This window comes from Microbacterium immunditiarum (assembly GCF_013409785.1).
GTDB lineage: Bacteria > Actinomycetota > Actinomycetes > Actinomycetales > Microbacteriaceae > Microbacterium > Microbacterium immunditiarum.
In genome coordinates this window covers 1319485-1434827 of the sequence record NZ_JACCBV010000001.1, presented here as the reverse complement: position 1 = coordinate 1434827, position 115343 = coordinate 1319485, and the positions used below count along the sequence as shown (strand labels likewise).

Below are 115343 nucleotides of genomic sequence, written 5' to 3'. Positions count from 1 at the left end.
CGCGCTCATCGAGCGGCTCCGCCTCGAGCAGCGCCTCGAGGGTCGTGCCGAGTGCCCGCGCGATCGAGCGGAGCATCGTGAGCTTCGCCTCGCGCCGGCCGTTCTCGATCATCGACAGCTGGCTGGGGGCGCGGTCGACGGCGGCGGCGAGCTCTTCGAGCGTCATGCCGCGGTCGGTGCGCAATTGACGGATGCGGCGCCCGATGGTCAGCGCGTCCACCTCCCCATCGTCGGAGAAGTCGGTCACGGGATCTGTCGTCGCGAGCGTCGCCATGAGTCGATTCTGTCACGAAAACAGAAATCTCCAGAAACTTCACCCCCCGAAATGCCATTGAGCGGGGCCGAACTTCACAGAAAGTGGAATCACGACCTTCCGCCGGTCGATCCAGAACGCGGATGACCGGATACCCCGACCAGGCCCACACGCCGGGCGGAGCATCCGGTCGACAGTCTCACCACACCGCACACAGGAAGACAGGCCCATGACCCCTTCGACCATCGCCCCGATGCGCACGCGCACCGGCCCCATCGCCGCCCAGACCCACGAGCCTTCGATCGAGATCACGGGACCGATCGCGCCGCGCTACGACGAGATCCTCACGCCCGACGCGATCGCGTTCCTCGCCGCGCTGCACGACCGGTTCAGCACCCGCCGCCACGATCGGCTCGCCGACCGCATGCGCCGCCGCTTCGAGGTCGGCAACGGCCACGACCCGCAGTTCCGCGACGACACGCGGCACATCCGCGAAGACGCCGAGTGGACGGTCGCCGGCGCCGGCCCCGGCCTCGAGGACCGTCGCGTCGAGATCACCGGGCCGACCGACCCGAAGATGACCATCAACGCGCTCAACTCGGGCGCGAAGGTGTGGCTGGCCGACCAGGAGGACGCGACCAGCCCGACGTGGAAGAACGTCATCGAGGGGCAGCTGTCGCTGCGCGACGCGATCCGCGGCGAGCTGATCTACACGAGCCCCGAAGGCAAGCGCTACGAGGTCACGGCCACCGAGACGCCCACCATCGTGATGCGCCCCCGCGGGTGGCACCTGACCGAGAACCACATCCGCTTCACCGACCGCTTCGGCCGAACGATGGCCGCGTCCGGGTCGCTCGTCGACTTCGGCCTGTACTTCTTCCACAACGCGAAGCAGCTCATCGCGAACGGCCGCGGTCCGTACTTCTACCTCCCCAAGCTCGAGTCGAGCGAAGAGGCGAAGCTGTGGGACGACGTCTTCTCGTTCAGCGAGCGGTACATCGGCATCCCGCACGGCACGATCCGCGCGACCGTGCTCATCGAGACGCTGCCCGCCGCGTTCGAGATGGAGGAGATCCTCTTCGAGCTGCGCGACCACTGCGCGGGCCTGAACGCCGGCCGCTGGGACTACATCTTCTCGATCATCAAGAACTACCGCGGCCGCGGTGCGCGCTTCGTGCTGCCCGACCGCAGCGAGGTCACGATGACCGTGCCGTTCATGCGCGCCTACACCGAGCTGCTCGTGCAGACGTGCCACAAGCGCGGCGCCTTCGCGATCGGCGGCATGAGCGCGTTCATCCCGAACCGCCGCGACCCAGAGGTGACCGAGCGCGCGTTCGAGAAGGTCGCGGCCGACAAGAAGCGCGAGGCCGGCGACGGCTTCGACGGCACGTGGGTGGCGCACCCCGACCTCATCCCGGTGGCGCGCGCCGAGTTCGACGCCGTGCTCGGCGACCGGCCCAACCAGCTCGACCGGCAGCGTCCCGACGTCGATGTGAAGGCGGCCGACCTCATCGACGTGCACATCGGCCGGCCCATCACGGCCGCGGGCGTGCACGGGAACGTGTCGGTCGCGATCCGCTACATCGAGGCGTGGCTGCGGGGCCTCGGCGCCGTCGCGATCGACAACCTCATGGAGGACGCCGCGACCGCCGAGATCTCCCGCTCCCAGGTGTGGCAGTGGGTCCACCAGGACCGCACCACCGAAGACGGCACGCGGATCACGCGCGAGTACGTCGAGGGCCTCATCGCGCAGGTGCTCGGCGAGGTCGAGCGCCGCGACGGCGATCGCTTCGACGACGCGGCCGAGGTGTTCCGCGAGGTCGCGCTCGGAGCCGAGTTCCCCGCCTTCCTGACGCTGCCCGCCTACTCGCGCTTCCTCGTCGAGACCGACTGACACCTCCCCTTCGACACGATCACAAGGACGACGACATGACCACCTACACGGACGACATCCAGGACACGCAGGCCCTCAAGGACCAGCACGGCTCGACATGGGACGCGATCAACCCCGAATACGTCGCGCGGATGCGGGCGCAGAACCGCTTCCGGACGGGGCTCGACATCGCGCGCTACACCGCCGACATCATGCGCCGCGACATGGCGGAGTACGACGCCGACCCGTCGCAGTACACGCAGTCGCTCGGCGTCTGGCACGGCTTCGTCGGGCAGCAGAAGCTCATCTCGATCAAGAAGCACCTGAAGAGCACGAAGAAGCGATACCTGTACCTGTCGGGCTGGATGGTCGCCGCCCTCCGCTCGGAGTTCGGTCCGCTCCCCGACCAGTCGATGCACGAGAAGACGGCGGTTCCCGCGCTCATCGAGGAGCTGTACACCTTCCTCCGTCAGGCCGACGCGCGAGAGCTCGACCTGCTGTTCACGCAGCTCGACCGGGCGCGCGCGGCCGGCGACGAGACGGCGGTCGAGTTCATCCAGTCGCAGATCGACAACCACGAGACCCACGTCGTGCCGATCATCGCCGACATCGACGCGGGCTTCGGCAACCCCGAGGCGACGTACCTCCTCGCGAAGAAGATGATCGAGGCGGGCGCGTGCGCCATCCAGATCGAGAACCAGGTGTCGGACGAGAAGCAGTGCGGCCACCAGGACGGCAAGGTCACCGTCCCGCACGAGGACTTCCTCGCGAAGATCAACGCCGTGCGCTACGCGTTCCTCGAGCTCGGTATCGAGAACGGCGTCATCGTCGCCCGCACCGACTCGCTCGGCGCCGGCCTGACGCAGAAGCTCGCCGTCTCGAACCAGCCCGGAGACCTCGGCGACCGGTACAACTCGTTCCTCGACGTCGAGGAGATCACCGAGGCCGAGCTGAACGACGGCGACGTGGTCATCCGCCGCGAGGGCAGGCTGCTGCGCCCGAAGCGTCTCGCGAGCAATCTGTACCAGTTCCGTCCGGGCACCGGTGAGGACCGCGTCGTGCTCGACTGCATCACGTCGTTGCGCAACGGCGCCGACCTGCTGTGGATCGAGACCGAGAAGCCGCACATCGACCAGATCGCCGGCATGGTCGACCGCATCCGCGAGGCCGTGCCGGACGCCAAGCTCGTCTACAATAACAGCCCGTCGTTCAACTGGACGCTCAACTTCCGCCAGCAGGCGTACGACCTGCTCGAGGCACAGGGGCACGATGTGTCCGGCTACGACCGCGGCAACCTCATGAGCGCCGAGTACGACGACACCGACCTCGCGCGGCTCGCCGACGAGAAGATCCGCACGTTCCAGCGCGACGGCGCCGCCCGGGCGGGGATCTTCCACCACCTCATCACGCTGCCGACCTACCACACGGCGGCCCTGTCGACGGATGACCTCGCCAAGGGCTACTTCGGCGACGAGGGCATGCTCGCGTACGTCCGGGGCGTCCAGCGCCGCGAGATCCGCGAGGGCATCGCGACGGTGAGGCACCAGAACATGGCCGGCAGTGACATCGGCGACAACCACAAGGAGTACTTCGCCGGCGAGGCGGCCCTCAAGGCGGGCGGCAAGAACAACACGATGAACCAGTTCGGCTGAGCCTGACGCACGAAACGGATGCCGCGGACCCGGGAGGGTTCGCGGCATCCGTGCGCTACGCGAGCAGCCCGCGCTCCATCGCCAGCGTCACGGCGCGCGTGCGGTCGGCGACGCCGAGCTTGTCGAAGATCTTCAGCAGGTGCGTCTTGACCGTCGACTCGCCGATGCCGAGCGCGACGGCGATCTGCTTGTTCGAGTGACCGGATGCCACGAGCCGCAGCACCTCCGTCTCGCGGGCGGTCAGCACGGACTCGGGCGCTGGCCGGCGCATCCGCTCCACGAGCCGCACGGCGACCTGCGGCGACAGCGCCGACTGCCCGGCGGCCACCGACCGGATGCCGGCGACGATCTCCGCCTGCGGCGCCGCCTTCAGCAGGTAACCGGCCGCGCCGGCCTCGATCGCGGCAAGGATCTGGTCGTCGGACTCGTACGTCGTGAGGATGAGCACGCGGGGTGCGGGCTCGCCCGCCTCTCCGGCGGCGATGCGGGTCGTCGCGGCGACACCGTCGACGCGGGGCATCCGCAGATCCATCAGGACGACATCGGGGCGGGTGGCGGCGGCGAGCCGCACGGCCTCGTCGCCGTCCGACGCCTCGGCGACCACCTCGAGCCCGGGCTCGTCCGACAGCAGTCCCGCGAGTCCCGCGCGGACGACGGGGTGGTCGTCGGCGATCAGCAGACGGATCATCGCGGACCTCCGGATCGCTCGGGCTCGGGTGCGCTCGACGGCTCAGAGGGTGCGGCCGGGCCCGAGCGTGCACCGGGCAGACGCAGGCCGAGCGTGGTGCCTCGCCCCACGGCGGACGACACGTCGAGCACTCCCCCGGCGATCGCGACGCGCTCGCGCATGCCCTCGAGGCCGAAGCCCGTCGTGGATCGAACGGGGTCGAAGCCGCGTCCGTCGTCGGTGACCGTGAGGGTCGCCGCGCCGTCCGCGTCGACGGCGACCCGCACCTCGACGTGCTCGGCCGCGGCGTGCTTGGCCACGTTCGACAGGGCCTCCTGCAGGCACCGCAGCACGACGACCTGGGTCTCGCGGTCGAGGTCGCCCTCGACGGCGGCGTCGTCGAGCGCGATGTCGGCCGAGCTGTGCGCGCGGAAGCGCTCGACGAGCCGCTCCACGGCGGCCGCGAACGCCGGTTCGCTCGGGACGGCCGCCGTGCGGGCGACGAGCGCCCGGGCCTCGTCGAGCGCGTCGCGCGCGATCTGCTCGACCGTCGCGATGGTGGCGGCCGCGGCATCCGAGTGTCCGTCCCGCGATTGACGGCCGGCGCGCTCTGCCAGCAGGACGAGCCCCGCGAGCGTCTGGGCGAGCGTGTCGTGGATGTCGCGCGCGAGCCGCTCGCGCTCGGCGGATGCGCCGCGCTCGCGGCTCAGCGCCTCGACCTCAGCCTGGGCTTCGGTCAGCTCGGCGACGAGGCGCGCGCGCTCCTCTCCGTACTCGGCGATGCTCGCGATCCACAGGCCGAGCGCGATCGCGAAGACGAAGGAGAAGCCCGAGGTCATGAGACCCGCGACGAACGCGCCGGGCTCGTCGCCGCCGATCGTGATCCCCACCCAGATCATCACTGCGAAAACGGCGGAGCCGATGATCGCCCCGCGCCGCGAGTTCCCGACGATCCACATGAGCGGGTAGGCGAGTGCCTGCATGATCGCGAGGAAGCCCGTCGCGCCCGCGCCGATCGCGATCGCGAGCGAGCCCACCGCAACGAAGGCGGGGAAGCGCCACGGGGCGGGTACGAGGCCCGAGCCGGGCTCGCAGATCGCGGGCCGCGCGATCAGGAAGTACGCGGCGGCGAAGCCCGCGATCGACGCGAGCCCCACCGCCAGGCGCACCGGATCATCCGGGCGGAACCCGATCAGCAGGGCCGCCGCGATCACGACCGATCCGGCCGCGACCGCGACGTCCCACCAACGACGCTTCAGCACTCGCTGCTCCCTCGTCTGCCGACCTCAGGCTACGCGTCGCGCCGGATCCACCGGAACGTCAGCCGCGACAGGACGAGTCCCACGACGAGCCACACCGCGAGTGCGATCGCCACTCCGGCGAGGTTCCATTCGCCGTTCTGCTCGAGCGCCGCGAACTCGTCCGGCAGGAACGCCGCACGCATCCCCTGGGCCATCCACTTCAGCGGGAAGGCGCCGGCGACGTTCTGGAGCCACTCGGGCAGCTGCGCGAACATGAGGTACACGCCCGAGATGAACTGCAGCGCGAGGGCGATCGGCACGACCACCGCGGTCGCGCTCTTGCCGGTGCGCGGCAGCGCCGACAGCGCCACCCCGAGCAGGGCCGAGGCTGTGATGCCGAGCACGAACACCCACGCGAAGGTCATCCAGCTCGCGGGATCCGTCGGAAGATCGACGCCCAGAGCGAGCGCGGCGAATGCGAGCAGCAGCGCCGCCTGCGCCACGCCGGTGATCGCGACGAGGCCGATCTTGCCGATGAAGTAGCTGATCGGAGACAGCGGCGTGCCGCCGTAGCGCTTCAGCATGCCTTCCGAGCGCTCGATCGCGATGTCGATCGCGAGGTTCTGGAACCCCGACAGCAGCAGACCTGCAGCGAGCATGCCCGGCAGGTAGAGCTCCGCCATCGAGATGGGCGGGAGATCCGGCGCGAGCACCACGTCTCCGTCCGCGCCGAACGCGACGCTGAACAGCCCGAGCATGAAGACCGGGAACAGGAACGTGAAGAACAGCGCGTCGCCCGACCGGAAGTACTGCACGAGCTCGAAGCGCACGCGCTGGAGTCCCACGGCGAAGAGGTTCCGACGCGGCAGCGACCGTGCGGCCATGCGCGTCTCGTTGGTGATGGCGGTCATCGTGCCGCTCCCTTCATGGCCGCCGCGGCGAGCGCGGCGTCGGATTCGGATTCGGACTCCTCGGCGACGAGCCCGAGGTAGATGTCCTCGAGGCTCGGCCGCACGATCTCGAGCTCGGCGGGCACCTCGCCCAGGCGCGTGGCCAGCGCGCTCGCGAACTCGAAAGGGTCCTCCGCGCGCTGGTGCCGCTGCACGCCGTGCTCGACCCACTTCACGACCGGCACGCGCGCCTGCTCGCCGCCGAAGCCCTCCACCGCTCCGATGGCCCGCACGCCGCCGTTCGCGATGACGGCGACGCGATCGGCGAGTTGTGCCGCCTCGTCCAGGTAATGGGTCGTGAGCAGGATCGTCGTGCCCTCGGCCTTGAGCACGCGGATGAGGTCCCAGAACTCCCGCCGCGCGTGGGGGTCGAAGCCCGTCGTCGGCTCGTCGAGGAACAGCAGCTCGGGACGCCCGATGATGCCCATCGCGACGTCGACGCGGCGCTGCTGGCCGCCGGAGAGCTTCGCGACGCGGGTCTTCGCCTGGTCCTCGAGGCCGATCGCGGCGATCACCTCGTCGACGTCGCGCGGGTTCGGGTAGAACCCGGCGAACTCGCGCAGCTGCTCGCGCACCGTGACCGGTCCGGTCGTGGCCGTCGTCTGCAGCACGATGCCGATCCGCGCCTTCCAGTCGAGGCCCCCCTCGCCCGGATCGACGCCGAGCACCGAGGCATCGCCGCCCGACCGGCGGCGGTAGCCCTCGAGGATCTCCACGACCGTCGACTTGCCTGCGCCGTTCGGACCGAGGATCGCGAACGTCTCACCGCGCGCGATGTCGAACGAGACGTCGTCGACGACCGTCCGGTTTCCGTAGACCTTGTGCAGGTTCCGCACCCGCACCGCGTTCGTTTCCATGCCTCCACGATCGCGTCGCGGGCGGGCGCGCCCCAGCGGTCATCCGTGGGACGAGGCATCCGTCATTCGGTGGATGCCGGACTCGCCTGGATGGGGTCAGTATTCGACGATTCGCGCGGGGATGGGCGCGGCCTCGGCCGGGGCATCCGCCCTCGCGTTCCGATGGCCGCGGATGCCGCCGGCCAGCGCCCACGCGAGCAGCCACACGCCCGACACGCCCATGAGCGTGTAGGACACGCGCATCGCGGCCTCGACGTCGAGCAGCAGCAGCAGGCTGCCCAGCGACAGCAGGCTCCCGACGATCGCACCGACCGCCCCGACGATCGTCACGACGCATCCCTTCGCGAGCCACCAGGTGATCCCGCCCGCGATGACCAGGACGATGGCGAACGCGATCGCGCTCCAGATCCACGCACCCACGCGCTCACCGTACCGCGTCGGGGCGGCCCTCCGAAACCACGATGTCGCGACTACGCTCATACGGGTGACCGAGCGCGCTCCCCTATCTCGCAAGCTGTCCGCGATCGCCGAGTCGGCGACGCTCAAGGTCGATGCCAAGGCCAAGGCGCTGCAGGCGGCCGGGCGTCCTGTCATCTCGTACGCGGCGGGCGAGCCCGACTTCGCGACACCCGGGTTCATCGTCGACGCAGCGGTCGAGGCGCTTCACGATCCCGCGAACTTCCGCTACACACCCGCCGCGGGTCTGCCCGTGCTGCGCGAGGCGATCGCGGCCAAGACCCTGCGCGACTCGGGCCTGGAGATCGACCCGTCGCGCATCATCGTGACCAACGGCGGCAAGCAGGCGGTCTACCAGGCGTTCCAGGCGGTCGTGAACCCCGGCGACGAGGTGCTGCTTCCCGCGCCGTACTGGACGACGTACCCCGAGGCGATCCGCCTCGCCGACGGCGTCCCGGTCGAGGTCTTCGCCGGCGCCGACCAGGAGTACAAGGTCACCGTCGAGCAGCTCGAGGCCGCGCGCACCGACCGCACGACCGCGCTCGTGTTCGTGTCGCCGTCGAACCCCACCGGCTCGGTCTACTCGCACGAAGAGACGCGCGCGATCGGCGAGTGGGCCATCGAGCACGGCATCTGGATCGTCTCCGACGAGATCTACCAGAACCTCGTCTACGAAGGCGTGCGGGCTGTCTCGATCGTCGAGGCGGTGCCGGATGCCGCGAACCAGACGATCCTCGTCAACGGCGTCGCCAAGACGTACGCGATGACCGGCTGGCGTCTCGGGTGGATGGTCGGCCCGGCCGACGCCACCAAGATCGCCGCGAACCTGCAGTCGCACCTGTGCAGCAACGTCAACAACATCGCGCAGCGGGCGGCGCTCGCGGCGCTGACCGGCCCGCAGGACGAGGTCGAGCAGATGCGCCAGGCGTTCGACCGGCGTCGTCGCGTCATCGTCGACGAGCTGTCGAAGATCGAGGGCGTTGCCGTGCCGAGGCCGCTCGGCGCGTTCTACGCGTACCCCGACGTCACCGGGCTGCTGGGGCGCGAATGGCGCGGCAAGCGGATCGAGACCTCGCTGGAGCTCGCCGACCTCATCCTCGACGAGGCCGAGGTCGCGGTCGTCCCGGGCGAGGCCTTCGGTCCGTCGGGCTATCTGCGCCTGTCGTACGCGCTCGGCGACGACGCCCTGCTCGAAGGGGCGCGCCGCCTCCAGGACCTCTTCTCCTGAAGGCGGCGCCGTACGGGCGGGTCAGTCGGCCCGCACGACGTTGAAGGACGCGTCGAGCTCGACGTCCACGTCGTCGCCGTTGTCGAATTCGATCTCGACCTCGTAGACATGGTCGGCGTCGTCACTCAGTTCGACGCTGACGACGCGGCCTGAGCCGACGTGCGCGAGGGCGGCAGCGGATGCCGCGTGCACGCGAGCCGCGTCGGTCAGCAGCTCGTCGTCGTCATCGCTGTCGTCGAAGCCGTCGTCGCGACCGCGCCCGTCGTCGCGACCGTCGCGATCGCCGCCGCGGTCGTCGGGGGCAACCGAGACGACTTGGAACGCATCGTCGAGCTTGACCTCCACGACGCCGCCCGCGTCCAGCAGGATGTCGATCTCGTAGGCGTGGCTCGCGTCGTCGTCGGTGTCGGCCTCGAGGACCGTGCCGGGGCCGGCCGCGTCGAGTGCGGCCCGGATCGCACGATCGATGTCGGCCGCGGCGACCCGGTCGTCGTCGAAGCTCGCGGAGGGCGACGGCGACGGCGAGTTCGAGGCGGGGGTCGGCGTGCCGGCGAGGCTCGTGGCCGGTGTGGGCGCCGAGCCGGCCGCGAAGGCGATGGCCGCGCCGCCGGCCAGAACGGCGGTGCCCGCGATGGCCGCCGCGGTGATTCCGATGGTGCGCTTGTTCATGGTGTCCTCCTTGTCGAGGTCTCCACGGTCTCGCCCGGATGCTGAAGCCAGCCTGAAGCGCCGGACATCCGCGTTCGGGGTCAGTCCGCGGGCGCGAGCGGCAGGCGCAGCTCGGCGCGCGCCCCGCCGAGCAGGGACTCCGCCAGACGGGCGGACCCGCCGTGGCGCACCGCGATCTCGCGCACGATCGCGAGCCCGAGGCCGCTGCCGCCCGCGTCGCGCGAGCGCGCGTCGTCGAGCCGCACGAACCGCTCGAAGACGCGTTCGCGCTGGTCGGGCGGCACGCCGGGACCGTCGTCGTCGACGGTGACCAGTGCCATGCCGTCGGCGACGTCGGAGGAGAGGACGACCCGCGTGCGTGCGTGCCGTGCGGCGTTGTCGACGAGGTTGCGCACGGCCTGGCGGACAAGAGCCGCATCGGCGTGCACGCGCACGGGGCGGACGGCCGAGGCATCCGTCTCGACCTTCCCCAGTGCCCGCAGTCGCTGCGCCTCGGCATACAGCACGTCGTCGAGGTCGACGTCGACCGCTGTGATCGTCAGCGCGCGCTCGTCGGCTCGCGCGAGGACGAGCATGCCCTGCACGAGGCGCTCGAGGCGCTGGCCTTCGTCGAGCACCGTCTCGGTGAGCTCGTCCGCGCTCACGCGCTCGGGATGCGCCGCGGCGACCTCGGCGTACTGGCGGAGGACGGCGAGCGGAGATTTGAGCTCGTGCGAGGCATCCGAGATGAAACGCCGCTGCGCGCGCTGGGAGTCCTCGAGGCGACCGAGCATGTCGTTCAGCGTGTGCGCGAGCCGGCCGAGCTCATCACCCGTGCGGGGGTCTTCCACGCGCTGCGACAGGTCGCTCGCGGTGACCGCGTCGACCTGCCGTCGCATGCGCTCGACCGGCGCGAGCGCGCGACCCACGGCGATCCACGTCGTGATGCCCACCACGAGCGCGATGAGCGGCACGGCGACGGTGAGGAGCGTCGCGACCGAGCCGAGGGTCTCCTCGATCGTCGACGTCGACCGGCCTGCCACGACGATGACATCACCGCTCTCGCGCTCGGCGGCGACGGCGAACACCCCGTCCGCCCCGAGCGAGACGAACGGCGGCGCGGTGCCGTTGCGATCCGCGATCGCGCTCAGGTCCTCCACGAGGTCGCTCCCGGCGACGACCGATCCGCTGTCGCGATCGATGAGCTGCCAGAAGCGATCGTCGTCGACATCCGGCAGCGCGTCCTCGCCCACCTGGTCGGCCTGCTCGGCGAACGCGACGGCGTCTTGGCGCGTGGCGAGATCCAGTTGTCCGTAGAGCGACGACCGCAGCGTCAGCCAGAAGCCGATCGCGCCGATCACGAGCGCGATGGCGACCGCACCTACGCTGACGGCCGTGATACGGGAGCGGATGCCCGCGCGGCGGCGCTTCCGCGCGGGCGGGGTGTGCCGCGGGTCAGTCACCGTCCTCGCCGATCACGTAGCCCGCGCCCCGCACCGTGCGGATCGAGGTGCGTCCGAACGGCCGATCGACCTTCGCGCGCAGATGCCCGATGTACACCTCCACGATGTTCGGGTCGCCCTCGAACGCGAAGTCCCACACGCCCGCCAGGATCTGCGCCTTCGAGACGACCTCGCCCGCGCGGCGCAGCAGGAACTCGAGCACCGCGAACTCGCGCGTCGTGAGATCGATCGGCTCGCCCCCTCGCGTGACGGTCTTCCTCGCGGGGTCGAGCACGAGATCGCCCGCGGAGAGCGTCGCCGGGCGCGCGGTCGCCCCGCGCCGCACGAGCGCGCGCAGGCGCGCGAGCAGCACCGCGAACGAGAAGGGCTTCGTGAGGTAGTCGTCGGCGCCGGTGTCGAGCCCCTCCACCTCATCCCACTCGCCGTCCTTCGCGGTGAGCATGAGCACGGGGGTCCAGTTCTCCTCGTCGCGCAGCGTGCGGCACACCGCGTAGCCGCTCATGCGGGGAAGCATGATGTCGAGCAGGATCGCCGAGTACTCGTTCTCGCGCGCGTACCAGAGCCCCTCGACGCCGTCGTGGGCGACGTCGACCGCGAAGCCTTCCGCCTCGAGGCCGCGCCTGATCCCGTCGGCGAGGCGCACCTCATCGTCGACGACCAGCACGCGCATGCCTCCATCGTGGCGGATCGCTCCTGAAGCGCGCCTGAAGCGCGCGCAGCGGGCGGGTCTGGCGTGGCGCCGCGTACGACAGGGCCCTCTCTCCCCGGCCCGATCCCTCACGAAGCGGGGGTGCCCCCAATTCGTCCTCGACCACTCCCAGTCGGGCCGCCCCGCGCGTGGGGCCTCGTTCGACCGGCGGATCGTGAAATCAGCGCGACAGATCCGAGTCAGCGCGACGCATCCGAAAGGGGGACGGGAGATGCGAAAGACGATGATTCCGGCGACAGGGGTGGCCCTGCTGCTGATGGGAGTTCTCGCGGTCGGCGCGGCCGCCCCGGCATCGGCCGCAACGATGCCGATGGCCGCGGGGGTGTCTGCGGCCGCCGAAAGCGCGCCCCGCTACGAGGAGACCTCGTGGCTCACTGCCGCACCGGCCGGCGACGACTGGAACGTCATCGAGACACGCACCGTGATCGATCGCGAGGCGGTTCCGGGGCAGTACGAGGAGACCGGCTGGGTGACCGGAGCGCCTGAGGACGGCCGCATTTGGACGCAGATCGCCGAACGATACGTCGTGGACGTGCCGGCGCAGCCCGAGCAGGGTGAGCCGACGATGTGGGTGGACAACCCCGACTACGTGCCCGAGAGCACGATCGAGGTGTTCGACCACTGGCAGCGGTACAGCTGGACCGGTGAACCGCAGACCGAGGACCAGGCACCCGTCTGGCCCGACCCGGGGTGGCAGCCCAACGTCGAGGGCGACCCCCACGGCGTCGGCGTCGAGGGTGCGTACTACCGCAGCCACGGCGACTCGGGAAACGGCGACTGGTTTTACCTCGAGGCGGTCAACCGCACTGAGACGGTGCCGGCCCAGGGCGATCCGATGATCGAGGTGCCCAACCCCGACTATCGTCCGGCCGTTCCGGAGCAGGGGCACACCGAATTCCGATTCGCCTTCGCGGTGGATCCGGTCGAGGAGCTCAGCCACCCGGAGTACCGCTTCGGCCGGTATGTCGCGACCGTCCCGGTTCCGGTGGACACGCCTGCGGAGCAGGTTCCCGTGACTGCACCTGACACGCTCGCCGAGACCGGCGCCGACGGGCAGTTGACTCTGCTCCTCGGGGCGGGCCTGCTCGCGGCCCTCGGTGCGGGCCTCGTCGCGGTACGACGGTTCGCCGACGCCCGCTGACGGGAAGCCCGGTCGTCACGCGATGGCCGCTCGTCAGGGGTCGGATCTTCGGATCCGACCCCTGATCGGCGTTTCCGGCGTCCCGTCACAGCGAGGGCGCCTCGCTCGCATCAGCCGCGGAACACACCCACCACCTCGGAGCGGTCCGTGGCGCCCAGTTTGCGGAGGATCCTGCTGAGGTGGTTCTCCACCGTCTTGGGGGTGATGCCGAGCATGCGCGCGATCTCCGCGTTCGTCATGCCGTGGGCCACGAGGCTTCCCACCTGCTGCTCCCGCGGCGAGAGCTGCCGTGTGGGTGCGAGGGATCCGAGCAGAGGGTCAGGGTCGATGCCGGCGCCATGAAGCTGTCGCACCAGCGCGTCCAGCACCTCCCGGGATTCGGTCGCGGCGCCCGAAGCGCGCAGGCGACGGATCGAGTGCCCGGTCGCCCTCACACCCAGCGAGACCAGGCCGGCGTCGATCAGTCGGCGCCCGAGCCGAGCCCCCGCGACCGGATCGTCGTCGACGGCGGCCTCGGCGACCCTGAGCACCGCGTCCAGCAGGCCGGCGGCCCGGGGACCCGTCGCTTCGCGCAGCGTCGCGACGCGGTCCGGATCCGGGCTCAGGTCGAGCGCGACGCCGCCGAGCAGCACCGCCGAGACGACCAATCCCCGGTCGAGGTACCCCTGGACGGCGTCCCACAGGTGCTCGGCGCCCTCCGGATCATCGTCCGCGACTTCGATGTCCGCTCGCGCCATCGCCCACGCCGGCAGCGGCAACGTGCTCGACCTGGCGGCGGACCTGAGATACCGGTAGTACGACGCATCGCGCGTCGTGTGGCCGTCCCTCGCGGCGAGAACAGCGGCGAGCCCGAGCAGCGAGTCCACGTAGTGCCGCTGGACCGATGATGTCAGCCCGGTCGACAGCACGTTGCCGAGCATCGTGCGCAGCTCGTTCATCCGACCGCTGAGGATCAGGGCGCTCACCGCCACGTACGCGTGCCCGTAGACGCTCTCGGTGTCGAGCGCGTCCCGCGCCTCCTCCACGTGCCGACGGCTCCATGCGAGCGCCTCTTCCACCTCCCCGGCGATGAGGTTCGCCATCCCCCGGACCACATCGCGCGTGCGGATCATGTCGGCATCGGTCCACTCGGCGGCCTCGAGAGCGGTGCGCGCCTCCGATACATCGCCGACCGCGATGTGCGTCGCTGCGGACACCGCCGCCGAGAACTGCCTCGTCTCGGTGCGCTGGACCGCGACCGCTCGCGGCTCCGGCAGCCGGTCGAGCGTGAGCGTGAGGTAATCCTCGACGGCGTGCAGCACCTCGGCCCACGGACCGACCTCGGTGGCGGCGCGCTGCAGCAGGGTTCGGGCTCCGGCGAGGTCGTCGGCGGCGTAAGCGAGCACGAGCGCGTGCCAGCGGTGCAGCTCCGCCATCTGCGCCTGATCGGTGCTGGGAGGAGTCTGCGCGACCACCCTCGACATCGTCTCGACCTCGGCGTTGTTCACGAGCAAGGCACGCAGGTACAGGATCGCGGTCGCCGCTTCGGGGTTGCGCTCCCACTCGCGTCGCCGGAGCAGGAGCTGCCTGTGCCAGTGCTCGCGCATGAGGCGGACGTGGACGGTGTCGGACAACTCGGCCGCCTCGACGTTGCCCTCATCGCGGTCGAACCGCGGCGCGGTCGGTTGGGCGTCGCCGGGCCAGAACCATGGGGCGGTTACAGCGGGTGGCAGCAGCGTCGACGCACCCGGCATCGCGGTCGTCGAGGGATCGAGCAGGGCGGCTATCCGGGCGTTGAAGTGCAAGCTGCGGGCACCGAGCGGGGGACGCCGATACCGCTCCTCGACGAGAGGCGGGAAGATCCCGAGCACGACGTCGTCGCCGCGCGGGACGAAACGCAGCAGACCGCACGCGTCGAGCTCCTCCAGCGCCGCCCAGCCGACGAGCTCAGCGGCCAACGACACCGGGACGGTTCCGGCGAGCGACAGCATCTGCAGGGCCTCGAGTGCAGGTTCCCCCAGATCGGCGATCAGGGTCTGGACCACGCGGGTCAGCCCGGGGGTCCACAGGTCCGCGTCGGCGACCCATACGCCGTCGATCTGCCGGATGCGTCCGGTCTGGCGCGCTGCGACCGCCACCGCCACGATCAGGTTCGGCAGTCCTCCGGAGAGGGCGTGGATGCGCGCCAGCGTGTCCGGTTCGATGTCCCCTGGCAGAATGTCCGCGAGGATCGCGAGGACCTCGACGAAGTCGAGCGGTGGAATGTCGAGGACGACTCCGGGCCGGATCGAGGAACGCAGAGTGACCGGAGCCTGGCGGTAGGCGGGCCGCGGGCGCGACGTCGTCAGCACGGGAAACGGCCGCTGACCGTGCGCGGCCGCGATCGCGCCCGCTGAGGTGACGTCGAGGTCGTCGGCGTCGTCGACGACGAGGACTGTCCGCCCGTCCGCCAACTCCGAGCGCAGCCGCTCCACCGTGGCCGCCACGCGTGACTCCGGCCGCTGGGCCGGGCGCCTGAGCAGGTCCGCGACCGCCAGAGCCTCGAGCGGACGGTCGGCGAGCGCGGCCACCCCACGTACATGCACCACGTCCCAGCCGAGCTCGACAAGTGCCGACGTCACCGACGCCACAAGGGTGGTGCGTCCTGAGCCGGGCTGGCCGAGCACGTCGACGCTGACACCCGAGGTCAGCAGATCCGCGGTCTGATCGCGGAGCCCGACGAAGAACGTGTTCGCCCTGGCCATCGCGCCCCCCTCACCTGCCGTCGGCCGCACCTCCGGTATCGACAGGATGCCACGCGCCGCGCGGCGCTGCCTACAGGTCCACGCCCACAAGCACGGGCTCCGGTTGCAGGATCAGCCCGAACTCGGACTGCACCCTCCCCTGGATGAAGCGCGCGAGCTCGGCGAGCTCGGCCGCCGTTCCATTGCCGCGGTTGGTGAGGGCGAGCGCGTGCTTCGTCGAGATCGCGGCGCGCGAGCGCGGCAGCTTGAAGCCCTTGCGGATGCCGGACTGCTCGATGAGCCACGCGGCACTGACCTTGACCGCGGGATCCTGCGTCGCCGCGGGCGGAACGAACCCGTCGAACGAGTCGAGCGGAATGACGAGGAACGTGTCCGGATCCGGTTCGAGCGGCCACCGGGGGCACTCGGGCGGAAGGGTCCGCGCGAACGACGCGGACACGATCGCGTTCTGGAAGAACGAGCCCGCGCTGTACGTGTCGGGGTCGTCCGGGTCAAGCACCATGCCCTTGCGGCGGCGTGTGTCGAGCACGTGGTTGCGCACCCACTCGAGTGTGACGGCGGTGCCTTCATCGAGGCCGAGGGCGGCGCGAAGCTGCTCGCCTCCGATCGCGCGCTCGGCGTGGCCGACCTCCTCGAGCTCGAGCGTGACCGACAGGATGACCGCGCTGCGCGCGGGCACCGATCCGTAGTGATGCTTGAGCACCGACGTGCGGAAGCCGAGGCCGAGTTCGGATGCCGGGACGACGACCGGGTCCGCGGCGCCCTCGTCGAGCAGCTCGACCTCGACGAGCGTCTGCACGATCTCCTGCCCGTACGCCCCGATGTTCTGCACCGGCGCCGCACCCACGGTGCCCGGGATGCCGGACATCGCCTCGATGCCGGCGAGCCCCTCGCTCACGGCATACGCCACGAGGCGATCCCAGTCGTGGCCCGCCTGCACCCGGAGCCTCGCGAACCCGGGCCGCGGTGAGGGCATCCGCTCGATCCCCTGTGTCAGCACGCGCACGACGGTGCCCTCGAAAGGTCCGTCGCCCACGAAGAGGTTCGAGCCGCCGCCCAGGACCAGCCACGCGCCGTGCTCTGACCACGCGTCGTGCAGCGCCGCCACGAGCTCGCCCGTCGTGCGGGCGTCGATCATGCGCGTGGGCGCGCCGCCGGTGCGCAGCGTGGTCAGCTGCGCGAGCGGAACGGGAGTGACGTCGGGCATGGACTACGCGGCGAGCGGGCGCACGCGCACCTGGGCCTTGCCGAGCACCGTCGTCTCGCCGTGGGTCACCGTGAGGTCGATGCGCACGGCGTCGTCGGCGATCGCCCCGACCTTCGCGACGACGGTCAGCGTCGCGCCGTCATCGGGGTCGACGACGACCGGACGCGTGAAGCGGACTCCGTACTCGAGGATCCGCCCCGAGTCGCCGAGCCACGGCACGATCGTCTCGACCGCGAGGCCCATCGTGAGCATGCCGTGGGCGAGGACACCCGGCAGGCCGACCTTCGCGGCGACATCGTCGCGGTAGTGGATGGGGTTGAAGTCTCCGGATGCCCCGGCGTACCGCACGAGCGACTCGCGCGTGAGGTGCACGTCGCGCTGGGCGACGACGTCGCCGACGATCAGCTCGCTCATTCGTCACCTCCGACCAGCAGCACCGACGTCGCCGTCGCGACGTGGCCGCCCGTGGCATCCGTGATCTCGGCCTCGCTCGTGACCATCGCGTTGCCGCCGACCGAGCGGATGCCCGTGACCGACAGGGTCGCAGTGAGCTCGTCGCCCGCCACGATCGGGCGCGAGTAGCGGAAGCGCTGCTCGGCGTGCAGCACGCGCGACAGCTCGATGCCGGAGTCGGGCTCGGCGAGCAGCTGCTGCAGCGTGAGGTCCTGGACGACCATCGCGAACGTCGGCGGCGCGACGACGTCGGCGTAGCCGAGGGCCCTCGCCGCGGTGGGGTCGGTGTGCTGCGGGTCGTCGGCGAACACGGCACGCGCGAACTCGCGCACCTTCTCGCGGCCGACGAGATAGGGCGCGGTCGGGGGGAAGACGCGCCCGACGAGCTCGGGGTTCACTGGCACCATGTCATCCTACTGAGCCGAGCCTGAACGGCCTTCGGCCGGACGTTCCGGATGCCTCAGCCCTCGTCACCCCGCGCCTGGCGCTGCGCGCGGATCGCCCTGAGCGCCATCTGCACCGCGATGACGACGAGGAACGCCGCGAACAGGATGTTCCCGACGAGGGGGTCGATGAGCGTCGCGATCCACGCGCCGACGGCGGTCGTCGTGCAGGCTGCCAGGCCGACGCACAGGGCGGCGACGATGTCGAGGTTCTTACGGCGGAGGTTGCCGACCGTGCCGGAGATCGCGGTCGGGATCATCATGAGCAGCGACGTGCCCTTCGCGACGAGGTCGCTCGTGCCGAACAGCAGGAGCAGCGCGGGCACGACGATCACTCCTCCGCCCACGCCGAGCAGTCCCGAGAGCACTCCCGTGACGATGCCGAGGGCGGCGAGGCCGAGCCCCGTCCACCACGTGAGGTCGAGCTGGGCGTCGCGGGACGGGATCACGACGAACAGGCTCACGATCACCACGACGAGGAAGCCCACGAAGCCCCACCGCAGCGCGACCTGCGACACCCGGTGGATGAGCCACGTTCCGACCTGCGCGCCGATGACGGCGCCCGCGGCGAGGATGATCGCGGGGATCCACGCGACCGCCCCGTGAACGGCGTAGCTGATGACCCCGACGGCGGCCGTCGGCACGATCGCGGCGAGCGAGGTGCCCGCGGCGAGACGCTGGTCGAAGTGCAGGAACAGCACGAGCAACGGCACGATGACCGTTCCGCCGCCGACGCCGAACAGCCCCGACAGGAGACCTGCCGCGAGGCCCGTGCCGATGCACGCGGCGAAGAAGCCCACCGACCTCCGCGGGTGGGTGCCCTCGTCACCGGTCACTCCGTCGTGGCCCCGTCGATGAGCCAGTCGGACCCGCTTTCGACGAGCGTGTACACGTAGTGGTCCTCGACCGGGATCGGCTCGTCGACCGGCTCGCCGAGCTCGTCGATGAGGCTCTCGTAGCTCTCGGTCGTCGAGACGACGATCGAGCCCTCGTCGTGCTCGATCTCGGTGACGGTGATGTCGTAATTCTGCACCGACGCGCCGAAGTCACCGGACGCGAACTCGAACTCCTCGCACGTCGGCAGTTCGATGCTCTCGCGGAACGACTCGGTGGTCGCCGCGAAGAACTTGTCGCAGTCGCTCGTCGACCATGCGTCGTCGTACAGCTCCACCGTCGCGACTGCGGCCGTCTCGTCGTCGCCGGACGGTCCGACCGACGAAGAGGTGCTGCTGAGCATGAGCGTCAGGGGGATGATGACCGCGGCCGCGGCGACCGCCAGCAGCAGGACGATGCCGATGACGAGCCAGATGATCCACGTCTTCGACTTCTTCGGCTCGGTCGCGGCGATGAAGCCGCCCGTCTGCCCCGGCGCGCCCGGGTAAGCGGCAGGCGGGTACCCCGGTCCACCGGCGACGGGGTACGTCACCGGGGCGGCGCCCTGCGCACCGGGCGGAGGAGGCGGGACCGGCGGGTAACCAGCGGGCGCGACGGGCTGCTCCTGCGCCGGAGCGGCCGCCGTCGCTGCCTCGAGCTGCTCGAGCGACTCCACGACCTCGACATCCTCGACGACGGGCTTGTCGCCGATCGGCGAAGCGGCTTGCGCCGACTCGGATGCCCCGGCCGCGGCATCCGGCACCGGAAGAGGCTGCGCATGCTCGGTCCAGCGCGCGCCGTCCCACCAGCGCAGTGCGCCGTGTCCGTCGTCGTACCAGCCTGGTGGGGTCGTCGCCATGACGGCAACCCTACTCCGTGCGGGTCGGGTCGACGGGCTCTACAGCCCCTTCCCGCCCGTCACCGGCAGCACCGCGCCCGACACATAGGTCGCGGCATCCGACGCCAGGTAGACGTAGGCGCCCGCGAGCTCGGCGGGCTGCCCCGCGCGACCGAGCGGCGTGTCCTGGCCGAACTGCTCGATCCACTCGGGGTCGCCGCCCGTCGCGGGAATGAGCGGGGTCCAGATCGGTCCCGGTGCGACGGCGTTGACGCGGATGCCCTTCCCCCCGAGCTGCTGCGCGAGCGCCTTCACGAACGCGACCTGCGCCGCCTTCGTCATGGCGTAGTCGATGAGGTTCGGCGACGGGTTGAACGCTTGGATCGACGACGTGACGATGATCGATGAGCCCGGCTCGAGGTGCGGCACCGCCGTGCGGGCCGTCCACAGCAGACCGTAGAGGTTCGTGCGGAAGACGCGGTCGAACTCCTCGGTGGACAGGTCGTCGAGCGACTCACGGTCCTTCTGGTACGCGGCGTTGAGCACGAGGATGTCGAGGCCGCCGAACTCCGCGATCGTGCGATCGACGATGCCGGTGGCGAACTCCTCGTCGCGGATGTCGCCCGCAAGGCTGCGGCCGCGGCATCCGGCCTTCTCGATCCAGCCGATCGTCTCGTCGGCGTCCTCCTGCTCTTCGGGCATGTGCGCGATCGCGACATCGGCGCCCTCCCGCGCGAACGCGATCGCGACCGCGCGCCCGATGCCCGAGTCGCCGCCGGTGATGAGGGCTCGGCGCCCGCGCAGCCGATCGGAGCCGCGGTACGACTCCTCGCCGTGATCGGGAGTGGGCCGCGTCTCGTCGGTCGTGCCCGGCTGCTCCTGCTCCTGCGGGGCGAACCCCTCGTCGTGCTCGGAGTGGCGCGGGTCCGCGCCCGGGGAATCGGTCATTTCTCTCTCCTTCGTGACGAACGCCGGCCGAGGCGCCGACGGCGCTTCGCAAAGCTACGCGTCGGCGCGAATGTGGCCCAGGCGCTTGACACGCGCTCGCCGGGGCGTGGAGCATGCGGCGCGGGTGCCGCCCGGTCGCGGAGCACGGACGTTCGCGGGCCGGTCCATGGGCAGTTGTCAAGCCCCCGAGCGAATCGCGGGTCGGGCGTATCGTTTCGACGATGGAGGACTGTGAGGTGGGCGCGGATTCGGGAACGAGGATGACCGAGTCCGACCAGGGGGCCATCGACTGGGTCGCTCTGCTGGCCGACATCGCGCTGGCGGGCGGCCTGCGGGTCGCGGTCGCGGAGTCGTTGACCAGCGGGCTCGTCGCGAGCGCCGTCGGGGCGGGGCCGGAGGCCGAGGACTGGTTCGCCGGAGCGATCGTCGCCTACCAATCGAGCGTCAAGGAGCGCCTCCTGGGCGTCGAGCCCGGCATCGACCCGGTGTCGGGCGAGTGCGCCGAGCAGCTGGCGGCCGGCGCGCTGCGGGTGATGAGGGCGGACGTCGCCGTCTCCACGACGGGCGTGGGCGGGCCCGACCCTCAGGACGACCACCCGGCCGGAACCGTCTACCTCGGGTGGGCGATGGACGGCGCCCACGGTCATCGCGCGCTTCGGCTGAACGGCGACCCGGAGCACATCCTGTCGCAGACCGTGACCGAGGCGGTGCGGCTGCTGCTCGACGCATCCGTCAAGCTCTGACCAGCTCTGCGGCTACAGCCCGACCGCCTCGAGGAAGCCGTTGACGAAGATCCCGCGCGGGTCGAGCCGCTCGCGCAGCTCGGCGAAGCGCTCCCATTCCGGATAGAACCCGGGCAAGCGCGAGACGCCCGACGTGTCGAAGAGCTTGCCCCAGTGCGGCCGCGCCTCGAAGGGCGCGAGGGCCGACTCCAGCTCGGGCAGGAACGCCTCGACCTCGCGCTGCAGGGGCTTCCACGTGAAGTGCAGTGCCGTGCTGTCGCGGCCTCCCGACGGCGCGAGCCACTGCGTGTCGGCGGCGACCGTGCGCAGCTCGCACACCTGCAGCAGCGGCGCGATGCGCGCGGCCAGTCCGCGCAGCGCCTCGATCGCCGCGACTCCGGCGGTGCGTGGCACGAGGTACTCCGACTGCAGCTCGTCGCCGTTGGAGGGCGTGAACTCGAGGCGGAAATGCGGCAGACGTGCGAGCCACGGCCCCGGCACCCCGCCCTGCGTCGTGCACGGCTCGGCGCTCACACCGGGGAGCGGATGCAGCGGCCCTCCCGCCGCTGACACGCCGAGGCCCTCGGGCAAGCCCGGCCCCGGCCGGTCGAGGCGCTCCTTGACCCAGATCTGGTCCACGCGGTCGGGGTCCCGCCACGTCGTGAACAGCGACACGCTGTACGCGGCTCCGGTGACGGAGTCATACCGTTCGAGCACGCGGTCGAGCGGGGCATCCGGATACACCGTCTGCGCCACCTCGAACGTGGGCTCCACGCGCAGCTCGATCGCCGTCGTCACGCCGAGCGCCCCCAGTGAGACGACCGCGCTGCCGAAGTCGGCGTCACCCCGCGCAATGCGATGCACCTCGCCGTCGGCGCCGACGAACTCCACGCCCTCGACCGCCTCGGCGAGCGACGGATTGCGGTCGCCCGAGCCGTGCGTCCCCGTGCTGACGGCTCCCGCGAGCGAGATGTGGGGCAGCGACGCGAGGTTCGCGAGCGCCCATCCGCGTTCCTGCAACCACGGCGCGAGCTCGCCGTAGCGCATGCCCGCGGGGGCGCGCACGACCGCGCGCCCAGAGTCGAGCTCGGGCCCACCGAGCGCGGCGGCCGAGACGAGCACGCCGTCGGTGTCGGCGATGCGGTTGAACGAGTGACGCGAGCCGAGCGCCTTGACCCGTGCGGCGGATGCCACGACCCGCCGCAGCTCGTCGACCGTCGCCGGAGCGACGAGCTCGCGCGCGCTGTACGTGAGGTTGCCCGCCCAGTTGGCGCCTGCTGCCGTCACCCTTGTTCTCCCTCGCGGCTCTCCCTCGGTCCCCCCGAGACCGTATCGCGCCCGCGTCGGAGGCCGGCCGTACCCTTCGGAAATGGCGATGCGCCGAGAGATGCCGGGTCCGTGCGTGCTGTGCGGCGCGACCCGCGGCGAGCGCCGTGCGGGGCACTGGTCGTGCGCGGCGTGCGGGTGGCGGGTGGGCGATGTGCCGGATGCCGAATTGCCGCTCCCCCGCATCGACGTCGTCTACTACATCCGCTACGCCGACCGCATCAAGATCGGCACGTCGTCTCAGCCCCGGCAGCGCCTCGGCGCGATCTGGCACGACGAGCTGCTCGCGTTCGAGCGGGGCGGGCGTGCCGTCGAGCAGGAGCGGCACCGCCGGTTCGCCCATCTGCGCGAGGGCGGCGAGTGGTTCCGCGCCGATGACGAGCTGCTCGACCACGTGCGCGCGATCTCGGCGGAGGCGTCGCCGTGGGACGCGTACGCCCGCTGGCTCAGCGAAGCCCTGCAGCGCTGATCAACGCTGATCAACGCTCCGCGCCGAACGCCTCGAAGAAGCGGTCGCGGAACTCGTCCATTCGCCACACGGGGGCCGTGGCATCCGGGTGCAGCCCCTCTTCCCACCCCCACGCGGCGATCGCCTCGAACACCGCCGGGTCCTTCGCGATCACGTGGATCGGCACGTCGTGGTCGGCGCCGTCGCCGCTCACGATCGCGTTCGGCTGATGGTCGCCGAGCACGACGACCACGAGATTCGGATCGTCGACGCGCTCGAAGAACGAGAACAGCGACCCGAGCGAGTACTCGATCGAGTCTCCGTAGAACCGGCGCACGGTCGCGGGGTTCTCCCACACCTCGGCGGCGGTCCTGCTCGCGGCGAGCTGCTCGTCGAAGATCGACCCCCGTCCGAGCTCGTCCCACTCGACGAGCGTCGGCAGCGGCGCCCACGGCGAGTGCGACGACACGAGGTCGATCTCGGCCATGACCGGCTGATGCTCCCCGGCCAGCTCACGGTCGGCGAACTGCTTGAGCGTGTACTGGTCGGGCACACGCGCGTACCCGAACTTCGGACCCCGATAGTCGAGGTTCCTCGTGTCGTAGAGCGCCTCGAACCCGTAGAATTCCCGGCCCTCGTCCCACTCGCGGATGTTCGACGGCACGACGCCGACCGTGCGCCACCCCGCCTGCCGGAACGCCCCGCTCAGCGTGAGCCGGTCGCTACGCAGCACTTCGGCGTAGTCTGCCTGCGTGTCGATCCACAGGCCGCTCTGCAGCGTCGCGTGTGCGAGCCAGCTCACGCCGCCGAAGGTCGGGGACGTGAGCCACGCGCTCCGAGTCGCGTAGCCGTCCTGCGCGAGCGACGCCTCGCCCTCGCGCAGCATCTCGACGACGCCGCGCGAGACCGGGGTGCCGTGCAGCGCCGCCTTGCCGTAGCTCTCGACGAACACGAGGAGGACGTCCTTCCCCCGCAGCGCCGCGAGCAGCCGCGACGGCGGGACCTCCGCGAAGTCGTCGTCCGAGATGCGTCGCGCGAGCTCGGCCTGGGCTCGCAGCGTCGCCGCGGTGCGTGCGGCTGCGGATCCGATCGAATCGGCGGATGCCGCGGCCGCCACCTGACCCGCACCGCCGAACGGCAGCGCCACGAGCGCCGCGACGATCCACGCGGCCGTCACTGCCGCGAGCGCGGTGCGTCCTCGGCGCGGACGGCCGCGGAGCGCCGCATCCGTCTTCATCGCGGCCCACGCGAGCGCTGCGCCCGTGCCGACGAGCACGACGACGATCGCCGCGAGGACGGCGGATGCCGCGAGCTCGCCGATCGAGTCGCCGAGCACGCCGTACGCGTCGCCGAGCTGCGGCCAGTCGATCAGCACGAAGCGCGCCCCGACGGCCGCCCGATAGCCGCTGTCGATCGCCGCGAGCGCGATCGCGACGACGACGAACAGTCCGAAGAGCCCCGCGACGACCCAGCGCGCGGGCCGCCACGGGATGAGCGCGAGGACGAGCAGCGTGACGACGGATTCGGCCGGCAGGCGCACGAGTCCGAGCGCCGAGCCGTGCTCGATGATGCCCGGCGCGAGCGGAACGAGGACGAGGGCCGCGATCGCCACACCGAGCCCCAAGCGCCCTCGCGTGCCGAGCGCGCCCGCTTCCGCTCGCGGGATCGGGGTCATGGCACGCGGTAGGGAACGGGCCTCCACCCGGCCTCGGGCAGCGACCGCTCGCCGTCGAGCATGCCGACACGGTCCGACAGCGCGTACCGCAGCAGCACGACGTCGCCGATCTGCGCGCTCCCGGCGAGACGGGCGCGGCGCGACGCGGTCCACGGGAAGGAGCCGGCGCCGAAGGCGCGCGGAGCGCGCGGCTCTCCGACGAAGAAGGGGGCGATCACGAGGTGCAGCTCGTCGGCGAGATCCTCCTCGAGGAACTGCGTGAGCACGGTGCCCCCGCCCTCGACCATGAGGCTGCGGACGCCCTGCTCGCTCGCGAGGTCTTCGAGCACGGCGGCCATGGTGACCTGCTCACCGACGCCCACGACCGTGGCGCGCTCGCCGAGCAGGTCGCGCAGGGAGTGCGCCATGCCGCCCGGGCAGTAGACGAAGCGGGGCGACTCGCCCGTCGTGAAGAAGTGGGCGTCCGGCGGAAGGTCGCCGGTCGACGTCACGGTGACCTTCGCGGGCGACCACGGCTTGCCCTCCGCGACCCGGCGCGCGCGCCGGTCGGGATCGCGGACGAGCAGGCGCGGATTGTCGCGACGCACGGTCGAGGCGCCGACCATGATGGCGTCGTTCTGCGCGCGGACCTCGTCGACGCGGTCGAGGTCCGACGTGTTCGACATCGCGAGCCGCTGCGGCGCGGTGCTGTCGAGGCATCCGTCGATCGACATCGCGCAGCTGAGGGTGACGTATGGTCGCTCGCTCATGTCGCTATCCTCCCCCGGACGCACTCCCGGTCCCAGGGGGTTGCGGCGGCCACGCGAGAAGGTCCTCGTGCGAGACGGTGACCCGCAGCCGGCAGAGGGCGTTCTGCGCGAGACGCGTGCGGCGCAGCTCGTCGGCGGGACGGGCGAGATCGGACCGTTCCTCGACCGCCGCGCGCAACCACCCGTCGAGCCATTGGGCGATGAGCGGGCCGTCCGTCGCCGCGAGCCGCCACGGGGTCGGCGCGCGCCGCACGCTCCAGCCGGCGGCTTCGAACCCGGTGGCGACGAGAGACACGGCATCCGGCCCCAGGAGCCGGCGACCGGCCGTCTCGCGACGCTGATGGTCGTTGAACGCGGCCGCGATCTCGCTCTCGAGTGCGATCGTTCCCGCGTCGGACGGCCCCATGCGGACCGCCCCCGTCACGGTGAGGCTGAACAGTGCGGGCGTCCGGGCGTCGACGCACGCCGCGACGATGTGCGCGGCCTCTTCGGCCGTGATCACATCGAGCAGGGCGGATGCCGTGACCGCCGACGCCCCGTGGAATGCGTCCGGCGGAAGGGAGGTCAGATCCTCGACGGTGGCCTCCGCGACGACGGGTCGCCCCTCGGCGTCGACCGTCGCCGCGAGGTCGACGTGATGGAGGATGCCCTCGTCGCCGTCGCGCAGCACCCACCGCTGCGGTCCGCCCAGGCGCGGCGCGAGCCAGCGCGTCATGGCGCCGGTGCCCGCACCGAGGTCGTGCACGACGAGGGGGCCGGGCGGGAGCATCCGCGCCAGCTCCTCAGCGAGTTCGACGGAGCGCGACGCGTCGTCGGCGATCGCCCGCTGCGCGAGCCAGTCGGGGGCCGCGACCGAGATCGAGGTCATGCGGCCTCCAAGACGTCGGCGATCGTGGAGACGGTGTCGTCCCACGTCGGCAGGTGCTCGCGCGCGCGGAGCGCTTCTGCGCGCAGGCGCGTGCGGAGCGCGGGGTCGGTCATCCAGGACGTGAGCGCGTTCGCGAGCGCGTCGGGGTCGTCGGGGAGGACGAGGAGCGCGCCGCCGCCCACAACTGTGTCGGGGATGCCGCCGACGGCGGTGCCCACGACCGGCAGGCCGCGGGCGCGCGCATCCGCGATCGCCATGCCCGCGCTCTCGACGCGCGACGGCGCCACGAGGAGCGCGCTGCGACGGTAGGCGTCGGCGAGGGCTTCGCCGACGAGCACGCCGGGGAGGTGCACGCGGCCGTCGAACGCCGCCGCGCGCTGCACGACGCGCGCGGCGAACTCGCGATACGAGTCGGTAGAGCCGGCGATCGTGCACCTCCAGTCCTTCGTCGGGACCCGGTCGAGGGCGTCGAGCAGGAGGTCCTGCCCCTTGTGCGGGGCGATGACGCCGACGCACAGGAGATCCGCGTCGTGCTCCGGCTGGGCGGTGCTCTCGGCGCGTGCGCCGGGCGCGGCCACGGTGATGCGATCGACGTCGGCGAGGCCTCGTCGCGCCACCTCCTCGCCGGTCCAGCGACCCGTCACGATCACGCGGTGCGCGTGGCGCAGCATCCGTCTCTCCGCCTCGATCGCCGGCTCGGTCGCGTCGGGGAACGCGGCGACCAGCATGTGCGCGAGCACCACGATCCGCAGCCTCGTCGCGGCAGCCTCGACCTCGGCGGCCGCCCAGCCGGCCGCGAGCCCGTCGATCAGCACGAGTGTCGCGTCGGGAGCGGAACGGAGAGCGGATGCCACGCCCGCCCCGTCCGCGCACTCGACGACCGACACCGTCCAGCCGCGGCCGGGGAGCCCGTCGCGCACCTCGCGATCGTACACGTTGCCGCCGCTCACCCGAGCCGGATCGTCGATGCCCTTCGGGACGACGAACCACACGACGGGCGGTGGGGTCACGACAGCTCCACCTCGTACGAGGCCCAGGCCACGTGGGACTCGTGCAGCGTCACCGTGATGCCCGTGAGCGGCGCTCCTCCCAGATCGCCGCCCCGCGCGTGCTCGGCGAGCCGGTCGCCGATGATCTGGCACAGGCGCTCCGTCGTCGTGTTCACGCCCGCGAGCTCGGGCACCTCGTCGAGGTTGCGGTACGTCAGCTCGCCGACGATGTCGCGCAGCGCCTCGCTCGCGCGGCCGATGTCGACGACGATGCCGTTCTCGTCCACGTCGGCCGACCGGAAGGTCGCATCGACCAGGAAGGTCGCGCCGTGCAGCTGCTGCGCGGGGCCGAACACCTCGCCGCGCAGGCTGTGGGCGATCATGATGTGGTCGCGGACGGTGAGGCTGAAGGTCATGCCTCGCTCCAATCGATCGTGTGGCACAGGGCACCGGCGGTGCCCTCGGCGAGGTTCGCGGTGAGTCGCGGCAGCTCGGTCCACGGCGAGCTGCCTGTGAGGAGGGCGTCGAACGCCGGGTCGGCGAGCAGGCGGAGCGCGAGCGCCACGCGGTCCTGAGTCGATCGTCGCGACCGTCTGCTCGCGGCGACCGCTCCCACCTGACTGGACCGTATCGTGAGCCGCCGCGAGTGGAAGTCGGCGCCGAGGTCGAGCGGCACCGGGCGGCTGCCGTACCAGCTCGCCACGACGATGAGCCCGTCGGTGACCGCCGCGCGAAGCGCGTGCTGCAGCCCTGCGCCGTTGCCGCTCGCCTCGATCACGACGTCCGCGGGCGGGAGGTCGTCGGCCGGGGTGGCGAACGCCACCCCGAGGGAAGCGGCGACGGCGGACTTCGCGGGGTCGACGTCGACGATCGTCACCTCGACGCCGGGGATGCGGCGCGCGAGCACGGCCACGGCGCATCCGATCATTCCCGCCCCGACGACGATGACGCGGTCGCCAAGGTGCGGCTGGGCGTCCCACAGGATGTTGACGGCGGTCTCGACCGCTCCCGCGAGCACCGCGCGGCGCGCGGGGACGTCGTCGGGCACCGGGGTGAGCGCATCCGCGGGGACGACGAAGCGCGACTGGTGCGGGAAGAGCGAGAAGACCGTGCGGCCGAGCAGTTCGCCGGGCCCCTCTTCGACGACTCCGACGTTGAGGTAGCCGTACTTGACGGGGAACGGGAAGTCGCCGGATTGGAACGGCGCGCGCATGCGCTCCGACTCGCTCTCGGGCACTTCGCCCCGCGCGACGACGCTCTCGGTTCCGCGGCTGATGCCGGTCCAGAGGGTGCGCACGAGGGCGTCGCCGTCGCCGCGGGGCGGCAGCGGCTCGGGGCGGTGTTCGCCCTCGCCCGGGGCCACGATCCACCATGCGATGGCCGCGTCTGTGGCATCCGCGTGAACCGCGGCGGGTACGTTCGTCGTATCCATGGTGACCGCCATGAAATCTACACGGAGAGCACATGGGAATCGTTCAGTGGGTGCCGTGGTGGTTCGCGGTGGTAGGGTTCGCCGCTCTCGCCGGCGTCTCGGCGCTCAGCCCGCTGTCTCTGATCGGCGTGGCGGCCGGGATCGCGTACCTCGTGGTGTCGTCCCTTCTGCTCGCGCTGGGCCTCCGCCGCCGTGGCGCTGCGCGCTTCGGACAGGCGAACATCGTGACCGCGACCCGGTCCGTGCTCGTCGGGCTCATCACCGCGATCGTCGTCTCGTCGTTCACCGAGAGCGTCTCGACGCCACTCCTCGTGTCGCTCTCGGCGATCGCGCTCGCCCTGGACGGCGTCGACGGCTACGTCGCCCGTCGCACGTCGAGCGAGAGCGAGCTCGGCGCGCAGTTCGACATGGAGGTCGACGCGTTCCTGCTGCTCGTCCTGAGCGTGTACTGCGGCCCCATCGTCGGGTGGTGGGTGCTCGCCTTCGGGCTCATGAGGTACGCGTTCGTCGCGGCGGGGCTCGTGCTGGCGTGGATGCGCACTCCCCTGCCGCCGCGGTACTGGCGCAAGGCGGTCGCGGCGATCTGCGGCGTCGCCCTCACGGTCGTGGCGAGCCGCCTGTTTCCCGAGGTCGTCGCGATGGGCGTCGCGCTCGCGGCGCTCGCCCTCCTCGTGGAGTCCTTCGCGCGAGACGTCACGTGGCTCACGCGGACCCACCTGTCGCGAGTGAACCGCTCGGGCATCCGGCTCGTGTCTACTGAAGAGGCCTCGACAGAAGAGGCCTGAACCGCCAACATTCACTCGAAGCGAACGTTTCGCAAAAGGAAGGGTCGAACATGAACGGAAGCGGCGAGCGCGTGCTCTGGGTCATGCGCATCCTCAGCGCGATCGCCCTCCTTGTGGCGGGCGGCATCCACCTCTATCTGGTGTTCGACGGCGTCGGCGGCATCCTGGGCGTGTTCTTCGTTCTGAACGCGGTCGCGGCCCTCGTGCTCGCCCTCGGGATGATCTTCTTGAAGGGGCGCCTGCTGCAGATCGCGACCGTGCTGAGCCTGCTGTTCCTCATCGCGACGCTCGGCTCGCTGCTTCTGGCGCTCACCGTCGGGCTGTTCGGCATCACCGAGACGTGGGACTTCACGCTCGTGCCCGAGACCGTCATCGTCGAGTCGATCGGCATCGTGATCCTCGCGATCACGACGGTGCTGGTTTTCCGGCGTTCGCCGGCGGTCCAGCCGGCGCGGTGACGAACTTCGAGATCCGCGCTCGGGTAGAGACGCTGCTCAGCGAGAGTCTGCGATCGGCCAGGTCACGAGCGTCCTCGCCGATTCGGGGTGATTGGGGTCGGGCTCGTTCAGGTAGGACTCCCACATCACCTCTCCGGGCGTCAGCTCCGAGTCGCGCATCCACGCCGTCAATCGCTCGTAGGTGGTTCCGAGTTCGTCGTACGCGCCCTGATGCAGCACCTCGACCGCCCGGCCGGCCGGAAGCGCCTGCGGTGTCACCGTTCCGTCTTCCTCGATCGCGGCGTCGACCGGGAAGCCGGCCGCGACATCGACGACGTCGGTGGGCGTGCCGAAGTAGATCGCGAGCGGCGGTCCGATGATCTGCCTGCCCTGCTTCTGAGCGGCGGCCATCGTGAGGTGGAACGCGCGGGAGAAGAACTCGGTGAGGCTTGCCATGGGCACTCGCTCGTGCAGGACGGCGCACTGCTGCTGCTGAAGCTGGACGATGCCGGGCTCCTGGTTCTCGATCCTGGTCATGTCACGATGATGCGCTGCTCGACCGCCGCCGGGCAGGACCAACGTCACGTGGTCTGCTTCACAAGCTCCTGACGGCACCGACGATGCACCACGTGCCCTCGCGATCGCGGTAAAGCGGTTCGAACCCGTGTCGTTCGAGGACGCCGATCATCGCATCCGGTGGATGCACGAACGCGCGATAGGGGTGGCGCCTCAGCCTGTACAGCAGGTTCAGCAGTCCCACGCCGGCCATCGTGACGAACGTGCGCGGTGGGTGGCTGAAGACGACCGCCCGGCGAGCATGCTGTGCGGCCGCGTCGAGCAGGCGGCGGTAGTCCGGGTAGCAGCACACCACCCGATGCAGGACGACGACGTCGGAAGTTTCGACCGCTTCGGGCGTGGCGGCGATGTCGATCCCGACGCTGCGGGTCGCGCGCCCACGCATCCCCGCCTCGTCGAGCAGCCGCAGCGCTTCCGACTCGTACGCGCCGGACAGCTCGAGGTTCGTCGCGTGGGCCGCTCCGTGTCGAAGCAGTTCGAGCTGGATGTCGCCGATTCCGCCGCCGATCTCGAGAACGGATGCGCCGTCCAACCCCGTCGATGTCGCGACCTCCACGATGCGTCGAGCGGCGGCCGGCGCACCGTTCCGGCGATAATCCCGCGCCAGCCGGTGCGCGAACCGGTCGTCGAACTCGCGCTCGTATCCGTCGATCCCGCGTGGAGCACAGCAGTCGTCCACTCCACAAGTATCTCTCTGACTCACCCGCCCGGTCCGACAGGGTCGACGGGCGCTCCGTCCCCGTTCTCGGGGAGGTCGCCACGCTCGACCGGTTGCGGAGCTTCGGTGGGAAGGTCGGAGAAGAGGAGTTGGAGCTCGGCCTCCGATGGCACATGGACGGCTCTCGCGGCGGTCCGCAGATCGTCGCGCGGAGCGTTGTGCATGCCCGTCACGAGGATCAGCGCCTCGTCGCGAACGGCGACGTACTCATGGATGGCGCCGCCCTGGCGATGCCAGATGCCGTCTTCCTCCTCGGTGCACGTCACGGCGAGGTCGGACGCGTCCCACAGCGGCGTCGCTTCGCACGCCGCGGCGGTGTACTCGCCGCGATCAGTGCGGATCGTCAGCATGGTGCCGGTGCTGTAGTTGAACCACGTCCCCGAGATGCCGGCACCGGCGCTGGGACCCACCGACTGCGCCTGCAGTTCGTATCCGTCGACCTCTGTCGTGTACACGAGGTCGGGTGCGATGCCGACGACGTTCGCGCGCTCGGCGATCGCGCCCGGGTCCGCGGCATCCGCCCCCGGTGCGTTCGTCGCGCATCCGACGAGCGAGACAGTCGCCAGTGCCGCGACGGTGATCAGGGGGCAAGCGGATGCCGCGCGGGAGCGGCGCTTCGAGGGCATGGGAGCACCTTTCCACAACCGGCCGACATCCGTCGAGCGACACTGCGACCGCGATGTCGGACCTCGCGAATTCCTTCCTGACGCTGGAAGGCGTGGTCCGCGATCCTGAACGAGCCGTCGGAGCGACTATGGCGCCCCGCCTTCCAAGAGGCGGCGGGCGAGATCTCGCGGGCGGGCAGTGCCAACCACACGCCCGTCATTCTTCACGCCGAGTTCGGAGGCTGACCGCAAGGGATGAACACTTTCTGTTCCGTTGGCGCCGCGCCGGACACAGTCACCCTGCGTGCGGCTCACCGTCGGGCGGGAAGAGCGAGGCGAATCCGACGACTCGCACAGCGTCGACAACCCGGTCGAGTGTGTGGCCCACCGAGAAGGGCAAGCGCAGCCGAGGCTGGAGTGCGGCGGTGATCATCGCATGGTCATGCTCGTAGGTGAGCCCGATGGCGCCGAGGGCCTGATGTGCGACGCGCAGGCTTCGGCGCGCGAGGTCGACCGCATACCAGCGCAGCGCGAGCGCGTCGGAAAGCGCCTTGTGGGGCGCCCGGTCGATTCGCCACAGCGTGTAGTGGAGAAGACTCTGAATCCCGTAGAGCTCGGCGACGACGTCGGCAAGCCGAAAACCGACCGCCTGCCGCGTGATGATCGGAGCACCGAACTGCACCCGCTCGCACGCGTAGCGGGTCGCCAAGTCGAGGCTCGTCTCCAGGGCACCCAGGATGTAGCCCGACTGAAGAGCCAAGGCGAGTGGCGCATCGGCAGGGCCGGGTGCCGGCGCGTGCGTGAGCTCATCAGGCTCGGGGACGACGAAGGCGCCTGTGCGCGTTCCCAGCGGCGCGGCGCGATAGATCGCGTGCAGAGGCTCCTCGCCGACGAGAAGCCAACGATCGTAGAGATCTGCGTGCTCGAGAACGCCTCCCGGACCGGCCCACGCCACGGGAACGCCGTCTCGTGCGAGGAGCATGGCCTCGATCGGCAGCGGGGCTGCTGCCATCCCGCAGCGGCGCGCGACTTCGGCGGCCTGCTCCGCGCTGTCCAGCCCATCGCGTGGATCGAGACCGCTGATCATCTCCGTCATCGCGTCACGCAGCGCCTGGCGACTGGAGGGGTCGTCAACGGCGCGCCGGAGCGCCGGCAGCCGGTCGACGCCGCCGATGAGGTTCGTCACGGCTTCGCCCACGTCGGCGACTTCTTCCGCCGCGGACAGCCGACGACCCTTCTTCAGCTCGCTGACCAGTCTCAGCTGCAGCATCTCCGTCGTGCCGCTCGCGATCGTCGCCCCTTGTGAGTATCTCCAGAAGAACTCGACCGCACCACCGAAGGGCGCGCCAGCGGTCGACCTATCTTCGAAGAAGGCCGCCCCGAGAGCATCCGAGGTCACATCAGCAGCGAACTGATCGGCTCGAACCGTGATGAGGCGGGCGGCGTTCGCCTCGAATTCGAGGGAGCCGGACTCCGCCTGGGCAGCGAGAGTCCGGCGACAGACGAGCCGCGAGACGCGGTTCAGGATGCGCGCCCGCATCCAGTCGGATCGCAGGGTACTGGGCCGGTCGACCGCGACGTGCGAGGCGACGCGTGAGAGCATCCTGTCCGACCGCGCGTAGCGGGCGATGCCGACTCGCTCGTGGGAGAGTGCCGCGCGAACCACATCCCACCCACCGGCGACGCGGCCGAGGACCTCGGAGCGCTCGGCGCGAACGCCATCGAAGAACACCTCGTTGAGATGATGCGGACCAGGCAGTCCGTCGATGGGGCGGACCTCGATGCCCTTGCGGTTCATCGGGATGAGGAAGACGGTGACGCCCGCACGCGCGTCGTCGGACTCAGTCGGTACTTTCGCGAGCAGGAAGCACCATTCAGCCCAGCCCGCCCACGAGGTCCACACCTTTTGACCCGTGATGCGGAATCCGTCGCCATCGGGTTCCGCTCGCGTGCGCATCGCGGCGAGATCGGAACCAGCGTCCGGCTCACTGAACCCCTGGCACCACACCACCGCGCCCCTTGCGATGGGCGATAGGTGGAGCGCCCTCTGCTCGTCGGTACCGAACTCCATGATCGCCGGGCCGATCCAGTTCGGGCCGTAGTACTGACCACCGCGCGGCTCGGAGTGGGACCACATCTCCTCGCGAATGACGAGTCCGCGGTCCAACGTCATGTCACTCCCGCCGAACTCCGCGGGCCACTCCGGCACAAGGAGTCCACGCGCCGCGAGCTCACGACAGAATGCGTCGCTCATCGCCTTGTCCTCGGGATCGGCGGTGAAGGGACCAAGCCACTCGGGAGGCAGCTTCTCCTCCATGAGCGCGCGCAACTCGTGGCGAAGACTGATCGGCCCGTCGTCGAACATGAACGTCCCCATACGCAGTCCTCTTCTCGAAACTTCGACGACGGAGGCGCGGCGCCAGCGTCGATCAAATATGTGTAATCCTTACATATTTGCGCCGTACAACCTCCGCGTCGCAGCGGATCACATCGTGCTCAAGCCGCTCGTCGACCCCGTACCCGCTATCACGACGCACTTCACGTGGCGTTAGGAGCTCGAGCCGCTGCCGGCGGTGAAGCGCGTGATCGACGCGATGCGGGAGAGGTTGCCCGCGGCCGGAGCTGCGGTAGAGATGAGCACCCACCACGGCCTGATGCCCGCGCCCCATTCCTCCCCGCTGCCCCGGGAACGATCGAAGGCCCGCCAATAGGCGGGCCTTCGATCTGTAGCAGGAGCGGGGCTCGAACCCGCGACCTCACGATTATGAGTCGTGCGCTCTCACCAACTGAGCTACCCTGCCGCGATGCATCCGCGGTCACAGAAACGGATGCTGCGAGCCCCGAGTCAGGATTGAACTGACGACCCCTTCCTTACCATGGAAGTGCTCTGCCACTGAGCTATCGGGGCGTGTCACCCGCACGCGGGCAACTAGAAGAGGATACCAGAGGCGGAGCATCCGGCTTAATCGAGATCAGCCTCCGGCGTGCTCGCGGAGCCACGGAATCGGGTCGATCGCGGTGGTGCCGTTGAGAAGAATCTCGAAGTGCGTGTGGGCTCCGTACGAGCGGCCGGTGTTGCCGGTGAGACCGAGGATCGTGCCGACCGTGACGTGCTGTCCGGCCTGCACGCGGCGCGAACCGTACTGCATGTGCGCGTAGTGGCTCGACACCAGCTGACCGTTGATCACGTGATCGATGATGACGTGCACGCCGTACGCGCCGCCGGAGTCCGTCGACACGCGCACGACGCCATCGGCGATCGCCTGGATCGGCGCACCGGCGCCGGGCGTGAAGTCGACGCCCTCGTGCATGCGACCCGAGCGCATGCCGAAGCCGTAGCTGATGGGCACACCCACCGCGAACGGCCACTGGATCGGCGAGTTCGGGTCGTTGACGAAGAAGTTCGAGAAGTTGCGGATGCCGGACTGCGACGCCAGCTCTGCGAGCGTCATCGTCGAGTAGTCCTCGGGGCGGTCGATCGCGAGGGCCTCGAGCTCGGCCGGCGCGACGTACGCCTGGATCTCATCGGCGTCGAGCTCGTCCTCTGCGACCTCACTGCCCGCGACAACCGACAGAGGCTCGGGCACGGAGCCGTTCATCGCGGCGACGGCCTCGGCGGGAGTCGTCATGCCGACGGTCATGAGACCGACGACGCCCATGACGCCGATCGAGAACGACAGCCCTGCGATGCGCTTGATCGTGGTGCGCGAAGTCGGACGCGAGCGGCGCGGCGCGACGTGGTCGTCGGATGACGCCTGCCGCTTCGCATCGGACTCAGCGTGCTCCGCCTTCGGCTCGGACTCCTTCTGCACCGGCATCTCGCCTGTGAACGAGAAGACGCGCGCGGCGACCTCGAACACGTCGTCGATCTCGTCCTCGACGTGCCGCTCAGGGGCGGGCGCGGCGCGCTCGACGACCTTGGGCTCGTGCACGGGAGTCGGCTCCGCGATGACGGGCTCGAGAAGCTCGAACGGCTCAGCCGGAGTCATCACGGGTTGAACGGGGGATTCGACGGATGCGGCAGCCGCCACCGGCTCGGCGACCGGCTCATCCGGGGTCGAAGCCGCCGGCATGGGGATCGGCTCGGGGATCACCGGCGCGGCCGCGGCGCGCTCGGCGGCGCGGCGCGCTCGGCGTGCGCGCACCTGGGCCTGCTGTGCCTGCTGGGCCTGCTGTGCCTGCTGGGCGACCTCGTCTGCCGGCTCGGCCGGAGCGGCGATGCTCGTCGGCGACACCGGCACGGGGCTCGTGCTCGTCGTCACGGCGATGACCGTGTCGACGGGCTCGGGCTCGATGACGGGCTCGGGCACGGCCGCCACGACGGGCTGCGGGGCGCCGGGACGGTCCTCGGCCGCGGGTTTCGGACCCGGAACGGCGACGACGCCCTGCTCGCCCGTCGCGGCGCGCGCGATGCGAGTGGCGCGACGAGAGGGGCGGCCCGCGGGGGTCGTCTGTGTCGTGGGCGTCGCGGGAGCGATCGGCGCCGTCGACGATGCGGCGGGGGTCGAACCGGCGACGGCCTGGGGCACGGCGGTCGGCGTCGAGGGGGTCTCGGCGGTGACCGCGTCGACCGGACGGCGAGCGGACCGCGCGCGACGCGCGGGTGCGGATGGGGCATCCGTCGCCGTCGGCTCGGTCACCGGCTCGGCCGGTGCCGTCGACGAAGGAACGACCGGAGTCGTGGACGCGGTCGCGCTGGGGGCGGGAACTGCTGCGGAAGGGGGCGTCGCGGGGCGCCCCCACACGATGGCGGGGCGCTCCGGAGCGTTCGCTCCTTCACGACGACGCGCTTCGGCGCGCGAGATCCCGGCTGCTTCCGCACGCGCCTGGGTAGGCGACGAGGCGGGGCGGCTCGAGCGGCGCGTGGGCGCAGGCTCAGCCATCGGGGCGTCGAAAGGCAAAACGCGGGGGCTCTCGGGTACTGGTCGCTCGCGGGGGGCAACGGGCGGACAATCGGGCTTCTGATCACCCTCGCCGTTCGGGCGACGAAGGTAACAATCGGGTAAACACTACCCCGGTATCTCTGAGAATGCCATGTACAGGTTCCCGCGTGGCGGGGCAAATCGAGCGCGGGGGCTTGACTTCGCCCTGTCCGGCGTGGGAGCGGTCCCGCTCAGTCGGCGAGCGCGGTCGCGAAAAGCTCCTCCACGAGACCCGGTCCCGCGGCCACGACGAGCGCGCGCGTCTCGCCGGACTTCAGCGAGCGCCGGAACACCCCACCGGCCTCGCGCACGAGGAGCTCTCCCGCGGCGTGGTCCCACGCGCAGATGCCGCGCTCGAAGTACCCGTCCAGTCGGCCTGCGGCGACGAACGAGAGATCGAGCGCGGCGGAACCGATGCGCCGGATGTCGCGCGCCAACGGCATGACCCGCATCACGCGCGAGAGGTCGCCCTCGTGGGTCGCGGGGTCGTAGCCGAGTCCCGTCGCGAGCAGCGCCCCGGCCTCGCCGACGGGGTCGTTGACCGCGAGGCGCACATCGCCGAGCCACGCTCCCCCACCGCGCGCCGCGTGGAACTCCTCGCCGCTGGCGGGGTTGCGCACCACCCCCGCGACGACCTCCCACCGGCTCGGGTCGGGGTCGCCCGTAGCGGCGGCGATGCTCACGGCGTACGCGGGGATGCCGTAGGCGTAGTTCACTGTGCCGTCGATCGGGTCGACGACCCAGGTCACGCCGGTGTCGCCCGGCTCGGCACCGGACTCCTCGCCGAGGAACCCGTCGCCCGGGCGCGCGGCGGCGAGCCGCTCGCGGATGAGCTCCTCGACCTCGCGATCGGCCTCGGTCACGATGTCGGCGAGCGCGGACTTCGTCGCGGCGATCGCGACCCCCGCGGAGCGCAGCCGGTGGGCGAGCTCGCCGGCCTCGCGGGCGACCTCTCGTGCGATGCTCTCGAGTTCCCGCGCGTCGACCATGCCTCTACAGTATCGGCCGCGTCGGCGCGGGGCGTCGGCGTCGCTTACGTTGGAGGGATGGTCGCCGAAGACTCCGCCCGTTCGCACGATGTCGTCATCGTCGGAGGAGGGCACAACGCCCTCGTCGCCGCCGCCTACCTCGCCCGCGCCGGGCGGTCGGTGATCGTGCTGGAGCGGCTCGACCACGTCGGCGGCGCCGCGGTGTCGGAGCGGCCGTGGGCGGGCGTCGACGCGCGCCTGTCGCGCTACTCGTACCTCGTGAGCCTCCTCCCCCGCCGCATCATCGATGGCCTCGGCCTGCGCATCCAGCTGCGCCGTCGCCGGTACTCGTCGTACACGCCCGATCCGGCAGACCCCTCGCGCGGCATCCTCGTCGACACAGCGGATGCCGCGGCCACCGCCGCCTCGTTCGCCCGAGTGCTGGGCGACACCGCCGAAGCGGCGCGCTTCGCCGGCTTCTACGACCGCATCGGCCCGGTCGCGAAGGTGCTCTTCCCCGCGATGACCGAGCCCCTGCGGCACCGCTCGGAGGTTCGCCGCGAGCTCGGCGACGACGGGCTGTGGGAGGACGTCTTCGAGAAGCCCCTCGGCCGCGTGCTGCGCGCGTCGCTCGACAGCGACATCGCGCGCGGCATCGCGCTCACGGACGGGCTCATCGGCACGTTCGCGTCGTCGGACGACGAGACCCTCGCGCAGAACCGCTGCTTCGTGTACCACGTCATCGGCGGCGGAACCGGCGACTGGGACGTGCCGGTCGGCGGCATGGGTCGCGTGACCGGCGAGCTCGAGCGGGCCGCGCGCGAAGCGGGGGCGACACTCCGCACGAACGCGGAGGTCGCCTCGATCGACCCGGACGGCGTCGTAACGCTCGCCGACGGCACGCGCGTGCACGGGAGCATCGTGCTGAGCGGCGTGGGGCCGGCTGTGCTGGAGCGGCTGCTCGCGGATGGGGCATCGCCGGACACCGCCCCCGAGGGCGCACAGATCAAGGTCAACATGCTGCTCGAGCGGCTTCCGCGGCTGCGCGACACGAACGTCGATCCCGCGGCGGCGTTCGCGGGGACATTCCACATCAACGAGACCATGACCCAGCTCGACGACGCGTACGCGCGCGCGGCGGGCGGAGCGGTGCCTGATCCCCTGCCGGCCGAGATCTACTGCCATTCGCTCACGGACCCGTCGATCCTCGGCCCGGAGCTGCGGGCGTCGGGTGCCCAGACGCTCACGCTGTTCGGCCTCCACGTGCCGCATCGCCTGGTGGAAGGACGAGAACCGGATGCCGCGCGCCACGAGCTGCTCGAAGCCGCTCAGCGCTCGCTCGACTCGGTGCTCGCCGAGCCCATCGCGGACTGCGTGTACATCGGCCCCGACGGTGAGCCGTGCATCGAGGCCCGCACGACGGCCGACCTCGAGGAGGCACTGGGCATGACCGGCGGCGACATCTTCCACGGCCGGCTCTCGTGGCCGTGGGCCGACGACGACGAGGACCTCTCGACGCCGGCGCGGCGCTGGGGTGTCGCGACCGCGCACGAACGGGTGCTCATGTGCGGCTCGGGCTCCCGCCGCGGCGGTGCCGTCAGCGGTCTCGGCGGGCACAGCGCCGCGATGGCCGCCCTCGAGATGCTCGGGGCGTGACGGGCTAGGGGCGCGGCGGCAGCGGCGGGGGCGGCGGATAGCCCTCATATCCCGCGGGCGGAACCGGCGGCTGCGGCAGCTCGGGGGCGTACTGCTCGGGGGCATACTGCTCGGTCGGATACGGCTGCACCGTCGGGTAGCCCGTGTAGTACGCGTTCCAGTCGGGCGTTCCGTCGGGCATGACAGGCAGCGGCGTGACGCCGTCGGCGTAGGTCGGCCACGGGGCAGGCGCGTAGCCGGCGATCGGCTGCTGCACACCGCGCGGCATTCGGGGCTTCTTGGGCGCGAACAGCGCGTTCACGAGCGGGATGAGCGCGGTTCCGACCGCGGCGAGGATCGTGATGGCGACGACGATCCGCCAGTAGAGCTCGGGGAACTCGAGCCACTCGTTCAGCACGATCGGGAGGATGAGCATGACCGCGAGCGCGACGACCAGCGCGAGCGTGATGATCGCGACGACGCGAGTGAAGGCCGTCACGTACCGCTGGTAAGCCTTCACGTAGAGCCGGATGTGCAGCAGCAGGAGCTGCAGGATCAGCACCACGACGAGGAACTGGAAGAACCGGGTGAAGGTGCCGAGCGCGTAGCGCTCGGGCATCCAGATGAGCACGGCGCCGATGAGCAGCGCGGCGACCCACGACCCCATGCTCGCGAGGGCGAACCACGCCGGACGCCGCGGCGCCAAGTGGGCGTCGAGGATCGCGACACCGGCGAACGCCGCCAGCAGCAGGATCGTGAGGAACGCCCGGCCGACGATTCCGTTCTGCGACCCGATGAGCACCCACACGACGCACACGATCGCGGCGGCGACGAGGGCGCCGATCGCGACCCAGATCGCCGCTCGCAGAAGCGGGTTTCGAGTGGTGTCGGTCGCCTCGTGCGGCTCGGACGGTTCGGGCACGGCCATGTCGCTCCTCTCGATGCGGGCAGCGCCCGCGTGACTCATCCTGGCACGCGGCCCAATCCGTCGACCATGTTCGCTCCGGGGAGTGTGGAGAGCACCGCGCCGGGGAGGAACAGCTTGCTCGACCGCACTCCCCCGCCGATCACGACCTCCGGCGCCGCCGCGACGGCGGCGTCCACGAAGATCGCCCAGTCGGGCGGGAGTCCGAGGGGCGTGATGCCGCCGTACTCCATGCCGGTGAGCTCGACGGCCTCGTCCATCGGCGCGAACGACGCGGTGCGCACGTCGAGCAGCCGCCGCACCACGCCGTTGACGTCGGCGCGCGTCGTCGCGAGCACCATGCACGCGGCGTAGCGCACGTCGCCCGCGCGCCTGCCCTTGACGATGACGCAGTTGGCCGAGGCATCCGGTGACACCGCGTACCGTTCGCAGAACGCCGCCGTGTCGGCGAGCGTCGGGTCGATCGACGCCACGCCGATCGTCGCGGCGACGTCGGGACCGAGGGCGCGGATGCCGCGGGCCACGGGCTCCGCGACGAGCTCGAGTCGTTCGAGCGCAGGCTCAGCCGTGAGGGTCCCGGTGGCGGTCCAGCCCATCACTCCTCGTCGTGGTCGGTCGTGAGCAGCTCCTCGAGCCCGTCGAGGACCGAGTCGTCGCCGTCCGTGGCGATCGTCACCTCGTCGCCCTGGACGACTCCCAGGGAGAGCACCGACAGGATGCTGGCGGCATCGACGGTCTTGCCGCCCTTGGCGATCGTGACCTTCGCGCCGGCGCCGGCGGCCGCGCGCGTGAACAGCGCGGCGGGTCGGGCGTGCAGCCCCTGGGCAGACGCGACGGTGACGGTGCGCTCGGGCATCCTTCTTCTCCTCTTCTCCTTCAGGTTGCGTGCGGGGTCTCATGCCCGGCGATGCCGTGGGGCGGCGCATCCGCACCGCCCCACGGCCCCCCGGTCAGGTGTTGTCGGGCTTGCTCTCCGTGTCGGCCTGCGCCTTGGCCCCGGCGCGGGTCTGCGCCGGCTCGGCTGCCTCGGCCTGTGCGCGCGCGGCGACCTCCTTGGCCTCCGCCTCCTGGGCGGCGAGGTACTCGTCGCGGCGCTTGCCGGGCGTCCAGCCGGTGTCGACGACCCTGCGCTGGAAGATCGACGCGGCGACGACCAGGATGACTGCGATCAGCAGGCTCATGACGATGCCGAGGACCGGACCGCCGAGGAAGCTCGAGCCGATCAGGGCGCCGAACCAGCCGAAGTCGGCGTCGCCGAACGTCGAGTTCGCGAACCCGAGCTCGCCGAAGACGAGCAGCAGGAGCGCCGGCAGGATCGTGATGAGCACGCCGTTGACGAAGCCGCCGACCATCGCACCGATGCGGCCGCCCGTCGCATTGCCGTACACGCCCGCACCGCCACCGGTGAAGAAGTGCGGCACCATGCCGGGCAGGATCAGCGCGAGCCCGAACACCGGATTGAGCCACGCGGCGATGACGCCGAGCGTCGCGAGTCCGCCGATGAACGAGAAGATGAAGCCGATCAGCACGGCGTTCGGGCCGTACGGGAACACGATCGGGATGTCGAGCGCCGGCTTCGCGCCCGGGACGACCTTCTCGGCGATGCCCTGGAAGGCCGGCACCAGCTCACCCAGCACGGTGCGCACACCGAAGAGGATGATCGCGACACCGACGCCGAACTGCAGCGCGAGCCCGAACGCGGCCATGATGTAGGCGCCCACGTCCGCGGACCCGAAGATGGCGAGCGCCTCGTCGAGCGGCAGCGCGATGAGGCCCCAGATCGCGAAGACCCAGTAGATCAGCACCATCGAGAGCGCCGTGGCGACCATCGAGTCGCGCAGGAACCGGAGCCCCTGCGGGAAGTTGATCGCCTCGGTCGAGTGGCTGCGGCGGCCTACGGCTTGACCGGATGCACCGGCGGCGATGTACCCGAGGGTGCCGAAATGCCCGATCGCGATCGTGTCGTCGCCAGTGATCTTGCGCGTCCACGGCTGCGCGAACGCGGGCATGACGACCATGATCACGCCGACGAGGATCGCGCCGAGGGGGACGACCGCCCATTGGCCGCTCTCGCCGAGACCGACCGAGAGCACCACCGTCAGCATGATCGACATGAAGACCATGTGATGGCCGGTGAGGAAGATGTATCGCAGTGGGGTGAACCTCGCCAGGATCAGCATCACGATGAAGCCGAGCGTGAGGATGTAGGCACCCTGTGCGCCGTACTGCTCGGCCGCGATCGCGGTGATCACCTCGTTCGTCGGGATCACGCCCTGCGCCCCCGTCACCGCGAGCACGAGCTCGCCGAGCGGGTCGAGTGAGGCGATCACGACGCCGGCGCCCGCGCCCAGGATCAGGAAGCCGAGCGCGGCCTTGAGGCCGCCGCCGATGACCTGTCCTGCGGACCGGCGGAGCGCGATCAGGCCGATCGCGGTGATGATGCCGATCAGGTAGGCGGGGACATTGAGGATCTGTTGACCGATGAAATCGAGGATGGCGACAAGCCACTCCATCGTGGACTTCCCTTCTTGTGGGCCGGGCGGGCCGCGAGGCGTCGGCCGCTTCGGCGGTTTCGGGTGCTAGCTGAGCGCCTCGGTGAGCTTGGTTGTGATCTCTTCGGCGTTCGTGAAGTTGTTGATCACGATGACCTTCGCCGGGACGTCGCCGATCTCGTCGGCGAGGTCCGCCGACGTGAGGACGATCTCGGCCGTCCGGGCCGCGCCGCGCGCGGTGCCGATGTCGGCGGCCTCCACGTCGGCGTCCACGCCGAGCCCGCGTAGGGCCTTCTCGGCGTTCATCTTCAGCAGCACGGACGTCCCGATGCCCATGCCGCAGACGGTGATGATCTTCATGGGGTCTCCCCTTCCGGCGGCGTCGCCGCCGCGTCCTGCCCGGCGCTTCCCGCCGCGCGAAGCTCTTCGAGCAACTGCTCCGGTGTCTCGGCCTGCTTCAGCCGAGCGAACAGGGCATCGTCGCCGATCGCCCCGGCGAGCTCGGCCATCATGCCGATATGCCCGTCGTGGTCGGTCGCGGCGAGTCCGACGACGACGCTGACGGGGTCGTTGTGCTCCGAGCCGAACTCGACGGGCTCGGCGAGCGACACCCAGCTCAGCCCGGTGCGCAGTACGGCGGGCGAGGGGCGCGAGTGGGCCAGGGCGAAGCCCGGCGCGATGACGATGTACGGGCCCAGGCGCTCGACGGTGTCGATCATCTCCTGCGTGTACACGTCGGTGGTCGCGCCGCCGGCGACGAGCCCATCCCCGGCCAGGCGGATCGCCTCGCGCCAGTCGGTCGCGTGCGCCTGAGTGCGAACCGCTTCGGACGGCAGCGAATCAGCGAGGGTCACGGCGCCTCCTTCTCACGGTCCCGAGCCGGGGCGGGCGCCCCGTGGTCGTCACCATATACGCTCGCCGGACTTTTGAACAGTATTGGACGAAAGCGGATGCGGCCACTAGAGTTCCCCCACTCCCGCGCCGCCCGCGCCGTCCGCGCCCGCGGCCACGAGGCGGTCGACCCGGTCCGCGTCGAACAGCGCGTCCTGCGCGATGAGCGCCGCTCCACGCACTCCGGCGCGATCGCCGAGCCGGCTCTTCTCGATGACCAGGCCCCGCCGAGCGTAGGGAAGCGCGGTTCCGAGCAGCTCCGCGCGGATCGCGCTGAGGAACCGATCGCCCGCGTCGGCGAGGTTCCCGCCGATGATGACCGCCTCGGGATTGAGGATCCCGACGACATCCGCGAGCGCGGAGCCGAGGCTCGCGCCCATCTCGACGAGCGCCTCCTCGGTCGTCCGGTCGCCGGACTGCGCGAGCGCCACGATCTCGGCGCTCGTGCGAGCTGCGATCCCGTCCCGTGCGAGGCGGTCGCGCACGACCGCTCCGCTCGCGGTGACCTGGAGCTCGCGCAGCGGCTGATCGATGCCGCCCGTGCGCGGTGCGCTCAGCTGCCCCGCTCCCCCGCGCGCTCCGCGCACGATCCGGCCGCTCGACACGATCGCGCAGCTCAGGCCGATCCCCGCCTTCACGACGACGAGGTCGCCGTACGTCGGCCACCCGATGCGGCTCTCCGCGACCGCGTGGACGTTCACGTCCCGGTCGAGGGCGAAGACCGCGTCGAAGCCGTCGAAGTATCGCGAGACGCGCACGTCCTCCCACCGCCGGTCGGGCTGCCCCGCGCCGAGCTCGCCCGTGCGGGGGTCGACGGGACCCGGCACGCCGATGCCGATCCCGCGCACGTCGGCACGCGTGCGGCCGACCCGCGCGAGGAGGAAGTCGCCCACCTGGAGCGCCCACTCGAAGATGTCGTCGGGGCCGTCCTCGTTCCCGACATCCGCCTCGTCCTCCTCGATCACGTTCGAGACGAGGTCGGTGAGCGCGATGCGGGTGTGCGAGCCGCCGATGTCGAGCGCGAGCAGCACCCCCGCATCCTTGTTCACGGCGAGCCGCTCAGGCGGGCGCCCGCCGGACGAGTCGAGCTGCCCGCCGCTGACGATGAGCCCCGCGCCCAACAGTTCGTCGAGCCTCCGGCCGAGCGTGACGCGCGACCACCCCAGGTGCGCGATGAGCTCGCCACGTGTCGTGGCGCGCCCCGTGCGGATGAGCTCGAGCACCGCTCCTGGGCCGGTCGGCAGCATCCGTCTCCCCTTTCGCCGCCATCGGACGACCACGCCGTCACGTTGACTTTTGTATAGACCTATCCCAAAGTGGGATGATGCGCAATGACGAGCTTCTCTCCGACGACCGCGCCTCCATCGTGCGGTCGCCCGATCCCGCCCAGGTGCGCGCGGTCGAGACGGCGATCGCGCTCCCCGCGCACGTCGTCCAGGCCAAGGGCCACGGGCACGCCGGCACCGCGATGGCGCTCGCGCCCGTGGCGCACGTGCTGTACTCGCGCGTGCTGCGCCACGACCCGGCGGATCCGTCGTGGGAGGGCCGCGACCGCGTGATCCTGTCGGCCGGGCACGCGTCGCTGCTGCTGTACGTGCAGCTGCTGCTCACGGGCTACGGCCTCGAGCCTTCGGACCTCGAGCGCAGCCGCGGGCTGGACTCACGAACACCCGGTCACCCCGAGCTCGGCCACACGCCGGGCATCGAGCTGTCGACCGGCCCGCTCGGGCAGGGCGTCGCGAGCGCCGTCGGCATGAGCCTCGCGTCCCGACGCGACGAGGCGCTGCACGGCGCCGGCACGGGACTGTTCGACCCGACGGTGTGGGTGATCGCCGGCGACGGATGCCTCGAAGAGGGCATCTCCGGCGAGGCGAGCAGCCTCGCCGGCACGCTCGGCCTCGACAACCTGGTGATGCTGTGGGACGACAACCGCATCACGATCGACGGTCCCACCGACCTCGCCTTCACGGAGGACGTGCGTGCGCGCTACCGCGCCTACGGGTGGCGTGTGCTCGAGATCGACGACCCGCTCGACCTCGACGCCGTGGAAGGAGTGCTGCGCGAAGCGCGCGAGCGCACCGGGCGCCCCACGTTCGTCGCCATCCGCACGACAATCGGCTTCCCCTCGCCCGCGCGGGCGGGGACCGCAGCCGCGCACGCGGGGGCCTTCGGCGTCGACGACGTCGCCGAGGTGAAGCGCATCCTGCGGTTCCCGCCCGATGCGGGTCTCGAGGACCTCATCCCCGACGAGGTCCTCGCCCACACGCGCCAGGCGCTCGATCGCGGTGCACGCATGCGCGAGGAGTGGCTCATCCGCTTCGCGGAGTGGGAACGCACGCACCGCGCCGAGTCCTCGCGACGGCGCGTGCTCTCACGCGGCGGCGACCCCGAGGCCCTGGCGCGCGAGCTGGACACCGTCTCCGCCGGGATCCCGGAGCCCGGGGCATCCGTCGCCACCCGCGCGACCAACGGGAGGGTGCTTAACGCGCTTGCGCCGCAGGGCGTGCTGTGGGGCGGCTCGGCCGACCTCTCCGACTCGACGAGCGTCGCCGTTCCCGGCACGGGTGTCGACGCGGCGCACCCGGGAGGCGACTTCATCCGGTTCGGCGTGCGCGAGCACGCGATGGCCGCGATCCTCACCGGCATCGCCGTGCATGGACTGTGGCGGCCGTTCGGCTCGACCTACCTCGCGTTCAGCGATTACCAGCGCCCGTCGATCCGCTTGGCGGCGCTCATGCGGCAGCCGGTCGTGTACGTGTACACGCACGACTCGGTCGCGGTCGGCGAGGACGGGCCGACGCACCAGCCCGTGGAGCAGATCGCGTCGCTGCGCACCGTGCCGCATCTCGACGTCGTGCGTCCGGCCGACGCGCACGAGGTCGTCGGCGTATGGCGGCGGCTCGTGCACGACCGCATGCACCCGACGGCCCTGGTGCTCTCGCGTCAGGGAGTGCCCGTGGCGCCCGCCGGCGCGCCCCCCGATCCCGACCTGATTGCGCGAGGCGCGTATGTCGCGTGGATGAACGGAAGAGGGGCGGATGCCGCGATCCTCGCGACCGGGAGCGAGCTGTCCCTCGCGATCGAGGCCGCGAAGCACCTGGCCGACGAGGGCGTCCAAGTGCGGGTCGTCTCGATGCCGTGCGAGACGTGGTTCGAGCGCGAGCCTGCCGATTACCGGGCCGAGGTGCTGCCATCGTCGCTTCGCGCGCGCGTCGTCGTCGAAGCCGGGAGGGGTGCCGGCTGGTACAAGTGGGTCGGCCTCGACGGCGCCGTCGTCTCGGTCGAGGACTTCGGCGAGTCCGGCCCCGGCGCAGCGGTGCTCGAGCGCCGCGGCATCACCATCGGGAATGTGGTCGAGGCGGTGCGGCGGGTCATCGCGGGCGTCTGAGAGCGCAAACGAATCAGGGGCCCCGCTTGCGCGGAGCCCCTGATTCGTTGGGTGGCGAGTGAGGGATTCGAACCCCCGAAGGCTATGCCAGCTGATTTACAGTCAGATCCCTTTGGCCGCTTGGGTAACTCGCCGGGTGCGCACCCGCCCGGCTTGTACAGTCGACCGGAGGCGCGATCAACAATCCTACCTGTTCGGACGGAGTGCTCGAAATCGGCGGCGGATGACCGGTGGATCAGGTCCCGAGGCGGTCCAGATCGGGTCCGACGAGCGCCGACGGCAGGCGCAGCAGCGCCCCCTCGAACCGGCACGTCGCGGCCGCGACGTCCATCGCGTTCTCGAGCACCGTCCCCCACGCGTCGGCGTCTTCGGGCCAGCCCGACACCAGTGCGGAGAGCACGGAGGCGAACGCGGCGTCGCCGGCGCCCATCGTGTCGACGATGCGACCGGGCAGGTCCGAGATGGGGCGGGTCGCGGCATCCGTCGCCGTCTCGATCGTCGCGCCAGAGGCACCCTCCGTGGCGAACACCGCACCTGCGCCGAGATCGATGAGTCGCGGGGTCACCGCGTCGATGGGCTCGCCGTAGAGCAGCTCCGCGTCGTCGACTCCGATCTTCACGAGGGCCGAGCGGGCTGCGAGGCGCTCGAAGCCGCGCACGAACTCGTCGCGATCGTGCATGAGGTCGCTGCGGGGGTTGGGGTCGATTGCCACGCGGGCGCCGGCCAGGGCAAGAGCCAGCTCCTCCGTCTGCTCGGCGTCGTCGAACGGGAAGCAGCTGACCGCGACGAGCGGGGCAGCCGCGATCGCCGCGCGCTCCTGATCGCCGAAGCGGATGCGCCGCGCCTTCGCCGCCTCGTTGAACACGTAGACCGGCTCTCCCCCACCCGTGCGCGTGCTGACGGCGCGCGACGATCCGAGCAGCGACGGCGTCGCGATGAGCTCCACGCCATAGTCCGAGAGGTACGTGCGGATGCGCGAGCCCGGCTCGTCATCGCCCACCATCGCGATGAGAGTCGTCGGCACGCCGAGGCGTGCGAGCCCCACCGCCACGTTGAGAGCGGCGCCGCCGACGAACTCGCGCACTCCGTGGTCGTCGCGGAGTTCGTCGATGAGCGCGTCGCCGATGAGGACGACGCGCTCGGTCATGCGGCGCTCCCCTCGAGCACACGCTCGACGAACGCCTCGGTGCGCTCCCGCGTTCCGTCTATGCGGCGATCGACGCTCGCCCGGACCTCGCTCGGCGCGAGCGGCGCCGCGAGACGCACGGTCTCATGGCACGACAGATCGGCGCACATGTAGGTGCCGACGCTGTCGCCGTGGCGCCCGGCGGGGCCTGCCTTGCGGGCCGTGAACAGCGACACCTGATCGCCGGGCTGCATGGTGTGGCACAGGTTGCACATCGCCGAACGGGCTCGCGACGAACCCTCCGCCGCCCTCAGCACGACGCCCGTGGGCTCTCCGTCGACCTCGGCGATCACGTACCCGCGACTTCGCGTGCGGGGATCACGCCACGCCAGGAAGTCGAGGTGATCCCAATCGGTGAGCATGAAATCCGGCGGCAGAGCGATGAGCCGGAGCTCGTCGGGAGCCGCATTCACGAAAGAAGCCACGACGTCGTCTTCGGTCAGCGGGCGCATAGAACCTCCTCGCCGTCCCGACACAGTCTAGGTCGTCGAGGCCGCCGTCTCTTCGGGCTCGGTCTCGGCCTCGGCATCGGTCGTCTCCCGCTCGCGGATGATGAAGCCGAAGCCGAACGCGATGAAGAACATCAGCACGCCGTAGACGGCGGCCGGCAGGCTGAGCTCGGTCGACCCGAGCACGGACTGCGCGATGACGATCGCGAGCGTCGCGTTGTGGATGCCGATCTCGAACGACGACGCGATCGACTGGCGCCTGCCGATCCGGAACACCCGCGGCGCCCAGTACCCGACCGCGAGGCTGATGAGGCAGAAGACGACGGTGATGGCCGCGAGTCGTCCGAAGTTGGCGACGAGCAGATCCCAGTTCGAGGCGACCGCGCCGGCGATCACGACGATGAGGATGATGATCGACGCGATGCGCACGGGCTTGTCCATCGCCTTCGCGAACTTCGGCCAGAAGTGGCGCACCACCATTCCGAGCGCGACCGGCAGCAGCACGATCGCGAACACCTCGAGCGCCTTGGACCACTGCAGTCCGAGCTGGTCGTCGAACGGGTTGAAGTACGCGATCGCGAGGTTCGTGATGATCGGCAGAGTCACGACCGCGATGACCGAGTTGACGGCGGTGAGCGAGATGTTGAGGGCGACGTCACCTCGGAACAGGTGACTGTAGAGGTTTGCGGTGGTGCCGCCGGGCGAGGCGGCGAGCATCATCATGCCGACGGCGAGCACGGGCGGGAGCTGGAACAGCAGCACGAGGCCTAAGCAGATCGCGGGAAGCAGGATGAGCTGGCACACGAGCGCGATGATCACCGCCTTCGGCTGCTTGACGACCCGGGCGAAGTCGCCCGGAGTCAGACTCAGGCCCAGGCCGAACATGATGATGCCGAGGGCGACGGGCAATCCGATGGTGGTCAACGCTGATCCCATGGGACTCAGTGTGACGGATGCCGATACCCGGCGTCACCTGTCGTCAATAGCCTGTGGACAACTTCTCCCAGCGCAGTCGCTTCGCCACCGCATCCGCCGCCCGCGACGGGAAATCATCCCACCCCGGTTCGAGCACCTCGCGCGTGAACGCGAACAGCTCACGTGCGGCCTCCTCCGCCGGACGCTCGAGCGCCGCCGTGATGCGCACACCCCACTCCGGGAAGTCCCGCTCGAACCGCCGCACCGGGTCGATCGTGTCGCGAAGGGGTCCGGATGCCGCGGCGAACCTGCCCCGGATCGCCCGCACGAGGTGCTGCACCGCCCACTGCCGGATGAGCTGGCCGCCGTTGAGCACCTCGCCACGACGCACGCGTCCGACGCCGATGAGAAGCTTCACGAGCACGAGCCGCGCGTCGTTCGCGGGGTCGAAGCGATCGGCGGCATCGGCGCGGGCTCGCGCTCGTTCGATGAGCTCGGTCGTGGTGCCGCGCTCGTCGTCGACGACCACCGTCGCGTCGCCGGCGGCCGCGCCCGCGAGCTCGCCCGCCTCCGAGAAGGCGAACTCGAACACGTGCCCGTCGTCGTACACCGCGACGAAGCCGATCTCGCCCTCACGCGCCGTGAGCACGATGTGCTCCCGATCGGGCAGCCACGACAGGTCGGGGCGAACCTGCGCGCCCCGACCGTCCTCGACGATCGCGAAGAAGTCGTGATCGGACCACTCGTCGCGACGGGCGGATGCCTCATCCGACGCCGATCCGAGCAGCACGAGCCCGATGAGACCGTCGCGTGCGCGCACGCCCTCCGCGAGTCCGGCGCTCAGCGCCTCGAACCGCTCCGGACTCACCATCACGGCACCACGACGCCGGGAAGCGCCCACACGGCGAACGCCGGCCCCTCGGCCGACAGCAGCACCGAGCCGTCATCGGCGACAGCGAGCGTCGCCTCGCCGAACAGCGCCTCGGCGGCATCCGCATCCGGCAGCGCGCCCGCCGGCAGCGACACGTCGAGATCGCCGCGCGACGCGATCACCAGGACCGTCTCGTCGGCCGACTCGCGCACGAACGCGAGCGCCGCGTCGTCGACGTGCACCCACCGCAGGCCGCCCGTGCCGAGCACCGGGTGCTCGCGCCGCAGGCGGATGAGGTCGCGATACAGGGCGAGGCGGGCCGCGGCATCCGGTTCTTCTTCCGTGCCCCACGGCATCGGGGTGCGGCTCATCTCGCCGTCTACGCCCTCGAGGCCGTACTCGTCGCCGGCGAACAGCACCGGCACGCCGGGCAGCGTCATCGAGAGCCCGACCGCGACCGGGACTGTGCCTGCAGCGGCGTGAGTCGCGAAGCGGCCGGTGTCGTGCGTGTCGAGCGCTTGCATGTTGCCGAGGCGCACGCGCCACGGGATCGACCCCGTGAACCGCACGACCGCGTCGGCGAACTGCTTCGCGGTGTAGCGGGGCATGCCGCCGATCGGCTGCCCGAAGAACCATGGGTCCGAGCGCAGCTCGCCCTCGGCCGTGAGGTACGGCTCGCCCGTCGGTTCGCACAGCCATCCCCACAGCGGCCGCGTGAACGACGGATACGTCATCGCCCCGTGCCAGCCGTCGCCCTGCAGGTCGGTCGCGGCGTCGTTCGTCGACTCGGCGAGGAGGATCGTGTCGGGGTTGATCTCCTCCATCGTCCGGCGCAGCAGCTGCCGCACCTCCGCGTTGAGGTCGATGTCGCCGAGGCGGCCCGTCATGTTCGCGACGTCGATGCGCCAGCCGTCGGAGTGGAACGGCGGCTTGAGCCATTTCGCGACGACCGAGTCGGGGCCCGCGATGAATCGGCGTCGCAGCTCCTCCGACGCCCAGTTGAACTTCGGCAGCGTCGGGGTGCCGAGCCACGACTCGTACTCGGTGTTGTCGTCGTTCGTGAAGTAGTAGAAGTCCCCCTCGGGCGCCCCCGGGTGCCCGAGGGCCGCCTGGAACCACTCGTGGCGGTCGCCGGAGTGGTTGCTCGTGAGGTCTCCGATGACACGGATGCCGCGCGCATGCGCCGCCTCGACGAGACGCACGAGAGCCTCATCACCCCCGAGCAGCGGGTCGACGCGATCGAAGCTCGATGCGTCGTAGCGGTGGTTCGACGCCGCCGGGAACACCGGCGTGAGGTACAGCAGATTCACGCCGAGCTCGACGAGGTGGTCGAGGCGCTCGACGATGCCGTCGAGGTCCCCGCCGTAGAACTGGTGGGATCGGCCCGGCAGGACCGGGTCGACGGGGTCGTCCCACTTCGCGAGGATCGCCCAGTCGGGCATCGGGCGCTGGTCGGCCTGCGCCGAGCGGGCGAAGCGGTCGGGGAAGATCTGGTACATCACGCTGTCGAACAGCCACGCGGGCGGTGCGGGGTGCGCGACGAGGGCGAAGTCCTCGGCGTCGAGCGTCTCGATCGTGTGCAGGCCGGTCTGGTTGAGCCACTCCACCGTGCCGTCCTCGTGCACGAGCAGCCAGCGGTAGCCGTGGCGGCGGTTGCGGACGGTGACGGATGCCTCCCACCACTCCCACCCGTCGGCCGAGCCGAGCGGCGCGGCATCCGTCCATTCCGGTTCATGGTCGGGGTTCGAGCGCGTGCGGACGGCCGAGAGCGGGCCGTAGCCGGCGGGCACACGGAGGCGCACGGTCACGGTCTCGCCGAGGTCGGGTGCCAGGTTCGAGACGTACAGGGGCGAACCGTCGTGGTGCGGCATGAGGGTGGTCACGGGCGAGCCTTTCGAGACAAGGCGGCAGCGCCGCCGATGGAAGCGACGTGGTTGCACGGTCGCGCCGTGACAGAGCCCTCAGATTGTTGTTCAGTTGTGTTGTTGTTCAGTTGTGCGGGTCGATTATATTCCGGCCGTCGGGGCGCCGATGTGGATGGCGGCCACCCCGAGCGGCTCGAGGTCGAACACGACTCTCCCGTCGGCGACGGTGCGGGTCGCGCCCGTTATGACGTCGCGGTACTCCCCTGCAGGCAAGGACGTGGGGATCGTGACCGTCGCGGGCTCCGCTCCGACATTGACCGCCACGACACCGCGGCCCTCGCGCTCGAAGCCGTACGCGTCGCCCTCGTCGACGCCTGCGAGCCTTGGAGCGTCGCCGGCGAACGCGCGGAACTCGAGCATGCCGACGATCGCGGTCCACGCGTGGACGCACGTACGGTCCCCGTCGTCGTAATCCTCGACGGGACCGGACACGCCGGCGCAGCTCGCGCCGAGCACACGGCCGTCGGCGTCGGTCGGCGCCCCCGCGTCGCGGTCGCTGTACGCGTACCCGGAGTACACGACCGGCGTGCCGTAGTCGTCGGCGAGCATGAGCGCGTTCGCGATGACGTAGAGCGGGCCGTCGCGATAGGTCACGTCGGCTTCGCCGCGCTCGGTGTCGTGGTTGTCGACGAACACGATCGCGCCGCCGGCGGGCACGTGCAGAGGCCGGTCGCCCTCGAGCTCGGGATCGCTGAAGACGCCGCTCTCGAGCGGCGGCGCGAGATCGCGCGCGTACGTGAACTCGAAGACCTCGCCGAACTCCGCGTACTCCTCCGGCACGATCGGCTCCCCGCCGCCGCGGATGACCTCGCTCACGATGCGCGTGTCCTCGGGGAGCGCTCCGACGATCGCCTCGACGTCCTCGGCGGTCATGTGCTTCGCGGCGTCGATGCGGAACCCCGCGACACCGAGCGACAGCAGGTCTTCGAGGTAGGCGACGATCGTGCCGCGGACCGTCTCACTCGACGTGTCGAGGTCGGCGAGGTTCACGAGCTCGCACGTCTGCACCTGCTCGCGGGAGTCGTAATCCTGAATGTCGTCGTTCGACGTGAGGCCGCAGCGATGGAAGTCGCCGGCGGTGTACAGGCCGGGGTACTCGTAGTGCTCGTACGGCGTGCCCGCCCATCCCGCGCCGGGCGCGTCCTGGCCCGTCATGTGGTTGATGACGGCATCCGCGATCACGTCGACGCCGGCTGCGTCGCACCGCGCGACCATGTCGGCGAACTCGTCGCGCGTGCCCAGGCGCGTCTCGAGCTCGTAGCTCACGGGTTGGTACGAGGCCCACCACTCGTCGCGCGCGATGTGCTCGTTCGGCGGAGACGTCAGCACCCACGCGAAGCCGTTCGGGCCGAGGGTCGTCTCGCACTCCTCGGCGATCGACGTCCACGGCAGCTGGAAGAGCTGCACACCGACGTCGGGCGCTGCCGACTCAGGCGTCGACGGCGTGGCACTGCACCCGGCGAGCCCGAGCGCGAGCGCGACGACGGATGCGCCCGCGAGGCGCGCCGGGCGAGGCATCCGCTATTTCACGCTTCCGGCCGTCAGCCCGCCGACGATGTACCGCTGCAGCGCGAGGAACAGCGCGACCGGAAGGATCGCCGCGAGCACCGCGCCCGCCGCGAAGATGCTCCAGTTCTTCGAGAACTCGTCCGACACGAACTTGTACAGGCCGACTGCGAGCGTCTGCTTCTCGGGGTCGATGAGGATGACGCTCGCGAGCATGAACTCGCTCGCCGTCCCGATGAACGACAGCAGACCCACGACCGCGAGGATCGGGGCGACCAATCGCAGGATGATCGTGAAGAAGATGCGCGCGTGGCCGGCACCGTCGATCTTCGCGGCCTCGTCGATCGACGACGGCACGGTGTTGAAGAAGCCGTACATGAGGTACGTGTTCACTCCGAGCGCGCCGCCGAGGTACACCATGATCAGGCCGATCTGGGTGTTGAGGCCGAGCGCCGGGAAGATGTCGCCGATCGCCACCATGAGGAGGAAGATCGCGACCGCGGCGAGCATCTGCGGGAACATCTGCACGACGAGCAGGGTCGTCAGGCCGAAGCGGCGTCCTGTGAAGCGCATGCGCGAGAACGAGTACGCCGCGAGCGCGCCGAGGATCACCGTGCCGGCCGCGGTGATGAGGCCGATCACGAGGGTGTTGATGAACCAGGCCCCATACGGATGCCGCGGGCTGTTGAACAGGTCGGCGTAGCTCTCGAAGTTGAAGTTCGAGAACAGCGCGTTCGCGGTGAGCAGCGTGCCGCCGGGGTTGAGCGACGCCGAGAAGATGTAGAGCAGCGGGAAGATCGCGAAGATCGCGACGCCGATGCCCACGAGGTGGCGCCAGCCGGTCTCGCGGAAGTATCGCTTGAAGGTGCGGCGGGGCAGCTTGCCCTCGCCGCGGACGCCGCCGCCCGTGGCCGTCGACGGGGTCGCGGTCGTGAGCTCGTCGTCGGCCGCCGCGACGGTGTCGAGCAGACTGCGCGCTGCGGGGGCTCCGGGCTTGAGATCGCTCATGTCAGACCAGCTCCTCCAGGGCCTTGGTGCGCCGGAAGGCGATCACCGAGATCGTGCCCACCAGCAGGAAGATGATGATCGAGAAGGCGCTCGCCAGGCCGTAGTCGGCGGTCGAGCCGACGAACGCGACCTTGTAGACCATCGAGATGAGGATGTCGGTCGCGCCGACGTTCACGCCAGCGCTCACATCGCGCGGGCCACCACCGGTCAGCATGTAGATCAGCACGAAGTTGTTGAAGTTGTACGCGAACGAGGCGATCAGCAGCGGAGCGACTGCGACGAACAGCAGCGGCAGCTTGATGTTGCGGAAGACCTGCCACGCCGACGCGCCGTCGACGCGCGCGGCCTCCTGCAGCTCGTCGGGGATCGCCTGCAGAGCGCCCGTGCAGATGAGGAACATGTACGGGAAGCCGAGCCACAGGTTGACGAGCAGGATGCTGAACTTGGCGAGCCACTCGTTGGTGAGCCACGGGATGTCGGCACCGCCGAAGAGGACGACGTTGATGAAGCCGAACTCCTGGTTCATCATGCCCGCCCACACGAGCGCCGACAGGAAGCCCGGGAACGCGTACGGGAGGATCATGATCACGCGGTAGTACCGCTTGGACTTCATGCGCGGATCGTTGAAGACGATGGCGAGGAAGAGCCCCGCGGCGAAGCACAGGAACACCGACAGGAACGCGAACACGAAGGTCCAGGTCAGGACCGAGAAGAACGGCGCGCGGATCGACTCCTCGGTGAATGCCCGGGTGAAGTTGTCGAAGCCGACGAAGATCTGCCAGCCGGGCAGCAGCTCGGTGCCGTCGGGGGCGGTGAACGCGCCCGTGCCGTTGTCGGAGTAGACGACACCCGTGCGCGTATCGGTCATCGTGTCGGCGGCCTCGTCGTAGACGAGCTTCGACACGTACGCGTACGCGACCGATCCGTCGGGCGTGCGCAGCGCGCCGTCGTTGGGATCGTCGCTGATGGGCACCGACATGTCCGCGATGCGCTGCTGGTCGGCGACGATCTGCGCGAACGAAAGCGTGTTGTAGCCGGGGACGCCGACAGCCTTGCCGCCGTCCATCTCGGCGTTGTCGACCGGCTCGAGAGGGCGCTCCTCACCGCCGAGGCGGACGTCGCCGTCGGGATCTGTGACGAGGAACGACAGCTCACCCAGCTGCTCGACGATCGTCAGCTCGTAGGCCGGCGAGTCGGGTACGCGCTCCTGCGCCGACAGCATGAGCGCGTTGATCGCGCTCTCCTTCGTGCTGTTGTGGCCCGTGCCGTAGTTGGTGAACGCGACGTAGCCGGTGTAGCCCGCCGCGAAGATCTGGAAGACGAACAGGAAGATGAGACCGGGGATGAGGTACTTCGCGGGCAGATGGCCGCGGCTGAAGTAGATCCAGTTCGCGAACGCGGTGACGGCGAGCACGACGCCCGCGATGACCCACTGGTCGCTCTGGACGAGCACGAGGATCGCATAGAGCGCCATCGCGTCGATGATGCCGAGCGCGATGACCTTGAACAGGAGGACCTTCCATCCGCCCGACGCGGCTTCCGCGATGCGAGCGGCCCGGCGGGCCCGCTTGGTGGGTCTCGGCGCTTCGGCCGTGTCTGGTTCTTCGATGGTCGGCGTCGTCATCGCATGTTCCTCGGTCGCGTGCTGTGACGGATGCGGGGCGGCAGCCTTGCGGATGCCGCCCCGCACCGGCGTCGATTACTCGATGGCCGCCTGGATGTCAGAGGCCATCTTGTTCCACAGCTCGACCGGGTCGCCACCCTGGCCGTTGATGATCGCAGCCTGGGTCACGCCCCAGAACTGCCACACCGAGCCCATCTCGGGGATCGAAGGCATCGGCACGGCGTTCGCGCCGACCTCGCCGAAGCCCGCCGTGATCGGGTCGGAGCCGACAGCGGCCTCGAACGCCGACGTCAGGGCCGGGGCACGACCGCCGACCTCGTAGAGGGCCGTCTGGACATCTTCGCTGCCGATGTAGTTGATGAGGAACTCGTTCGCGGCGAGACGGTTCTCGCTCTCTGCGCTCAGGAAGAAGCCCTGCACACCGGCGAACGGCTGCGCGTCCTGGCCACCGGCCGACGGGATCGGGTCGACGGCGATGTTCAGGCCGGCCTCCTCGGCCGCGGGGACGTTCCACGGGCCGGTCAGGAAGAACGGCGCCTTGCCCGCGACGAAGTTCTCACGCGCGAGGTCGCCCGTGATGTTCGTGTTGAAGACGCCGGCGCCGGTCGCGCCCTGCGAGGCGAGCCACGTCGCGAACTCCTGGCCGCCGGCGTTGCCGATCTGCAGGTCGGCGGGGTCGTACGCGCCGTCCGCGTCGGTGCCGAAGACGGGAGCGCCGAAGGACGTCTGGAACGGGTACAGGTGGTACGGGTCGGATGCCTCGGGGTCGAGACCGACGAGGAACGTGTACTCGGTGCCGGCGGCCGCGCCCTTGGCGATCATGTCGTCGTAGCTGGTCGGAGCCTCGGCGACGAGGTCGGTGTTGCGCAGCAGGCCGATGTTCTCGATCGCGTACGGCACGCCGTAGGTCTGGCCCTCGTAGCTCCATGCGTCGATGGCGACCTGCTCGAAGTCGCCCGCCTTGTCACCGAGCTCGACCGGCGCGACGACGCCGTTGGTGACGAGGACGCCAAGCCAGTCGTGCGCGCCGACAGCGATGTCAGGACCCTCGCCGGTCGGAACCTGCTGCACGAACTGGTCGCGGATCTCGCCGAACTCCTTCTGGACGAGCTTGACCTCGACGCCGGTGTCGGCAGTGAAGTCCTTCGCCGCGTCCTCGAGGACGCCGGCGCGGTCGGCGTCGACCCAGACGGTGATCGATCCGGCCGACTCGGGGGCCTCGGTCTCGTTGCCGCCGCCGCCGCCCGCGCAGCCCGCCAGGACGACCGCGCTGCCGGCGATGATCGCCGCCAGGCCGATCGCGCCCTTCTTGTTCACCTTCATCGGTGTGTGCCTCTCTTGTCTGCGGAGACGAGATGGACGCGTCGGCGTCCACGTCGTCGCCCCTTGGTAATGCAAGCGCTTACAGTTTCACCGATGACGGCCCTTCGCGCAATCCCGAGATGGACCCGATATCATCCCGTGATCATTCGGCGTGACGTTTGGAAGCGCTTGCACGGGGCGTCGCGCATCCGTTTCGCCCATGCGGTGAGAGAGGCGCCGGATAGACTGCCGCGCATGGCTGATTCCTCTTTCGACATCGTCAGCAAGGTCGACCACCAGGAGGCCGACAACGCGCTCAACCAGGCCCGCAAAGAGGTCGAGCAGCGATACGACTTCCGGGGCACGGGCGCCTCGATCGAGTGGAGCGGCGAGCAGATCCTCATCAAGGCGAACAGCGACGAGCGCGCGAAGGCCGTGCTCGACGTGTTCCAGTCGAAGCTCATCAAGCGCGGCATCTCGCTCAAGAGCCTCGAGTCGGGCGAGCCGGTCGCGAGCGGCAAGGAGTTCCGCATCGTCTCGTCGCTGAAGGACGGCATCTCGTCCGAGAACGCGAAGAAGATCTCGAAGATCATCCGCGACGAAGGACCGAAGTCGGTGAAGTCGCAGATCCAAGGCGACGAGCTGCGCGTGCAGTCGAAGAGCCGCGATGACCTGCAGGAGGTCATCCGCATCCTGAAGGCCGCCGATCTCGACGTCGACCTGCAGTTCGTCAACTACCGCTGAACCTTCCCCCTATCGCCGCCTGGGCCCTCGGGAGTATTTTCCGGGGTACGGGTGACGAGGGAGGTTCGCCGCGTGCGCACCGGATGCGAGGGAGAACGGCCAGCGCCCGTCAGAAGGCGCCCTCGGCGATGGCCTGCCGTCGCGCTCGTGGCGTTCGCGCTCGTCCTCGGATCCGCGATGCCGGCCGTCGCAGTCCCCGCCCCCATAGCGATGCCGTCCGACCCGCGCGCCGAGTTCGTCGAGGGCAACGTGATGACCTGCGCGCAGCTCGGACTCGAAGGCTCAATCCGCCTCGGCGGGTCGCACGACGAGCCGGGCGCCGACGCGTACGTCTCCGTCACCACGCGCGAGCAGCGGTTCGTCGATGTCGCGATCACATCCGCGGGCGTCAGCGCGGGTGTCGTCATCGACGCCGTCGTCGTCAAAGGCGGCGACGGATTCAATCTGTACACCAACCCCGCCGTCCTCCCTCCCGCTCTTCTGCCACCGCAGGACTACGTCTCACCGCTCGTCGGGGCCGGCAACATCGCCCAGATCAGTCACTGGTTCGTCTGCTACCACTTCGACGCGCTCCCTACGGGTTCACTCCTCGTCGACAAGGACGTCATCCCTCCTCCGGGGCTTCCGGTGGACGCGCTTCCGATATCGTTCAGCGTCCTCGTGACGTGCGACGCTCCCGGGTTCGTACCGGTGGTGTTGACGTTCGGCCGGGCCGGTGGAGTGGCGCTCAGCGCAGACTCTGTGCTCATCGAGGATCTGCCGGTCGGCACCACCTGCACCATCGAGGAACAGGACACGGACGGCTTCCCCGCGGGAACAGTCGTGTCGTTCTCGCCCGACTCCACCGTGCAGATCGGTGACACGGAGGGTGTCGAGGTGGTCGTGACCAACGACTTCAGTGGCATCGCGATCCTCCAGGGGTCGCTCACGATCACGAAGGTCGTCGAGTCGACCCTGCCGCCCGCCGAGATCCCGGCCGAGTTCGTCGTGGAGTATGCGTGCCTCGACGGGGTTGAGGGCAGCGTCACGCTTCCGGAAACCGGCGGCACGTCCGCGCCGATCGTGACGACGGCCGGCACCTACTGCGCGATCGCCGAGGCAACCGCGTCGCTGCCTCCGGGATGGACGGTGATATATCAGTCGGGTGACCAGACATCCACGACCGACCTGATCGTGCACGTGTTCGACACGCCCGTGACCGTCACCGTCACGAACACCTCACCCTCTCCCCCGCCGTCGCCGAGCCCGAGCCCGACGGATCCGGGCGCTCCGGAGCTCGCGGAGTCAGGCGGCGAGACATCCGTCGCGTGGGGTGGTGTGGTCGGCGCGGCGCTGCTCTTCGGCTGCGGCATCGCGCTCGCCCGCGTCGGCACCCAGACGCGCGAGCGCCGGCGCTCGTAGGATTCCCGAGCGCCGGCCAGGGGCGCGAAGACGCACGTCTGTTCAGGTATCCGTTTATTCACGTATACATGTACTATCGGCGCCATGGCCACCGCAACCGTGACCCACACCGCCGCCCTCACGCGGTTGGGATACGCCCTCTCCGACGCCACGCGAACCGGGGTGCTCCTCGCGCTGCGCGACGGGCCGGCCTACCCGTCCGACCTCGCCGAGTCGCTGGGCGTGTCGCGACAGGTGATGTCGAATCAGCTCGCGTGCCTGCGCGGATGCGGGCTCGTCGACGTCGTTCCGGAAGGGCGACGGTCGTCGTATCGGCTCGCCGACGAGCACCTCGCGCCCGCTCTCGGCGAGCTGCTGCAGGTCGTGCTCTCGGTCGATCCGGAGTGCTGCACCGGCGAGAGCTGCCGCTGCGCATGACCGGAACGCTCACCGCGGAGCGGCGACAGGTTCTGCAGCGACGCATCCGCTGGATCGTCGCCGCGACGATCGGCTACAACGTCGTCGAAGCCGTCGTGGCGATCTCGGCCGGCGCGATCGCGTCGTCCGGCGCCCTCATCGCGTTCGGGCTCGACTCCACCATCGAAGTCCTCTCGGCCGCGGCGGTCGCGTGGCAATTCACGCGCCGCGATCCCGAGCGGTGGGAGAAGCCCACGCTCCGCGTCATCTCCGTCGCGTTCTTCGCCCTCGCGGCGTACGTCGTGGCGACATCGGTGGTCTCGCTCGCGACGCGGATCGAAGCGGCGCACAGCACCCTGGGCATCGTCATCACGGCGCTGAGCGTGGTCGTCATGCCGCTCCTCTCCTACGCCGAGCGTCGAGCGGGTCGCGAGCTCGGGTCGAAGACCGCCGTCGCCGACTCGATGCAGACTCTGATCTGCACATACCTCTCGGCCGCGGTGCTCCTCGGCCTCCTGCTCAACTCGTGGTTCGGGCTGTGGTGGGCCGACGCCGTCGCGGGCCTTGTCATCGCGGCGTTCGCCGTGCGCGAGGGCGTCGAGGCGTGGCGTGGCGACACGTGCGCGACGTCGGTCGGCATGATCCTCGAGGACGAGCACGAGGACGCAGCGGACTAGCCGATCCGACGACGCCGCCCCGCGATCATCCAGAGCACACCCGCGAGCACGGTCAGAGCCCCGATCGCGCCGACGCCCGCGAGACGGCTGCCGTCGACTCCGGTGGGCGGCAGGTGCCAGTCGAACCGGTTGTCGACGGCGACGGATGCCACGGAGCCGGTACCCACCGTCACGAGGGCGCGGGTCGGGGCATCCGGATCGGCCGGGGTGTACGTGATCGCGTCGGCACCCCCGTCGTCGGTCTCGGAGATCGTGCACTCGGCGCCCACGGGGAGGTCGTCGTACACGACCGGCGCGGACGTCGTGAGCTCGCGCACCGCGCCACCCGGAACCTCGATCGGTGCTCCGTCCCACGCGCACGAGGCCGTCACCTCGAACGAGTAGCCCACGTACTCGGCCGCGTCGCCGCCCGAGACCGTCTTGACGACCTCGATCTGCCCGACGTCGAAGGTGTTCGTGACGGTGATCGCGGTGTCGCCCTCGACGATCTCAATGACCTCGATCGGTTCGCCCGCAGCATCCGTGATCGTCGTCGATGTCGCCCCGCCCGTGTCGGTCTCCGTCAGCGTGCACTCGAGCCCGATGAGCAGCGGCTCGTACGTGTACGAGTAGCCGTTCGCCTCGCTCAGCAGCTGCTCGGCGCCACCGGGGATCGCCACCGACGCCCCGCCGTCGTCGATGCAGTCAAGCGCGACGGCGAAGGGTCCTGCGCCCCACAGGTCGGCGCCCGCACCGTCGATCGCCTTCGTGACGGTGAGGGCGCCCGCCTCGAACGTGTTGACCGCCTCGATCTCGATCGTCTGGTCGGTCGCGACCGTGAACTCGGTCGGCGTGATCTCGACCGTCGTGGCGCCACCGTCATCGGTCTCGCTCACGGTGCACGTCGCTCCGGAGGCGACATCGTCGACCTCGGTTTCGTACCCGTTGCCCTCGTCGAGCGTGAGGAAGCCTGCCCAGACAAGACGGATGCCGCTGCCGGTGTCGAGCGTGCACACGACGGCGAACACGAAGGGGCCGGCTCCGAAATCGGCGGCACCGGGACCGACCCGCTCCTTCGTGAGGCGGAACGAGCCGACGCCGAACGTGTTCGTCGCGAGCACCTGGACCTCGGTGTCCTCCTCGATCACGACGTCGACCGACGTGCCGTCGACAGGGGGCTCCGCCTGCCCGTCGACGGTCACCTGCATCGTGGTGCCCCCGGCGCCGAGATCGTCCGTCTCCTCGATCGTGCACGTCGCGTTGACGGGGATCCCCGCGAGCGCCCAGGACTGCTCCGGCGTGATCTCGGCGACCATCGGGTCATCGGGCCCGTAGCCGTCGGCGTACGCCGGCTGGCCGTTGAGCGTGCAGTCGACCGCGAAGGCGAACGGCCCGTACGGCACGGGGTTGCCGCTGTTGTCGACGGCATCCGTGTCGACCGCCTTGCTGATTCGCAGGTCGGCGACCTCGTAGATGTTCTCGACGGTGACGAGCCCGATCTCCTCCGTGTCGAGGCCGACCGTCGCGGTGCCGATGACCTGCTCCGTCTGGCCCCACTGGCCTTCGGTCGCGGTGCACTCCGCCCCGAGCGGGAGCCCGTCGATGACGACCGCCGGATCACCGGGGACGAGGTCGACTTCGGCCAGCCCCTCGATCGGCACGCCGTCGATCGTGCACACGGGTGTCACGGGGAACGAGTCGGGGGCGAATTCGGATGCCGGACCCGACACGATCTTCTGCAGCGCGATCGCCCCCGTGGGGTACGCGACACCCACGCGGCGGCCTTCCGTCGCGGGCACCACGACGGGTGTCGTCCCGCTCAGGGCGACCCCTCCGAGCGAGACGGTGTTGTACGCCGTCGGCTGCTCTACGTCGACGACCGCGTTCGGAGTCGTGCGCGTCTGGAACTGCAGCGTGAGCGAGTCACCGGGGTCGAAGAGGTCGACACCGGGGAAGTCGACCTCGAGTTTGAGGCTACGCACGAGCGCGGGGTCGACCGTGTCCTCGAGCGGCAGCCACGCGCCGGCGCACGGGGTGCCCACGGGGTTGAGGTCGGCCGTGCACGGTGTCGAGCTCGTCGAGTAGTACAGCGTGAGCACGGCGCCGGCGGGCGTGGTGGGCTCGACCACGAGCTCCGCGTTGCCGGCGTACGTCGGCTGCCACTGGCTGCCGCGCGGGAGGACGACGACGAGGCCCTGGTCTCCTGGTGTCGGGAGGTTGTCGATCGCCACGAGCTCGTTGATCGGCAGCGTGCCGGCGTTCGTGATCCGCACGCGCCACGTCTCGGTGTCCCCTGGGAGCGTGAGCGGCACGCACGGGAACCGGTAGAACTCGTCGGGCGTCGCCGTACCCTCGCACGAGTAGTTCGCGTCATCGCTGCGCACGTTCGGGATGCCGGCGAGGTTCGGCGGGTTGTCGGCGCGCACCGACTTCACGGTGCTCAGCGCCGGCACCGCGAGCGGCTGAACGGTGGCCGTGTCGGAGCACAGTCCCGTCGCCGGGTCGTACTCGGGCACGCACTCGTCGAGGGGCTCGGCCACGTCGATGAGCGCGGTGTTCGTCACCGAGTCGTCCGGGGTGAGCCCAGGTCGCAGCATCATCCGCAGCGTGATCGTGTAGGTCTGCCCGGGTTCCAGCACGCTCCCCGCGGGCATCGTGAAGACGATGCTCGTGCCCAGATCCTGCACGTCGACCTCATCGGGGTCGGTCGGCAGCGGGTCGCCTGCCGGCGGTGTCGGCGCGGCGCCCGTGAGCGTGAACGACCAGGGCGGCACGCTGGGGTCCCGGTCGGGGTGGAACACGAGCTGCGGCTCGCCGGTCGCGGTGAGCGGGAGCTCGTCGATGAAGACGATCTCGGTGAGCGCGCGCTCACCCGTGTTCGTGTAGGCGAGCGTGAACGGGATCTCGACGCCCGGCTGCACGTCACCGGTCGGCGACTTCACGACATTGACGGATGCCTCGAGGTGCAGGTTCCGGTACTCGGCATCCGCCATCTGCTCGTCGGTCAGCCACACGCCCGGAGCGATCTCCGCCGACCGGCCCTCGACGGTCATGGTGTCGAAGAAGATGCCGGCCTCCTGCTCGCCCGGCGCGGGCACCTGGTCGCTGCGAGTGGTGGGCGTGGGCTCACCGGTGCGCAGGTCGACGCGCCGCTCGACGAGGAACGGGACGTTCACGATCGGGTTCACGGGGTTCAGCCACCCGAGCTCGTTGCTCGACCAGAACTGGAAGCTCAGCCCGTGGAGGGTGCTCGGAGCTGATTCGAGGAACGCCCTCGCCGCGTCGATCGACAGGTCGCCGAGCCGCGGCATGCAGGTCCACTCGCCGCCGACATCGCCGGCGATGACGGTCGCGTCGGTGAACGTGCCACCGTCGAGATAGCAGACCCGCACCTGCGCGACGGGGGTGGGAAGAGTCCACGCCGGGTCGGGCCCCACGAAGTCGACCGCGTTCCAGAACGTCGGGTCGTCGTCCGTCATGATCATCGTCTGCGGACGGGCCGAGCCTCCGGGCTGACCCGTGAGGGTGACGGTGACGGGTGAGAAGTCGTCCTCCTTCTGCTGCGCGGGTGAGATCGACTTCGCGGCCGACACCGAGAACGACGGCTCCTCCAGCGCGATCGTCGCGGCGCCCTCGTCGCACGCCCACCGCGCGTCGATGGGCGGCGGGCACGTCGTGAAGGGGTCGACGTCGGCGACGACGCCCTGGGCGGCGTTGGCGATCGGCGAGTCCGCCGGCGAGACCCGCTCCATCGTGCCGCGCCAGAAGGGGCGCAGTCGCACGTCGAATTCGACCACGCCGGCGGCGTTCGCGTCGATGCGTCCGGTGTACGTCACCTGCACGCCGGACACTTCGCACGGGATCGTGGCGGGGACGAGCGCGAGCGCCTCGTCGCGCGTGAACTCGACGGCGTCGCCGCCGACGCAGAAGAGCGTCACGACGGTGTCGGTCGCGCCGGCCGGCACGTCGATGCGCGAGAAGTTGTTGAAGGTGAAGGCCTGGAACGGATCCTCGCGGCGGTCGGTCACCGACCCGGGCGCCGTGTCGGTGATCTGCAGCATGTCGACCCTGGCGGGGGTCGTGTTGCGAGTCGTGACGGTGATCCGGCTCAGCGGATACTGGCTGGCCGGAATGCTCGGGTCGGTCGGCACGGCGAGGGGTCCGCCGTTCCAGTTCTTGTCGGTCGTCGTCGTGATCGGGACGTCGACGATGATCACGTCGTCCTGGTCGTTCGCCGACAGGGGGTCGCTCCCGTCGGCGAAGAACCCCGAGGCGCTGACCGTGTTGCGCACGACGCCGTCGGTCGGCAGGTTGTAGAGCTCGTCGCCGAGCACGGCGGTGCCGTCGCTGCGGCGCGTGTCGCGCACCTGCCACACGAGCGTGATCGGGCGGTCGTTCGCGAACGATCGAGCGACGCCCGATCCGACGGGCGGTGCCGTCGGATCGCCTTCGGATGCCGCCTCACGGTCAGGGCTCTCGACGAATGTCAGTCGCACGGCGGTCGTCGAGGCGCGCTCGGCCGCGGTGAGGTTCATGCCCGGGAACTGCCCGATGCACAGCGGCTCGCACGGGTTGTTCGTCGCGGGCACCCACGTCGTTCCGTTGTAGAGTTCGACCGCCTGCACGGCGTCGTACGCGATGAGCGGATCGGTCGCCGTGGTGATGGGCTCGATGCGCGTGAGATCGAACGCGTTGTAGATCGACGCCGTGATGTCGGTGGTCTCGCGCGACGCGATGTCGGTGATCTCGACGCGCTCGAGGCCAGAGAAGCCGCCCGTCGACCACGTCAGCGTCGAGGGGATGGTGTCGCCCGAGCGCGCGATGACGGACTTGATGCCGCCGGAGCTCGAGGTTCCGAAGGACTTGTCGATGATGTCCGCGCTGCCGGGATCGGGTGGGATGAGCTCGAGCTCGGGGCACTCGTCGGGCGGCATCACGGCCTGCCCGTCGGGCACGGCGGGGTTCGCGCTCGAAGCATCCGTCTGCGCACAGTTCGGGACGAACGTGGGCTCGGTCGTGCTGAACGGAGGCGCGCCGATGTACCGGCCGTCGGCGCGCAGCGACGACGTGAAGTTCGGCGCGAAGTCGGTGCCCGGCGCGAAGCCGCCCGCGTCACCTGTGTAGTCGTAGACGAAGCGGACTCCGCCGGCGACGTCGCCGATGTCGGCGGGCACCTGCTGCGAGTAGATCGTGGGCCCGTCGATCGGGCCGGCGAGCATCTCCCATGTGCCGGTGGTCGTGTCGTAGTACTCGATCGTCAGCGTCGAGTCGGCCGGGACGGGCGTCTGCGTGATCGCGGTGAGGTCGAACGCGTTCCACCAGGCGTCGCCTTCGACGGGATCCTGCGGGTCCTGGATCACGACCTGCTGCGCGCGCCCGGTCGTGCCGGTCGGGTCGTCGGGCGGCGACGGCCGCTCGGTGAGCCCGCCCTCGAGCGACACCGTCACGACCTGGCCCGGGGCCGCCAGGATCGGCGACGGCCGGACCTGCTTCGAGATATACGGCTCGATCACCTCGTCGTAGATGTAGAGATCGTCGGATGCCTCGGCGGTGCCGGTCACGCCCGCGTTCTCACCCTCGACCCCGACGACGTTGGGAACGGTGAGCGGGAGTCCCGCGAGATCGGGATCCGTCTCGACCGCGAAGGGCGCCGACGTCTCAGCACCCGGCACGATGTCGCCCGTGAAGACGAGCTGGAACGACGTCACATCGGCGGGGTCGACACCGTCGGGGAGCGCCGGCGTCGTGTTGTCGGCGAAGGGCACGGTCGCCGTGGTGCCGTCCGACAGCGTGTAGACGACCTCGCCGGACGCGGCGCCCGCCGGCCACGCCACCGGGCCGGTGAAACCGCCGAACGTGTAGGCATCGGGGAACGAGCCCGTCGCAGGCTCGGAGATCGTGAGCGACTCGATCGGGATCGTCGAAGCGTTGGTGCCGCCGATCGTCACCGTCGTCGGCTCCCCCGCGACGACGAGGTTCGGATCGAACGCCTTGGCGGCGGTCACCGTCACGGCGTTCTGCCTGAGGGTGAAGGTCGCGTCCGCTTCGCCGGTCGCGGTCTGTCCGTCGAGCGCGACGGTGGAGAGCACGTCGTTGGCGACGGCTGTGCCGTCCGGGGCGGATGCCGCGGCATCCGTCACCGTCAGGTCGAGCGCGACGGAACCTGTCGCGCCCGCGGGAATCGCGCCGTTGAACGTGACGCGCGTGCCTTTCACTTCGTCGGGCGTGACGCCCGCGGGCAGCGTTCCGCCCGGGGCGGCGACCCACGCGCCGTCGACGTAGACCTCGTACGTGGTCAGTGCGGGATCGGCGCCGGCCGGCGGCGTGACGGTGCCGAACCCCGCGAACGCGAGCGAGTCGAAGGGGTTGGGGGCGGCATCCGGATCGACCGGATCCTGGATCGTGAGCGATCCGACCGTCGCGTTCGAGGTGTTCGCGGCGCCCAGCGCCGCCGACACGGGCGTGCCCGGGGTCGCGACGGCTTCGGTCGGCGTGAACGCCTTGGTCGCCGTCGTCGCGAGCGCGAGCGGGATGACAGGGGTGACGGCGACGGCCGCGTCCTCGTCCGCGAAGTTGACGCCCTCGATCGTCGCCTCGTTGACGACCGGGATGTCCGAGACGTCATATGAGGCGTCGGCGGGCAGCATCGCGGTGATCTCGACCACTCCCGTCGTCGCGTCGAGGATGCCGACCGTGCCGTCGCCGAGCGGGGTCGTCCACGTGACCGTGACCGAGTTGCCCTCGATGACCGGCTCGGCAGCGGTGTTGACACCTCCACCGACGACCGCGTCGACCACGACGAACGGCGCCGGGATCACGTCGTTCAGCACGGCTCCGCGACATCCGAGGTCGGTGATCGCGGAGCAACCGACGGTGAGCGTGTAGGTGAAGGTCTCGCCCGGCGCCACCTCGGTGGCCGACGCGATCTTGTCGAGCTGGGCCAACGCGGAGATGGCGCCGGGTTCAGGGTCGGGCAGAATCGGTGCGGCCGCCGCAGCGGGCGCGATGAGCGCGGATGCTGCGACCGCCACGACGGCGAGGGTGGCGGCGAGCCGGGAATGTGTCTTCGAGAGCATCTGTCCCCTCTACAGAGTCTCAGCCGATAGGGGTTCCGGGGCACACACTATCGGTCGAAAGTTGCGAAGGGACACCCCCGAGCGAGTCACCCCAAGCCGCTCACCCCCGTCGCGATGAGGCTCACGCCGACCGCGATGAGCGAGAGCGCGAGCACGACGACGCCCGCCCAGAGCAGGGCGATCAACCGGCCCGGGCGCTTCGGATCCTGACCCAGCACCGAGAGGAAGAACCCCGCAGGGATGAGGATCGCGGCGGCCAGCACGCCGACCGCGGACCACAGCCACGGGCCGGTCACGCCGGCTGCGGAGAGCAGCAGCGCAGACACGAGACCGAGGATCACGAGCACGCCCGCGTGGGCGTGACCCGCGCGGAAGAACGTCTTCTGCAGGCCGTTGAACGGCAGGCCGTGGGATGCGATCCGCAGCAGGAACGTGCCGCCGGACATGATGCCGATGACCGTGAGCACCGTCGCGCCGAGGACGATCGTGAGTATGGGATCCATGGCGACTCCTTCGGTCGGGATGAATTGGATAGTTTGGCTATCCAGTATTAGATACCTAAACTATCTATATGTCCAGTCCATTCCCGCGGCCCCCCTATCACCGGACGCGTCCGTGAGGATCTCCGAGCTCTCGAAGCGCAGCGGCGTGCCCGTCGCGACGCTGAAGTTCTACATCCGTGAGGGCATGCTCCCGCGGGGCGAGGCTGTGTCCGCGACGAACGCGGAGTACGGGGAGGACCATCTCGCTCGCGTCCGGCTCATTGCGGCGCTTTCCGACGTGCGAGGACTGCCGCTGTCACGTGTGCGCGAGATCCTCGCGCTCATCGACGAGCCCGCCTCCGACCCGGTGGACACGCTCGGCCGCGCGGTCGGCGCACTCCCGCCCTACGTCGAGGAGGCCGACGATTACCCACGCGCGCGCGAGGCGATCGAGCGGGCCGGGCTGACGTACGAACCGCGGTTCGCCGCCGTGCCGCAGCTCGAGTCGGCGATTCGCGCGATCGAGGACGCGGGGCTGCGGTGGGATCCGGCGGTGCTGCGACGCTACGCCGACGCGATGCGCGAGGTCGCACGCGAAGAGGTCGCCCCCATCGGAGACATGACCGTGACGGATGCGGTCGTGTACGCGGTGCTCGGCACCGCGCTGTACGAGCCGGTGATGCTCGCGCTGCGGCGGCTCGCGCACCACCACCTGCTCGTGAGCGGCAAGGTGCCGCCGCCCGAAGCCTAGATCTTCTCGATCGGCGCGACCTTGATGAGCAGCTTCTTCGCGCCGGCGGTGTCGAACCGCACGTGGGCGACGCGCTTCGCGCCCTCGCCCGTCACGAGATCGACGCGGCCTTCGCCGAAGTCGTCGTGGCGGATGCGGTCGCCGGGAGCGAGCTCGAGGTCGCCGTTGTCGCGCACCTTCGCCGGGATGCGGTTCGCGAACTTCTCGATCGACCCGTTCGGCTGCCGCCGCGCGAGCGGCACGAGGTCGTCGCCGTAGCGCTTGCCCGGCGTCGAGCCGCCGAACCCGCCGCGGCGCGCGTTGAGCGCCCGCGACTGTGAGCCTCCGCGAGAGTTGACGTCGCCCGGCGACTGGCGCCAGTGCAGCAGCTCGTGCGGGATCTCCTGCAGGAAGCGGCTCGGCATCGCGACCGATACCTCGCCGAACTGCGCCCGGGTCATCGCGAGCGAGAGGTACAGACGCTTGCGCGCGCGGGTGATGCCCACGTAGAAGAGGCGCCGCTCCTCCTGCGGGCCGCCCGGCTCCCCCGCCGAGATGCGGTGCGGGATCAGATCCTCCTCGACGCCGGTGACGAACACCGCATCGTACTCGAGGCCCTTCGCGGTGTGCAGCGTCATGAGCGACACCGAGCCCGACGCGTCTTCGAGGTCGTCGGCGTCGGACACGAGCGCAACCTCGGTCAGGAAGTCGAGGATCGTGCCCTCGGGGTTGTTGCGCGCGAACTCGCGCGTGACCGCGACGAGCTCGTCGAGGTTCTCGACGCGGGCCTCATCCTGCGGATCGCGGCTCGCGCGCAGCGCGTCGATGTAGCCGCTCTTGTTCAGCAGCAGCTGGAGTCCTTCGGTTACCGACGTCGGCGGTGCGATCTCGCCGGAGGGCGGAAGCATGATGTCGGATGCCTCGGCGAGCACCGCGTCGAGATGGGCGATCGCCGCCTGGATCTTCGGCCCGACGCCGAGCGCCGACGAGTTCGCGAGCGCGTCGCGGAACGTGATCTGCTCCTCGCGGGCGTACCGCGAGATCGCCTCGATCGTCACGTCGCCGATGCCGCGCCGCGGCTTGTTCACGATGCGGCGCAGCGCCATCTCGTCGGCGGGATTCGCGACCGCGATGAGGTACGCCAGCGCGTCCTTGATCTCGGCGCGCTCGTAGAACTTCGTGCCGCCCATGATCTTGTACGGCACCGCCGAGCGGATGAAGATCTCTTCCAGCGCACGCGACTGCGAGTTCGTGCGGTAGAAGACGGCCATCTGCCCGTACGCGACGCCCTCGCGTCGGAGGGTCTCGATCTCGTCGGCGACGAACTGCGCCTCGTCGTGCTGCGAGTAGCCGGTGAAGCCGACGATCTTCTCACCCGCGCCGACGTCGGTCCACAGCTTCTTGTCCTTGCGGTCGAAGTTGTTGCTGATCACCGCGTTCGCCGCGCTCAGGATGTTCTGTGTCGAGCGGTAGTTCTGCTCGAGGAGCACGACCTTCGCGCCCGGGTAGTCGCGTTCGAACTCCGTGATGTTGCGGATGTCCGCTCCGCGGAACGCGTAGATCGACTGGTCGGAATCACCGACGACCGTGAGGGACGCGGGCCCGGGGGCATCCGCTGCCGGCGCGTCGAAGATCATCATGCCGCCGGATGCCTCGAAGGGCTGCGCGTCGGACCCGACGGGCTTCGTGAGCTCGTTGATGAGCGCGTACTGCGCGTGGTTCGTGTCTTGGTACTCGTCGACGAGGATGTGGCGGAATCGCCGGCGGTAGACGTCGGCGACGTGCGGGAACGCGCGGAACAGGTAGACGGTCTGGGCGATGAGGTCGTCGAAGTCGAACGCGTTCGCGCGCTGCAGCTCGCGCTGATAGGCGCCGAACACCTCGACGAACACGCGCTCGACGGGGTCGTTCATGTTCGCCTGGCGCGCGTATGACTCGGCGTCGGCGAGCTCGTTCTTGAGCTTGGAGATCTTGCCCTGCACGGCGGCGGGCGTCAGGCCGAAGGCATCCGCCTCATGCTCTTTGACGAGCCGCTTGATGAGCGCGCGTGAGTCGCCCGAGTCGTAGATCGTGAACGAGCTCGTGAAGCCGAATTGCTGGGCCTCGCGCCGCAGGATGCGGACGCACGCGGAGTGGAACGTCGAGATCCACATTCCGCGCGCGGAATCGCCGACGAGGTGCTCGACGCGCTCGCGCATCTCGCCCGCGGCCTTGTTCGTGAACGTGATCGCGAGGATCTGGCTCGGCCACGCCTCTTTGTTGCGAAGCAGGCTCGCGATGCGGTGCGTGAGCACGCGCGTCTTGCCCGATCCCGCGCCCGCGACGATGAGCAGCGCCGGACCGCGGTAGACGACCGCCTCACGCTGCTGCGGATTGAGGCCGGCGAGCAGGTCTTCGTCGGCGCGCGCCGCGCCAGGGCGAGGCCCTGAGCCCCCGCCGACGATGATGGGTGTGACGGCGTCGGTCATGGCCCCTCAAGTCTAGTTCGCGCCCACCGACACGGCCCCCGTGAGGTCGCGCTGACTGCGACAATCGACTCGTGCGCACCGTCCTGAACGTCATCTGGCTCGTCCTGTCCGGGTTCTGGCTGTTCCTCGCCTACATCGCGGCGGGCATCCTGCTCTGCGTCCTCATCGTGACGATCCCGTGGGGCATCGCGTCGTTCCGCATCGCGACGTACGCCCTATGGCCGTTCGGGCGGACGATCGTCGAGAAGCAGAACTCCGGCGTGTGGGCGTTCCTGGGGAACGTCATCTGGGTGATCCTCGCGGGCTGGTGGCTCGCGCTCGCCCACATCGTCTCGGGCATCGCGTTGTGCATCACGATCATCGGCATCCCGCTCGGTATCGCCGACTTCAAGATGGTGCCGATCTCGATCATGCCGCTCGGCAAGGACATCGTCTCGACGCGCCAGGGCGAATTCGACGATGCCCTCGCCAAGCGTGGGGTGTGATCAGTCGGTGAGGCGGCTGCAGCCCTCGTCGCCGTCGCCGACGCAGAGCACGAGCGACGCGGGGTCGACGAGCTCCTCGGGGACCTGGTAGCTCCACACGAAGGTGTACGACCGGTTCGGCACCAGCTCGATGTCGACGTTCTGGCGCGCCTCTCCCTCGGCCGAGAAGGAGTCGTCGGCGGTCGAGCGGACCACCGGCGCGACATCCGCGGCCGTAACGCCCTCTTCGGTCACCCACTGGGCGACGTTCGCGGTCACCCACTGGTTGCCCTCGTCGGCCTCGCCGATCGTCTCGTCGGGGACGGCGCCGCTCCACACCTCGAGCAGAACCCCGTCGGCGCCGACCCGCTCGCCGACGGCCGCAGGATCCGCCACCGTGGACTCGACGATGGCGAGATCCGATGCGGAGGTCGTCTCCGACGGTTTCGACCCGGATGCGCAGCCGGCCAGGAGCAGACCGGACACGGCGAGGACGGACAGGATGGCAGTGCTGCGCGAGCGCATGACGAACACCTCTTCGATTGGGGCTGGGGAAACCTCCAGGTTACTCCTCGCCCACCTGGCGGACGCCACGACGGGACATCCGCAGGCTCAGCACCACCCCCACGCCGAGCACGACCGCCCCGACCGCCGCAGCCCACCACGGCGTCGACTCGGGGATCTCGAGGAACGTCGTGATGCCGAGGATGCGCGCCATGCCCCACGGCAGCAGGCCCATCTCGTCGTTCCACACGGTCAGCGCTCTCTCGAGGCCCACGATCGCGACCGCGAAGGACGTGACCGCGAGCGCGGCGCCGACGCCGGCGACCACGAACCCGGTCGCGCGGCGCGCCCCGACCTGCATCGAGATCGCCCATCCGGCCGCGATGAACGCCCACACGAAGAGGGCGAACGCGAGCGCGATGTAGACGACGCGCGCGATGGGCTCGGTCCAGAACGCGAACCAGTACCCTCCGGGACCGGTGAACGACAGCGCGAAGAGCGTGAGGATGCACCGGATCACGACGACGCCCCCCACGGCCGCGATGGCCGGGTAGGGCGAACGGCTGCCGACGCACACGCGCACCACGAGAAGGAAGACAAGCCACGCCCCGAACACGATCGCGAGGTGCGTCCAGGAGAGGAGCGAGGTCTGCAGCGCTCGTGTTGCGACGAGCAGTCCCCCGGGGATGATCAGCAGAAGCCAGCGGTCGAGCTCGAGCATGCCGAGCGTCGATTCGCGCGCTCGCCACGGCCGCGTCGACGCGATCCAGGCTGCGCGGGCCGCTGCCGCCCCGGGGCGCCGGACGAGCCGCGTGCGGGCGGAGAGCATTCCGATGATGAGCCACGCGAGGGCGAGGACGAGCAGGATCCGCGCGCCCCACGCCACGAGCAGGTCGCGGTCGGCGCGGTCGATGCCGAGCTGCGCGGCGGTGAGATTCCACGCGGGGTGGTCGACATCGCCCTCATACGCCTCGACGTGCGCGTCGGCCCGGGCGACGTAGTCGTCGCGGGCGTTCTGCCAGCGGTGGTATGCCTCTGACGAGCCGGTGTCATGCCACTCGCCCTTCGCGAGGAACATCTCGCGGTACGCGCCGAGCATGCCGAGGGTGTCGATCTCATAGTCGATCGTGTCGAGGAAGGCGCCGCGAAGCTCGGGGTCGCGCCAGGTCGTGGCATCCGTCTGTTCTATGTCGTCGCGCATCTGCTCGGCCGCTCCGAGGGCGACCCGGCCGCCTTCGACCGCCTCGTCGATGCGGTCGGGTCCGATGATCGCGTAGATCACGTCGAGGGTGGCGGAGTCTCCGGTGAGGATGTCCCACTCGAACAGCCACATCTGCGGCGGGGGCTCGAGACCGAGCGCCGACACGCGCGATTCGGCGAAAGGTGCGAGGTAGAGGCCTTGCTCGATCGCGGTGCGCGAGCGCGCCATCGCCTGTGCGATCGCCTGGACGGTGGCGGAGTCATCCGAGAACCACTCGCGAGCCCAGTCGGCGGTCACCTGCGGGAGGTCCGCGTCGGGGTCGCGCGCGAGCGCCGCGGCCTGCCGGGCGTTGTGCTCGTACAGCTGCCAGAAGCCGGACTTCAGGTAGAGCGACATGGGGCCGGCGCGCCACGGGCCGCCGTCCTGCGTCCACGTCCAGATGCCCTCGATGTTCGGGTTCGCCGCGAGGACCTCGTTCAGTGCCCACTGGAACTCGGGTCCGAGGTCGTTCGGGAACGCGCCGAACGCCTCGAACTCGCGCCGGCTCTGGAACTCGACGATGCGCCGGTGATCGCCTGTCGCGAGGGTCTCGTTGAGCGGCAGCCAGCTGTAGAAGTCGCCGGCGGTGTACTTCGTCGACACGATCAGCGCATCGGAGTCGATGCCGCCCAGCACGGCCTCATACGACTCGGGGTCGATGTGCATGTCGCCGACGTCGCCGATCCCGACGCTCCACGTTCGGAAGATCACGTCGGTGCCGGATGACTCTGCCTGGGCCGTGAGCACGTCGAGCATCGCGCGGACGGCGTCAACGCTGCGCACCGTGAGCGCGGAGTAGTAGTCCCACCCCGGGGTGTCGTAGATGTCGCCGGCCTCGCCGATGCGGATGACGACGCCGTCGAGCGCGGGCTGGTCTTCGTAAAGCTCGTCGAGGGCGTCGGCGTACACCTGCCAGAGCTCGAGGTTCTCGGTGTCGGCCCCGCCGAACCGCTTGGTGAGGTAGTCGTCGAGGGCCGGCGTCAGCGCGAGCATGTCGGTGCGCAGGAAGACGTCGACACCGAGCTCGGCGGCGCGGTCCCAGAACGGGCCGAACGCCTCGCGCAGCGCGGCGGCGCGGGCGATGTGCGGGTCATCGTCGGGGTAGACGGGGCCGTCGGGGGCATCCGCGAAATCGACGTACTCGATGAAACCGGGCCATGCGACGGCGTTGTAGCCCTGGGCCACCGAAGTGCGCAGGAACGCGTCCCAGTCGTCGAATGCGTCGTCGAGTGCGTCTTCGTCGATGTAGGGGGCATCGGCGAGATACACGTCCCGGAAGGCCTCGGAGACGTGCGAGTAGTTGGTCCCGGGGCGCCATTCCTCGGGATCGGCGGTGACGCCCACGGCGCCGATGTCGACCATGCGGAACGGGAGCCGCGACGGCTCGTACGCGCCCTCGAGGTCTGTGAGCGCCCGCCCGGCGCGGATCTGCGCGGCGAGGTCGTACACGCCGCGCAGTCCGCCCGCCTCGGTCGGGGCGTCGATGCGGACGCCGGAGCCCTCGATCGTGAGCGTGTAGCCGTCGTTCTGCTCGTCTTGTGCGGTTCCGGCGGCGACAGCGAGGGTGAGCTGATCGGCGGCTGCGGAGGCGTCGGCCGTGGCATCCGTCAGTTCATCGATGGCCGCGTCGAATCGCGGGGTGGCCGGCGCGTCGATCGTCGTGAACGAGGGGGTGGGCACGGATGCCGCGACCGCCGCGATCCCGGGTTCGGCCGGGTGCATGCGGCCGGACTCCTGGACGCGGATGCCGAGCGCATCGCCCACAGCGACGCCGATGCCCGCTCCGAGGGCGACGAGGACGAGAACGGTGACGACGGCGGTGATCCCCCGTCGCACGGCCGTCGTCATTCGATTAGCCTACGGCGCCGCGTATGCCGCGATTGACACGCCGGAATGGCGCCGGCGCCCGATGAGTGGGTGTCGGTCAGCTGTTGTTCTGCTGCTTGTTCTGCTGCTTGCCCCGCTGCTTGCCCTGCTGCATGGCGGCCTTGTCTGCTTCGCGCGCAGCCTCTCGCGACGCCTTGTCTTCGGCGCGCTGCTCCGCGGCGGCCCGCTTGCCGGCTTCGCGATCTTGTGCAGCAGTCTGCTTCGCCGCTTCGCGTGCTGCGGCGGCCGCCTGCTTGTCGGCGTGCTCGGCGCGCTGCGTGTTGTCGTCGGGGGTCGGCTCGCGCCCGGCCTGCTTCTCGGGAGCGACGGCCGGGGCATCCGTCTCGTCGACGAGCACGAAGGGCTCGGAGTACGCGGGAGCGGGCCCGAGGTCTCCGGCGATGACCGGCGCACTCGGAGACGCAGCATCCGCGAGAATCGCCGCGCACACCATGAGGGCGGCGAGAGTCGCCGACGTGGCCAGTGCCGCTCGGCGCAGCCACGCGCCCTGGGGCGGGGTGACGAGAGGGCGGCGGCGCCTTGCCGGTGCGATGTGACGGCCGGCCGGCATCCGCGCGGTCTGGATCAGCGGTTCGGTCGGCGGTTCGGCTCGCGGTTGCGAGGACGTGGCCTGTGTGGGTTCCGTCGGGATCCCGGCGACGCGATCGACCACGTCGAGAGCCGTCGGGCGTGCCGCTGGGTCCATTGCCGTCATCGCCTCGAGGAGCGCGCGCCAGGGCGTCGGGATGCCATCGGGGATCGCGGGCGGCTCGAGGAGACGCGCGAGCACCGCTCCGATCCCGGACGTGTGGCCGAACGGGCGCTCACCGGTGAGTGCTTCGAGCAGGACGAGTCCGAGGGCGTAGATGTCGGATGCCGGGCTGCTCCCGTGGCCCCGCACCTGCTCCGGGGAGAGATACGCGGCGGTGCCGAGCACGACTCCCGGGGTCGTCACGGACTCGGCGCCGATGATCTGTGCGAGGCCGAAGTCGGCGAGCTTGACGTGGAAGTCGACTCCGGGATCGGATGCCGCGCCGAGCAGCACATTCGACGGCTTGACGTCACGGTGCAGGAGGCCCGCTTCGTGCACGGCGTGCAGGCCGGACGCGAGTTCCGAGGCGAGATGCGCGACTTCATCCGGGGTGAGCGGGCCATGCCGAAGGCGCTCCGCGAGAGTCGGGCCCGCGACGAATTCCATCACGAGGTACCGCTGCCGCTCCGGTTCGATGCGGGCGTCGAGGAGCGTCACAAGGGACGGGTGGTTCAGCATCGCGAGCGCGCTGACCTCGCTGCGGGCGCGGGAGGATGCGGCGAGCACGTCGGCATCCGACCTCATCATCTTGATCGCGACGGTCCGGCCCAGAAGAACGTCGTCGGCGCGGTAGACATGCGCCATGCCGCCTTCGCCGACGCGCTCGTGGAGCTGGTATCGGCCGTCCAGGAGGGCGAGGGTCGGTCTCTCATCGAGATGAGGGATCACCGCGGGTCCTCTCTACGGATCGGCGTACGTGGGATCGACGTACGTGTTGCGAGGTTGTGCGACGGTAGCCCGCGCAGCCTGGGCTGGCTCGGGGGTTGACAACCCGCGATCTGTGGAGTTTCGGGGCGGCTGCGAGGTGTGCGTCGCTGGAGACCCGAGGGCCGGGAATGGTAACTCTCGGCTCGCGTATGCGGAACCCCGGGCCAAGCCTCGTCATGCGGCATACGTTCTTTGGGCTGTGAAGGTGCGCTGTGGCCGCCCGCGACGGAACCGGTCACGCGCAGGAAGCCGAATGGAGAAGCGATCATGTCCACACCTTGGGACGCATGGAACTATCGGGAGTCCGTGGGACGCGCGGCGGGCTCGCGCAGCCTTGTCGGATACCACGTGCACGCCAGCGACGGCGACATCGGCAAGATCGACGAAGCCAGCGACGAGGCAGGCGCCAGTCGCCTGGTCGTCGACACCGGTCCGTGGATCTTCGGCCGGAAGGTGATCCTTCCGGCGGGAACGGTGCAGCGCGTGGATGACGACGAGGAGAAGGTCTACGTCGACCTCACGAAGGACCAGATCAAGGACTCGCCCGAATGGGAGGGAGTCCAGACGGAGGAGGAGGACGCGTACCGCGGTCGCCTCGACACCTACTACGGCGGGTTCTACCGCTGACACGGCAGGGGTGCCCGGCGCTCGGCGTCGGGCGCTCCTTGCTCGTTACCTCGAACCCTCGCCTCGAATCGTCGCCTTGGACCCTCGCCTTGAACCGTCGCCTTGGACGCTGAAAGCCGCCGGGGGCCGTAGGTCGGTGGGGTCTGCAGAGTCCTACGGGTACAACTCCTCCTCGCGCCCGGGGCTCGATTCAGAAGGGTGCGTTGGCGGCGTCGGCGGGTCGGAACACGGGCACCCGCCGTTCCGGCTGCACCACGTAGGTGCGACCCGCCGGTGACCTCCACTCGAGCGCTCCCCCGCTGTCGGGGACTTGTCTGACCCGCCAGCCACCGTGATGCTTCACGGTGTGATGCCCTTTGCACAGTGGGGCGAGGTTGTCGAGCGAGGTGTGCCCGCCGTACTCCCACGCGATGGTGTGGTCGATCTCGCACCGGGAAGCGGGGATGCCGCATCCGGGCGCCATGCACCGGTCCGCCCGCCACCTGATCAGCTTCCGCAGCATCGGCGGCGGACGATACTGCGACCGGCCCACGGAGAGGACCATGCCGGTCTCGGGGTGGGTGAGGATCCGCATCCATCCGTCCGCGCCGCCGCAGAGTTCGCGGGCGCGGTCGAGCGGGATGGGTCCGAGGCCCTCGACGACCGCGGGCGCGAGCCCCGCGGCGGCCCGGTCGGCGTCCGTGTCGCTTGGGGTGAGCAGGGTGAGGGCGGGCACGGTCACCGCAACAGTCGCACGAATCCCGCGCGCCTCGGTCGGGTGCACGGTCGCGTCACCCTCGATCAGCAGGTCGCTGAGCACGTCCGCGCGGAGCTGGTCGATCGTGCGGGCGCCGGTCGGCGGGGTCACGTCGTCAACGCGCGATGTGGTCTCGTCGTGACCCTTGATCGCTTTCGCCATCTTGGTGAGCCGCCCGTAGATCGCGTGCGCCTCCACCGCCGGGAGGTACGCGCTGAGCCACGCCATCCCGTCATCCCCGTGCTCCACCACCACACGCCGCTTCACCAGCGCCGCCTCATGCTGCTGCGCCAGAGTCACAGTCCGGTGCAGGTCGATGAGCTTGCGCAGCGCGCGCCGGAACGGCCCCACCGGGTACTCCTCCGCCAGCGCCACCGCCTCCCCGACCAGCGCGTCGCGCAGCTCGGGTTCGCACTCGTCCAGCCGGTCCACCAGGAACTCCGCGTGCGCGACCGTCATCCCCGCCCGACTCAGCGACTCCCACGCACCCGGGTAGCGGCGCACCAGCGCCTCCGCACGCCGGATCAGATCGCCCGCGGCGTGCTCGGTGATCCGCATCCCCGCCGCCAACTCCAACCGGAAGCCCCGCTCCACCACCTCGGTCAGCTCCCGCCCATGCCGGGCCGCGTCCTCGAGCGCCTCCCGGCGGGCACGATCCACCGTGACGAAGTACTCCGCGGCGAACATGGTCACCATGTCACCGGTCTCCCGCACACGGTCCATCGCCTCCACGATCGGAGGGAGTAACTCCTCCTCGGCTGCGATGAACATACGGCGACTCTAGAACATATCTACGACACTCGGATTCGCAGTCCGAGTGCTTGTGGAGAGCGCCGCCGGATGGCGCCTTGTTGAGGGCCGGTCTCGATACAAGGCAGCCCCACCCACTCGATCGGCGCGACGCCTTGGCGCCACATCGAGGCCCCGGGCTGCCGCCTGCGCAGACGCGGCCGCGCCCCCTGCCCCCGATGCGTCACACCCGCCGGTGCACCAGCGTCCGCGCCGACGGCAGCGCCGCGACTCGCTCGAACCCCTCCTCTTCGAACATCGACACCGTGCCGGTCGAGAATCCCGGAGGCAGCTTTCCTCCACGAAGCGCCGTGTCGATCGGGTAGCCCTCGAGCGCGGTGGCGCCATTCGCCACGGCGTGCTCGACGCCCGCATGAAGCAGAACCGCTCCGATCCCCTGCCGCCGACGCCGCGGTGGCACGAGGATGCAGTAGACCGACCACACATTCCGGTCGCTCAGCGGCTCGGGGCTGCTGGCGACGACGAGCTTCGACGCAAGAATGTGGAGCAGTCGCACACGCGGCTCGACACCGCACCACCCCACCGGCTCACCGTCGTCGAGGGCGATCAGGCCGCGCGGCGGGTCGAGCGTCTCGACCTGCTCGCGCAGCAGCTCGCGACGAGACTCTCGGGTCGTCTTGCGCTGCTCCGGATTGACGAGTACGTGGAACTGGCACCAGCAGTTCCGCGAGCTCGCCTCGCTCTGGAACACGGCCTCGACGGCAGCCCACCCCGCCTCCGCCGCCGGCACCACGCTGATCGCCACAACCGCGAACATACCGGCCCCCACCGACATCCGGCCGAACCGAAAGCAGGAGCACGCCCGCCGAACGAGGTTCGACGAGCAGCGCCCCCGCACGGCATCCGTCAATTGCTCTTGCGCATCGCCCGCACGCCGACCGCGAGCCCGACGACCGCGAGCGCGACAGCCGCGATCCAGCCCCACAGGATCTGGACCGCTCCGAGGTCACCCGCGAACAGCGCGCGCTCGGCCTGCACCACCCAGTTCACCGGGTTCACCGTCGCGACCGCCCGCATCCACGCCGGAGCCTCGTCGAGCGGCAGCAGCATGCCCGACAGGATCAGGAGCGGGAAGATCAGCGTCTGCTGCACGCCCCAGAACAGCCACTCCCGATCCTTCGTCTTGAGGGCGAGCGTGTACGAGAGCGCGCCCAGGCCGACCCCGAACACCGCGAGCAGCACGAGCCCAGCGACGAGCCCTGCCCAGTTGATCGTGAAGCCGAACGGCCATGCGATCAGCACGATGATCAGCGCCTGTACCACGATCGGCGCGATCTCTTTGAGGGCACGCCCGACGAGGAGCGACGATCGCGACAGCGGCGCGACGAGCGTGCGCTCGTGCGAGCCCGTCATCATCTCGTATTGCAGGTTCGATCCGGTCGCACCGGTGCCGAACAGCACGATCATCACGAGCACTCCCGGGACGAACCACTGGAGCGTCTCCCCCACGGGTGCACCGGACGTGCCGACGAGCAGCGGCCCGAAGAGTCCGAGGAAGACGAGCGGCTGCACAAGGCTGAAGATGAGCGTGAACGGGTCGCGCACGACGGGCTTGAGCTCGCGCGTGAGCACGTTCCACGTGTCGCGGGCGGGGTTGGCGCGCACGACGGTGTCGGGGTGCGTGGTCGTCTCGGTGGTGGTCATCGGTTCGCTCCCGTCGTGGTCTTCTCTTCGACGGATGCCGCGGCATCCGTCTCTTCGTCTTCGGCCGGCTCGCCCTCGCCCGCTTCGCGCAGCGTGCGCCCCGTGAGCGCGAGGAACACATCGTCGAGCGTCGGCGGCACGCCGGTCGCCGTGCGCACGGAAAGTCCGGCGGCATCAAGGGTCCGCACCGCCGCAGGCAACAGCGCATCGCCGTCGGGGGCAGTGAGAATCACGGATGCCCCCTCCCGCCGCACCTCGCGATCGGTGAGCCTCTGGATCACCGCGACGGCGGCTGCGGCATCCGTCTCGTCTGCGAAGCCGAACGTCAGGAGGTCACCCGCGAGATTCGCCTTGAGCTGCGCGGCCGTGTCGTCGGCGATGACGCGGCCCTTGTCCATGACCATGACTCGCTCGGCGTAGCGGTCGGCCTCTTCGAGGTAGTGCGTCGTGAGGAAGACGGTCGTGCCGTAGGTCGCGCGCAGGTCGAGGATGTGCTGCCACAGGTTCGCGCGGCTCTGCGGGTCGAGTCCGGTCGAGGGCTCGTCGAGGAACAGCAGCGGCGGCGCGTGCATGAGGCCCAGAGCGATGTCGAGGCGGCGCTTCTGTCCGCCGCTGAGCTGCTGCACCGAGCGCGTCGCGAAGGGCGCCAGGTCGAGCGACTCGATGAGCTCGTCGGCCCGGCGCACCGACGCGGTGCGCGACAGCCCGTAGAACGCACCCTGACTGAGCAGCTCGTCGCGCGTGCGCTGGGCGAAGCTGCCGCTCGTGAGCTGCCCGACGTAGCCGATGCGCGCCCGCACGTCGGCGGGGTCGCGCAGGATGTCGAAGCCGACGACACGGGCGGCGCCTGAGGTCGGTGGGATGAGGGTGGTGAGCATGCGCAGGCTGGTCGATTTGCCTGCGCCGTTGGGTCCGAGGAACGCGACAAGCGCGCCCCTCTCGACCTGGAAGGTCAGGTCGGTGACGGCTTCTACGGTCTTCTTCTTGACGGTGAAGCGCTTGGTGAGTCCATCCGCTTCGATGATCGGTTCGTTCGCCATTCCTCGAGGTTAGGAACCATTGCGGACAGATCCCGTCCGCGATATCGGGCAATCTTGAGTCATGTCCGATACGACCTCGCGAGCACTGTCGCTGCTCAACCTGCTGCAGACGCACCGGCACTGGCCCGGCGCGGAGCTCGCCGAACGGCTCGGCGTGACCGAGCGCACGGTACGGCGCGACGTCGAGCGGCTGCGCGAGCTCGGGTATCGCATCGAGTCGACGCCCGGCGCATCCGGTGGTTATCGCCTCGAGGCCGGAAGCGCAGTGCCTCCGCTGCTGCTCACCGACGAGGAGGCCGTCGCGATGGCGATCGGCCTGCGCGTCGCCGCGTCGCAGCGACTCGTCGACGGACCCGACACCACCTTGACGGCACTCGCGAAGCTCGAGCAGGTGCTGCCGGGACCGCTGCGCCGGCGGGTGAACGCGCTGGCCGAGACAGTGTGGCCTGCTGGCATCCGTTCCGGCGCTCCCGTCTCGACGGAGGTGCTCGGCGAGCTCGCCCTCGCGTGCCGCGACCACGAGCGTGTGCGGTTCACGTACACGGCGCTGTCGGGCGAGGTGACGCGCCGCCGGGTCGAGCCCCACGTGCTCGCGCCCGCCGACCGCCACTGGTACCTGCTCTGCTGGGACCTCGAGAGGAACGACTGGCGCACCTTCCGCGTCGACCGCCTCTCGCGCGTCGAGCACACGCGTGTGCTGTTCACGCCTCGGCCGCTGACCGCTGAGGAGATCGAGGAGTTCATCCTCGTCGCACGGTCGTGGGCTCCGCAGAACATCGAGGCGGATGCCGTGATGGAGCTGCCCTTCGACGAGATGCGCGCCTACTTCGGGCAGTGGGGCCAGGGGGCGACGGCAGAGGGCGAAGGGCACACGCGGTGGCCGATGGGCGGTGGCGACTTCCGCGATGCGATGTACGCGCTGTCGTGGATCCCGGCGGGGGTCGAGTACACGACGTCGCTGCCGTCGCCGGAACGCGAGGAGCTGCGGGAGGCGTTGGAGCGGATGCTGCGGGCGCTCGATGCGCCGCCGCCCCCTCCTCTCACGCGAAGTTGAGCTCCCCCCGCACGATCGAGTCGCCCGAGTGCGCCGGATCCCCGTCCTCGGGCTCGAGCGAGACGTCGACGAGCACGTACTCATGCAGATCCACGTCCCGCGGCACGGTGAACACCGCCTCGTCGCCCTCCATGACTCCGAGGCTCACGAGCGCCGAGGCATCCGCCGTGATCAGCCACACCTCGCGGAACCCGTCCTCCGCCTCGGCTGCGTCGAGCGTCACCCGCACTTCACGCGTGCCGTCGGCCTCCTCGACCACGACCGCCTCGCCGACGGCGGTGGGGTGCGCGGGGAAGGCGTCGAGGGTCGCTGCGGCGATCTGCGTGGGCGTGGCCTGCTGCACGAAGGCCCACGTCCCGACGGCGACCAGGATCACGGCGACGCTCGCCGCGAGCGCATACAGGATCCGGATGCCCCGTCGCGGCCGCTCCGGCGCAGGAGGTTCATCCGCGGAGGGCGCCGGTGGCGGCATCCGTGAACTCTCGTCTGCTTGAGCGCCCGAGCCGGTCAGTCCCAGTTCGTCCACGATCCCCCGCCACACCCGCTCGGGCGGGGCTTCGAGGTCGCCGAGGGTCGCGGTGGACCGGCCGACGGCGACGGTGTACTCCAGCTGCGCGAGGTCGAGCGCACACTGGTCGCAACCGGCCAGATGCGCGCGCTCGTCGTCGGTGGCGGGTTCGCCGATGGCCAGCAGCGTCATTCGTTCCGGGTCAAGGTGTGACATGGCCGGCCTCCAATCGGGTGCGCAGTCGGGCGAGACTTCGTCGGATGTGGCTCTTGACCGTGCCCAGCGGCATCTGCAGTCGAGCCGCGATCTGCTCGTGCGTCAGGTCGTCGTAGAACGCCAAGCGAACAACCTTTCGCGCGTCGTCTTCGAGCCGGTCGATCTCGTCGGCGAGCATGAGGCGGTCACCGAAGTCGATCTCCGCGCCGACCGCGTCGTCGGGATCGGTGAAGCGCTGCAGCTGCTCTTGGAGCGCCTTCACGCGGCGGCGTGCTTCGAGCGTGTCGGCGATGCGTCGCCGCGCGATCGAGACGAGCCACGTCGACAGGGCCGCCCGCTCGATGTCGTACGACGCGCGCGACGTCCACGCCGATACGAAGGTCTTCTGCGTCACGTCTTCGGCGTCGCCGCGGTCGCCGACGACCCGCAGCGCGAGCGTGAAGACGATCGGCGACCAGCGCCGGTAGATCTCCTCCAGCGCGCGCTCGTCGCCGGCGCGGAACCGGTCGCACAGTTCGCGCTCCTGTGCGTCGTCCACATTCTTGCCTCTCATGATCACCATCGCGTCGTCCTTCAGCGGACCGGTGTGGCGATGGCCACAACGTTATCCGCGTAGCGCCCCGTTGCGGAGTCGAATGCGCCTCCGCACGTGATGAGCACCAGTCGCGTCTCGCCAGCACGGGCGAACAACTCACCGACCGGCAGCTCGGCCTTCGGGTAGTAGGTGACGGACTGCACCGCATAAGAGCGGATGCCCCCGGCTGAGTCGGTGACGTCGATCACCGCTCCCGCGGCGAGGTCGCGGAGAGCACTGAACGGGCCGATCGGGTAGTCCGGTGCGTCGACGTGGGCCGAGATCACGACGTTCCCTTCTGCGCTCGAGGGGTCAGCGCCGAAGCGGTACCACCCGGCGATCGCGGGGTCGACCGGCAGCTCCATGAAGCCTCCGGTCTCGACTCCGACGGGGATCACCGGGACGTCTACACCGACGGATGCGGCGACCACCCGTACCGGCGGCACACCCTGCCGTGCCGGGGTCGGAGTGGCCGCCGCGACCGGCACGTCGACCGACGGTGTCGGGAGTGCGGTTGCTGTCGGCGCTGGGTCGGTCTGGGTCGGCGCTGTCTCGGTCACCGATCCGCACCCCGCGAGCGCGAGGACGATCGCAAGAGCGCCGAGCGCCCCTGCGATCGTCCTCGTCATGGCCGGAACCTTCAGCGCTGTGCCCGGGCGCGAGCGCGGCTGACGACCACGCCCGAGGCTGCGAGGCCGATGGCCACGACGAGACCGCCGAGGATCAGCATCGACTGCGCGGCCGCATCCTGCGCGGCGAGCTGCCCACCAGTGCCGGAGTTCACGCCGTCGGGAGCGGAGTGCAGTCCCGAGATGGTCTGCACGGCGAGGGCGAGGTTGCCGTCTTCGAGGCTGCCCCACGCGTAGGCGATGGTGAGGACGCCTTCCTGCACGTCGACGTCGGCGGGTCCGAGCACCGGATCGGTCGTGCCGGCCGCAGCGACGGATGCCGAGACCGTCCCCACGGGGAGGTTGAGCGTCGCCTCGTCGGGGTTCGCGAGGTCTTCGATGACCGGTGTGCCGCTCGCGAGCACGTCGACCGCGGGTGCCGCCGCGACGTGACGCACCGTGAGGCGGCCCTCGCCCGCGGCGATGGGTGCGGTGTCGTTCACGAACGGAGTGACGGTCGTCTCGCCCGCCTCATCGAGGTGCGCGACCGCGGTGTAGCTCGTGTCGGCCGACAGCGACACGGTGACCGGGCCCAGGACGGGCGAGCTCGCGTCTGTGGCATCCGTCGCCGTCAATGCGACCTCGTAGTCGCCTGCCGGAAGGTCGAGCGGACCGGCCAGATCGCCGGGCTGGAAGTCGTCGAGCGTGAGCTCGCCGTTCACCCACACGTCGACGGGGGTGTCGGGGATGCCATGCAGCACCGACAGCGACGCGTTGCCGGCAGTGGCGGCAGTGGCGGGGGTCACCAGTCCCAGGCCGATCACGGCCCCGGCGGCGATTCCCGCGAGGATCTTGTTTCGCACGGTTGGTCTCCTTCGTCGGGGCGGCGGGACGCTGCCCATCGATGAGTGATTCCGACCGTGAGTGGGGTTTGGATGCAGTCCGCGGAAAATTTATTCACGCGCAAGGATCTGCGGTTGGTCGGTCGCTGAGCGAGCGCAGCGAGACGAAGCGCAACCCGTGTTACGCGTCGGTGAAACCCTGTGACGCATAGGGAAAACTTCAGTTACACATAGGCGATAGCCGGATGCCCCGGGCTAACGTGAAGGACATCGCGGCGACCGGGCGGCTCCCGGACCTCCGGCTCATACCCAGGGGTGTCGCGGGTTCGACTCCCGCCGTCGCGTCGATCACTCGCGCGCCTCGCGGCCGAACCGGTTGGCACCAGCGTGTCAGATGACCATCCCCCTACGGGCGTGATCGCGGGCGGGCTTTGCGTGCGCCGCGGCGACCGTGCAGCCGCGGCACCGCGCTGCCGGCAGCACTCGATCGCTGAGCGACCCCTCAGCGTGCTGCGAACTCAGCAAGTCGCTTCTTGGCCCGCTCGGAGAGCTTGCCTGGGTCACGCCGTTGAACGAACTCCAGGAAAGGCCACATGCCCGCCTCCTGATGATTGCCGTAGGAGTCCTCCGTCGGCAGATCAATGAGCAGATCGAGGTCCGCCTCAGTGAGTTCGTCGACGACCAACTCGAGGCGCATGAAGACCATGTTGCTGTGGTCGTAGCTCTTGGTGAGGTCAGCTTCTTCCAGCCACCTGGTCTTCAGGAGCCGGCGAGCCGAGGCACTTTGCACGGAAGCAGGAAGAGAGATCCCCTGAAGCCACTTGCCATCCTCGAAGTCGGCGTAGAACGCCCGAACGGACCTGTAGGACTTCCGCTTGGCTCTGACAATTTCTTCGATCTCCGCGACTGCCTCCTCGCTGAGAAACCGCGTGATCAGATCGTACGCAAGGCTCGCGAGCGAGATGTAGTGGATCGCGAGGTTGGGCTCGACGAACGTGGCGAGACTGTGCGCCTTCTCGTTGCGAAGGAACTGCACGCCGAGGTGCAGGTATCCGATCCCGCGGAAGAAGTCAGCCTCGGCCATGCCAGCTGGCGCTGACTTGCCGAACAGCGCCCGATAGTGCTTGTTGCTCTGTGCATTCTCGTTGAACACGTCGGTCGACTTCTCACTGCCGGTCAACTCGCGGAGCTTCTCTCGGACGACCTTGTACGACTCTTCAACGGCGTGGAAGTAATCGTCTGTGGCGAGGTACCGCTCGATGTGGCTGTAGATGTCCTCGTGAATCTCGATCGAAATGAGGTTCTTGCTCACCGTGGCTTCCGTCGTGGTCGCGCCGGAGAGCGTTGGCCTCGGCGACGACGTGCCAGCCAAACTCGAGGCGATCTCGCGGATCCGCGCCTCATGTTCCTCCGGCACAGCGTCGTAGCCCTCAGCAATCCTCTTCGCTTGCACATAGTCAGCGAGGGCGGCCAGGCTTGCAGAGACTTCTAACTCGGTCCCGAGCTTCCAGAAGGCCCGAAGCCTATTGGCCTTCGACGTGCCATACTCCGCGTACCGTTCTTCGAAGATGTCGATCCCGAGTGCGTCGAAGAACTGCGCGAAGGAGCTGTTGGTGAAGTCGAGGACGTAGCCGCCGCCGAGTTGCAGCGCAGCTTCGAGGAAAGTTCTGTCGGCGACTGTAAGTTGACTCACTCATAGAGTGTCTCAGTCACTTGGCGGTTCAGCCGTCTGGCCGCGTGCTCAGTTCCGCGTGGCAAAGCCACCGCCCGACAAGCTGACGACGGGCAGCGGAACTAATGCTCGTCCGACGAACCGCCCTCGCGCAATGTGACTGTGGGCGTGAGGAACGAATCGGCGTCAACCCGTCACCAATTCGTCCCCTCACGCCCAACTCAGGGAAGCAGTTGACGCTTGGGGCTAATTAGACCTGAGGTGGGTAGAACCCCGTCCGCTCGCTGGTCGTCGCTGTGCCGCCGAAGAAGTACTCACGGCTTCCGTCTGGCAGTGGCGACACCGGCGACCTATTCTCGAGGATGAGCGATTGGCCAGTGAACTGATTCTGAAGATAGGCGTAGAACGCGTCGACAACATTGGTACTGATTGTTTCGTCTTCGCCGCTGAGTTCCGGATCCCCCGGCTGTCGGTACGTGACAATCGGCGAATCGAGGATGACGAACCCTGGGTGTCGGTAGTCACGGCGGAGGCAATACTCCGCGAGAGCCACGTTGAATAGGGCACGGAGGATCGAACGGACTCCCTTGCCCCGCACTCGACGGACGCGTTGGTCGACGACCAGGTCGCGCTCGCTGGTGGAGTAGTGGACGGTGCTGTCCGTCGAGAAGGACCACAGCCGAAGTATCTCCTGTGCCACTGCGTCGAACTGATGCAGGTCCGCCGAAACGATCGGGACTTCGGTCGATGTTTTCGGCTTCTCGACTTGGGCGGTCGCGTTCCGCAGCGCGAGTAGGTTCAGGAGACGGTCGTGATTGTCGATCTCTCGCTCCACGCGGGACCGAGCCTCGAGAAGCGGTGATAGCTCGCCACCCGGCGTCTTGATCTCACTGTCGAGGCGTTGAATTTCGCTGGTGAGCTGCAAGCTGTCGTCCGATAGCGCAGCGGCACGGGAGGCGATGTCTTGTCGTTCGACCTGGATAGAGCTGATCGTCTCGTCAAGGTTGGCACGCAGCGCCATAATTTTCGCTTGCTCGGGTGCGATGGCGGCCGCGAATGTCGCCGGCTCGTCCGTGTCAAGCGGGGAATCCGGCCACAGCTGATGCGCGGGCTCCGCGCCACAGAAGGGACATGTTCCGCCTTCTTCAACCGCAAGCACGTCGGAAGCCTGTGCAAGCATGTCGAGGCGAGAAAGGTCCGACTCGTACTGGCTACGGAGCAGGCCAAAACGCATTTCGAGGCTGCCGAGCTCGTCGTGGCGTCCGACGAAGCTGGCCAGCCTTTCGGCGTTTGCTGCGCGACGCAGCACGAGCTCGTCGCGTTCAGAACTGACGTCGTTGAGTGCTTTGCTGGCGGCTATCAGAGATTCGTTGAGGCGCCCAAGTTGATCGCGGAGTTGATCTGCCGGTGGAGACGCAGCCAGCTCTTGCTCAAGCTCCGCGATGACCTGATCGAGGACCTCGAGCTTGTTCGCCGAGATCTTCTTCAACTCGGCAGCCTTGGGAATCGGTGTCAGTCCGGAATCGTCCCTGCCTTCGATGAACATGCGGAAGATCGCGGCCTCGACAGGGCGATCAGAGTACTGGCCGAACTCGATGGGCGATCGCTTGGTGAGAATCGTCTCTTCGTCGACTGCCGTGAGGCGGATGACGTCCCGCCACTGCAGCGGGCGCGTCTCGTTGTATTGACTCGTTCGGACTACCGCTCCGTCGAGATCCGTTAGCGAGAGAAGAACTCGTGAGACGCTTCGCGGGTCGTTCGAAATGTGTTTCGCTGCCAGGTACTCGGGGGCCGGCTTGGTCATGAGCTCGCGAAGATCTTCTTCGACCAGCCCGATCTTGCCTCCGGCCAGGTCACGGACCAGCGTGACGACTTCGCCCTCCTCGGTCCGAACGCCGAGGTGCACGTATTGGTAGCCCTTCGCCTCGTCTGGGAGCTCGATCGTCTGAGCGAGTCCGAACGAGTAGTTCAAGAGGTCGAAAACGTGGGATTTCCCGGTGTCCGATGCGCCGTGGATCACGGTGAGGTGGTCGCCGAACTCAATCGAGGCCGGAGCGACATTCTTGCCGACGGCGGTGAGGTGAACGAGGTGGAGTCGACTAACCATCAGGATCCTGCCCGTTCAACTTTTCGAACTCCTCAGCCCAGCTTCCAAACACGGCACCGAGCCTTGCCCTGATGTCGTCATCATCGAGAGCCCCAAACGTGGAGGCCGCCCACTCGCACCGCGCCCGAAGGCGAGTGAGGTAGACCGCATCCATTGAGTCGAGGAACGGACGAGCATCCTCGCCGGCGCTGAAATAGATTCCCTCCGTCGTCAGATCGCGGACGATCAGTCCCCGCGCGCCCATCAAAGTAATGCCCTCGCGGATGAGCTCTCGCTTTACCCCAAGCTCACCGGCACGACCCGGGATCTCCGGGTGCAGGCTGCTCGCACCCGCGAAGTCACCGCTGTGAAGCACGACGTGGTCGAGGAGTATGACTCGGGCGAGGTCAGCTCGCCCGGGATACAGGGCGGTGAGAAGTGCGACGACACGAATGCCGATCTCAAGCGGGCTGTTCAGCAATTGCGTCATCTGTCGACGACCCAGGTGAGTCGGTTGTCGTTAGCAAGCTGGTGGCAGATGCCCCGTCTATCGGCTGGCTCGGTGACTTGGATGAGTGCATTGGCGCTCAACTGTGCATTCACCGCTTGCTCGAGGGTGTGGCGGAGACGCTCCAACCCGTCGGAGTGATCTGCCTCGGCGGTCTCGATGACCGCGTCCAACAGCTCGTTCTGGAGTCCTTCGAACGTGTTGGGTAGCACCTGATCTCGAGCGAACGTGCGGAGCGCCTCCGCGCGAAAGAAGCTTTCCCGTTGTCGCCGAAGATGCGCCCCAGCCTTGTCGTGCAGCTCGGCAGACGCGATGGTGTCGACCGTCACGTACCGCTCCCGATAGGCGTCGACAAGCTTGGTTAGGTAGACGAGCTCCTCGGGGCCAACCGCCTGCGGCGGGTCTTCGGACGCGGGGCGGGCGGGCAGTCCGCCTCCGAATCGAGCTGCGTAGTACGGAGTCGCCCTGTGTTGATCTATTAAGGCCAGAACCTCGACCGAGCCGAACATCGAGAAGTCGGTCGCGCTGGCAAGCGCGTATACGGCGCTTCGAGTGTCGTCGTCGAGTTCCTTGAATGGCTTCGCCGTGCCGGATTCGACCTGTTCGAGGAACTTCACGCGCATTTCCGTCGGCGTCGAGATCAAGTGCGCCAGATTCGTCCCCAAGCCGCGAGGCGCGATGAAGCTGTAGCTGGACGGCAGCCTATAGACAGGCGTACGCACGGGAAGCAGGAAGACCTTGAGCACCTCCGGCCATGCGATCGAAGGTGTCAGGCTTTTCTCGTAGTGCTTGCCCTGGAAGCAGTCCCACTCCCCCTCAAAGCCGCGATCAGTCTTGAAACCGGCGACATCGACGCCGCGGTCGCCTGATCCGCCGAAACGCTGAACTCGGGCGTAGTTCAGCGACAATCCCGTCGCCCACTCTTCAATGAAGACCTCCCACTCGTCCGGATCATAGGTCTGAATGACCTTCCGAGGAGCGAGACGAAGTCCCTGCTCGGCCTGAGCGGCGGTCAGCGATGAGGCTGGGGCTGGGGGTTGGAGGTCACGCACGCTGATCTCATCCCCCTTTTCCATGTGCCCAAGGTAGCGGAAACGTATGGTTCGCTCGGAAGAGAAAGGCAGGGGTGTCATTTGGACACCCCTAGGTCACGGTCCCGGCGGATCGCCCACTTCTGCGCGCACGGGCTTCACCGAGGTATCGGACGGACGCGGCACCGCCGACAGCGTGCGCTCACCGATCGCTACCGAGGTAGATGGGTCGCTGATCGTTCAAGCTGAGATGTCGACGACGCTCCAGAACCCGGCCAAAACGACGCTTGAAAACTAGGCCACCCGGACCAGATTGGGTGGGTGATCTCCTTGGAAGATTGGGCGTTGATCAGGCGGCTTGTCGCGGACGGTGTTCCGCAGCGTCAGGTTGCTCGAGATCTCGGTATCGCGCGGGACACGGTCGCGGCGGCGGTGCGGTCTGACCGGCCGCCGAGGTATCAGCGGCCGCTGCAGCCGACGTCGTTCTCGCCGTTCGAGGCGAGAGTCAGAGCGTTGCTGGCGGAGCATCCGTCGATGCCGGCGACGGTGATCGCGGAGCGGCTTGAGTGGTCGGGGTCGATCACCTGGTTCCGGGAGAACGTGCGTCGGCTGCGGCCGGAGCACCGCCCGGTCGATCCCGCTGATCGGCTCAGTTGGGCAGCGGGTGATGCGGCGCAGTGCGACCTGTGGTTCCCGCCCCGGAAGATCCCGCTCGAGGACGGCACGGCGGTGCTGCTGCCGGTGTTGGTGATCGTCGCGGCGCATTCGAGGTTCGTGACCGCGAGGATGATCCCGACGCGCAAGACGGAGGATCTGCTGCTCGGGTCGTGGGAGCTGATCCAGCAACTAGGGGCGGTGCCGCGACGGCTGATCTGGGACAACGAGCCCGGCATCGGTCAGAAGGGGCGGCTCGCGCAAGGCGTCGCCGCATTCGCGGGGACCCTCGCGGCGAAGGTCGTGCAGCTGCGCCCCTTCGACCCGGAGTCGAAGGGGATCGTCGAGCGGCGCAACGGCTGGTTCGAGACCTCGTTCATGCCCGGCCGGGCCTTCGCCTCACCGGCGGACTTCAACGCCCAGCTCGCCGACTGGCTGGAGAACGCGAACGGCAGGGTCGTGCGGACCCTCAAGGCACGTCCGGTCGATCTGATCGAGCACGACCGCTCGAGGATGCTGCCGTTGCCGCCGATCCCGTTGCAGCTGGGCTGGCGGGAACGGGTCAGGCTCGGCCGGGACTATTACGTCCGCCTCGATGCGTCCGACTACTCCGTCGACCCGCAAGCGATCGGCCGCATCGTTGACGTGACCGCAGACCTGGACCGCGTCCGAGTCAGGATGGATGGGCGCGTCGTCGCCGACCACGCCCGGGTCTGGGCGCGCGGAAGCATCGTCACGGACCCGGCTCATGTCGAGACGGCGCGACGGTTGCGGCAGCAGTTCCAGCAGCCCCGCCCTGCCGTCGTCGGAGACGACCTCACCAGGGATCTCGCTGACTACGACCGCGCCTTCGGGATCGAGGGAGTCGCCTGATGGCCGCCAAGCAGACCGACGCCGTCAAGCAGATCACCTATCTCGCCGGAGCGCTGAAAGCACCGAGGATCACTGAAGCGGCCGGCCGGATGGCCACCCAAGCACGGGACGCGGGCTGGTCGTTCGAGGACTACCTCGCCGCCGTCCTCGAACGCGAAGTCTCAGCGCGGAACGCGTCTGGCGCGGAGCTGCGGATCAAAGCCGCCGGGTTCCCCGCCCGGAAGACTCTCGAGGACTTCGACTGGGACGCTCAGCCGGCAGCCCGTCAGCAGATCGCCGGACTCGCCTCCGGAGGGTTCCTCCTCGAGGCGCAGAACGTCGTCCTGCTCGGCCCGCCCGGAACCGGCAAGACTCATCTCGCGACCGCTCTCGGGATCGTTGCCGCGAGGCACGGGCACCGGGTGTTGTTCGCGACCGCGACGGACTGGGTCACCCGTCTCACCGACGCTCACCGGCAGGGCCGGCTCCCGCAGGAACTCGCCCGGCTACGACGCTACGGGCTGATCATCGTCGACGAAGTCGGCTACCTCCCGTTCGAGCAAGACGCCGCAAACCTCTTCTTCCAGCTCGTCTCATCCCGCTACGAACACGCCTCATTGATCCTCACCAGCAACCTGCCGTTCTCTGGCTGGGGCGGCGTCTTCGGAGACCAAGCCGTCGCCGCCGCGATGATCGACCGGATCGTCCACCACGCCGACGTGCTCACGCTGAAGGGCGCCAGTTACCGGCTCCGCGGACGAGGCATCGACAGCCTCCCCAGCATCAAGACGCAAGATCCGGCAGACTGACGAAACGACGAATCGGTGGCCTAGTTTTCGCCCGTCGTTTTGGCCTGGTTCTCAACCGTCGCCGACATGAGATGCTGCGCCCGTGCCCGCCCGCTTCCGCGCAATGCCCGCAGAAGGATCGCTCAACGCGGACCTGGCTGAAACCTGAGCGAAAGTCGCGGGTCTGATGAGGACGCTCTCATAAGGTCTCGTTAGCTCCTATGCCCGGCGAGCACTCGCGTACTGAGGTCACGGCGTCGGACGTGGCCATTTCTGTGGAAGGAACACCTTGACCGATTCGACCCCTACCTCCGCACCCGCAGGGTGGTTCCCCGCAGGCGTTGAAGGCCAGGAGCGCTACTGGGACGGCAGCTCGTGGACAGACCAGGTCCGACCTGTCGGGGCCATCGCCACCGCGACCGGCGCTGTTCCCGCCCCGCCGACCGCTCCTGCACCCGAAAAGAAGCCACGCAACATTCTCGGAATCGTCGCCCTCGCGGTGGCCGCTGTCGGACTCATCTTCGCCTGCATTCCCGGCGCTCTGATCGTCGGGTGGATTCTCCTGCCGATCGGCTTCATCCTCGGAATCATCGCCCTGTTCCAGAAGGAACAGCCCAAGTGGCAGGGCCTGACCGCGATCATCGTCTCCGTGGTCGGCACGATCGTCGGCGTGATCGTGTTCATCGCGCTGGCCGCCGGCGCCGTCAGCGACGCCATCGACGACACCGTTACCGAGGACGTCGGCACCTCCGACGTCGTGACCGAGGAGACGTCGGCCGACGAGGAACCGGCGGTCGCAGACCCCGAGGATCTGGTGCTCGGGGAAACCGCGTTCGGCGTGGACACCGACAGTGGCATGGGCTGGTATGCCGTGCAGGTTACCAACCCGAATGAGGACTACATCTTCGCCGGCGCCGGCATCGACGTGGAGGCCTACGACGCGAACGGCGTGCTGATTGACACCGACAGCACGTACGGCATCATCCTGTCGGGTACCTCGTGGTATGTCGGGGACTTCTTTGACATCGGCTCGGCGCAGATCGATCACATTGAGGTGCGCGGGCCTACCGCCGACGCGGCGACTCACTCGCCTGCCGCGGAGACGGGTTCATTCACCCTCGGTGAGGTGAAGACCGGCTCCGAGTACGACTACATGACCGTCAACGGCACCGTCACCAGTAGCTTCTCCGAGGACCAGGACATGGTTCGCATCGATCTGATCGCCCGCGACGGCGGCGGGAAGATCGTCGGTGTCGACTACACCTACACCGACCGCGTGCCCTCCGGCGGCACCGCGGCGTGGAACGTTGACTTCTGGAAGGTGCCGCTGGACAGCAAAGTCGAGGCCTACCCTCACCTATGATCAACTAAACCAACTGCGTGACCCAACCAATGTCGCCACCACACGGGGCCTCGCGGCGCTCCCTTGTCGTTTCGGCTCCGGTACATACGACTCCTGCGACTTCGATTCCGCCCGATTTCGATTCCGCCCGATAGGGCAGCAGATTGAGCAGTGAGCAAAGAAAGCCCGGATCGACGCCAGCCCGTCTGGAAGTCCCCTGACTGCGAATTCCCGCGACAGTTCAGGCCTCGTACGGCGCGCGGTAGGGCATCGGGTGCCGGTGTGCCGGGCGGCTTCCCTAGGATCGATGGGTCGGCTGTTCAACGAGAAAGCTGGGGGTTCTTCGTGAAGGTTCGTGGTGCGATCGTTTCGTTCATCGCCTGTTCGGTTTTCGTGCTGGGCGGTTGCTCGGCTGGCGGGGACGGTCCCCCTAGCAGCTCGCCCTCCTCGCCGGCCGCGATCGAGGTCGAAGAGGAACTGGTGACTGTCGATGTGCGGATCGCCCGCTCGTTGCTGGACCAGAGCGGGTCGCTCACCGACGAAGAGATCGTGGCCGGTGCACGCGAGAACGGTATCGCTGCAGTCGTTGATGGCGACACCGTTGTCTACACGATGACGAAGCCGCAACGCGACGAGATGCTCACGCAGATGCGCTCGTCCGCTCAAGATGCCGCCGATGAACTGATCGCGGATGACACGAACTCCGTGACGGAGGTCGAGTTCAACGACCAGATGACGTCGTTCAAGGTGTCGGTCGATGCCGCGAGGTACGGTGCGCTCGAGAGCTTGCTAGCACTCGGGTTCTACATCCAGGGAGCGCTTTACCAGCAGTTCAACGGAGTCGCTCCCGACGACATTGACGTGATCGTCGAGTTCGTCGACGACGCGACCGGTGAAGTGCTGGACACCGGGTCGTACCAGGAGATGCGCGAGAACCTCGGCCAGTAGAATTGCCCGCTCGGATCGCACCGGTGCGAATCGGCGTCCTTGGCGTGCATTGCCCACACAGGGATCCAACCCGGGTGCACCTCGGCAGTGAGGGTGGCACCGTCGGCGGCATGAACGGAATACTGATTGGCTACGCCAGGGTCTCCACAGCGGATCAAGATCTCACTTCGCAGCGGGACGCACTGCTGCGACTGGGGGTCCTCGATTCGAACATCTACGTCGATCACGGGCTGACCGGCACCAACCGGGCCAGACCCGGACTGCGCGAAGCGCTCGCCGCCGTCCGGGAAGGTGACACGCTCGTGGTCACCAAACTCGACCGGCTCGCCCGATCGGTGAGGGATGCACGCGACATCGCCGACGAACTGACCACGAAAGGCGTCGCGCTCAATCTCGGCGGGAGCAGGTACGACCCCACAGACCCGGTGGGGAGGCTGCTGTTCAACGTGCTCGCGATGGTCGCCGAGTTCGAAGGCGACCTGATTAGCATGCGCACGAAAGAAGGGATGGCGGTGGCGCGGGCGAAGGGTCACCTGAAAGGCAAGCAGCCCAAGCTGTCGATGACACAGCGAAAGCTCCTGTTCGACGTCCAGGACCGGGGCGAGTACACCCAGACCGAGATCGCCGAGCTGTTCAGTGTGTCCCGTGCGACCGTTTACCGCGAATTGCAGCGCCGCCGTGTGGCATTCCTCGCCACATGCGAAGCACATATCTTCTGAACCCGCGTCGTTGCGGCTACCCGCCACAGCTGCCAGCCGCGGCCCGGTCCATCCGCAGCAGGTCTATTGATCGGGTCGGAGGCCCGCTAGGGTGCCACGTACTCCTGCCGGACCGCGCCCCGCGTGGCGATCTCGATGAACCCAAAGTCGTGGTCGGAGTTCAGGATGACAGCGTCGTTGACGACCGCGTACGCCGCAATCAGGCAATCGAACGCCGCTGCCGCGCGCCTGAGCCCGGTGTCCCATAATGCCTGTTGGACGTCCAGGGCTTGCTGCTCGTCGGGGTGTTCCCATGCGGGCAGTAGCTGCTCCATGTCCGCGCGGAGTTCTTGGTACTCCTGCGGGCTCCGGGCCGAATGGCAGTACTCGAGAACTTGCGGCGGGCAGGTGATGATCAGGTGAGTGGGCGAGAGCTCCCGGAGCCGTGTCGCAATCGCTTCGCTCGTCGAGGCCTTCTGCCAGATGCTGTTGTCGACGAGGTAGGTCGTCACTGGCCGTCAATCGCCGTCGCCGGCGGGATCGTCGGCGCGTCGATCTGGTCGGGCTCGAACGTACGTGCGATGATCCGCTCGACGGCTGCCGGCTGGCGACGGACGGCGATGAGAGTGCGCAGGGCGAGATCCACCGTTTCGCGATTGGAGGTCGTGCCCGCGAGCTCCTTCGCTTGGCGCAGCTCGTTCGGGTCGATGTCGATTGACGTGACGGTCATGACTCCTCCTCCGGTCTGTATAGAGCAGTATATAGACCTTTCGCCCGCCGCCGCATCGATCTCAAGCACATGAGGCTTCCATCGAGCCAGATGCCCAAGAAGCTCCCTCCTACGCGCGACGCAGGCAAGCGGATCGTCCGCGCATCACCGAAGACGGGCTATCGTTTGGCCACGAATGTCCCGTGGTGGAAGAGGATCGGCAGCCCCCCGCCACCCGACGACCAGATGGATGAGTGCCGACTTTCGCTGGACAACGCCGCGACGATCTCGTCGCGCGACCATCGTTTCCCCAAGCGACCAATCTCCACGAACTCCGGATGAAGAAGGGCCAGCACACGCCTGTGGCTCTGCCGCCGGGAAGCATCCGCCCCGGCACTTCGCGGGCGTTGCCGTTGCCCGCGCGCCGAGCGCGGCTTGCACGCCGCACTGAGGTGCGATCAAGCAACGTCGCGCTCGCCCGATCACCCGACGAGCTCAGGCACCCCCAGCCGTCCATCCACCATCTCCACGACCCGGTCACAGTGCTCCAGCACATCCCGGTCGTGCGTCACCATCACCACGGCGACCCCCGCCGCATGCGCGCGATCCGCGAGCAGCTGCACGACCTCGTGACTCCGCCGCCGGTCGAGCGCTGCGGTCGGCTCGTCCACGAGCAGCAGGCTCGGCGAGTTCACGAGCGCCCGCGCGATCCCGACACGCTGCCGCTCACCGCCCGACAGCTCCGACGGCCGATGCCCGGCCCGGTGCGCCATGTCTACCGAAGCCAAGAGCGCCTCCGCGTCGACGCGTCGATTGCCCGCGAGTCGACCAGCCAGGCGCAGCTGGTCGGCCGCACTCAAAGCCGGCAGCAGGTTGCCCGACTGGAACACGAACCCGATGTTGTGCAACCGGAACCGCGTGCGAGCGCGCCGCGAGAGCGAACCGAGATCCGTCCCGTGCACCCGAACCGTGCCCGAATCGGGCTGACCCAGAGCCCCCGCGACCGCGAGCAACGACGACTTGCCCGACCCCGACGGCCCGACGATCGCGACGAACTCCCCCGGCATCACGGTCAGCGAGACCGAGTCCAGAGCGCGAACCCGCGAGTCCCCGTCGCCGAGCTCCAGCACGGCATCCGTCACCTCGAGCGCCGGCACCACATCCACAAAGCTCATCGCTGTCCTCCCAACGCGCGCGCGGGGTCGACCCGCGTGATTCGAACCACTGCCACAGCGGCACCGATCAGGCCGAGCACGATGGTCAAGACGGATGCCACGGCGATCGGCTCGAACTCGAGATCGAACGGCATCGCATCCGGCATCAGCGCGCCCATCCCGACGCCCGCTGCAACCCCGACAGCGGTGAACCCGACCAGCAGGATCGCCGCCTGCGCGAGGCTGTCGCGCAGGAGGTACCGGCTCGACGCGCCCACCGCGCGGAGCACGGCGATGTCGTGCGTGCGCTGGATCGTCCACACCGTGAAGAAGGCACCGACCACGAGCGCGCAGATCACATAGAGGAAGACCTGGATCATGCTGAGCGTCAGCGTCTCGGCCTCGTAGCCGGGCGACGCGTTGAACGCCTCGGTCAGCGTCATGGTGGTGGTGCCGGCATCCGCATCGACCGCCTCGAAATCAACAGACGTGCCATCGGCCGCCTGAAGCGCGACCACACTCGAATACCCGAAGTCGAGGGCATCGACCTGCTCCTGCGTCGGTGCCCCGGGCTGCGACTGGCCCGCGGCGAGGAGCCGCCACGTATCGATCGGCAGGTACGCGACGTCGACGTGCCCGAACGTCGCCTGCCCCTGCGTGAAGCCGACCACGGTCAGCTCGACGTCCATGCGGTCGAGCGTGATGACGGTGCCGACCGAGATCCCGGCGTCGCGCAGCGGCTCCGACACGACGATCCCGTCGACCGCCCCGAGCCCGTCGCCCGAAGACACCTCCGGAGCCAAGAAGCCAGAAGGCTCGACGCCGAAGAGCGTCAGGTCGATCTGCGTCTCGTCATCGGTCACGCCGTTGACGATGTTCACGCCCATCGGCTCGGCCGCGGCGACGCCCTCGGCGTCCTGCCACACGGCGAGCTGCTCGTCGTCGACAACCGATCGGCTGAACGCGTTGTCGGTCATCGTGCCCTCGTCGAACGCGAACGCCGTCGCGGGCATCGACTTCAAGCCCGAGACGCCGTCGTTGACGAGGCCCGACGACAGACCGGACAACATGACCACGAGCACCGAGATCAGCGCGATCACGATGCCCATCAGAGTGAAACGGCCGCGGGCGAACCGCAGCTCACGCAGGGCAAGGAACATGAGCACCTTCGGGGATTTGGATTACTCCGACAGACTGTCGGAAAGATACCGACAGTCTGTCACCAAATCACGGGAAGGCGAAATCGAGAGAGCCGGATGCTACGAGACCGGCCCCCGCGTCAGCATCCGGTACACGTCATCGGCCACCGCCCCGTGGTCGGCCCCGTGCGAGACGAGCCGGATGCCGGCGCCGAGCACCCCCTCGACGAGCACCGCCGCCGTCTGCGGCTCCGCCACCCCGAGCTCTCCCAGCACGGCAAGGACCGGCCGCAGCAGCGCGTCGTGCAGCGTCATGAGGTCTTCGAACCGGCTCGGGCTCAGGTCCGCTTCGCGCAGCACGCCCGCGATCGCGTGCTTGCCCTCGGCAGTCATCGCCATCGTCGCATCGACGAACGCGCGCAACTGCGGCAGTCCCGGCTCGACTCCCGCGAGCGCCTCCTCGACCTCGGCGTCCCACCGCTCGATGGCGTCGATCGCGATCGCGACCAGGAGGTCGTCCTTCGTGGGGAAGTAGTCGTAGAAGCTCGACCTCGCCATGCCCGCGCGCTCACTCACGGTGCGCGGGTTGACTCCCGCGAGCCCGCCCTCGAGCAGCACCTCCTCCCCCGCGCGCACGAGCGCGGCGCGCTGCATGGCGCGGTGCTCGGCGACGGTGGGAGCGGAGATCCTCGGCATCCGGCCATTATCCCGCATATTCCGACACCATGTCGGAAAAGGGGTGTAAGTTCTCCTCTCGTGAACTCAGCAGTCGACCGATACCACCGCCTCCGCTGGTTCGGCCTCGCAGCGATCTCGCTCGGGGTCGCGCTCATCATCATGGACGCGACCATCGTGTCGGTCGCGATGCCCGAGATCATCACCTCGCTCGACCTCACCACGACCCAGGTGCAATGGGTGCAAGAGGTCTACACGCTCGTGTTCGCAGCCCTGCTCATGGTGTGGGGCACCATGAGCGACCGCATCGGCCGGCGGCGGCTGCTGATCATCGGCCTCGTGATCTTCGTCGGATCGAGCATCCTCTGCGCGTTCGCGCCCACCGGCACCTGGCTCATCGCGGCACGCGCCCTGCAGGGCGTCGGCGGATCGATGATCCTCCCGACCACGCTCGCACTCCTCAACGCCACGTTCCGCGGCAGCGAGCGCAGCATCGCGTTCGCTGTCTGGGGCTCGACGATCGGGTCGATGGCGGCGGTCGGTCCCGTGCTCGGCGGCTGGTTGACGACTGCCTTCTCGTGGCACTGGGCGTTCTGGATCAACGTGCCCTTCGGCATCCTCGTCGTCATCGGGCTGCTCGTGTGCGTCGCGGAGTCGCGGCAGCACGGCACCGCGCGCTTCACCGATTGGCTCGGGGCCGCGGCATCCGTCGTCGGTTTCGGCATGCTCGTCTTCGCACTCATCGAGGGCCGTGCGTACGGCTGGTGGATGGCGACGGATGCTGCGCCGATCAGCCTCGGCGAGTTCAGCATCATCCCCGTGCTGTTCGTGCTCGCGATCGTCGTGCTCGGCGCGCTCGTGCTGTGGGAGCGCTCGAGGGTGGCATCCGGGAAGTCCGTCCTGCTCGACGTGACCCTCTTCCGCATCCCCACCTTCAGCAACGGCAACGTGACGGCGCTCACGGTCTCACTCGGCGAGTTCGGGCTGATCCTGTCGCTGCCGCTGTGGTTCCAGTACGTGCTCGGCATGGACGCGCTCCAGGCCGGCCTCGCCCTCCTGCCGCTCGCGGTCGGCTCGTTCCTGGCGAGCGGGTCGATCCACTCCCTGTCGAAGCACCTCTCCCCCGTGCAGCTGGTGCGGCTGGGCCTCGTGCTCGAGATCGTCTCGCTCGCGGTCATGGCACTGCTCATCCGCCCCGACTCGACGCTCTGGGTCACGGGCGTGCCGCTCTTCTTCTACGGAATGGGCGTCGGATTCGCGACGGCGCAGCTGACCCAGCTGATCCTCGCCGACGTGCCGGTCGACAAGTCCGGGCAGGCATCCTCGACGCAGTCCACGGCGCGCCAGGTCGGGTCGGCGCTGGGCATCGCGATCCTCGGCACCGCCCTGTTCACGACCCTCCGCGTGGGCACCGAGGCGCGCCTGAGCGACCAGCTCGCCGCGAACCCGGACCTCGCCGGCCTCGTCGACGCCGTATCGGACTCGGCGGGTGCGCTCATCGCCCAGCTCGCCGAGAACCCGATGACGGCGGCGATCGCGGATGCCGCGCGCGAGGCGCTGACGCAGGGCGTGTCGGTCGCCGCGTGGGTGGGCATCGCCGCCCTGGTGGTGGGCCTTCTGACGACGATTCCACTCGGCCGCGGGCAGCGCGAGCCGGCATCCGCCGACGCGGCACCCGCGATCGACGCGGAGGCCTGACCGCCCGGGGCGCGGGACCTTCGACCCCACCGGCTCCGCCCCGCCGTCACACCCTGGACATGAGCCGAAGGAGGCATACATGTCCACGTACCCACCCCCGACGGGAGTGCCTGGCTACGTCAGCCCTCCGCCCCCGCCAGCAACCGCGACACCCGAGCGGTCGTTCATCGCCACGTGGATGTTCGCGTGGCTGCTGGGCTTCCTCGGGGTCGACCGCTTCTACCTCGGAAAGATCGGCACCGGCGTGCTCAAGCTGCTGACGATCGGCGGCCTCGGGATCTGGTGGCTCATCGACCTGATCCTGACGCTCGCGGGCGTGCAGCGCGACAAGGAAGGCCGGCTGCTCCCCGACTTCGAGGAGCACAAGATGATCGCGTGGATCATCACCGCGGCCGGCTTCGGCCTGTCGCTGATCACCACGGCGATCTCGCGGGTCTTCGTGCTGGTGCCTGACCAGATGTGGCCGATGATGCCATGGTGGATGGGACAATGACCGAGCCGAACGCCCACTTGACCACCGCTGAATGCTGGTCCCTCCTCGAGCGCGCGCGCGTCGGCCGCCTGGCTGTCCACGAGGAGGGCGTCGGGCCCGACATCTTCCCCGTCAACTTCGTGGCGCACGAGGGCGCCGTGTACATCCGCAGTGCACCCGACGTCAAAGCCGTACGGCTCGCCGCGGATCCTGAGACAGCATTCGAGATCGACGGGCACGACGAGTCCGGCTGGTGGAGTGTCGTCGTGAGAGGCATCGCGGCACGGGTCACCGACGAGCTCGAGATCGAGCGGAGCGGCATCCGTCACGTCGTCACGGCCAGCTCTCGCTACAAGCAGCACGTCCTCAAGATCACGCCGCGCACGGTCACGGGGCGCCGCTTCGCCGACCGCACGCGGGCGGTTCCCCACGTGGACCCGACGCCGACGGAGGCCATCGATCTGCCGGCTCCCATCGACGTGCCGGATGCCGCCCCCGAGGGCACGCGTGCGACGCGGCCCGTCGAGATCCCGTCGCATCCGCCGCTGCCGGAAGGCACCGGATCTCACAACCTCGCAGGCTGAGGGCCGGGCGGGCGCGGAAGCGCCCGAAGACAGCCCCAAGACAAAGGAACGGGGAGGCGCCCCAGGTCGCCTCCCCTTCGCCATGCCTGCTGCGGAATCCGCCGCCGCCATCGCGTCTCATCATCGAACCGCGGTGGATCACCCGTGTCAGGGCATTTGGTCCCGCGCGTCAACCTGGTGCCCCTCTGCTTCCGCGGGAATAATCTGGAGACGGCGCAAGAAAGGAAGGCGGCCATGGCCGCGGACGACAGCCTCGCCTTCGCAGACGGTCCCCGCGAAGAACTCGACGATGCCCTCGCGGCCCTGCTCGCACAGGCGGAGAAGGTTCGAAGCACGCAGGGACGCCTTCGCGCCCTCCTCGCGGCCACGCAGTCCGTCGTCGAACAGATCGACCTCTCGACGGTGCTCCGTCGCATCGTCGTAGCCGCGACCACTCTCGTCGACGCGGAGTACGGCGCGCTGGGGGTCATCGCGCCCGAGCGCGACGCCCTCGAGGAGTTCGTCTTCGCCGGACTCGACGAAGACGAGGCGGCCAAGATCGGTCACCTGCCGTTTGGTCACGGTCTGCTGGGCGCCCTGATCGCCGATCCGCGGCCGATCAGGATCAAGGACATCTCGCACGACGAGCGCTCGGCCGGGTTCCCCGCGCACCACCCCGCCATGTCCAGCTTCCTCGGGGTGCCGATCCGCGTGCGGGGCGAGGTCTTCGGCAACCTCTACCTGACCAACCACCGAGACGGCGGCTTCACCGACGAGGACGAGCAGCTCCTGGCCGCGCTCGCGACGACGGCGGGCTTCGCGATCGACAACGCCCGGCTCCTCGACCTCGCCCGCACCCGCGAGAAGTGGATGGGGGCGGCGGCCGGGCTGTCGGCCGCGCTGCTGGCCTCGCCCACGGATACGGCGTTCGACCTCATCGCGAGCCGCATCTTCGAGCTGCCCGGCGTCGACAAGGTCACCGTGCTGCTGACGGACGAGGACACCGGTCGCCTGCGCATCGTCGCCGCGCGCGGAGACGACGAAGCCGAGCTTCGCGGCCGCGTCGTCGACGTCGACGACGTGTGCGCGGGCGCGGTGCTGGAAGTCGCGGAGGCGAGCATCATCGCGCACAGCCAGGATGCGGCATCCGACGTCCTCCTCATCGGCGACGAGACCGGCACCGGCCCCGCCCTCGTCGCGCCCATGCGCACGCGCTCACGGTTGTGGGGCGTCGTGTGCATCGCGCGGAAGCCCTCCGGACGCCGCCTGACGCAGTCCGAGATCGAGAGCGCCGCCGACTTCGTCTCTCGCGCCGGCATTGCACTCGAGCTGGCCGTCGCGCGAGAGGAATCACAGCGCGCGATGCTCGCCGACGATCGGAGCCGCATCGCCCGCGACCTGCACGACCACGTCATCCAGCAGCTGTTCGGTACCGGTCTCTCCCTGCAGGCCGTGGCCGCGTCGATCCCGCCCGGTGCAGAGGCGCAGCGCCTCAGCGAGTCCGTCGAGCAGCTCGACGACGCGATCGCGCAGATCCGCACCGTCGTCTTCGCGCTGTCGCGGCGCGACGAGACCGCGATCCGCCACCGCATCATCGACGTCGTCGCCGAGATGTCCGGCTCGATGCGGCGCCCCGCCGGCATCCGCTTCTCCGGTCCCGTCGACCACCTCATCATCGGCGACCTCTTCGACGACGTGGTCGGGGTCACACGCGAACTGCTCAGCAATGCGATCCGGCATGCGCATCCCGACAGGATCTCGATCGAACTCGCCGTCGACCAGGGCGACGTCGTCGTCACCGTGGACGACGACGGGGTCGGCATCGGCGACACGCCTCGCCGCAGCGGGCTCGACAACCTCAGCCACAAGGCTCAGCGGCGCGGCGGGACCTTCACGCTCGAATCCCCCGGCGAGGGGACGCGGGCGATCTGGCGCGTACCGTTGCCGAACCCGACCATCACAGCGCGAAAGGACGATTCCCAGTGATCGATGTCTTCCTCGTCGACGACCATGAGATCGTGCGTCGCGGCCTCGCAGACCTGATCCGGTCACAGCACGATCTCGAGGTCATCGGCGAAGCCGGCACCGCGCGGCAGGCGATCGGCCGAATCGAGGCGACGCGGCCCGACGTCGCCGTGCTCGACGTGAGGCTGCCGGACGGGAACGGCGTCGACCTCTGCCGCGACATCCGGTCACGCGTTCCCGACGTGAAGTGCCTCATGCTCACCGCGTACGACGACGACACCGCGGTGAGCGCGTCGGTGATGGCGGGTGCTGCCGGCTACGTGCTCAAGACGATCGGCGGAGACAGGCTCGTCGAGTCCATTCGCGCGGTCGCCGCCGGGCGGTCGCTCATGGACGAGAGTGTCGTCCGACGTGCGACCCAGCAGATCCGCGAGCGCGCCGACGACGAAGACCCCCGGCTCGGGTCGCTCGGACTGCGCGAGCGGCAGATCCTGCACCTGATCGCCGAGGGACTCACGAACCGCCAGATCGGCGAACGGATCGGCATCGCCGAGAAGACGGTCAAGAACTACGTGTCGTCGCTGCTGACGAAGCTCGGTCTCGAGCGGCGCACACAAGCCGCTGTATTCGAACTCGAGCACCGCGATCCGCCGGGACCCGCCGCGACCCGCGCGCCGTAGGTGCGGCATCCGCTCAGGCGAACTCTTCGAACCGCTCCACGCCGGCCTCGTTCGGGACCACGACGACCGGGCACTCGGCGTGCCACAGGATCTCCTGCGCGACCGAGCCGAGCAGGCTGCCGGCGACCATTCCGCGGTGGTGGGTTCCGATGACGAGCATCGACGACCGCCCCGAGTACCGCAGCAGCGCGGCGGAGCGGCTGTCGCGGACGAGCTCGGTCTGGATCGACATCGTCGAGCTGCGCTCGAGCACCCACGTGAGCGCCTCGTCGAGGACGGCGCGGTGCGCCGCCATCACGGTCTCGGGCGTCTCGACGAGCGCCGTGCTGCCGTAGAACGCAGGCGTCGGCATGAGCCACGCGTGCACGAGACGCAGGGGCATGCCGGTCCGTCGCGCCTCCCTCGTTGCGAAGGCGAGCGCGGCGTCGGACGAGTCGTCGTCGGCGATGCCGACCGTGGCCGGCTCGTCGCCTTCCACCCACCCGGCGGGCACGAGCGCGACCGGGACGCGGGCGCGCGTGCTGAGGCGCAGCGGGACGGCACCCGCGACCGCCGCGCGGATGGGACGGCCCGGGGTCACTCCGACCACGAGCAGATCCGCTTCGTCGGCGAATTCGGTGAGCTCGTCGGCGATGCCGCCCTCGAGGCGATGCAGCTCCACCTCGATTCCGGACACGCGTTCGCGGAGGTACACCTCGGCGTCGCCCAGCACGTCGAGGGACGCTGCTCGCTCCTTATCCGATCGCGACACGACGTTCACGACATCGACAGCGGCGTCCTCTCGCGCCGCGCGCGCGGCAACCCATGACAGAGCCGTTACGGATGCCGGGCTGCCGTCGTAGCCGATGACGATGCGTTCCATCAGTGGCCTCCTCGCTGCTTCCATCGCGAGGCTACGTCGGGAGCGTCCCCGCGAAATGGGCCGTTGGTCCCGTCGGATCGCCCGCTGCGCCGGTGGAATGACCTCGAGACGAAGGAGTGTCATGAACGACGTCGCACGTCGGATGGGCGGCGATCGGACAAGAGCCCATCGAAGGAGCACACCATGAACGAGACACCAGCCGGTACGGTCCTGATCGTGTACGAGTCGATGTTCGGCGGCACCCGACGCATCGCCGAGGCGATCGCCGACGGCATCCGCGCGACCCATGACGTCACGGTCACCCGGGTGGCCGATGCGGGGAACGTCCCCGACGACGTCGCCCTACTGGTCGTCGGCGGCCCGACCCACGCACACGGCCTGAGCCGCCCCGAGTCGCGTGCGGACGCGGCGACCTGGGTCGCGAAGGAGGAGATGCACCTCGAGCTCGAGCCCGGCTTCGACGGAGCCGGCATCCGCGAGTGGCTCAAGAGCGAGCCGCGAGTCACGCGGCACGCCGCGTTCGACACGCGCGCGGACATGCCCCGCATCTTCACCGGATCGGCGGCCGCGGGTATCGACAAGCGGCTGACGAAGCTCGGATCGGAGCGGCTCGCCGAGCCGATGAGCTTCCTCGTCGACCGCAAGAGCCACCTCGTGCCGGGTGAGATCGAGCGCGCGCGGGGCTGGGGCGTACAGCTCGCCGCCTTGCTCTCGCCGGCCGCGGCCCGATGAACGCCCGGCCGACATGACCACGCGCGGCGCCATCAGGCGCCGCGCGTGTTCGCTCGCGTTCGCGATCCCCTGACGTCAGGCGGCCGGAGCGCGAGCGCCCAGCTCGGCGAGCCGCATCCACGTCTCGACGACCGTGTCGGGGTTCAACGAGATCGAGCGGATGCCGCGCTCCACGAGCCACTCGGCGAAGTCGGGGTGGTCCGACGGCCCCTGGCCGCAGATCCCGATGTACTTGTCGCGGCGGTTGCACGCCTCGATCGCCATCTCCAGGACGGCGAGCACTGCGGGGTCGCGTTCGTCGAACGACTCGGCGACGAGGTCCGAGTCGCGGTCGACGCCGAGCACGAGCTGCGTCATGTCGTTCGACCCGATCGAGAAGCCGTCGAAGTGGTCGAGGAACCGGTCGGCCAGCAGCGCGTTCGACGGGATCTCGCACATCATGATGACCCGCAGCCCGTTCTCCCCGCGTCGCAGGCCGTTCGCGGCGAGCGCGCGCTCGACCGCCTCGGCCTCTGTGAGCGTCCGCACGAAGGGGATCATGATCTGCAGGTTGTCCAGGCCCATGTCCTCCCGCACGTGCCGCAGGGCTTCGCACTCCATCGCGAACGAGTCGGCGAACGCCTCGGTGACGTAGCGCGATGCGCCGCGCCAGCCGAGCATCGGGTTCTCCTCGTTCGGCTCGTAGCGGGCACCGCCCAGCAGGTGCGCGTACTCGTTCGTCTTGAAGTCGCTCGTCCGCACGATCACCGGCTTGGGCGCGAACGCCGCGGCGATCGTCGAGACGCCCTCCGCGAGTCGCTTGACGAAGTACTCGCGCGGCGAGCCGTACGCCTTCGTCCGCTTCTCGATCGCGGCGCGCAACGGCTCGTCGAGGGTCGGCTCTCCGGCCGCTTCCGCGTCGAGCAGCGCCTGAGGGTGGATGCCGACGTACTCGCTGATGATGAACTCGAGGCGCGCGAGCCCGACTCCCTGGTTGGGGAGCGCCGAGAACGCGAACGCCTGGTCGGGCGTGCCGACGTTCATCATGAGGTCGACGTCGAGCGGCGGCATCCGGTCCACCCGCGTCTTCTCGTGCGTGAACTCGGCGCGGCCCGCGTACACGTGACCGACGTCGCCCTCCGCGCAGCTCACGGTGACGATGTCGCCGTCGACGAGGTCCTCCGTCGCGGTGGCCGTGCCGACCACGGCGGGGATGCCCAGCTCGCGCGCGACGATCGCCGCGTGGCACGTCCGTCCACCGCGATCGGTCACGATGGCGGCCGCCCTCTTCATGACCGGCTCCCAGTCGGGGTCGGTCATGTCGGCGACGATCACATCTCCGGTCTCCACCCGATCCATGTGCTCGATCGATGCCATCACGCGCACGCGACCGACGCCGATGCGCTGGCCGGTCGCGCGTCCGGACGCGAGCAGCTCACCGTGGTCGTGAATGACGAAGCGGTCGAGGACGGCGGCGTCCTCACGCGAGACGACCGTCTCGGGCCGCGCCTGCAGGATGTACAGGCGACCGTCGAGGCCGTCGCGCGCCCACTCGATGTCCATCGGGCGTCCGTAGTGCTCCTCGATCACGAGCGCGTGCCGGGCGAGCTCGGCCACCTCGGCGTCCGTGATGCTGAAGCGCTCGCGGTCGGCATCCGGCACGTCGTGGTACTCCGTGCTGCGCTCGACGTCGGCGCCCTCGCCGAACCGCAGGGCCGTGGCCTTCTGCCCGAGGCGCCGCCGCAGGATCGCGGGGCGTCCCGCCCGCAGTCCGGGCTTGTGGACGAGGAACTCGTCGGGATTGACCGCGCCCTGCACGACGGCCTCGCCGAGGCCGTACGCACTCGTCACGAGGACCGCGTCGCGGAAGCCCGACTCGGTGTCGACGGTGAAGATGACGCCGGATGCTCCGATGTCGGAGCGCACCATGCGCTGCACCGACGCCGACAGGGCGACATCGGAGTGCGCGAAACCCTGGTGCACGCGGTAGGCGATCGCACGGTCGTTGTAGAGCGACGCGAACACCTTCGTGATCGCGTCCAGGATGTTCTCGATGCCGGCGATGTGGAGGAACGTCTCCTGCTGGCCCGCGAACGAGGCATCCGGCAGATCCTCGGCGGTCGCCGACGAGCGCACGGCCCACGTCACCGCGTCGGGATCGCTCTCCCTGGCGATGAGGTCGGCGTAGGCGACGCGGATGTCCCGCTCGAGGTCCTCGGTGAGCGGCTGCTCCAGGATCCACCCGCGGATCGCGGCGCCGACCTCCGCGAGGCGCGCGACGTCCGCGACGTCGAGGGCCGCGAGCGTCTGCTCGATCCGATCCGCGAGCCCGTTCGCCGCGAGGAAGCGGCGGTAGGCCGTCGCCGTGGTCGCGAAACCCCCCGGAACGACCACACCCGTCCCCTCGAGCTGGGTGATCATCTCGCCCAGCGATGCGTTCTTCCCGCCCACCTGCGGCAGGTCAGCCATCGTGATGGCCGCCAGCGAGATCACGTTGCCCATGCGGTCCTCCTCGATCCGATATACCTCCACGCTCGCGGAATCGCGCGGCGAAGAGTGGGTCGTTGGTCCCGCTGCGGCGGGTAACAGATGCGATCACGCCTTGCAAGGGCCACACGCATCCGCCCGGTCCCCTGTTAGGCACGATGCATGAAGCTCTTGATCTATGCGGGAAGCGAGTACCTCACCGGGGACGACATCGCTCTCGCACTCGTCGACTACAGCCAGGCGCTGGCTTCGGTGGGGACAGCCGAGAGCGTCGAGATCCCGATCCGGGAGAAGGACGGATCCGCGGGGAGCGCGGTGTTCCTCGTCGGGCCGTCGAGTCAGATCGTCGCAAAGAGCACCCACGAGGACGGTCAGGACGAACTCGTGGACGACGTCGTCGTCGAGCGTCTCCGGGCGCGCATGCGCCGCCTGCGCCCGCAACCCGCCGACCCAGGACGCATGATCGACTGGGACATGGACGCACTGTGAGGGGGCGGATGCCGCAGCGGGCGGTATCCCTTCCCCGAGCACGTGTCAATGGCCTGCCTCGCCCCGCCGATCGGGCCCAGGATCAAGACTGTGGTGGTCCCGCATCCGCGCGGGACTCGCGGCGAAAGGCGGCATCGTGGCGCACTTCACCCCGGAAGAAGAAGGAGCGCGAGTCGGCGAGGCCGCCGTGTTCTGGTCGTGGATCGCGGTGCTCGCCGTCGGGCTCGCCTACATGATCATCGTTCCGCTCACGGGGCGGTGATCGCGTGCGCCCGCTCAGAGACAACGGCCTCAGCATCCTGTTCGGCGCACTGTTCCTCGTCACGCTCATCGGCCAGTCGATCGCCGGGTATCTCGAACACAACGAGGAGCTGCGGGAGCACGGACAGGCGCTCGTATCGTTCGGATCGTTCGTCACCTCGTCGGAGTTCGTCGTCGATGTCGCCGAGAACTGGCAGTCCGAGTTCCTCCAATTCTTCCTCTTCATCGCCGCGACGATCTGGCTCGTCCAGCGCGGCTCGCCCGAGTCGAAGAAGCCCGGCGACGAGGGTGTCGGAACGGACGAGGAGCAGAAGGTCGGCGAGCACGCGCTCGAGGACTCGCCGTCGTGGGCACGCGCTCGCGGACTCCGACAGGTCGTGTTCTCGAACTCGCTCCTGCTCGTGATGGGCACGGTGTTCGTGCTGTCGTGGCTCGCGCAATCCCTCGCCGGCACGGTCGTCATGAACTCCGAGAACGCGCTGCACGGCCAGCCGCCGATCACGTGGCTCGAGTACCTCGGCACGCCGGACTTCTGGTCGCGCACGCTTCAGAACTGGCAGTCCGAGTTCCTCGCGGTGGGCGCGATGATCGCGCTGTCGATCTTCCTGCGCCAGCGCGGGTCGAGCGAGTCGAAGCCGGTCGGCGTGCCCCACCACACGACCGCGATCGAGTCCGACTGAGGCGCCGCGCTACGAGCCGAAGAACGCGACGCCCAGGTCCGGGTGGTCGACGAAGACCCCGTCGAGCGCCGCATCGCGGATGACGCCCCACTCCCCCTCGTAGTCGCCGAACGCGGCCTTGCCGCCGTGCCCACGGAACTGCCCGATGAGGAACGCGTTCTCGGGACGCACCGTCCACGTGAAGATCCGCAGGCCCCGCTCGCGCGCCTCGCTCACGAGCGGCGCAGGGCCCGACGTGCGGCCCCACCGGTCCGGGGCGAGGATCAGCCGCTTGTCGACGCTGATGCCGTCGACGCGCCCGACGAGCGCGTCGAGCCCGGCGGGGCTGATCTCGCGCTTGTACGTGGGCGCGCCCCGGCCGAGGCGCGCGACGAGGTCGTAGGGCTTGCCGCTCGCCTCGATGAGGTAGATGTACGAGCCTCGGATGCCGCGCTCCCGCAGGCCGTCGAGGATCGTCGCCTCGAATGCCTCGATCACGAGCGGATGCCGCCCATCCGCCCACCCCGCATCGCGCAGCTCGGTCTCGATGAGCTCCGCGAGATCCCACCCGAGCGCCTCCATATAGGTGGCGTGCTTGATCTCGAGCACGACCCCGATCTCGCGTCCCTGCTCGAGCGACGCGTCTCGCACGAGGTCCAGCACGTCGCGCAGCCGCAGCACGGGCTGACGATCGTCGAACGACGCGCTCACCGTCCTCAGCTCCGGCAGGCGCTCGCGGCAGCGGAGCGTGGCGAGCTCGTCCCACGTGAAGTCCTCCGTGAACCAGCCGGTGAGCGAGACGCCGTCGACCGACTTCGTGGTGTGCCGATCGGCGAACTCCGGGCGCGTCGCGACATCCGTCGTGCCCGAGATCTCGTTCTCGTGGCGCACGACGAGCACGCCATCCTTCGACACGACGATGTCGGGCTCGACCGCGTCTACGCCCATCGCGAGTGCGAGATCGTACGACGAGCGCGAGTGCTCCGGACGGTACCCGGGCGCACCGCGGTGTCCGATCACGAGCGGACACCGACGAGGCACGGTTTCAGGCTACAAGCGGACTGTCGCAGGGCCGCCGGCGCGGCATCCGGTCATGGCCTTCTCACAGCCACGCAGGGTTCAGCCCCCTCGAAGGTCCGATATCGTTGATCAACAGCGCTCAGCTGTCCTATCCCGATCTTGGAGTGTGAGAGCAGTGGCCCTCAACAACCCCGCATTTAACAACCCGGCGTTCCAGGACCAGCGCGCCGTGCAGTCCTACCCCGGCGGACCACAAGCGGCGACCATCGGCGGTCCGACCCAGGTCTCGTCGGCACAGCACGCGGCGACGGATGCCGCAGCCAACGCGCAGCTCGAGGGAGCCTTCGCGGCCCCGCCGGCCGGTGCGGTCGAAACCGGTCGCATGACGGTGGAGGACACCGTCTGGAAGACCCTCGGCCTGTTCGCGATCCTGCTGGTGACCGCGGTCGCCGGCTGGGTCTGGACGATGGCAGGCGTCACAGCGGCGAACCCGAGCCCGAACATCGCGCCGTGGCTCATCGGCGCGTTCGGCGGGTTCATCCTCGCGATGGTCGTGATCTTCACGTCGCGCAAGAAGGTGCGCCCCGCGCTCATCTTCGCGTACGCGGCGTTCGAAGGACTCTTCGTCGGCGGCATCTCGGCGTTCTTCGAGATGATCTGGGCCGGCATCGTCATCCAGGCGACGCTCGCCACCCTCGCCGTCGTCGGCGTGACCCTGGCTCTCTTCGCGAGCGGCAAGGTCCGCGCGTCCAAGCGCGCGACGAAGGTCTTCATGATCGCGATGATCGGCTACCTCGTGTTCTCGCTGATCAACGTCGGCCTCATGATCTTCAACGTGCCGATCGCGGGTGGCGCTTTCGGCCTCCTGAGCCAGGAGGTCGCGGGCATCCCGCTCGGGCTCATCATCGGCGTGCTGGTTGTGATCATGGCGGCGTACTCGCTCGTGCTCGACTTCGACCAGATCCAGCAGGGCGTGCGCAACGGCGCCCCGCGTCAGTACGGCTGGCTCGGCGGCTTCGGCATCATGGTGACGGTCGTCTGGCTCTACATCGAGATCCTGCGCATCCTCGCCATCGCGCGCGGCGACGGCTGACGCTCCGGTTCCTTCACGAAGGGGTCGCCCGGTTCGGGCGGCCCCTTCGTCGTGTTCGCCGCACCCTCCTCCCTCCCTCCTTTCCCTCTTCGCCGAGTGCACGGCTTGCCGTCGACTGCACGGCTTGCCTGCGCGGCTTCGTCGTGCACTCGACGCGATGTCGTGCACTCGACATCGGTGGGGGTCGGCGGTGGGGCGGGGCGTGAACCCGTGCAAGGCCCTGGCCGCGGCATCCGGCCCTCGCTAGCGTGGCGAGGGTGGCAGGCAGAGCGGAGACCTTCGTCGAGGCGAACGGACACGAGGTGCGCGTCTCGCACCCAGACAAGATCGTGTTCCCCGGACCGAGCCTCACGAAACTGGACCTCGTCGAGTACTACCTCGCGGTCGCCGACGGTGCGCTGCGCGGCGCGGGCGGACGCCCGATGGTGCTCAAGCGTTTCGTGAAGGGCATCGACAAGGAGGCGTTCTTCCAGAAGCGCGTACCCGAGAACCACCCCGACTTCATCGATACCGCGACGCTCCATTACGCGCGCGGCACATCGGCCGAAGAGGCCGTGGTGCGCAATGCGGCGGGGCTCGCGTGGATCATCAATCTCGGATGTCTCGACCTCAACCCGCACGCCGTGCGCGCCGAGGACCTCGACCACCCCGACGAGCTGCGCGTCGATCTCGATCCGATGCCGGGGGTCGACTGGTCGCAGATCGTCGACGTCGCATACGTCGCGCAGGAGGTGCTCGACGAGCGCGGCCTCGTGGGGTGGCCGAAGACGAGCGGATCGCGCGGCCTGCACATCCTCGTGCGCATCGAGCCGCGCTGGGAGTTCAAGGACGTGCGGCTCGCCGCCGAGGCGCTCGCGCGCGAAGTCGAGGACCGCGCACCCGGCCTCGCCACGGCGCGCTGGTGGAAGGAGGAGCGCGGAGAGAGCGTGTTCGTGGACTTCAACCAGAACGCGAAGGACCGGACCGTGGCGTCCGCGTACTCCATCAGACCGCTGCCGGATGCGCGGGTGTCGACGCCGCTCGCGTGGAGCGAGGTGCGCTCGAGCCGCCCCGAGGAGTTCACGGTGGCGACGGTGCTCGAGCGGTTCGCGGCGATCGGCGACCCGCACGCAGGCCTCGACGACGAGGTGGGCGTCCTCGACGGGCTGCTCGAGCTCGCGGCGGAGCTCGGACCGGCCGAGCGTGCGCCGCGCGGCTCGGCGGGCACCGGCGACGGGCGCCGCGTGTCGACGATGCCCCTCATCGAGATCGCCCGCACCGAGACGAAGCCCGAGGCGATGGCCGCGCTCGAGGAGTGGAGGGCGAAGCATCCGGCGGCGGCCGAGAAGCTCAGCCCCGCAGACGTTCTCGTCGACGGCATGCGCGGGTCGAGCTCGATCTGGTATCGCGTGCGCGTGAACCTGCAGCACGTCCCCGAGGAGCAGCGTCCGCTGCAGGAGGCGCTCCTCGCGGACTACGACCCTTGGGCGGGCAAGACGTGGCCAGGGGCGCCCGGCTCCTGACTACACACCTTGCGTCTGAGGGTCGAGGCTCGACACGATCCGGCCCAGGCCCCATTCGAATGCGTCGTCCACGCTGCCGCCCAGCTGGAAGGCGCCGAGCAGCTCCATGGAGACGAACCCCGTCACCCACGCCGTCATCAGGCGCGCGGCATCGAGCGCATGCTCGTCTCCGACCGCACTTCCGGCGACACGCAGCACCGGCGCACTGACCCGGGCGAGCACCTCGGGCTCGCCCGGTCCGCCGAGGATGAGGCGGAACCCTTCCGGCTGCTCGTGTGCGAACCGGCGATACGCGCGCGCGAGCGACTCCAGATCGTCGCCGGCATCCGCGAGGCGCGTGCCCAGGTCGAGCGCGATCTCGTTCGATACGAGCGTGAGCAGCGCCTCGCGATCGCGCACGCGTTTGTAGAGCGAAGGCGCGCGCACGCCCACCCGCTGGGCGACGGCTTGCATCGTGACG

The 115343-nt window shown here is 69.5% G+C and carries 106 protein-coding genes, 4 tRNA genes and 1 pseudogene (2 of these 111 only partly in view); 35 read left to right on the top strand and 76 right to left on the bottom strand.

Translation table 11 applies throughout. From position 1 onward, the window contains the following. Positions 1-274: the 5' portion of a helix-turn-helix transcriptional regulator gene (locus BJ991_RS06445; RefSeq protein WP_179488484.1), read on the bottom strand. 1205 nt of this gene lie to the left of the window's left edge; the window shows 274 of its 1479 coding nt (coding positions 1-274); it begins with the start codon at positions 272-274; the stop codon falls past the left edge of the window. A gap of 232 nt (positions 275-506) precedes the next feature. Between BJ991_RS06445 and aceB the strand changes: the two genes are divergently transcribed. Both aceB and BJ991_RS06435 read left to right on the top strand, forming a co-directional pair. Then, a complete protein-coding gene (gene aceB / locus BJ991_RS06440; RefSeq protein ID WP_179492557.1) occupies positions 507-2147 on the top strand; it encodes a malate synthase A in 1641 nt (546 codons plus the stop codon). Between the two features lie 35 nt (positions 2148-2182). Then, positions 2183-3778 (top strand): isocitrate lyase, encoded by a 1596-nt coding sequence (locus tag BJ991_RS06435; protein ID WP_179488482.1) that lies wholly within the window; start codon positions 2183-2185, stop codon positions 3776-3778. Between the two features lie 55 nt (positions 3779-3833). On the opposite strand, the gene BJ991_RS06430 is transcribed toward BJ991_RS06435, so the two are convergent. The 5 genes from BJ991_RS06430 to BJ991_RS06410 all read right to left on the bottom strand — a co-directional run bounded on the left by BJ991_RS06430 (position 3834) and on the right by BJ991_RS06410 (position 7913). Further along, the gene (locus BJ991_RS06430) at positions 3834-4466 is read right to left on the bottom strand and encodes a response regulator (protein WP_179488480.1); all 633 of its coding nucleotides are present in this window, start codon (positions 4464-4466) and stop codon (positions 3834-3836) included. Next, positions 4463-5707: an ATP-binding protein gene (locus tag BJ991_RS06425; RefSeq protein ID WP_179488478.1), complete on the bottom strand. Its 1245-nt coding sequence runs from the start codon at positions 5705-5707 to the stop codon at positions 4463-4465. The genes BJ991_RS06430 and BJ991_RS06425 overlap by 4 nt, the downstream gene beginning before the upstream one ends. Before the next feature lie 29 nt (positions 5708-5736). Beyond that, on the bottom strand, positions 5737-6597 hold the full coding sequence (locus tag BJ991_RS06420) for an ABC transporter permease (protein ID WP_179488476.1): 861 nt from the start codon (positions 6595-6597) through the stop codon (positions 5737-5739). Continuing rightward, on the bottom strand, positions 6594-7493 hold the full coding sequence (locus BJ991_RS06415; protein ID WP_179488474.1) for an ABC transporter ATP-binding protein: 900 nt from the start codon (positions 7491-7493) through the stop codon (positions 6594-6596). The genes BJ991_RS06420 and BJ991_RS06415 overlap by 4 nt, the downstream gene beginning before the upstream one ends. Positions 7494-7589: 96 nt before the next feature. After that, positions 7590-7913 carry a hypothetical protein gene (locus BJ991_RS06410; protein WP_179488472.1) on the bottom strand — a complete coding sequence of 108 codons (324 nt, stop codon included), beginning with the start codon at positions 7911-7913 and terminating at the stop codon, positions 7590-7592. 64 nt (positions 7914-7977) lie between these two features. Here BJ991_RS06410 and BJ991_RS06405 point away from each other — a divergent pair, with 64 nt between their 5' ends. After that, a complete protein-coding gene (locus BJ991_RS06405; protein WP_179488470.1) occupies positions 7978-9177 on the top strand; it encodes an aminotransferase class I/II-fold pyridoxal phosphate-dependent enzyme in 1200 nt (399 codons plus the stop codon). A gap of 21 nt (positions 9178-9198) precedes the next feature. On the opposite strand, the gene BJ991_RS06400 is transcribed toward BJ991_RS06405, so the two are convergent. The 3 genes from BJ991_RS06400 to BJ991_RS06390 form a co-directional block, all read right to left on the bottom strand. Further along, on the bottom strand, positions 9199-9846 hold the full coding sequence (locus tag BJ991_RS06400; protein WP_179488468.1) for a PepSY domain-containing protein: 648 nt from the start codon (positions 9844-9846) through the stop codon (positions 9199-9201). Between the two features lie 80 nt (positions 9847-9926). Continuing rightward, positions 9927-11288, bottom strand: a complete 1362-nt coding sequence (locus BJ991_RS18380; protein ID WP_179488466.1) for an ATP-binding protein — start codon at positions 11286-11288, stop codon at positions 9927-9929. Then, positions 11281-11958, bottom strand: a complete 678-nt coding sequence (locus BJ991_RS06390; RefSeq protein WP_179488464.1) for a response regulator transcription factor — start codon at positions 11956-11958, stop codon at positions 11281-11283. Before BJ991_RS06390 ends, BJ991_RS18380 begins: the two co-directional genes overlap by 8 nt. 250 nt (positions 11959-12208) lie before the next feature. On the opposite strand from BJ991_RS06390, the gene BJ991_RS06385 reads away from it, so the two are divergent. Next, a complete protein-coding gene (locus BJ991_RS06385) occupies positions 12209-13138 on the top strand; it encodes an LPXTG cell wall anchor domain-containing protein (RefSeq protein WP_179488462.1) in 930 nt (309 codons plus the stop codon). Positions 13139-13248: 110 nt separating this feature from the next. On the opposite strand, the gene BJ991_RS06380 is transcribed toward BJ991_RS06385, so the two are convergent. The 7 genes from BJ991_RS06380 to BJ991_RS06350 form a co-directional block, all read right to left on the bottom strand. Further along, positions 13249-15861 (bottom strand): helix-turn-helix transcriptional regulator, encoded by a 2613-nt coding sequence (locus BJ991_RS06380; protein WP_179488460.1) that lies wholly within the window; start codon positions 15859-15861, stop codon positions 13249-13251. Positions 15862-15931: 70 nt separating this feature from the next. Continuing rightward, positions 15932-17068, bottom strand: a complete 1137-nt coding sequence (locus BJ991_RS06375; protein WP_179488458.1) for a UDP-N-acetylmuramate dehydrogenase — start codon at positions 17066-17068, stop codon at positions 15932-15934. 3 nt (positions 17069-17071) lie between these two features. After that, positions 17072-17482 (bottom strand): MaoC/PaaZ C-terminal domain-containing protein, encoded by a 411-nt coding sequence (locus tag BJ991_RS06370; RefSeq protein ID WP_179488456.1) that lies wholly within the window; start codon positions 17480-17482, stop codon positions 17072-17074. Next, a complete protein-coding gene (locus tag BJ991_RS06365; protein ID WP_179492555.1) occupies positions 17479-17925 on the bottom strand; it encodes an FAS1-like dehydratase domain-containing protein in 447 nt (148 codons plus the stop codon). Before BJ991_RS06365 ends, BJ991_RS06370 begins: the two co-directional genes overlap by 4 nt. Positions 17926-17981: 56 nt before the next feature. After that, the gene (locus BJ991_RS06360; protein WP_179488454.1) at positions 17982-18800 is read right to left on the bottom strand and encodes a TSUP family transporter; all 819 of its coding nucleotides are present in this window, start codon (positions 18798-18800) and stop codon (positions 17982-17984) included. Then, positions 18797-19696: a DUF2510 domain-containing protein gene (locus BJ991_RS06355; RefSeq protein WP_179488452.1), complete on the bottom strand. Its 900-nt coding sequence runs from the start codon at positions 19694-19696 to the stop codon at positions 18797-18799. Before BJ991_RS06355 ends, BJ991_RS06360 begins: the two co-directional genes overlap by 4 nt. A 39-nt stretch (positions 19697-19735) precedes the next feature. After that, positions 19736-20623: an SDR family oxidoreductase gene (locus BJ991_RS06350; protein ID WP_179488450.1), complete on the bottom strand. Its 888-nt coding sequence runs from the start codon at positions 20621-20623 to the stop codon at positions 19736-19738. 260 nt (positions 20624-20883) lie between these two features. On the opposite strand from BJ991_RS06350, the gene BJ991_RS06345 reads away from it, so the two are divergent. After that, positions 20884-21366 carry a CinA family protein gene (locus BJ991_RS06345; RefSeq protein ID WP_179488448.1) on the top strand — a complete coding sequence of 161 codons (483 nt, stop codon included), beginning with the start codon at positions 20884-20886 and terminating at the stop codon, positions 21364-21366. A gap of 12 nt (positions 21367-21378) precedes the next feature. Here BJ991_RS06345 and BJ991_RS06340 read toward each other — a convergent pair whose 3' ends face one another. Beyond that, positions 21379-22632 carry a D-arabinono-1,4-lactone oxidase gene (locus BJ991_RS06340; protein WP_179488446.1) on the bottom strand — a complete coding sequence of 418 codons (1254 nt, stop codon included), beginning with the start codon at positions 22630-22632 and terminating at the stop codon, positions 21379-21381. An 82-nt stretch (positions 22633-22714) separates the two neighbouring features. Between BJ991_RS06340 and BJ991_RS06335 the strand changes: the two genes are divergently transcribed. Then, positions 22715-23140 (top strand): GIY-YIG nuclease family protein, encoded by a 426-nt coding sequence (locus BJ991_RS06335; RefSeq protein WP_179488444.1) that lies wholly within the window; start codon positions 22715-22717, stop codon positions 23138-23140. Positions 23141-23150: 10 nt separating this feature from the next. On the opposite strand, the gene BJ991_RS06330 is transcribed toward BJ991_RS06335, so the two are convergent. From BJ991_RS06330 to BJ991_RS06305, 6 genes are read right to left on the bottom strand one after another with little or no spacing between them, the layout of a single operon-like run. Next, entirely contained in the window at positions 23151-24794 is a 1644-nt protein-coding gene (locus tag BJ991_RS06330; RefSeq protein WP_179488442.1) for an alkaline phosphatase family protein, read from the bottom strand. Next, positions 24791-25543, bottom strand: coding sequence for a RibD family protein (locus tag BJ991_RS06325; RefSeq protein WP_179488440.1), 753 nt, complete (start codon positions 25541-25543; stop codon positions 24791-24793). Before BJ991_RS06325 ends, BJ991_RS06330 begins: the two co-directional genes overlap by 4 nt. A 4-nt stretch (positions 25544-25547) precedes the next feature. After that, positions 25548-26411: an SAM-dependent methyltransferase gene (locus BJ991_RS06320; RefSeq protein WP_179488438.1), complete on the bottom strand. Its 864-nt coding sequence runs from the start codon at positions 26409-26411 to the stop codon at positions 25548-25550. Further along, positions 26408-27421, bottom strand: a complete 1014-nt coding sequence (locus BJ991_RS06315; protein ID WP_179488436.1) for a glycosyltransferase — start codon at positions 27419-27421, stop codon at positions 26408-26410. Before BJ991_RS06315 ends, BJ991_RS06320 begins: the two co-directional genes overlap by 4 nt. Continuing rightward, the gene (locus BJ991_RS06310; protein WP_179488434.1) at positions 27418-27816 is read right to left on the bottom strand and encodes a 6-pyruvoyl trahydropterin synthase family protein; all 399 of its coding nucleotides are present in this window, start codon (positions 27814-27816) and stop codon (positions 27418-27420) included. The genes BJ991_RS06315 and BJ991_RS06310 overlap by 4 nt, the downstream gene beginning before the upstream one ends. Then, on the bottom strand, positions 27813-28832 hold the full coding sequence (locus BJ991_RS06305) for a zinc-dependent alcohol dehydrogenase (RefSeq protein WP_179488432.1): 1020 nt from the start codon (positions 28830-28832) through the stop codon (positions 27813-27815). The genes BJ991_RS06310 and BJ991_RS06305 overlap by 4 nt, the downstream gene beginning before the upstream one ends. Before the next feature lie 32 nt (positions 28833-28864). Here BJ991_RS06305 and BJ991_RS06300 point away from each other — a divergent pair, with 32 nt between their 5' ends. Beyond that, on the top strand, positions 28865-29617 hold the full coding sequence (locus BJ991_RS06300) for a CDP-alcohol phosphatidyltransferase family protein (RefSeq protein WP_179488430.1): 753 nt from the start codon (positions 28865-28867) through the stop codon (positions 29615-29617). A 50-nt stretch (positions 29618-29667) separates the two neighbouring features. Continuing rightward, positions 29668-30075: a hypothetical protein gene (locus tag BJ991_RS06295; protein WP_179488427.1), complete on the top strand. Its 408-nt coding sequence runs from the start codon at positions 29668-29670 to the stop codon at positions 30073-30075. Positions 30076-30111: 36 nt separating this feature from the next. Here the strand turns inward: BJ991_RS06295 and BJ991_RS06290 are convergent, their stop codons facing one another. The 8 genes from BJ991_RS06290 to BJ991_RS06255 form a co-directional block, all read right to left on the bottom strand. Beyond that, positions 30112-30591 carry a GyrI-like domain-containing protein gene (locus BJ991_RS06290; protein ID WP_179488425.1) on the bottom strand — a complete coding sequence of 160 codons (480 nt, stop codon included), beginning with the start codon at positions 30589-30591 and terminating at the stop codon, positions 30112-30114. Positions 30592-30649: 58 nt separating this feature from the next. After that, complete coding sequence (locus BJ991_RS06285; RefSeq protein ID WP_218852884.1) at positions 30650-31309, bottom strand: methyltransferase domain-containing protein; 660 nt, start codon at positions 31307-31309, stop codon at positions 30650-30652. Positions 31310-31329: 20 nt separating this feature from the next. Beyond that, a complete protein-coding gene (locus BJ991_RS06280; protein WP_179488423.1) occupies positions 31330-31974 on the bottom strand; it encodes a hypothetical protein in 645 nt (214 codons plus the stop codon). 274 nt (positions 31975-32248) lie between these two features. Beyond that, on the bottom strand, positions 32249-34330 hold the full coding sequence (locus BJ991_RS06275) for an acyl-CoA dehydrogenase family protein (RefSeq protein ID WP_179488421.1): 2082 nt from the start codon (positions 34328-34330) through the stop codon (positions 32249-32251). 350 nt (positions 34331-34680) lie between these two features. Further along, positions 34681-34754: transfer RNA gene (locus BJ991_RS06270), tRNA-Met, on the bottom strand. Between the two features lie 35 nt (positions 34755-34789). Further along, positions 34790-34861: transfer RNA gene (locus tag BJ991_RS06265), tRNA-Thr, on the bottom strand. 64 nt (positions 34862-34925) lie between these two features. Next, positions 34926-36593: a peptidoglycan DD-metalloendopeptidase family protein gene (locus tag BJ991_RS18785; protein WP_343048665.1), complete on the bottom strand. Its 1668-nt coding sequence runs from the start codon at positions 36591-36593 to the stop codon at positions 34926-34928. A 473-nt stretch (positions 36594-37066) separates the two neighbouring features. Next, positions 37067-37864, bottom strand: coding sequence for an inositol monophosphatase family protein (locus BJ991_RS06255; RefSeq protein WP_179488417.1), 798 nt, complete (start codon positions 37862-37864; stop codon positions 37067-37069). 57 nt (positions 37865-37921) lie between these two features. On the opposite strand from BJ991_RS06255, the gene BJ991_RS06250 reads away from it, so the two are divergent. Beyond that, the gene (locus BJ991_RS06250; protein ID WP_179488415.1) at positions 37922-39499 is read left to right on the top strand and encodes a phytoene desaturase family protein; all 1578 of its coding nucleotides are present in this window, start codon (positions 37922-37924) and stop codon (positions 39497-39499) included. A gap of 4 nt (positions 39500-39503) precedes the next feature. Here BJ991_RS06250 and BJ991_RS06245 read toward each other — a convergent pair whose 3' ends face one another. The 7 genes from BJ991_RS06245 to BJ991_RS06215 all read right to left on the bottom strand — a co-directional run bounded on the left by BJ991_RS06245 (position 39504) and on the right by BJ991_RS06215 (position 45033). Further along, a complete protein-coding gene (locus tag BJ991_RS06245) occupies positions 39504-40406 on the bottom strand; it encodes a hypothetical protein (protein WP_179488413.1) in 903 nt (300 codons plus the stop codon). A gap of 35 nt (positions 40407-40441) precedes the next feature. Further along, the gene (locus BJ991_RS06240) at positions 40442-40999 is read right to left on the bottom strand and encodes a YbaK/EbsC family protein (RefSeq protein WP_179488411.1); all 558 of its coding nucleotides are present in this window, start codon (positions 40997-40999) and stop codon (positions 40442-40444) included. Next, entirely contained in the window at positions 40999-41259 is a 261-nt protein-coding gene (locus tag BJ991_RS06235; protein WP_179488409.1) for an HPr family phosphocarrier protein, read from the bottom strand. The genes BJ991_RS06240 and BJ991_RS06235 overlap by 1 nt, the downstream gene beginning before the upstream one ends. 94 nt (positions 41260-41353) lie before the next feature. After that, on the bottom strand, positions 41354-42916 hold the full coding sequence (gene ulaA, locus BJ991_RS06230) for a PTS ascorbate transporter subunit IIC (RefSeq protein WP_179488407.1): 1563 nt from the start codon (positions 42914-42916) through the stop codon (positions 41354-41356). Positions 42917-42982: 66 nt separating this feature from the next. Continuing rightward, positions 42983-43255 (bottom strand): PTS sugar transporter subunit IIB, encoded by a 273-nt coding sequence (locus tag BJ991_RS06225; RefSeq protein ID WP_179488405.1) that lies wholly within the window; start codon positions 43253-43255, stop codon positions 42983-42985. Continuing rightward, the gene (locus BJ991_RS06220; protein WP_179488403.1) at positions 43252-43749 is read right to left on the bottom strand and encodes a PTS sugar transporter subunit IIA; all 498 of its coding nucleotides are present in this window, start codon (positions 43747-43749) and stop codon (positions 43252-43254) included. The genes BJ991_RS06225 and BJ991_RS06220 overlap by 4 nt, the downstream gene beginning before the upstream one ends. A 105-nt stretch (positions 43750-43854) precedes the next feature. Further along, positions 43855-45033: an ROK family transcriptional regulator gene (locus BJ991_RS06215; protein ID WP_179488401.1), complete on the bottom strand. Its 1179-nt coding sequence runs from the start codon at positions 45031-45033 to the stop codon at positions 43855-43857. 74 nt (positions 45034-45107) lie between these two features. Between BJ991_RS06215 and BJ991_RS06210 the strand changes: the two genes are divergently transcribed. Further along, entirely contained in the window at positions 45108-47174 is a 2067-nt protein-coding gene (locus BJ991_RS06210) for a transketolase family protein (protein ID WP_246301046.1), read from the top strand. Positions 47175-47226: 52 nt separating this feature from the next. Here the strand turns inward: BJ991_RS06210 and BJ991_RS06205 are convergent. The 10 genes from BJ991_RS06205 to BJ991_RS06160 form a co-directional block, all read right to left on the bottom strand. Continuing rightward, positions 47227-47308 (bottom strand) — tRNA-Tyr (locus tag BJ991_RS06205). A 101-nt stretch (positions 47309-47409) separates the two neighbouring features. Continuing rightward, positions 47410-48321: a PfkB family carbohydrate kinase gene (locus tag BJ991_RS06200; RefSeq protein WP_179488397.1), complete on the bottom strand. Its 912-nt coding sequence runs from the start codon at positions 48319-48321 to the stop codon at positions 47410-47412. Continuing rightward, a complete protein-coding gene (locus tag BJ991_RS06195; RefSeq protein WP_179488395.1) occupies positions 48318-48812 on the bottom strand; it encodes an FBP domain-containing protein in 495 nt (164 codons plus the stop codon). The genes BJ991_RS06200 and BJ991_RS06195 overlap by 4 nt, the downstream gene beginning before the upstream one ends. Positions 48813-48839: 27 nt before the next feature. Then, entirely contained in the window at positions 48840-49733 is an 894-nt protein-coding gene (locus tag BJ991_RS06190; RefSeq protein ID WP_246301044.1) for a bile acid:sodium symporter family protein, read from the bottom strand. 55 nt (positions 49734-49788) lie between these two features. Beyond that, on the bottom strand, positions 49789-50595 hold the full coding sequence (locus BJ991_RS06185) for a hypothetical protein (protein WP_179488393.1): 807 nt from the start codon (positions 50593-50595) through the stop codon (positions 49789-49791). Then, positions 50595-52478, bottom strand: a complete 1884-nt coding sequence (locus BJ991_RS06180) for an alpha-amylase family glycosyl hydrolase (protein WP_179488392.1) — start codon at positions 52476-52478, stop codon at positions 50595-50597. Before BJ991_RS06180 ends, BJ991_RS06185 begins: the two co-directional genes overlap by 1 nt. A gap of 123 nt (positions 52479-52601) precedes the next feature. Then, positions 52602-54038 carry an alpha-amylase gene (locus BJ991_RS06175; protein WP_179488391.1) on the bottom strand — a complete coding sequence of 479 codons (1437 nt, stop codon included), beginning with the start codon at positions 54036-54038 and terminating at the stop codon, positions 52602-52604. A gap of 3 nt (positions 54039-54041) precedes the next feature. Beyond that, complete coding sequence (locus BJ991_RS06170) at positions 54042-55034, bottom strand: sugar ABC transporter permease (protein WP_179488390.1); 993 nt, start codon at positions 55032-55034, stop codon at positions 54042-54044. 1 nt (position 55035) lies between these two features. Further along, entirely contained in the window at positions 55036-56658 is a 1623-nt protein-coding gene (locus BJ991_RS06165) for an ABC transporter permease subunit (protein ID WP_179488389.1), read from the bottom strand. 75 nt (positions 56659-56733) lie between these two features. Further along, entirely contained in the window at positions 56734-57981 is a 1248-nt protein-coding gene (locus tag BJ991_RS06160) for a sugar ABC transporter substrate-binding protein (protein ID WP_179488388.1), read from the bottom strand. Positions 57982-58215: 234 nt separating this feature from the next. On the opposite strand from BJ991_RS06160, the gene BJ991_RS06155 reads away from it, so the two are divergent. The 4 genes from BJ991_RS06155 to BJ991_RS06140 all read left to right on the top strand — a co-directional run bounded on the left by BJ991_RS06155 (position 58216) and on the right by BJ991_RS06140 (position 61178). Continuing rightward, the gene (locus tag BJ991_RS06155; RefSeq protein WP_179488387.1) at positions 58216-58704 is read left to right on the top strand and encodes a YajQ family cyclic di-GMP-binding protein; all 489 of its coding nucleotides are present in this window, start codon (positions 58216-58218) and stop codon (positions 58702-58704) included. Between the two features lie 177 nt (positions 58705-58881). Then, on the top strand, positions 58882-60105 hold the full coding sequence (locus tag BJ991_RS06150) for a DUF5979 domain-containing protein (protein ID WP_179488385.1): 1224 nt from the start codon (positions 58882-58884) through the stop codon (positions 60103-60105). 84 nt (positions 60106-60189) lie between these two features. Continuing rightward, positions 60190-60522 (top strand): ArsR/SmtB family transcription factor, encoded by a 333-nt coding sequence (locus BJ991_RS06145; RefSeq protein WP_179488383.1) that lies wholly within the window; start codon positions 60190-60192, stop codon positions 60520-60522. Beyond that, positions 60519-61178: a cation efflux transmembrane domain-containing protein gene (locus BJ991_RS06140; protein ID WP_179492551.1), complete on the top strand. Its 660-nt coding sequence runs from the start codon at positions 60519-60521 to the stop codon at positions 61176-61178. Before BJ991_RS06145 ends, BJ991_RS06140 begins: the two co-directional genes overlap by 4 nt. Here the strand turns inward: BJ991_RS06140 and BJ991_RS06135 are convergent. Then, entirely contained in the window at positions 61175-68233 is a 7059-nt protein-coding gene (locus tag BJ991_RS06135) for a DUF5979 domain-containing protein (protein WP_179488381.1), read from the bottom strand. The two genes, BJ991_RS06140 and BJ991_RS06135, sit on opposite strands and share 4 nt — an antisense overlap. An 86-nt stretch (positions 68234-68319) precedes the next feature. After that, positions 68320-68736, bottom strand: a complete 417-nt coding sequence (locus BJ991_RS06130) for a hypothetical protein (protein ID WP_179488379.1) — start codon at positions 68734-68736, stop codon at positions 68320-68322. A gap of 112 nt (positions 68737-68848) precedes the next feature. Here BJ991_RS06130 and BJ991_RS06125 point away from each other — a divergent pair, with 112 nt between their 5' ends. Continuing rightward, positions 68849-69466, top strand: coding sequence for a MerR family transcriptional regulator (locus BJ991_RS06125; RefSeq protein WP_179488377.1), 618 nt, complete (start codon positions 68849-68851; stop codon positions 69464-69466). Here BJ991_RS06125 and BJ991_RS06120 read toward each other — a convergent pair. Then, positions 69463-71913 carry an ATP-dependent helicase gene (locus BJ991_RS06120; RefSeq protein WP_179488375.1) on the bottom strand — a complete coding sequence of 817 codons (2451 nt, stop codon included), beginning with the start codon at positions 71911-71913 and terminating at the stop codon, positions 69463-69465. The genes BJ991_RS06125 and BJ991_RS06120 overlap by 4 nt on opposite strands. A 71-nt stretch (positions 71914-71984) precedes the next feature. Between BJ991_RS06120 and BJ991_RS06115 the strand changes: the two genes are divergently transcribed. Continuing rightward, a complete protein-coding gene (locus tag BJ991_RS06115; protein WP_179488373.1) occupies positions 71985-72398 on the top strand; it encodes a YccF domain-containing protein in 414 nt (137 codons plus the stop codon). On the opposite strand, the gene BJ991_RS06110 is transcribed toward BJ991_RS06115, so the two are convergent. From BJ991_RS06110 to BJ991_RS06100, 3 genes are all read right to left on the bottom strand, one after another. Beyond that, positions 72399-72902 carry a hypothetical protein gene (locus BJ991_RS06110; RefSeq protein WP_179488371.1) on the bottom strand — a complete coding sequence of 168 codons (504 nt, stop codon included), beginning with the start codon at positions 72900-72902 and terminating at the stop codon, positions 72399-72401. It abuts the gene before it with no gap. 40 nt (positions 72903-72942) lie between these two features. Then, positions 72943-75969 (bottom strand): hypothetical protein, encoded by a 3027-nt coding sequence (locus tag BJ991_RS06105; RefSeq protein ID WP_179488369.1) that lies wholly within the window; start codon positions 75967-75969, stop codon positions 72943-72945. A gap of 76 nt (positions 75970-76045) precedes the next feature. Then, a complete protein-coding gene (locus BJ991_RS06100) occupies positions 76046-77467 on the bottom strand; it encodes a protein kinase domain-containing protein (RefSeq protein WP_179488367.1) in 1422 nt (473 codons plus the stop codon). A 306-nt stretch (positions 77468-77773) separates the two neighbouring features. Here BJ991_RS06100 and BJ991_RS06095 point away from each other — a divergent pair, with 306 nt between their 5' ends. Next, a complete protein-coding gene (locus BJ991_RS06095; protein WP_179488365.1) occupies positions 77774-78133 on the top strand; it encodes a PRC-barrel domain containing protein in 360 nt (119 codons plus the stop codon). Positions 78134-78323: 190 nt separating this feature from the next. On the opposite strand, the gene BJ991_RS06090 is transcribed toward BJ991_RS06095, so the two are convergent. From BJ991_RS06090 to BJ991_RS06075, 4 genes are all read right to left on the bottom strand, one after another. Next, complete coding sequence (locus tag BJ991_RS06090; RefSeq protein WP_246301043.1) at positions 78324-79640, bottom strand: HNH endonuclease signature motif containing protein; 1317 nt, start codon at positions 79638-79640, stop codon at positions 78324-78326. Between the two features lie 202 nt (positions 79641-79842). Next, positions 79843-80424, bottom strand: coding sequence for a GNAT family N-acetyltransferase (locus tag BJ991_RS06085; protein ID WP_179488363.1), 582 nt, complete (start codon positions 80422-80424; stop codon positions 79843-79845). Between the two features lie 101 nt (positions 80425-80525). Continuing rightward, positions 80526-81323, bottom strand: coding sequence for an ABC transporter permease (locus BJ991_RS06080; protein ID WP_179488361.1), 798 nt, complete (start codon positions 81321-81323; stop codon positions 80526-80528). Further along, positions 81320-82363: an ATP-binding cassette domain-containing protein gene (locus BJ991_RS06075; RefSeq protein WP_179488359.1), complete on the bottom strand. Its 1044-nt coding sequence runs from the start codon at positions 82361-82363 to the stop codon at positions 81320-81322. Before BJ991_RS06075 ends, BJ991_RS06080 begins: the two co-directional genes overlap by 4 nt. A 61-nt stretch (positions 82364-82424) precedes the next feature. On the opposite strand from BJ991_RS06075, the gene BJ991_RS06070 reads away from it, so the two are divergent. Beyond that, the gene (locus tag BJ991_RS06070) at positions 82425-83417 is read left to right on the top strand and encodes a helix-turn-helix transcriptional regulator (RefSeq protein WP_179488357.1); all 993 of its coding nucleotides are present in this window, start codon (positions 82425-82427) and stop codon (positions 83415-83417) included. On the opposite strand, the gene BJ991_RS06065 is transcribed toward BJ991_RS06070, so the two are convergent. From BJ991_RS06065 to BJ991_RS06050, 4 genes are read right to left on the bottom strand one after another with little or no spacing between them, the layout of a single operon-like run. Continuing rightward, positions 83404-84141 (bottom strand): anti-sigma factor, encoded by a 738-nt coding sequence (locus BJ991_RS06065; RefSeq protein ID WP_179488355.1) that lies wholly within the window; start codon positions 84139-84141, stop codon positions 83404-83406. The genes BJ991_RS06070 and BJ991_RS06065 overlap by 14 nt on opposite strands. Beyond that, on the bottom strand, positions 84128-84703 hold the full coding sequence (locus tag BJ991_RS06060) for an RNA polymerase sigma factor (RefSeq protein WP_246301041.1): 576 nt from the start codon (positions 84701-84703) through the stop codon (positions 84128-84130). Before BJ991_RS06060 ends, BJ991_RS06065 begins: the two co-directional genes overlap by 14 nt. 11 nt (positions 84704-84714) lie before the next feature. Further along, positions 84715-85344, bottom strand: a complete 630-nt coding sequence (locus BJ991_RS06055; RefSeq protein WP_179488353.1) for a class F sortase — start codon at positions 85342-85344, stop codon at positions 84715-84717. Between the two features lie 11 nt (positions 85345-85355). Further along, positions 85356-86186 carry a DUF4397 domain-containing protein gene (locus BJ991_RS06050; protein ID WP_179488351.1) on the bottom strand — a complete coding sequence of 277 codons (831 nt, stop codon included), beginning with the start codon at positions 86184-86186 and terminating at the stop codon, positions 85356-85358. 250 nt (positions 86187-86436) lie between these two features. Here BJ991_RS06050 and BJ991_RS06045 point away from each other — a divergent pair. Further along, positions 86437-86510, top strand: a tRNA-Met gene (locus tag BJ991_RS06045). 157 nt (positions 86511-86667) lie between these two features. On the opposite strand, the gene BJ991_RS06040 is transcribed toward BJ991_RS06045, so the two are convergent. From BJ991_RS06040 to BJ991_RS06025, 4 genes are all read right to left on the bottom strand, one after another. Next, complete coding sequence (locus BJ991_RS06040) at positions 86668-87858, bottom strand: TIGR02391 family protein (RefSeq protein WP_179488349.1); 1191 nt, start codon at positions 87856-87858, stop codon at positions 86668-86670. A gap of 229 nt (positions 87859-88087) precedes the next feature. After that, entirely contained in the window at positions 88088-89944 is a 1857-nt protein-coding gene (locus BJ991_RS06035; RefSeq protein ID WP_179488347.1) for an ATP-binding protein, read from the bottom strand. Next, the gene (locus BJ991_RS06030; protein ID WP_179488345.1) at positions 89937-90413 is read right to left on the bottom strand and encodes an ABC-three component system middle component 2; all 477 of its coding nucleotides are present in this window, start codon (positions 90411-90413) and stop codon (positions 89937-89939) included. Before BJ991_RS06030 ends, BJ991_RS06035 begins: the two co-directional genes overlap by 8 nt. Next, positions 90410-91507 (bottom strand): ABC-three component system protein, encoded by a 1098-nt coding sequence (locus tag BJ991_RS06025; protein WP_179488343.1) that lies wholly within the window; start codon positions 91505-91507, stop codon positions 90410-90412. The genes BJ991_RS06030 and BJ991_RS06025 overlap by 4 nt, the downstream gene beginning before the upstream one ends. Before the next feature lie 276 nt (positions 91508-91783). Here BJ991_RS06025 and istA point away from each other — a divergent pair, with 276 nt between their 5' ends. The 5 genes from istA to BJ991_RS06000 all read left to right on the top strand — a co-directional run bounded on the left by istA (position 91784) and on the right by BJ991_RS06000 (position 96765). After that, on the top strand, positions 91784-92989 hold the full coding sequence (gene istA, locus BJ991_RS06020) for an IS21 family transposase (protein WP_179487033.1): 1206 nt from the start codon (positions 91784-91786) through the stop codon (positions 92987-92989). Further along, on the top strand, positions 92989-93777 hold the full coding sequence (gene istB, locus BJ991_RS06015; protein ID WP_179487034.1) for an IS21-like element helper ATPase IstB: 789 nt from the start codon (positions 92989-92991) through the stop codon (positions 93775-93777). The genes istA and istB overlap by 1 nt, the downstream gene beginning before the upstream one ends. A 268-nt stretch (positions 93778-94045) precedes the next feature. Further along, entirely contained in the window at positions 94046-95119 is a 1074-nt protein-coding gene (locus tag BJ991_RS18370) for a DUF2510 domain-containing protein (RefSeq protein ID WP_246301040.1), read from the top strand. A 261-nt stretch (positions 95120-95380) separates the two neighbouring features. Next, on the top strand, positions 95381-96046 hold the full coding sequence (locus tag BJ991_RS06005) for a hypothetical protein (RefSeq protein WP_179488341.1): 666 nt from the start codon (positions 95381-95383) through the stop codon (positions 96044-96046). Positions 96047-96156: 110 nt separating this feature from the next. Beyond that, complete coding sequence (locus BJ991_RS06000) at positions 96157-96765, top strand: recombinase family protein (protein WP_179492544.1); 609 nt, start codon at positions 96157-96159, stop codon at positions 96763-96765. A gap of 86 nt (positions 96766-96851) precedes the next feature. Here BJ991_RS06000 and BJ991_RS05995 read toward each other — a convergent pair whose 3' ends face one another. The 6 genes and pseudogenes from BJ991_RS05995 to BJ991_RS05975 form a co-directional block, all read right to left on the bottom strand. Then, complete coding sequence (locus BJ991_RS05995) at positions 96852-97256, bottom strand: PIN domain-containing protein (RefSeq protein WP_179488339.1); 405 nt, start codon at positions 97254-97256, stop codon at positions 96852-96854. Continuing rightward, entirely contained in the window at positions 97253-97474 is a 222-nt protein-coding gene (locus tag BJ991_RS05990) for a type II toxin-antitoxin system VapB family antitoxin (RefSeq protein ID WP_179488337.1), read from the bottom strand. Before BJ991_RS05990 ends, BJ991_RS05995 begins: the two co-directional genes overlap by 4 nt. A 158-nt stretch (positions 97475-97632) precedes the next feature. Continuing rightward, positions 97633-97830: pseudogene (locus BJ991_RS18905) on the bottom strand (hypothetical protein); the annotation flags it as partial. A 105-nt stretch (positions 97831-97935) separates the two neighbouring features. Next, positions 97936-98628, bottom strand: a complete 693-nt coding sequence (locus BJ991_RS05985; protein WP_179488335.1) for an ABC transporter ATP-binding protein — start codon at positions 98626-98628, stop codon at positions 97936-97938. Next, positions 98625-99767: an ABC transporter permease gene (locus BJ991_RS05980; protein WP_179488333.1), complete on the bottom strand. Its 1143-nt coding sequence runs from the start codon at positions 99765-99767 to the stop codon at positions 98625-98627. The genes BJ991_RS05985 and BJ991_RS05980 overlap by 4 nt, the downstream gene beginning before the upstream one ends. Positions 99768-99866: 99 nt before the next feature. Continuing rightward, complete coding sequence (locus tag BJ991_RS05975) at positions 99867-100442, bottom strand: TetR/AcrR family transcriptional regulator (protein WP_179488331.1); 576 nt, start codon at positions 100440-100442, stop codon at positions 99867-99869. Between the two features lie 60 nt (positions 100443-100502). Here BJ991_RS05975 and BJ991_RS05970 point away from each other — a divergent pair, with 60 nt between their 5' ends. From BJ991_RS05970 to BJ991_RS05950, 5 genes are all read left to right on the top strand, one after another. Beyond that, the gene (locus BJ991_RS05970) at positions 100503-102119 is read left to right on the top strand and encodes an MFS transporter (protein ID WP_343048664.1); all 1617 of its coding nucleotides are present in this window, start codon (positions 100503-100505) and stop codon (positions 102117-102119) included. 79 nt (positions 102120-102198) lie between these two features. Beyond that, positions 102199-102612, top strand: coding sequence for a TM2 domain-containing protein (locus BJ991_RS05965; RefSeq protein ID WP_179488329.1), 414 nt, complete (start codon positions 102199-102201; stop codon positions 102610-102612). After that, positions 102609-103175, top strand: coding sequence for a pyridoxamine 5'-phosphate oxidase family protein (locus BJ991_RS05960; RefSeq protein WP_179488327.1), 567 nt, complete (start codon positions 102609-102611; stop codon positions 103173-103175). Before BJ991_RS05965 ends, BJ991_RS05960 begins: the two co-directional genes overlap by 4 nt. A gap of 234 nt (positions 103176-103409) precedes the next feature. After that, on the top strand, positions 103410-105140 hold the full coding sequence (locus BJ991_RS05955; RefSeq protein WP_179488325.1) for a sensor histidine kinase: 1731 nt from the start codon (positions 103410-103412) through the stop codon (positions 105138-105140). Beyond that, complete coding sequence (locus BJ991_RS05950) at positions 105137-105799, top strand: response regulator (protein WP_179488323.1); 663 nt, start codon at positions 105137-105139, stop codon at positions 105797-105799. Before BJ991_RS05955 ends, BJ991_RS05950 begins: the two co-directional genes overlap by 4 nt. Before the next feature lie 13 nt (positions 105800-105812). On the opposite strand, the gene BJ991_RS05945 is transcribed toward BJ991_RS05950, so the two are convergent. Then, positions 105813-106661: a universal stress protein gene (locus BJ991_RS05945; protein WP_179488321.1), complete on the bottom strand. Its 849-nt coding sequence runs from the start codon at positions 106659-106661 to the stop codon at positions 105813-105815. 183 nt (positions 106662-106844) lie between these two features. Between BJ991_RS05945 and BJ991_RS05940 the strand changes: the two genes are divergently transcribed. After that, positions 106845-107393 (top strand): flavodoxin family protein, encoded by a 549-nt coding sequence (locus BJ991_RS05940; RefSeq protein WP_179488319.1) that lies wholly within the window; start codon positions 106845-106847, stop codon positions 107391-107393. A 75-nt stretch (positions 107394-107468) separates the two neighbouring features. Here the strand turns inward: BJ991_RS05940 and ppsA are convergent, their stop codons facing one another. Beyond that, the gene (gene ppsA / locus BJ991_RS05935) at positions 107469-109874 is read right to left on the bottom strand and encodes a phosphoenolpyruvate synthase (RefSeq protein ID WP_179488317.1); all 2406 of its coding nucleotides are present in this window, start codon (positions 109872-109874) and stop codon (positions 107469-107471) included. Between the two features lie 147 nt (positions 109875-110021). Between ppsA and BJ991_RS05930 the strand changes: the two genes are divergently transcribed. From BJ991_RS05930 to BJ991_RS05925, 3 genes are all read left to right on the top strand, one after another. Continuing rightward, positions 110022-110348 (top strand): hypothetical protein, encoded by a 327-nt coding sequence (locus tag BJ991_RS05930; RefSeq protein ID WP_179488316.1) that lies wholly within the window; start codon positions 110022-110024, stop codon positions 110346-110348. Between the two features lie 136 nt (positions 110349-110484). Beyond that, positions 110485-110610 carry a hypothetical protein gene (locus tag BJ991_RS18610; RefSeq protein WP_281363922.1) on the top strand — a complete coding sequence of 42 codons (126 nt, stop codon included), beginning with the start codon at positions 110485-110487 and terminating at the stop codon, positions 110608-110610. 4 nt (positions 110611-110614) lie between these two features. Further along, positions 110615-111289 carry a DUF6766 family protein gene (locus BJ991_RS05925; RefSeq protein WP_179488314.1) on the top strand — a complete coding sequence of 225 codons (675 nt, stop codon included), beginning with the start codon at positions 110615-110617 and terminating at the stop codon, positions 111287-111289. Positions 111290-111298: 9 nt separating this feature from the next. Here BJ991_RS05925 and BJ991_RS05920 read toward each other — a convergent pair whose 3' ends face one another. Continuing rightward, a complete protein-coding gene (locus tag BJ991_RS05920; protein WP_179488312.1) occupies positions 111299-112309 on the bottom strand; it encodes a glycerophosphodiester phosphodiesterase family protein in 1011 nt (336 codons plus the stop codon). A gap of 154 nt (positions 112310-112463) precedes the next feature. On the opposite strand from BJ991_RS05920, the gene BJ991_RS05915 reads away from it, so the two are divergent. Both BJ991_RS05915 and ligD read left to right on the top strand, forming a co-directional pair. Next, a complete protein-coding gene (locus BJ991_RS05915) occupies positions 112464-113381 on the top strand; it encodes a Bax inhibitor-1/YccA family membrane protein (RefSeq protein ID WP_179488310.1) in 918 nt (305 codons plus the stop codon). Between the two features lie 257 nt (positions 113382-113638). Continuing rightward, positions 113639-114883 carry a non-homologous end-joining DNA ligase gene (gene ligD / locus BJ991_RS05910; RefSeq protein WP_179488308.1) on the top strand — a complete coding sequence of 415 codons (1245 nt, stop codon included), beginning with the start codon at positions 113639-113641 and terminating at the stop codon, positions 114881-114883. Here the strand turns inward: ligD and BJ991_RS05905 are convergent, their stop codons facing one another. Then, positions 114884-115343, bottom strand: partial view of a TetR/AcrR family transcriptional regulator gene (locus tag BJ991_RS05905; protein ID WP_179488306.1) — the 3' portion only. It continues 80 nt past the right edge of the window; only the last 460 of its 540 coding nucleotides appear in the window; its start codon lies off the right edge, out of view; its stop codon occupies positions 114884-114886. It lies immediately after the preceding gene.

Coding starts and splice junctions, on each gene's coding strand:
- BJ991_RS06195 (WP_179488395.1), bottom strand. CDS start 48,812: ATGCGCCCGCTGACCGAAGACGACGTCGTGGCTTCTTTCGTGAATGCG.
- BJ991_RS06110 (WP_179488371.1), bottom strand. CDS start 72,902: ATGCGCTCGCGCAGCACTGCCATCCTGTCCGTCCTCGCCGTGTCCGGT.
- BJ991_RS06150 (WP_179488385.1), top strand. CDS start 58,882: ATGCCGGCCGTCGCAGTCCCCGCCCCCATAGCGATGCCGTCCGACCCG.
- BJ991_RS06355 (WP_179488452.1), bottom strand. CDS start 19,696: ATGGCGACGACCCCACCAGGCTGGTACGACGACGGACACGGCGCACTG.
- BJ991_RS06090 (WP_246301043.1), bottom strand. CDS start 79,640: ATGTTCATCGCAGCCGAGGAGGAGTTACTCCCTCCGATCGTGGAGGCG.
- BJ991_RS05960 (WP_179488327.1), top strand. CDS start 102,609: ATGACCGAGCCGAACGCCCACTTGACCACCGCTGAATGCTGGTCCCTC.
- BJ991_RS06130 (WP_179488379.1), bottom strand. CDS start 68,736: ATGGATCCCATACTCACGATCGTCCTCGGCGCGACGGTGCTCACGGTC.
- BJ991_RS06345 (WP_179488448.1), top strand. CDS start 20,884: ATGACCGAGTCCGACCAGGGGGCCATCGACTGGGTCGCTCTGCTGGCC.
- BJ991_RS06025 (WP_179488343.1), bottom strand. CDS start 91,507: ATGGAAAAGGGGGATGAGATCAGCGTGCGTGACCTCCAACCCCCAGCC.
- BJ991_RS06300 (WP_179488430.1), top strand. CDS start 28,865: ATGGGAATCGTTCAGTGGGTGCCGTGGTGGTTCGCGGTGGTAGGGTTC.
- BJ991_RS06170 (WP_179488390.1), bottom strand. CDS start 55,034: ATGAGCGATCTCAAGCCCGGAGCCCCCGCAGCGCGCAGTCTGCTCGAC.
- BJ991_RS05975 (WP_179488331.1), bottom strand. CDS start 100,442: ATGCCGAGGATCTCCGCTCCCACCGTCGCCGAGCACCGCGCCATGCAG.
- BJ991_RS06375 (WP_179488458.1), bottom strand. CDS start 17,068: ATGCCCGACGTCACTCCCGTTCCGCTCGCGCAGCTGACCACGCTGCGC.
- BJ991_RS06435 (WP_179488482.1), top strand. CDS start 2,183: ATGACCACCTACACGGACGACATCCAGGACACGCAGGCCCTCAAGGAC.
- BJ991_RS05945 (WP_179488321.1), bottom strand. CDS start 106,661: ATGGAACGCATCGTCATCGGCTACGACGGCAGCCCGGCATCCGTAACG.
- BJ991_RS06275 (WP_179488421.1), bottom strand. CDS start 34,330: ATGGGGACGTTCATGTTCGACGACGGGCCGATCAGTCTTCGCCACGAG.
- BJ991_RS05930 (WP_179488316.1), top strand. CDS start 110,022: ATGAAGCTCTTGATCTATGCGGGAAGCGAGTACCTCACCGGGGACGAC.
- BJ991_RS06335 (WP_179488444.1), top strand. CDS start 22,715: ATGGCGATGCGCCGAGAGATGCCGGGTCCGTGCGTGCTGTGCGGCGCG.
- BJ991_RS06120 (WP_179488375.1), bottom strand. CDS start 71,913: ATGACCGACGCCGTCACACCCATCATCGTCGGCGGGGGCTCAGGGCCT.
- BJ991_RS06235 (WP_179488409.1), bottom strand. CDS start 41,259: ATGCCCGAGCGCACCGTCACCGTCGCGTCTGCCCAGGGGCTGCACGCC.
- BJ991_RS05990 (WP_179488337.1), bottom strand. CDS start 97,474: ATGACCGTCACGTCAATCGACATCGACCCGAACGAGCTGCGCCAAGCG.
- BJ991_RS06080 (WP_179488361.1), bottom strand. CDS start 81,323: ATGACCACCACCGAGACGACCACGCACCCCGACACCGTCGTGCGCGCC.
- BJ991_RS06175 (WP_179488391.1), bottom strand. CDS start 54,038: ATGCCTCGCCCGGCGCGCCTCGCGGGCGCATCCGTCGTCGCGCTCGCG.
- BJ991_RS06095 (WP_179488365.1), top strand. CDS start 77,774: ATGTCCACACCTTGGGACGCATGGAACTATCGGGAGTCCGTGGGACGC.
- BJ991_RS06065 (WP_179488355.1), bottom strand. CDS start 84,141: ATGTCACACCTTGACCCGGAACGAATGACGCTGCTGGCCATCGGCGAA.
- ppsA (WP_179488317.1), bottom strand. CDS start 109,874: ATGGGCAACGTGATCTCGCTGGCGGCCATCACGATGGCTGACCTGCCG.
- BJ991_RS06060 (WP_246301041.1), bottom strand. CDS start 84,703: ATGGTGATCATGAGAGGCAAGAATGTGGACGACGCACAGGAGCGCGAA.
- BJ991_RS06140 (WP_179492551.1), top strand. CDS start 60,519: ATGACCGGAACGCTCACCGCGGAGCGGCGACAGGTTCTGCAGCGACGC.
- ulaA (WP_179488407.1), bottom strand. CDS start 42,916: ATGGAGTGGCTTGTCGCCATCCTCGATTTCATCGGTCAACAGATCCTC.
- BJ991_RS06035 (WP_179488347.1), bottom strand. CDS start 89,944: ATGGTTAGTCGACTCCACCTCGTTCACCTCACCGCCGTCGGCAAGAAT.
- BJ991_RS06415 (WP_179488474.1), bottom strand. CDS start 7,493: ATGGAAACGAACGCGGTGCGGGTGCGGAACCTGCACAAGGTCTACGGA.
- BJ991_RS06075 (WP_179488359.1), bottom strand. CDS start 82,363: ATGGCGAACGAACCGATCATCGAAGCGGATGGACTCACCAAGCGCTTC.
- BJ991_RS06295 (WP_179488427.1), top strand. CDS start 29,668: ATGAACGGAAGCGGCGAGCGCGTGCTCTGGGTCATGCGCATCCTCAGC.
- BJ991_RS06105 (WP_179488369.1), bottom strand. CDS start 75,969: ATGACGACGGCCGTGCGACGGGGGATCACCGCCGTCGTCACCGTTCTC.
- BJ991_RS06420 (WP_179488476.1), bottom strand. CDS start 6,597: ATGACCGCCATCACCAACGAGACGCGCATGGCCGCACGGTCGCTGCCG.
- istB (WP_179487034.1), top strand. CDS start 92,989: ATGGCCGCCAAGCAGACCGACGCCGTCAAGCAGATCACCTATCTCGCC.
- BJ991_RS06290 (WP_179488425.1), bottom strand. CDS start 30,591: ATGACCAGGATCGAGAACCAGGAGCCCGGCATCGTCCAGCTTCAGCAG.
- BJ991_RS06185 (WP_179488393.1), bottom strand. CDS start 50,595: ATGGTGAGTCCGGAGCGGTTCGAGGCGCTGAGCGCCGGACTCGCGGAG.
- BJ991_RS05985 (WP_179488335.1), bottom strand. CDS start 98,628: ATGAGCTTTGTGGATGTGGTGCCGGCGCTCGAGGTGACGGATGCCGTG.
- BJ991_RS06255 (WP_179488417.1), bottom strand. CDS start 37,864: ATGGTCGACGCGCGGGAACTCGAGAGCATCGCACGAGAGGTCGCCCGC.
- BJ991_RS06430 (WP_179488480.1), bottom strand. CDS start 4,466: ATGATCCGTCTGCTGATCGCCGACGACCACCCCGTCGTCCGCGCGGGA.
- BJ991_RS06380 (WP_179488460.1), bottom strand. CDS start 15,861: ATGGCCAGGGCGAACACGTTCTTCGTCGGGCTCCGCGATCAGACCGCG.
- BJ991_RS06135 (WP_179488381.1), bottom strand. CDS start 68,233: ATGCTCTCGAAGACACATTCCCGGCTCGCCGCCACCCTCGCCGTCGTG.
- BJ991_RS06000 (WP_179492544.1), top strand. CDS start 96,157: ATGAACGGAATACTGATTGGCTACGCCAGGGTCTCCACAGCGGATCAA.
- BJ991_RS05980 (WP_179488333.1), bottom strand. CDS start 99,767: ATGTTCCTTGCCCTGCGTGAGCTGCGGTTCGCCCGCGGCCGTTTCACT.
- BJ991_RS06310 (WP_179488434.1), bottom strand. CDS start 27,816: ATGACCTTCAGCCTCACCGTCCGCGACCACATCATGATCGCCCACAGC.
- BJ991_RS06210 (WP_246301046.1), top strand. CDS start 45,108: ATGATGCGCAATGACGAGCTTCTCTCCGACGACCGCGCCTCCATCGTG.
- BJ991_RS06055 (WP_179488353.1), bottom strand. CDS start 85,344: ATGACGAGGACGATCGCAGGGGCGCTCGGCGCTCTTGCGATCGTCCTC.
- BJ991_RS06330 (WP_179488442.1), bottom strand. CDS start 24,794: ATGACCCCGATCCCGCGAGCGGAAGCGGGCGCGCTCGGCACGCGAGGG.
- BJ991_RS05940 (WP_179488319.1), top strand. CDS start 106,845: ATGAACGAGACACCAGCCGGTACGGTCCTGATCGTGTACGAGTCGATG.
- BJ991_RS06145 (WP_179488383.1), top strand. CDS start 60,190: ATGGCCACCGCAACCGTGACCCACACCGCCGCCCTCACGCGGTTGGGA.
- BJ991_RS06160 (WP_179488388.1), bottom strand. CDS start 57,981: ATGAAGGTGAACAAGAAGGGCGCGATCGGCCTGGCGGCGATCATCGCC.
- BJ991_RS06165 (WP_179488389.1), bottom strand. CDS start 56,658: ATGACGACGCCGACCATCGAAGAACCAGACACGGCCGAAGCGCCGAGA.
- BJ991_RS06155 (WP_179488387.1), top strand. CDS start 58,216: ATGGCTGATTCCTCTTTCGACATCGTCAGCAAGGTCGACCACCAGGAG.
- BJ991_RS06250 (WP_179488415.1), top strand. CDS start 37,922: ATGGTCGCCGAAGACTCCGCCCGTTCGCACGATGTCGTCATCGTCGGA.
- BJ991_RS06200 (WP_179488397.1), bottom strand. CDS start 48,321: ATGACCGAGCGCGTCGTCCTCATCGGCGACGCGCTCATCGACGAACTC.
- BJ991_RS06385 (WP_179488462.1), top strand. CDS start 12,209: ATGCGAAAGACGATGATTCCGGCGACAGGGGTGGCCCTGCTGCTGATG.
- BJ991_RS05955 (WP_179488325.1), top strand. CDS start 103,410: ATGGCCGCGGACGACAGCCTCGCCTTCGCAGACGGTCCCCGCGAAGAA.
- BJ991_RS06370 (WP_179488456.1), bottom strand. CDS start 17,482: ATGAGCGAGCTGATCGTCGGCGACGTCGTCGCCCAGCGCGACGTGCAC.
- aceB (WP_179492557.1), top strand. CDS start 507: ATGCGCACGCGCACCGGCCCCATCGCCGCCCAGACCCACGAGCCTTCG.
- BJ991_RS06240 (WP_179488411.1), bottom strand. CDS start 40,999: ATGGGCTGGACCGCCACCGGGACCCTCACGGCTGAGCCTGCGCTCGAA.
- BJ991_RS06245 (WP_179488413.1), bottom strand. CDS start 40,406: ATGGCCGTGCCCGAACCGTCCGAGCCGCACGAGGCGACCGACACCACT.
- BJ991_RS06320 (WP_179488438.1), bottom strand. CDS start 26,411: ATGACCTCGATCTCGGTCGCGGCCCCCGACTGGCTCGCGCAGCGGGCG.
- BJ991_RS06215 (WP_179488401.1), bottom strand. CDS start 45,033: ATGCTGCCGACCGGCCCAGGAGCGGTGCTCGAGCTCATCCGCACGGGG.
- BJ991_RS06400 (WP_179488468.1), bottom strand. CDS start 9,846: ATGAACAAGCGCACCATCGGAATCACCGCGGCGGCCATCGCGGGCACC.
- BJ991_RS06030 (WP_179488345.1), bottom strand. CDS start 90,413: ATGACGCAATTGCTGAACAGCCCGCTTGAGATCGGCATTCGTGTCGTC.
- BJ991_RS06070 (WP_179488357.1), top strand. CDS start 82,425: ATGTCCGATACGACCTCGCGAGCACTGTCGCTGCTCAACCTGCTGCAG.
- BJ991_RS06225 (WP_179488405.1), bottom strand. CDS start 43,255: ATGAAGATCATCACCGTCTGCGGCATGGGCATCGGGACGTCCGTGCTG.
- BJ991_RS06280 (WP_179488423.1), bottom strand. CDS start 31,974: ATGCCCTCGAAGCGCCGCTCCCGCGCGGCATCCGCTTGCCCCCTGATC.
- BJ991_RS06350 (WP_179488450.1), bottom strand. CDS start 20,623: ATGACCGATTCCCCGGGCGCGGACCCGCGCCACTCCGAGCACGACGAG.
- BJ991_RS06390 (WP_179488464.1), bottom strand. CDS start 11,958: ATGCGCGTGCTGGTCGTCGACGATGAGGTGCGCCTCGCCGACGGGATC.
- BJ991_RS05965 (WP_179488329.1), top strand. CDS start 102,199: ATGTCCACGTACCCACCCCCGACGGGAGTGCCTGGCTACGTCAGCCCT.
- BJ991_RS06305 (WP_179488432.1), bottom strand. CDS start 28,832: ATGGATACGACGAACGTACCCGCCGCGGTTCACGCGGATGCCACAGAC.
- BJ991_RS06325 (WP_179488440.1), bottom strand. CDS start 25,543: ATGAGCGAGCGACCATACGTCACCCTCAGCTGCGCGATGTCGATCGAC.